The following is a 113755-nucleotide window of genomic DNA, read 5'->3' as shown; positions in this document are numbered from 1 at the left end:
CACCCAGCCGCGCCTGATTTTCGGCCAGCGTTTGCATGAACCCCGATAATTGCCCGACCTGCCCCGACAGCGCATCAACCGCCTGCCCCGACCGCCCGGCCCTGCGCACGGTGGCGATCAGCAGTGCAAAGAGTGCCGCCAACAGCAGCAATGCCACAGCCGCCGCCCATAGACGCGGATCATCCAACGCAAACTGCGTGTCACCCACCTGGATCACGTGCGGCCGAACAGCCGTTCGATGTCGGTCATCGACAATGTCACCGATGTCGGGCGCCCGTGATTGCACTGTCCCGACAGCGGCGTCGCCTCCATCTCGCGCAGAAGGGCGTTCATCTCCGGCGCGGACATGCGGCGTCCCGTGCGCACTGACCCGTGACAGGCCACCCGGCTGAGGATGGCGTCGATCCGCGCCTTGAGTGACCCGGTGTCGCCGCCATCCTGCAATTCGTCAAGCACGTCCAGCACCAGACGACGCGCATCTACTGTCCCAAGGATCGCCGGTGTTTCGCGCACGGCCACGGCACCGCCGCCAAAGGGTTCGATCCCCAGCCCCAGACGCGCCAGATCATCGGCCTGCGACAGCAGCAGATCCGCCTCTCCCGGCGTCAGTTCGACGATTTCAGGGATCAACAGCGCCTGCGCCGTGACCCCATTGTCGCGCATCTGCGCCTTGAGCCGTTCGTAAACCAGCCGTTCATGCGCGGCATGGGCATCCACGATCACCAGACCGTCGGCGGTCTGCGACAAGATGTAGTTTTCATGAAGTTGCGCCCGCGCCGCGCCCAGCGGCCGGGCCTCGTCCGCAATGGCATCTGGCGTGTCCGGGACCGGATCAATCCGGGCGGACGGCAATTCGGCAAAGCCGGACTGGAACGTCATGGTCTGCGCGGTAAAGCGCGGCGTCGGACGGTCCATCTGGTAGACGCGCGGTTCCGTCACGGGCGTCATTGCCCCCAATGTCGCCGCGCTGACGGTGGTGGACGACCGATGCCCGGCCTCGGCCAGCGCATGACGGATTCCGCTGACGATCAGACCGCGCACGATAGCTGGATCGCGAAACCGCACCTCGGATTTCGCAGGATGCACGTTGACGTCGACCAGCGTGGGATCGCAGTCGATGAACAGACAGGCCACCGGATGCCGGTCGCGCGACATCACGTCCATATAAGCCGCGCGCAATGCACCCAGCAGCATCTTGTCCCGCACCGGGCGACCGTTGACACACAGGTATTGGGCGACGGCAGCCCCCTTAGAAAAGGTCGGCAGCGCTGCATAGCCGGTCAGGTGAAACCCGTCGCGTTCCGCGTCCAGCCGCAGCGCATTGTCGGCAAAGTCGCGTCCGATGGCAGCCCGCAGACGGCGGTGCAGCGCGTCGAACATGTCGCCAGTTTCGGCATCCGCGCGGTACAGCGTGCGCGCCTCGCCGTTGCTGCTGTCACGCAGAATGAACGTAATGAACGGTTCCGCCATCGAAAGGCGTTTGATCACATCCGTGATCGCCTGTGTTTCGGCCCGGTCACTGCGCAGGAATTTCAATCGCGCGGGCGTGGCATAGAACAGATCGGCCAGATCGACCTGTGTGCCGCCCGGATGGCCTGCGGGCCTGACAGGGTCCATGCGTCCACCTGCGACGCGGATGCTGGACCCCTCGTCACCGCAACGGGACGTGATGGTCAGCCGCCCGACCGCACCCAGCGATGGCAGCGCCTCGCCCCGAAAACCGAACGAATGGATATTGAGCAGATCACTGCCGTCAATCTTTGATGTGGCATGCCGCGACAGGGCCAGCGGCAAATCCGCAGCCGTCATGCCGCAGCCGTCGTCGCTGACGCGGATCAGAGTCTTGCCACCATCCGCAATGGTTACGTCGATCCGCGTGGCACCGGCATCAATGGCATTCTCGACCAGTTCCTTGACCGCAGATGCGGGCCGTTCCACGACCTCTCCTGCCGCGATCCGATTGATCGCGGCGTCATCCAACTGGCGGATCACGGGGTTGGCTGATGTCTGTATCTGGGGTGAAGTCACTGTCATGCTACAAGAGATAGCATCGAAACGGTTGATTCTACGAGGGGCGAATTTACTGACAAAGCATCCAATTCATGTTATATAACCAAAATGTTAATCAAATCGATCAACCCCGCCGTGCTGGCCGCACTCGCCGATCCCATCCGCCTGCGGATCGTTGATCGTCTTGCATCTGGCGAATGTACGGTGGGCGAATTGGCCGCGCCGTTCGACGTGTCGCAGCCCGCCATTTCACGTCACATCCGGGTGCTGACAGACGCGGGTATCGTCGTGCAACGGGTCGATGGTGCGCGCCGACCCTGCCGTCTGGCACCTGAATCCATGGCCGCGCTGGACGCCTGGCTGACCCAGCTGCGCAAGACGTTGAGCGCGCAATACGACCGACTTGATGCCGTCTTGGCCGAACTGGAGGATGAGACGCATGACCCTTGAACTGACACTGGTGGGGGATACGCAGATCATCGCGACCCGCCAATTTGCAGCCCCGCCGTCACTGGTGTACCGCGCGCATATCGACCCTCAGATCATCCGAAAATGGATGGTCGGGTCGGACGGCTGGACCATCGACACGATCAGCGTCGATGCCCGGGTCGGCGGCGAATTCACCTATCGCTACAACGGGCCTGACAACGATAGCTTTGCCATTACCGGCACGTTCATGGAATTGGACCCCGGTCAGCGCATCCTGCATATCGAACGGATGCTGATGCCGGACCCGACGCCGGACAACCGGATCGAGACGGTATTTGACGCGCAGGGCAGCGGCACGTTGATGACCATGACGATGACCCTGCCCGATGCCGAAACGCGGCAGATGTTGATGGACATGGGCATCCAGACCGGCATGGAAGGAAGCTATGCCGGTCTCGACGATGCTGTATCCGGCTGACAGCGATCAGTTCGTGCTGGTCAGCCCCTCTGGCTGGCCCACGACGACGAAATGCAGATCCTCGGGCCGGTAGAGGTCGGCCGCCACGCGGTTCACCTCCTCAAGCGTCACCGCCTCGATATAGTCGTTGCGGTTGACGACATAGTCACGCGGAAGGCCGATCATCTGCATCCCGACAAGGATGCTGGCGATGTTTGCATTCCCGTCGAACCGCAGCGCGTATGACCCGGTCAGAAACAGTTTCACCCGGTCCAGTTCCTCTTGGGTCATGCCGTCCTGCGCGATCTTGGCCCATTCATCGCGCACGACCTCGATCGCTTCGGCAATGGTGTCGTTGGACGACGCCAGCTGTCCCAGAACCATGGGCGCATGATCCTTGGGGACCAGGAATGTCGATACGCCATAGGTCAGGCCACGCTTTTCCCGCACCTCGTCCATGAGGCGGGATTCAAAGCCGCCTGCCCCCAGCGCCTCGTTCAGGATCGTGGCCGCGAAATAATCGGGATCGTCCCGTTCCATGCCCGCGTGGCCGAACAGTGCAACCGATTGGGGTGTCGGAAAATCGACGACCGTGATCCCGCCGTCCAACGCGAATGTGGTATCCTCGGGAAGTGGCGGCCCCTCGGCGGGAAGTTCACCCAGCAGGGTGTCCAGCACCTCGCCCAGCGCCTCTGGCGTGATGTCGCCGACTGCGCCCACATAGATGCGATCACGCGTCAGCGCGTTTTGCCAGGCGGTCACGATGTCGTCGCGCGTCAGTGCCGCGACACTCTCTGCCGTGCCGGTGCTTGACGATCCATAGGGATGGTCCGGAAACGCCCCGGCATTCAACGTATCGCCCGCAATGGCATTGGGTGATTTGGCATCGGACGCGATGCCGGACAAAACCTGCGCGCGGACCCGGTCAATCGCCGACTGGTCAAAGCGCGGTTCGATCAGTGCCTGCCGCAACAGGGCAATGCTGTCATCCTGATTTTCCGTCAGGAAACGGGCCGAGATACTGGTGACGTCGTCACCGATATCAAAACCAAAACCCGCTGACAGTTCTTCGCGGCGCGTCTGGAACGCTTGCGCATCCATGTCGGCTGCACCCTCTTCCAGCAGGCCCATCATCAGATTGCTGGCACCGCGCTTGCCGGGCAGGTCCAGCGATGCGCCACCCTCGATCCGGATTTCCAGCGCGGTAAAGGGGATGCTGTGATCCTCGACCAGCCAGGCGGTGATGCCGCCGTCAGAGGTCACTTCCTGAATCTCGACCGCAGCAAAGGCAGCGGTTCCGGCGAATGTGGCACAGATGGCCAGAACGTAGCGGATCATTGGGCCTGCTCCTCGTTTGCGACAACCCAGCCGGTCACCGACTGGTTCAGGTTGAACACCTCGGCCGCGGCGGCCTTGATGTCCTCTGCGGTGACGTCTTGCAGAATTTCTGGCCAAGCGTGCACATCATCGACGGTCAGCCCTTGGGTCAAGGCGGCCCCATAGCGCTGCGCGCGTCCCTGCGTGCTGTCCATCGCATAGATTTCCGACGCGCGGATTTCGGACTTGATCCGATCAAGGGCCGCCGGATCGATATCCTTGGCCATGAAATCGGCGATAACCTGATCCATGGCTGCCTCGGCCTCTGACAGGGTCACACCCTGCGCTGGCACCACCGAAAGACTGAACGACGTGTCATCCAGGCTGCTGCCGCGATAGCCTGCCCCCGCATAAACGGCGATCTGGCTGTCGAACTGCAACGCACGCCCCAATTCCGAGGTAAAACTGGACCCACCCAGCAAGTCGGCCAGCAGCGTCAGCGCCGCGGCCTTTTCCTGCGCACCGCTGTCGCGTTCGGGCGCAAGGTAGCTGCGCACCAGATAGGGTTCACTGACACGTTCGTCGGTGAACACGATCCGGCGCGGTGCCAGCTGCGGCGGCTCTGATGACCGGATGCGTTCAGGCAGATCAGGTTCAGCCGGGATCGGTCCATAATATTGTTCCGCCAGCGCACGCACCTCGTCGGGAAACACGTCACCGGCCACGATCAGGATTGCGTTGTTGGGGGAATAGTACAGATCATAGAACGACACCGCGTCCTCCAGATCCAACTCTTCCATTTCGTGTTTCCAGCCAATAATCGGCACGCCGTAGCGGTGGTTCTGGTAGAGGGCCGCGTTGAACTGTTCGCGCGCCAGTGCCCCCGGCGAGGATTCCGTGCGCTGGTTGCGTTCTTCCAGGATCACGTTGCGTTCGGTCGCAATGTCGTCCTGATCCAGCTGCAGATTGACCATGCGGTCGCTTTCCATCTGCATCATCAGCGGCAGGCGGTCCGCCGCAATCCGCTGAAAATAAGCCGTGTAGTCGTAACTGGTGAACGCGTTGTCGGTCCCACCGTTTTTGGCTACCGTGGCGCTGAATTCACCCGGTTCCAGTGTCTCGGTCCCCTTGAACAACAGATGTTCCAGGAAATGCGCGACACCTGACTGCCCCACCGGTTCGTCAGCGGACCCGGCGCGATACCAGACCATGTGAACCACGACCGGGGCGCGGTGATCCTCGATCACCACGACCTCCATCCCGTTATCAAGCGTGAATGACGTAACATCGTCGGGGGCGACCTGGGCCATCGCAGTGGTCGCGAAAACAGTCAGGGCAGCGGCCAGAGATCGGATCATGGGGTGCCTATGGTTGGATATGTTCAGGTCCAACCTAGGAAGCCGCGCCCGACTTGCAACATCCCGTACAGGGTTGTCACGCAGCTGTCAGGTTCAGGGCCTGCCGCCCATCGCGCGGATGGCCAGTTCCTGCGGGTCCAGATCGGCGGGATTCGTGCCGCCGGGACGCGGTGCCGGCAAGGCGTTCGTGGCCGGAATAATCAGCGGATTTTGCGGAATGACCGAAAATTCGTCGGGCCCGCCGCCACCGGTTCCGCCACCGCAACCCGCGAGCGCGGCACAAAGTATCACTGGCAAAATCACGTGACGCATGGTGGTCCCTCAACTGGTATCGGCGCTGTTCTAACGCAGTTCGGTCGCGGCGTCACGCGCCCTTGCGCGCCTTGGTCTGCCGGGCATCCGGCCCCGGCAGAAACGCGAGCCCGATGGCACCGGCAAAAATGGCGATGTCCGCGATGTTGAACGCATAGGGGTTGGAAAACCCGCAGCAGCTCATGTTCAGGAAATCCGCGACAGCACCGTAAAGCACACGGTCAACAACGTTGCCCAGCGCGCCGCCGACCAGCAGACCCGCTGCGATATACATCCACTTGGTGCCACCGCTGCGCCAGAGCCAGACAAGAACGCCGACCGAAATCGCCAGTGCGACCCCGATCAGCACCCAACGCATGTCCGCCTGCGCACCCAGGCCGAAATTAACGCCACGGTTCCAGGCCATCTGGAACACCAGAAACGGCGGAAACACCTCGATCCGCTGACGGGTCATCAGGTCCAGCCAGTGGACGATGGCGTATTTTGTCGCCTGATCCAGCAGGAACGTCCAAAAGCCCGCCCAGAAAACCAATCGCATTCCGTGATCCTAGTGCTTGAAGTGGCGCATGCCGGTGAACACCATTGCGATCCCGGCCTCGTCAGCGGCCGCGATCACCTCGTCGTCGCGCATCGAACCGCCAGGCTGGATGACGCAGGTGGCACCTGCGGCAGCAGCCTCTAGCAATCCGTCGGCAAAGGGGAAAAACGCATCGGACGCAACCGCGCTGCCGATGGTCAGCGGTGCGGCGAGGTCCATCGCCTCGGCCATGCGCTCTGCCTTTTTGGCGGCGATCAGGGCGCTGTCCAGACGGCTCATCTGACCTGCGCCGACACCAACCGTTGCACCGTCCTTGACGTAGACAATGGCGTTGGACTTGACGTGCTTGGCAACCTTCCATGCGAATTGCAGGTCGGCCATCTGGGCATCGGTCGGCTGCACCTTGGTCACCACACGCAAAGCGTCCGCTGCGACGCGGCCCGTATCCTTGTCCTGCACCAGCATGCCACCCGCGACCTGACGATAGGTCGTCACAGGGGCTGCGGGGTCAGGCAGACCGTCCGTGGTCAGCAGGCGCAGGTTCTTTTTCGCGGCAAAAACAGCGCGCGCCGCATCGGACGCACCCGGTGCGATCACGACCTCGGTAAAGATTTCGGCGATCGCCTTGGCCGTCGCTTCGTCCAACGGCATGTTCAGCGCGACGATACCGCCGAATGCACTGGTGCGGTCACAGTCGAACGCCTTGGTATAGGCCTCGAGAAGCGTGTCACCCCGTGCCACGCCGCAGGGGTTCGCGTGTTTGATGATCGCGACGGCGGGACCATCGGCGGGGTCGAATTCCGCCACCAGTTCGAACGCGGCATCGGTGTCGTTGATGTTGTTGTAGGACAGTTCCTTGCCCTGATGCTGGGTTGCCGTGGCGACGCCGGGGCGGTCGCTGCCGTCGGTGTAAAAGCTGGCGGTCTGGTGCGGGTTTTCACCATACCGCAGTTCCTGACGCACGGTCCCGGCAAAGCTGCGGCGGCGCGGCGTGTCCAGATCGATCGCGCCAGCCATCCAAGTGCTGACAGCCGTGTCATAGGCCGCAGTGCGGCCGTATGCGGTCTGCGCCAACCCCTTGCGGAACGCGAGCGTGGTCTGACCGTCGTTGGCATCCAGCTCGGCCAGCAGCGCGTCATAGTCGGACACATCCGTCACAACGTTGACAAAGGCATGGTTTTTCGCAGCCGACCGGATCATGGCCGGACCGCCGATGTCGATGTTCTCGATGCAGGTGGCATAATCAGCACCCTTGGCGACCGTTTCCTCGAACGGATAGAGGTTCACGACCAGAAGATCGATACCGCCGATCCCGTGTTCATCCATGGCCGCGACGTGGGCGTCGTTGTCGCGCACCGCCAGCAGGCCACCGTGAACCACCGGATGCAGCGTCTTGACCCGACCATCCATCATTTCCGGAAAGCCCGTCACCTCTGCCACGTCCTTTACGTCCAGGCCCGCATCGCGCAACGCCTTGGCCGATCCACCGGTGGAGAGCAGTTCAACACCGCGTGCGGACAACGCTTGTCCCAGTTCGATCAGGCCGGTTTTATCGGAAACGCTCAGGAGCGCGCGGGTCACGGGGAAAAGGTCAGTCATGGTCGTCCTCGAATGATGCATCATCGTCATCCGTTCGGGCAGGTGCCAGGTCGCGGACCACATCGGGGGTGTCCTGCGCCTTGGTCAGGGACCAACGGATGCGCGTCGCATAAGACAAAGCGACGCCGGATAAAACCACCTGTTGTGCTGCGCGCGGCTTCAACCGGCCTGTTTCAAGGTAAACAGACGGTGTCAGCGCCAATTCTGCGTGACCGTCATGGCGGAACACCCAGATTTCACCTGATTTGAGTGCCATCGATACCGCAGCACCGCCAAGATCGACATGCGCCTCGACATCGGGATGCAGATGAAACCTGATCGCGAACGGCACGGACCCACCGGTCAGACCGCAGGCCCGTTCGAACCGTTCCTTGTCCAGATCATTCAGGGTGGTCAGCAGATCCTCGCCCACCAGACCGCGCCCATCCAGTGTCATTTCCAGAATGCGGGCGTGGGTCTGGCCATGGGTCAGGCGAAATCCGTCGTGCGACAGTTCGGCCCTGTGGCCGTCATCCATCCGCGTGATGATACATTGCACATCGGTCGGCGTGTCGATCAGGGGTTCGGCCAACACGCCACCGACAAGCTGCGCCTGACCCAGCCGAGAGGACGAATATCCAGCCATGCACAATGTCGAATGGCTGGGCGTGGCCCGGCCCGCGCGCCGCCAGTCGGCACCAAAGGTCACGCCTGACCCGCAATTCACCACCAGCGGGCGCCGACCGGATGTCAGCTCGAACGCGAGTGTTGCAGCATGCGCATTATAGGATGCCACGTGCTGCGGCGGCACGGCCCCGTCCACGATGACACTGGTGCGACCCGCCGCGATCCGGGCATAGCCCATGCCCATGTCGGCAACGCCCCGCCCGGTCGCACCCAACCGGGCCAGCGCCTGGTCCAGCCGTCCATCGACACCGCGACCACCGCCATGAAATCGTGCCAACCCGCCGTCGGCATGCCGCAGGCTGCGCAGCGTCGGTGCGATCCGCCCAAGGGCATCCGTCAGTGCGGCAGGCACGGGACGCGCGCTTGCCTCCAGCGCGTCCTGCGCCCAGAGCAGCAGTGTCAGGATATCCATCAACTCTTCGGGGTTACGCGATGCGATCCCGCCATCGGACCCGACATGATCCGCGCAATCACTGGCCAGCGCCGCAATCGCCGGATCGGTCAGATCCTCCATGCCTTCCAGTGACAGGCCCGCATAGATCATGCCGGCCAGCGCCTCGAACCGCGGCAAACCTGCGCGCGCGGCGCGCCATCTGCGCGACAAGAACAGCGTCTGCTGCCCGAGACTTTGGAAAAAACGGTCCTGCGCATCACGATCAAGACCGCGCAGCAACATCAACCCGTGCGAGATCCAGCGGATCAGGCGACGCCCTGTCAGGTCAGGTGTCCAGCCCGGTCCCGTGCCATCACCGAAATCGTCGATCCATTCCGCAACCCAGGCCTGCGCCACCGCCCGCGCGCGACCATCACCGACGGCAGCCAGGTCATCGAGCCAGGCAAAGCCATGCAATTCTTGATCCACCAGATCGCGGTCGCCCTGCGCATCCCAGATCGAACCGTCAGGCGACGTGGTCAGGACGCCCGCAAACAGAAAATTACCGGCCAGCAGTTGCTTGCCCCGCGCGAAAAGACCGATGCTGCGGGGTTCAGGCTGCGACACGAACCCGGTCACAGGTTTGGCCCGCGCAGCGCGGCGCGCATGATACTGATGCAAATACGTCGTAAGACGTGCCTGCCAGGATGGATTTTGTGCCACCTGCTGCCCCGGTCTGCGATTTCGCATTCTTGTTGGGCGCAAGGTTAGCGCAGGGTCAGCGTTCTGTCACGCGGGCTTTGTCAGCACAGCCATATAGAACCCGTCCATGCCGCCGATATCCGCCCAGATGTCCGGACGCAGCCGCAATCCGCCCTCTGGTGTGATCCATGCGGGATCGATGCCGGGCCGGTCCAGTGCCGCGCGGTCGACCGTCAGCGCAGGGTGGCGTTCCAGTGCCTCTTCGATCTGGACCTCGCCCTCGTCCGGCAGCAGCGAGCAGGTGCAGAACAGCAGGCGTCCACCGGGTTTCACCAGCGTCAGGGCGTGGTCGATCATGGTCTCCTGTTGCGCGATCAGGTCACCGAACTCGGACCCGTCCTTGGCATAGGGCAGATCCGGGTGACGCCGCATCGTGCCAGTCGCGGAACAGGGCGCATCCAGCAAAACCACGTCCCATTGCCCCGTCACGTCAAAGGCGTCATCGGTGCGCACGTCCGCCTTCAACCCCATGCGCCGCAGGTTCTCACCCACCCGCGCGATGCGCGTCGCGGAATTGTCCACCGCTGTCACTGTGGCACCGCGTGCGGCCAGCTGCATCGTCTTGCCACCCGGTGCCGCACAAAGGTCCAGCGCCGACAGGCCAGCGATATCACCCAAGAGCTGGACCGGGATCGCGGCAGCCGCGTCCTGCACCCACCAGTCGCCAGTATCGAAACCGGGCATCTGGCTGACCTGCCCCGCACCCGTGACCCGCACCGAACCGGTTGGCAAGATCTTGCCGCCCAGCGCTGCGGCGACAGCACCCGCGTCACCCTTTGGCGTGACATCCAGTGGCGGTGCGACAGCCTGAACGGCCTCCATTGCCGCGACATCAGACCGCCCCCAGGCGGCGACCAACGGCTGCCGCAGCCAGCCCGGCAGCAACGGCTGGGCCATTGCGTTCCATTTGTCCGGCCCGGCGGCGGCGATCTTGCGCAGGACCGCGTTCGTAAGACCCTTGAGCCGCCCGACATGCGGGTTGCGGCTGACGATTTCCACATAGGCGTTCACGACACCATGCGCCGCCTCGCCCTGCCCCAGCTCTACCGTACCCAGTCGCAGCGCGTTCATGACGTGATCTGCGGGAGTTTGCCGCAGGTGCGGTTTCAGCATCCGGTCGGCGCGGTCCAGCATCCGCAGGGTATCCGTGGCCAGCCGCTGCGCCCGCGCACGGTCCTGTGGTTCCAGGTGATCCAGCGCGCCTGCGCCGATCAGCTCGGACAGCAAACGGCCCTCTGTGGTGACCTGTTGCAGCAGATGATGGGCGGCGCGACGCGGCGCCAGACCGGAAGTGTCCATGAGCAAAGCCTTGTAGGGTGCGTGCTGCGACGTATATCAGCAGGAACGGACCGACAAGGACCCAGCCATGACAGACACCCAGGACGACCTGCCACCCGCCGCGAAACGCGCCCTCGCAGAGGCCGCAGAACGCCGCAAAAAGGCCGAAGAGCTTGCGCTGCCACCCGAACTGGGGGGGCGCAACGGACCCGAACCCGTGCGCTACGGCGACTGGGAAAACAAGGGGTTGGCGATAGACTTCTAGCGCAGACGCAGGCTGGCCGCGCGGCCTGCACCCTGATCGACGGTAAACCGGACCTCGTCGCCGCGCGCCTCGACCAACTGGCAGTTGTAGCCCAGATCGTCACCGCCCCAGTCCAGGCTGCGGCAGAAATAGCCGTCCTGCCACGTCCATTCGCCGGTCACGTCCCAGCCCATGGCGTCGCCCGTGATCGCGCCAGATGGGGAAACCGCGATATCGATGTTGTACAGCAGATGGGTCAGCCTTTGATCGCTGACCAGATCGAGGAAAACATCCTCGTCTGAAATGCGCTGCCAGTCCTGCGCCGCAGCGGCGACAGGCAACAACAAGAAAACGGCAATCAGGCGAAACAGGGTCATCGTGGCGTCCTCCTCTTACGAAAGCTAAGATAGGTCGCCCGCACGCAGATCAAGACAGGCTAAAGCCCCAGCACATTCAACATGTCGTAATGTCCCGGTGCACGATCCTGCCCCCAGAGCGCGGCCTTGAGCGCGCCGCGCGCAAACACACTGCGGTCGGTGGCACGATGGCGCAAAGTGATCTGCTCGCCGTCTGCGGCAAAGATCACATCATGGTCGCCCACCGTATCGCCACCCCGGATTGCATGGAAACCGATATCGCCCCGCTTGCGCGCACCGGTGATGCCATCACGCCCCGAATCGCGCACGTCGGCCAGATCGACACCGCGCCCGGCGGCCGCCGCCTCGCCCAGCATCAGCGCGGTACCGGACGGCGCATCAACCTTGTGACGGTGGTGCGCCTCGACGATTTCGATGTCGTAATCAGCGTCCAGCGCCGCCGCCACCTTTTGCGCGAGCACGGTCAGCAGATTCACGCCCAGCGACATGTTGCCAGCCCGCACGATTACCGCGTGATGGGCCGCGCGGTCGATGGCGGCGATGTCTTCGGGAGTCAGGCCGGTTGTGCCGATCACATGAACCGCACGCGCCTGTGCCGCCAGACCTGCGAACTGCACCGTCGCGGCGGGGGCTGTGAAATCAATCACGGCCTGCGCCTTGGCAAATGTCGCGACCGCATCGTCACTGACCGTCACACCCAGTGCAGCACCGCCCATTGCCGTGCCGATGTCCTGACCGACCCAATCGTGGCCGGGCCGTTCCAGCGCGCCCACCAGACGGCAGGCGTCCGATGCGGTCACGGTCTGCACCAGTATCTGGCCCATTCGTCCCGATGCCCCGGTGATCACAATGCCCGGCAGATCTGTCATGGTCTCGTCCCCTTGATATGCCCTGCCCTGATAGCGAGGTCGCGCCGTCACGAAAAGCCTTGCTTGGAAATCCCGCGCCCCACGGTTAGATGAACCACATGGCAAAGAAAAATTCTTCGGGCGGTGCCCCAAATCAACGACAGCTGCGGGTGGGCGAATTGATTCGTCGCCGTTTGTCGGAATTGTTGCAACGGGGCGAAATCCACGACCCCGACCTTGCACGCATGATGATTACCGTGGGCGAGGTGCGCTGTTCACCCGATCTGTCCGTGGCGACCGCCTATGTGCTGCCGCTGGGTGGCAACCAGAAGGAAGAAGCGCTGCTTGCGCTGCGCAAATCCCGCCACGAGATCCGGCGCGAGGTCGCAAAGGTGCTGAACATCAAGTTCGCCCCCGAAATCCGGTTCGAGATCGACGATACCTTTGACCGCATGGACGCGACCCGCGCCCTGTTCGCCGAGGAAAAGGTGCGCCGCGATCTGGACCAGGACGAAGAGTGATGCGCGCGCTGCTTGCCGGTTTGCTGCTGGCCGCCAGCCCCGCAGCAGCCGTCACCTGCGAGGACATCACGTTCGAAGGCACGTCGTTTACCGCCTGCACCGTTGACGCCACGACCGAGGATCTGCGCCTGTTCCACCGCGATGCGGCAGGCGAGGTTCTGGGCACATTCAGCAATATTGAAACCGCGATTGCGCCGCGGACCCTGGCGTTCGGAATGAATGCGGGCATGTATCACGAGGACCGCCGCGCGGTCGGCCTGTACATTCAGGACGGGGTGCAGACAGCCGGGATCGTCACATCCGACGGGCCCGGCAACTTTGGCCTGCTGCCCAACGGGTTGCTGTGCCTGACAGACGACAGCGCACGGGTCATCGAATCGCTAGCTTATGTGGCGACCGAACCCGATTGCCGTGACGCCAGCCAGTCCGGCCCGATGCTGGTCATCGACGGCGCGCTACATCCCGATTTCATCCCCAACAGCGACAGCCTGAACATTCGCAACGGTGTCGGCACCAGCGGCGACGGCACCCGTGCCGTCTTTGCCATTGCCAACCAGCCGGTGAATTTCCACACCTTTGCACGGTTTTTCCGCGACCGCATGGAAACGCCCGACGCGCTGTATTTCGACGGTCGCGTCTCTCGGATGCTGGCGCCGCAACTGGGGCGGAACGATTTTGGTCTGCCGATGGGGCCAATGGTCGGCGTGGTCGAATAGACCAGCCGCTTGACCCGGCGGCGCACGGGGCCTAGCACGCGCCTTCATCTATTCGGAGCATGACATGGGTCGTCGCAAAAAGGGTCGCAATATTTCGGGCTGGCTGGTCGTGGACAAACCCGCCGGAATCACCTCGACCAGCGTTGTGAACAAGGTGCGCTGGGCATTGGACGCCAATAAGGCAGGCCATGCGGGCACACTCGATCCCGATGCAACCGGCGTTCTGGCCATCGCCCTGGGCGAGGCCACCAAGACGGTGCCCTACATCACCGACGCGCTGAAGGCCTATACATTCACCGTGCGGCTGGGACAGGCCACGAATACCGACGACGCCGAGGGCGAGGTCATCGCATCCTCTGACGCACGCCCCACGGACGACGAAATCAAGGCAGCACTTGGCGCGTTCGTCGGTGACATCGAACAGGTCCCGCCGCAGTTTTCCGCGGTCAAGATCGACGGTGAACGCGCCTACAAACGCGCCCGCGACGGCGAGGCAATGGACATCGCGGCGCGCCCCCTCTGGGTCGACAGTCTGCTGATGGACGACCGCCCAGACGCGGACCATGTCACATTGGAAATGGTCTGCGGCAAGGGTGGCTACGTCCGGTCCATTGCCCGCGATCTGGGTCAGGCGTTGGGCTGCTACGGTCACGTGCGCGAGTTGCGCCGCATCTGGTCCGGCCCGTTCAAGGCCGAGGATGGCCTGACGCTGGACCGGATCGATGCGCTGGCTCGCACGCCGGAACTGGACGCCCATGTGCTGCCGCTCGAGGTGGGTTTGCACGACATGCCAGAGGTCACCTGCATGACAGCGAGCCTGGGTCCGCTGCGCAACGGCAACGCAGCCACGGTCATCGCAAACGGCATCGACTACGGAACCGAAGTCTGGGCATCGCACGAGGGGCAGGCGGTCGCCGTTGGCCGCCTGATGGGATCCGAAATCCACCCCAGCCGCGTCTTTGTACGCCATGACGACGCCTGACGGCACGGTTACACGGCATTTCACGGCACCCGATGGCACCGTGTCCACGGCGGTCTATTCGGACTGCGACAGCTACCGCTATGCGCTGACACGACGCTGGGGCGATGCCCCGACGCTGGCCTTTGTCATGCTGAACCCGTCCACCGCGACCGAGGCCGCGAACGACCCAACGATTGCACGCTGCGAAGCGCGCGCCCGCGCAGGCGGTCACGGTGGGCTGATCATCGCCAACCTGTTCGCCTTTCGCGCAACCGATCCGCGCGACCTGAAATCTGCTGCAGCGCCCATCGGCCCCGACAACGACCGCCTGCTGTTGGACATGTGCCGCAATGCCGGATTGGTCGTCGCGGGCTGGGGCATCCACGGTGTCCATCTGGACCGCGCGGCGACGGTCCGCGCGCTTTTGCGTGACAGCGGGCTGATGTTGCATACACTGGGCCTGACAAAGCATGGCCATCCGCGCCATCCACTATACGTCAGCTACGCCACCCAGCCGGAGCCATGGTCATGATCGACGGATTTACACAGACCCGGATCGACTGTGGCGATGTGCATTTGTCCGTGCACCGCGCCGGACAAGGCATGCCGCTGATCCTGCTGCACGGCTATCCGCAAAATCACCATTGCTGGGCCAAGGTCGCCCCGACATTCGCGCGGCATTTCGACGTGATCGTGCCGGACCTGCGCGGCTACGGTGACAGCGATGCGCCACCGGACAACGCGGAACACAGCACCTATTCCAAACGGACGATGGCCGCAGATATTGCCAACATGATGAATGCGCTTGGCATTGATCGTGCGCATGTGCTGGGACACGACCGGGGCGCACGGGTGGCCTACCGCTTTGCGCTCGACCATCCCGAGCGGATCGACCGTCTGGGTATCATCGAGATCGTCCCGACCGGGGATTTCTGGGGCGCATGGAACGCCGATCTGGCAATGGCGGCCTATCATTGGACGTTCCTCGCACAGCCTGCCCCCCTGCCCGAACGGATGATCAGCGCGGACGGCGCGGGCTACGCCGACTGGACACTGAGCGCCTGGACATTGGCAAAAGGGTTGAACGATTTTACCCCTGCTTCACTGGCATCTTACCGCGCGCAGATGGCCGATCCGGCGCGCGTTCATGCCATGTGTGCCGACTACCGCGCCGGTGCGTTTTTCGACAGACAGTTGGACGAGGCAGACCGCGCAAGCGGCGCACGGATCGCGGCACCGCTGCGATTCCTCTGGGCGGAAGGCGGGTTTCCCGCACGCACCGGCGACCCGCTGGACCTGTGGCGCGGCTGGGCAAGCGATGTCACCGGCAATGCCTGCCGGTCCGGCCATTTCGCGATGGAGGAAAATCCACAGGCGGTGCTGGACGCTTTCCTGCCGCACTTTGGGGCGTTAACCTAAGAGTCAGTTCACCCATAGGCCTGGCCGTTTTTGATGGTATCCCCGGTATCGCGACTGGACCGGGGGCGTTCCAATTCAAAGGATGTCAGAATGCTTGGGTTTCTTGGACTGTTCGGCCTCGCCATGGGCGGCCTTGTTTACATGCAAAACGATACCGAGGACGACGATCAAACGGTTAGCGGTACCGCTGCTGACGACACCAGCCAGATGGCGGGCCTTGACCAGATGCTGGACGCCAGTGGCACGGATGTTCTCGCGATGGTGCAGGTCGACGAAACCGCGGGGGACGACGCAGACGGGGGCGATTATGTCCCCCTAGACGACGGAACGCAGAACGATCCCCGCTGGATCGCGATTGCCCGGACCCAAGGCACGGATGACGATGATATCCTGTCCGGAGAAGAGACCAGCGACACCATGGACGGCGGCACAGGCGACGATACGATCACTGGAAAAGGTGGCAGTGACAGCCTGTCGGGCGGCGATGGCAGTGACCGGATCAACGCGGGTCAGGGGAATGACACCGTGTCCGGCGACGCTGGTGACGATATTCTCGAGGGCGGTTGGGGCAATGACACCCTGACCGGAGGAGAGGGTCGTGACACCATGTTCGGTGGACACGGTGACGATCTGATGAACGGCGCCGACGATGACGGGGCGCAGGATTTCATCAATGGTGGCGACGGCGATGACACCCTGATCGCTGGTCAGGACGACATACTGCACGGCGGCGACGGCAGTGATCTGTTTGTCATGAATGTCGGGGCCGGTGCGACGATCTCGGATTACAACGCCGCGCATGACACGATCGAACTGACCTATGACGACACACCGCCAGAATTGTCGACACAGACCGACGACGATGGCCTGACGCTGTTCGCCGACGGGGCACCGGCGGCGCGTCTGCTGGGGGTGACCGAACTGGACCTCGACACCGTGGTCCTGACACCTGCTGCATAAACTGCTTTTCTTTTGGTCGTGCGCTGACTATAGGCACGCATCCACCCTCCACGGGCCTTTCTGGACGACATCCCGGATTGCGCCATTCACCCTTTTACACAGGAGACCCCGATGTCGATTACACCCGAAGAAAAAGCACGGATCATGAAAGAATTCGCAACCAAGGAAGGCGACACCGGTTCGCCCGAGGTTCAGGTTGCGATCCTGTCAAGCCGCATCGCGACGCTGACAGAGCATTTCAAGACCCACAAGAAAGACAACCACGGCCGTCGCGGCCTGCTGAAGATGGTTGCCCTGCGCCGCAAGCTGCTGGACTACGCACGGTCCAAGGACGAAGCGCGCTACCAGGACCTGATCAAGCGTCTGGGTCTGCGCCGCTAAGCGCTCAACGCCCAGCGCCTAACGCATCAAGGAACACCCGCCGGATATCCGGCGGGCGTTTTGCGTTTCAGCGGAAAAAATTTGCCGATGCGCGGTTTCGGTGAAACCAAAACACGCCTTTTGCGTTCTCTTTCCAAGCAGGGTGTCGCGACGATTATCGTCGCACCTGCAACAAACAGGAGAACTCAAATGGGTGAACTCACAGACAAGGCAAAAGCAGCTGGCAACAAGGCCGCAGGTTCCATCAAGGAAGCGGTCGGCAAAGCCACCGACAACGAAGAACTGGAAGCTGAAGGCAAGGCGCAGCAGGTCAAAGGCTCTGCGCAGGACGTGTCCGGCACGGTCAAGGGCAAGTTGGGCGACGACGTCTGACCTTCACCCCAGAACGCAAAAACGCCCGCCGGTCATCCGGCGGGCGTTTCGCGTTTCATGTGGTGGGCATCAGTATTCGAACTTGCGAATCTCGCCCGATTTCAACCGCGTGCCGTAGCTGATCAATTCCCGACGGACAATTTTCATCAGGAAATACAGCGCAAAGATGTTCACCACGGCCATCGAGAAGATCGCGGCATCGGAGAAGTCGATCACCGGACCAAGGTTGGCAGAGGCACCGATCACGATGAACAGGCAGAAAACGATCTTGAACGCGATTTCCTTGTTCTTGCCTTCTCCGACCAGATAGGTCCATGCCTTCAGCCCGTAGTAGGACCAGCTGATCATCGTCGAAAATGCAAAGAGCACCACGGCAATTGCCAGCACGAAGGGGAACCATGAAATGGTGGACCCAAAGGCCGCCGACGTCAGAGCGACACCTGTGTTTCCGTCAACCGTCTGAATTGCGGTTCCTGCCTCGTTCAGGACGAACAGGCCCGTTTCGGGGTTCATGATCAACTGACCGGAAATCGTGATGACCAGCGCCGTCATGGTGCAGATCACGACCGTGTCGATCAGCGGCTCCAGCAGGCTGACGAACCCTTCGGTGATGGGTTCCTTTGTCTTTACGGCCGAATGCGCAATCGCAGCGGACCCGACACCTGCCTCGTTCGAAAACGCGGCACGGCGGAACCCCTGGATCAGTGCGCCGACCAGACCACCCGCAACACCCAGACCGGTAAATGCCCCGGCAAAGATCTGACCAAAGGCCTGACCGATCAGGTTGTAGTTGGCGATCAGGATGATCAGCGACGCACCGACATAAATGACCCCCATCAGAGGCACGACCTTTTCGGTGACGCGCGCGATGGATTTGACGCCGCCCACGATCACCGCGAACACGATCAAGGCAAAGATGATGCCCGTGATCCAGCCGGGATATTCACCGGTGATCTGCGTGATCTGCACATGCGCCTGGTTCGCCTGGAACATATTGCCACCACCCAGTGCGCCCAGGATGCAAAAGACGGAAAACAGCACCGCCAGGACACCACCACCTGGCAGACCCAGTTCGGCGAAACCCTTTTTCATGTAGTACATCGGGCCGCCGGACACGGTGCCGTCAGGGTATTCATTGCGATATTTCACGCCCAGGGTGCATTCGGTAAACTTGGCCGCCATGCCCAGCAGACCCGCGAGGATCATCCAGAACGTGGCCCCCGGTCCGCCGATGCCAACAGCAACCGCGACTCCCGCGATGTTGCCCAGACCCACGGTGCCCGACAGGGCCGTCGCCAACGCCTGGAAATGGCTGACTTCGCCCGCGTCATTGGGGTCGGAATAGTCACCTTTGACCAGCGAAATAGCGTGACCGAAATAACGGAACTGCACAAAGCCAAAGTAGATCGTGAAGACGGCTGCCCCAACGACGAGCCACATCACGATCCACGGGAAATTGGTGCCCGGCAGGTTGGAAAAAATCAGGGACACATAGGGGCCGGTTGCATTCGCAAAGGCCTGGTTGATGGTTTCGTCGATACCCTGCGCGCTGGCCGGTGCCGCGAACATCAGCGCCGACAGCGCAATCAAGAATCGGGAATAGAGGTATTTCATCATCTGCCCTTTCAGTTGACGACGGTAACGGGCACGCGCGCCTGCATCACCAGGTTGGATGTCGAGCTGCCGAAAAACCGCGCGCCGATTCCGGTATCCGCGACACGGCCCACGATGATCTGTTCCGCCTCGTGTTTCCGCGCGAGTCTGTCCAGCGTGTCGGACACGTTACCGTGCTGCACTACGCCGCTGGCCTTTTGACCATCAGCGATGACCTGGGCGACAGCCGGTTCGACGATCCGCGATTTTGCCAGATCGATTTCTTCCTCGCGCCGTTTGTGGCGCAGGGCGTTTTCCTCGGCGGTCTGGAATGCGAACGGCGACCATTCGATCACGTAGGCGATGACCAGCTCGCAGTCCCCGATCAGTTTCGCCAGCGCCTGTGCATGTTTCAATGCCCTTACGCCGCTGTCATGGCCATCAAGACCGACCAACAGTTTTGTTGTCATTTCGTGTTCCCCAGCTTGAAGCTGCGACATCGCAGCCCATTCCTGATAGTATCGCCATCAGCAGTTAGATGCGCCCAAAGATACCCCGACAAACAGAAAATTCGGCTGCGAAATGCACCCATCTCGGTCCAATTGAATTAAATCAAGCGACTGCTTTTAAATTCATCAAGATGAAAACTGCCCCTGCGTGACTGCGGAAAAGTCCACGATTCGCCTGACCCTTCCCAAGTGGGCGGAATTCGGATAAGGCCCAGATATCTTGAGGAAGACAGGCGCCCGGACCCCAGCGCCGAACAAGATACCGGGGTCAGGGGGAATACGCCCCCTACGCAACAGGGCCAAACGCCCGATAAGGAAGAACTGATGTTCAAAGAATTCAAGAAAAGCATGCAGTGGGGCGAAGAGACGCTCACACTCGAAACCGGCAAAGTTGCCCGTCAGGCCGACGGTACCGTGATCGCCACGCTGGGCGAAACCTCTGTCATGGCCAACGTGACATTTGCGAAAAAGCAAAAGCCGGGTCAGGACTTTTTCCCGCTGACAGTGCACTACCAGGAAAAATACTATGCCGCAGGCAAGGTGCCCGGTGGTTTTTTCAAGCGTGAGGCACGCCCCACCGAAAAAGAAACACTGACGGCACGTCTGATCGACCGTCCGATCCGCCCGCTATTCGTCCCCGGCTTCAAGAACGAAGTGCTGGTGATGTGCACGGTGCTGTCCCACGATCTGGTCAACGACCCCGATATGGTCGCCATGATTGCGGCCTCCGCTGCACTGACGATTTCCGGCGCGCCCTTCATGGGTCCGATCGCGGCCTGCCGCGTGGGCTATACGGATGGTGAATACATCCTGAACCCTGAAATCGACGACATGCACAACCTGCGCATGAACCCCGAGCAGCGTCTGGATCTGGTCGTCGCCGGCACCAAAGACGCCGTGATGATGGTCGAATCCGAAGCCTACGAGCTGACCGAAGACGAAATGCTGGGCGCCGTGACATTTGCCCACGACGCAATCCAGCCCGTCATCGACCTGATCATCGACCTGGCCGAGGAATGTGCCAAGGAACCGTTCGATTTCCAGCCGCCGAACTACGACGATCTGTATGCTGCCGTGAAATCGGCAGGCGAGCAGAAAATGCGCGACGCCTACGCGATCCTGGACAAGCAGGAACGCACCGCTGCCGTCGCACAGGCCAAGCAGGACATCATCGACGCCCTGAACGAAGAACAGCAAGAAGACGCAAACCTCGGCCCTGCGCTGAAAAAGCTGGAATCAAGCGTTCTGCGTGGCGATGTCGTGAAAAACGGCCGCCGCATCGACGGGCGCAAGCTGGACGAGATCCGCGACATCGTGTCCGAAACCGGCATTCTGCCGCGGACCCACGGTTCAGCCCTGTTCACCCGCGGTGAAACGCAGGGTCTGGTCGTCACCACGCTGGGCACCGGCGATGACGAACAGATGATCGACGCCCTGACCGGCATGTATAAATCCAACTTCATGCTGCACTACAACTTCCCCCCCTATTCGGTGGGCGAGGTTGGCCGCGTGGGTTCTCCGGGTCGTCGTGAAATTGGTCACGGCAAACTGGCATGGCGTGCGTTGCAGGCCGTTCTGCCGGCTGCGACCGATTTCCCGTACACCATCCGCATCGTGTCCGAGATCACCGAATCCAACGGGTCCAGCTCGATGGCATCCGTCTGCGGTGGCTCCTTGTCCATGATGGACGCCGGTGTGCCGCTGAAATCGGCTGTTGCCGGTGTGGCCATGGGTCTGGTGATGGAAGAAGACGGCGATTATGCCATCCTGTCCGACATCCTGGGTGACGAAGACCACCTGGGCGACATGGACTTCAAGGTCGCTGGCACCGAAAACGGCATCACCTCGCTTCAGATGGATATCAAGATCGCAGGCATCACGCCCGAGATCATGAAAAAGGCGCTGGAGCAGGCCAAGCAAGGCCGTCTGCACATCCTGAACGAGATGAGCAAGGCACTGACTGGGGCCGCTGAATTCAGCGTCCACGCGCCCAAGATCGAGACGATGCAGATCCCGACCGACAAGATCCGTGAAGTCATCGGTTCCGGCGGCAAGGTCATCCGCGAAATCGTCGAAGTGTCCGGCGCCAAGGTCGACATCAACGACGACGGTGTGATCAAGCTGGCATCCAACGACGCCGAGGCGATCAAGAAGGCCTACGACATGATCCACTCGATCGTGGCCGAACCCGAAGAAGGCGTCATCTACAAGGGCACGGTCGTCAAGCTGGTCGACTTTGGTGCCTTCGTTAACTTCTTTGGCAAGCGTGACGGTCTGGTGCACGTGTCCCAGATCGAAAATCGCCGCCTGAACCACCCCTCTGACGTGCTGAAAGAAGGCCAGGAGGTTTGGGTCAAGCTGCTGGGCTTTGACGATCGCGGCAAGGTGCGTCTGGCCATGAAGATGGTCGACCAGTCCACCGGCGAAGAGCTGAAGAAAGAGGAAGGCGACGCAGAGTAAGCGTCACCTTTTCGACAGCACGCATAGGGCCCCGGCGGAAACGTCGGGGCCCTTTTTTCGGGCAGCAGCGTGACAAGACGCCGGCGCGACTTAGTTTTCGGGACACACAAACCGGAGAAACATCATGCGCATTGCCATTTGCCTTCTTGCAACACTCACACTTGTAGCATGTGGTACAACAACAGGCATGAACACGCCTGCCACGATCGACGCCCCTAGCGGGGCCGACGCGGAAACTGCAACCTTGGGCAACACCGTCATCAACTAAGAGGGAGACCCCGATTTTTTGAGGAACCGAGCATGACCAAGATCATATTGACCGTAGCGGCACTTGCTGCACTGACCGCCTGCGCCCAGAACGTGCCAACCGGCAACGGCACCGTGGTGACACCCACGCCAATCATGACCGAACCCGCGATGAACAAACTCTGACACGACTGCCGGGCGACCTCGCGTCGTCCGGCATTGCTGCCGTTTACAGCAGTTTCAGTGCGATCAAGACCCAGACCGACAGGACGACACCGCAGGTCAGGGCATAACCGCCATTCCATCGCAGGCCGACGTGGCTTGCCGATACCTTGCCGTATTGTGCGATCAACAGGGTGGACGCGGTATAGGGCGATGTTGCCCCGCTCAGCGCCCAACCGCCCGTGATTGCGACAATGAACGCCGCAGGCGCGGCACCTATTTCCGCCGGGGCAGGCAGCAACGGCGCAAGCAGCGACACCGACAGGATCGGGTTCATCCCGAATTGCCCCGCCAACGGAATGGTCCAGAACAAGACCAGCAACAAGACAGGGGCGGGCACCGACGACAGGTCGATGCCGGACGACACGATGACAGGCGACAGCAGGGCAGCGCCCAGCGACCCGATGAAACCTGCCATGGCCAGCAGCACAATTTCCGACCTGTTTCCGGGCAATTCGGTCATGGCATAATCCCGCGCCCGTCCCGCGACATGCAGCACCGGATGCCGGTGATGGTTCAACACGTCCTGTTCCCCCATCCACAGCACCGCGATCACAGGCACGACGATCATCACGACCCCGACCACACGGACCCCGGTCCACAGGTGCAGGCCCAGCGTCACCGCCCCGATGACCAGCAACAATGTCAGCAGCGGCATCAACCGACGCAACCACGTGCCGTCTGGCGGATCGAACGTCGCGGCAGGGCCGCTGATGCGCGGCTTGAAGATGCTGTCCATCGCCCATCCGATGCAAACCAGAATCACACCCGACACGGCGCAGGGCAGCACGGCCCCGGCCCAGGTCGCGCCGGGGATCAACTGGGTCGAGATCGCCATGGAAAACGCCAGCGGCGACCAGGGCAAGGTTGCGATGAAACCGCGCTGGATCGCGACCAGCATGCGGCGCAACCGATGCCTGCGTCGTTCGGGATTCGGTTCCGCCGACACGCTTTGCGCGGCAAGCCCCCCCAAGAGCTGGATCGCACCATACATCAGGATCAGCCCGAACAATCCGCCGCCCGCGGTCAGGGCCAGATAACGCCGCCCCGGCGGCTGAGAGGCAAGGAATTCGCCTGTCTTGACGATCGGGGCCGAGGTCAGCGCCGCACTGCGCAGCGTTGTCAGCGCAGCAAAGAACCCGGTGATGAAACTGACCAGCATCACGGCCTCGATGATCGCCCTGCGGCCATCCGGCAAGACCACCAATGCGATCACCGTCAGCACAATGCCGATGATCAGGAATACCCGCCGCGACCAAGGAATATGCGCGGCAAACAGGGCCAGCGCCGCCACGCTGGACACCATCGAGACATTCAGAAAAGCATCGCCGCCACCCCATTCGTAGATGCCGCGCGCGATCATCGTCACGATCAGCAGGAGGCCGCCAATCGCATCTGTAAGTGTCAATCGTTGCATGGGTGCCTGCCTCTGGGTCAGGCTATGGATAGACGGGATAAATGCCGATCAAAACCCCGCATGAATATCGAGGCGGCCCCAATAATTCCTACGCCGTCACAGGCGCGGGCAATCGGACCGCGCAACATGATGCGCGGTCCGACAAGCGTTCAAAAATCGAGGTGTTCGACGTTCAGCGCATTGTCCTGAATGAATTCGCGGCGCGGCTCGACCACATCGCCCATCAGCTTGGTGAACAGGTCGTCAGCCTCGGCCAAGTCCTGCACCTTGACCTGCAACAGCGTGCGCGCGTCGGGGTCCAGCGTGGTTTCCCACAACTGATCCGGGTTCATCTCGCCCAGACCCTTGTAGCGTTGCAGCGTCAGTCCGCGCTCACCCTCTTCGAGGATGGCCGCCAACAGGTCCAGCGGTCCGTTGATCAACTGGTGGCGATCCTTGCGATGCAGCGTCGCGGGCAGTTCATAGACATCGCGCAGTGCCTGCGTAAAGGTGCCTGTCTTGCGGGCCTCACCGGACCGCAACAGACCACCGTCCAGCGTGCGGACCTCTTCGACGCCGCGCAGAATACGGGCCAAACGGATGCCATGGTCCTGCGTGATTCGCCCCTGCCAGCCGCGTTCCCATTCCAGCGCGATCAGGTTCAGACGGGTGGCGACCTTGTCCGCGACGCCTTGCAGGTCCTCGGACACCGCACCGGGGGCAAACGCCCCGGCGATGGCGGCCTGTTCCAAAATATGGCGCGGGTAATGGGTCGGAAACGCGTCCAGTACGCGGCGCAGGCTGCGCGCATCCTCGACCACGCGGCGCAGGTCCTGCCCTGTGATCTCCTCGCCGTTGCCCTGCCGCAGCATGGCACCCTCGATGCCCTGTTCGATCAGGTATTCGTCCATCGCGGCCTGATCCTTGAGGTAGACCTCTGACTTGCCGCGCTGCACCTTATAAAGCGGCGGCTGTGCGATATAGAGGTAGCCGCCCTCGATCAGCTCCGGCATCTGGCGGAAAAAGAACGTCAGAAGCAGCGTGCGGATATGCGCGCCATCAACGTCGGCGTCGGTCATGATGATGACCTTGTGATAGCGCAGTTTGGCGATGTTGAATTCGTCGCGCCCGATGCCGGTGCCCAGCGCCATGACAAGGTTGCCTATCTCTTGACTACCCAGCATCCGGTCGAACCGGGCGCGTTCGACGTTCAGGATCTTGCCCTTTAGCGGCAGGATCGCCTGCGTGCCACGGTCACGGCCCGTCTGGGCAGACCCACCGGCAGAGTCGCCCTCGACCAGGAACACTTCGGTCTTGGTCGGGTCTTTTTCGGAACAATCCTTCAGCTTGCCCGCGAGAAAGTTCACGTCCATCGGGTTCTTGCGCCGGGTCAGTTCGCGCGCCTTGCGGGCCGCCTCGCGGGCCAATGCGGCCTCGACGATTTTGCCGACGATGACCTTGGCGATCTGGGGGTTTTCCTCGAACCACTCGGCCAGCTTTTCACCAACAAGGTTTTCGACCGCTGGCCGCACCTCGGATGACACCAGCTTGTCCTTGGTCTGGCTGGAAAACTTGGGGTCGGGAACCTTGACCGACAGCACGCAGGTCAGACCTTCGCGCGCATCGTCACCGGTAAAGCTGACCTTTTCCTTTTTCGCGATGCCACTGGACTGGGCATAATTGTTGATCGTGCGGGTCAGTGCAGCGCGGAAACCGGCCATATGGGTGCCGCCGTCGCGCTGCGGAATGTTGTTGGTGAACGGCAACACCATCTCGTTATAGCTGTCGTTCCACCACATCGCGACCTCGACACCGATGTCGTCGCGCTCGCCCTTGACGTAAATCGGCTCTGGCAGGATCGAGGATTTCGACCGGTCCAGATATTTAACGAATTCCTTGACCCCACCGTCGTAATACAGCTCGGTCCGCAGCGGTTCTGCCGGGCGTTCGTCCTCGACAATGATGCGGACACCGGAATTCAGAAAAGCCAGTTCGCGCAGGCGTTTTTCCAGCGTGTGAAAATCATAGTCGCGGTTGCTGAATGTTTCCGTGCTGGCCAGGAACCGCACCTCGGTCCCCTTGCGCCCGTTCGCATCGCCGACCACGCGCAGGCTCTCGGTGGTGTAACCCCCCTCGAACCGGGCGAAATGCTCCTTGCCGTTGCGCCAGATGCGCAATTCCAGATAGTCGGACAGCGCGTTTACCACCGACACACCGACGCCGTGCAGACCGCCGGACACCTTATAGGAATTCTGGTCGAATTTGCCGCCGGCGTGCAGCTGGGTCATGATGACCTCTGCGGCTGACACGCCTTCTTCCTTGTGCATGTCGACGGGAATGCCGCGCCCGTTGTCGCCCACGGAAATCGATCCGTCGGCGTGAATTTTCACGTAAACATGGTCTGCATGACCGGCGAGTGCCTCGTCGATGCCGTTGTCCACAACCTCATAGACCATGTGGTGCAGGCCCGACCCGTCATCAGTGTCACCGATGTACATGCCGGGGCGTTTGCGTACAGCCTCCAACCCCTTGAGAACCTTGATGGAATCGGCACCATAGGCGGTGTTTTCAGCGTTGTCGTCGACCATGCGGAATTATCCTTGTTCTTATCCGCAAAATATATGCTTTTTTGCCGGTCCTGTCACCCGCAAACCCCCATATTTTGTGGTTAGACAAAGGGTATCGCAAGACCCACGGCGATCAGCAAACCGCCTGCAATCCGGTTGGTTCGGCGCAGTGCGACAGGCGAGGTCAGCAGCGCCCGCGCCCGCCCGAAAAAGAACGCCAGGATCAGGTTGCCCATCAGCGGCACCACAAAGGATGCCGTGCAGATCGCGACCACGTCCCAGCGCGTCAGTGCCCCCAGATCAAAGAACCCCGGCAACACCCCCATGTAGAACAGTACCGCCTTTGGATTGCCGAGGATGACAGCCAGCCCGGCCAGAAAACCCGCCCACATGCCAGGCCGTGTCAGACGAGAGTTCGACGCCACGCCGCTGCCCGCGTTGCGGATCACCAGCCACCCCATCACCAGGAACGTGATGCAGGCCACCCAGCGCAAGACGGTCATGAAATCCGCATAGACCGACACGACCCAGGACACCCCGAGGATCGCCAGCAAGGGCCACAGCACGTCGCCCACGACGACACCCAGCGCCAAAGGCCAGGCCGCGTTGAACCCACCCGACATGGTGCGCGCGATCAATGCAACCCAGACAGGTCCCGGCGTCAGGAACAACGCAAAAAGCGCACCGACATAAAGCGCCATATCACCAGCCGAGATCGTCAAAACAGATGCCCCACCAGATCGACCCGTGCCTGAAAATCCCATGCGCTGCCCCGCAGTGGCAGGATCATCAGCCCGTCATCGACCCGTGATTTCATTCCTTGGGTCTGCGCGTCGTCCAGCAGCGCGTAGGTCAGCGTGTTATTGGCCCGCAGAAATCCGTGACCTGCGTAGATCGGCCTGTCGCCGAACAGCACGACAAATTCCGCAAGCGACGCACGCGCCTGCGTCAACGCCTCTGTCAAGAGCGCGCCTGCAATACCCTGCCCGCGACAGGCAGGATCGGTCGCCACCTCGGCCAGACCGATGATCGGCACCAGTCGCGCCCCCAGCCGGATGTCGCGCATCAACAGCGCCACATGCCCCAGGATGTCGCCGTCCCGGCGCGCCACGATCCGCAGATGGTGGCGCTGCTTGAAAAATGACCGACCATCGAAACCGGGGCCGAACGCGCGGTCAAGCAGGGCCGCGATCGCGCTGTCATCCTGTGCGGTCAGCGCCATTTCGGGAATGACATCAATCTGCATGGCTTGGCTCCGGTGTCACCGTCGACGCGCCGGCGCTGTCGGTCACGCGCAGGTATTGCCCGCGCGCGCCCAGCGCATCAAACAGGCCCGGTTCCGTTCCCGTCATCCAGGCCTGTGCGCCCAGCGCGCAGATCTCGTCATAGAGTGCGGCCCGCCGGTCCGCATCGAGGTGCGCCGCAACCTCGTCCAGCAGCAGGATCGGCGGCTGGCCAGTATCGCGCGCGAGCGCGCGTGCATTCGCGAGGATCAGACTGATCAGCAGCGCCTTCTGCTCGCCCGTCGAACAGTCGCGTGCAGGCACACCCTTGGCTGCATAGACCGCTTCAAGATCGCTGCGGTGCGGTCCCGACAGCGTACGCCCCGCCGCCATGTCGCGCCCCCGACCGTCCTGGAACGCCGACAGCAGGGCCTCGGCCCCGTCGGCCATGATCTCGCCAGTGTCCGTCAGCGCCAGTTCGCCTATCGGAAATGCCGTCGCGGCTCCGTCTTGCGCTGCAATCAGGGCCGCGACACAGACCGCGCGGTTGGCTTGCACTGCGGCCCCCGCTTCGGCCATCTGCTGCTCCAGCGCGCCATACCAGTGGGCGTCGCGCACCATGTCCTTCAGCAGGCGATTGCGTTCGCGCATCGCGCGCTCGTAACGCAGGCTCGCCTCGGCGTGGTCAGGTACAAAGGACAGTGTTGCGCGGTCCAGAAACCGCCGCCGCCCCTCGGCCCCTTCGATCCATAATCGATCCATCGCGGGGATCAGCCACAGCACCCGCACCACGCTGGCCAGTGCGGTCTGCGTCGCGGCCTTGCCATCGATCGTGACCGTCCGGGACGCGGTGCCCTCCGCCCCAGTCACCAATTCGGTCACCCGGCCAGTGTTGCTCAGTTCGGCTGAAATCTTCCATCCCAGCGCCTCTGGCTTGCGCGCGACGTCGCCGGTCTGGGCACGCCGCAGCCCGCGGCCCGGAGACAGATAAGAAATCGCCTCGATCAGGTTCGTCTTGCCCGCACCGTTCGGGCCATGAATCGCCACTGGACGCGCATCAACGTCCAGCACCGCCCGCTTATGCGAGCGAAAGTGCGACAGCTGCAAATGCGTCACCGCAAGGCTGGTCACGCGGCATCCATTCTTCTGGTCAAAAATATCCCCGCCGGAGGCATCGGATAATCGTCAGATTATCCGATCAAACCCGCATCGGCATGACAACATAAACCGCAGAGGTATCATTGCCTTCGCGCATCAGCGTCGGATCACCGGACGAGTTGAACAGGAACACCGCATTTTCGCGATCCACCTGGCTTGCGATTTCCAGCAGGTATTTCGCGTTGAACCCGATCTCCAGACGCTCATCGCTATAGGCCACGGCCAGCTCTTCTTCGGCGTTGCCGCTGTCGGGGGCATTCACCGACAGGATCAGACGATCCTCGTCCAGTTGCAGTTTCACGGCGCGCGATCGCTCGGAACTGACGGTCGCGACCCGGTCCACCGCCTTGGCAAACTCAGAGGCGTCGACTTCCATCTTGCGGGTGTTGCCGGTCGGAATGACGCGGGTGTAGTCGGGGAATGTCCCGTCGATCACCTTGGACGTCAACGTGATGTCCGGGGTGGCGAATCGCACCTTGGTCTCGGACACCGACACGGCCACCTGCAAATCGTCATCATCCAGCAGCTTGCGCAGCTCGCCCACGGTCTTGCGCGGGACGATCACACCGGCCATGCCGGATGCGCCCTGTGGCAGATCCGCGTCGATGCGCGCCAGCCGGTGACCGTCGGTCGCGACACAGCGCAGAACCTTGCCGCCTTCGCCGTCCGCCTCGTGCATGTAGACACCGTTGAGGTAATAGCGCGTCTCTTCGGTCGAGATTGCGAATTTCGCCTTGTCGAACAGGCGGCGCAGCACCGGTGCCGGCGCGCTGAAGTTGGTGGTGTAGTCGGATGTCGCCATCACCGGGAAATCTTCGCGCGGCAGCGTCGCCAGCTGGAAATTCGAACGGCCTGCCTGAATCGTCAGACGTCCGGAGGCCGTATCCTCGGACAGGGTGACCAATGCACCATCCGGCAATTTGCGGACGATCTCGTTCAGCGTGACGGCAGCCACCGTCGTCGCACCGGCGCGGTCAACCTTGGCAGGCGCGCGGTCCACAACCTCGATATCCAGATCGGTGGCGCGGAACTGCACGGTGTCGCCTTCGGCCTCGATCAGGACGTTGGCCAGGATCGGAATGGTGTTGCGCCGCTCGACGACCGATTGCGCCTGTGCAACCGCCTTGAGTAGGCTGGCCCGTTCGATGCTGAATTTCATGGTCGTCCCCGTCGTTGACCGGCCACCCGCGGGCCGGACCGTGACGCTACTGCTTTTCGGCTCCGACTCAAGGGTTTTTCAAACGATTTATCCGCTGTGTGGCTACTCTTCCAACGCGCGGCGCAGGTTTTCCAGATCATCCGCGATCTGGCTGTCGGTTTGGGCCAGATCCTCGATCTTGCGCACCCCGTGCATCACGGTCGTGTGGTCCCGCTTGCCGAACCGGCGACCAATGTCAGGCAGCGACCGGCTGGTCATGGTTTTCGACAGATACATCGCCACCTGACGCGGCCGGGCAAAGCTGCGGACGCGCTTTGGCCCCAGCATGTCGGACAGGCGAATGTGGTAGTAATCGCTGACCTTGCGCTGGATTTCCTCGACCGTGACCTTGCGGTCGTTGGCACGCAGGATATCCGCCAGACAGTCGATCGTCTGATCCATGTCGATATCCAGCCCCACCAGGCTTGCGTGGGCGAACAGACGGACCAATGCCCCCTCCAGGACACGTACGTTCGTCGTGATCCGCTGGGCCAGGAATTCCAGTACACCGGGTGCAACCTTGAGGTCAGGATAGATGTCCTGCTGCTGGGCCACCTTGGACTGCAACACGCCAAGGCGCAGTTCGTAATCCGTCGGATGCAGGTCGATCACCAGACCGCATTGCAGGCGCGACCGCATGCGGTCTTCCATGTTCTTGATTTCACCGGGCGCGCGGTCGCCGGACAGAATGACCTGTTTGCGGGCGTCGACCAATGCGTTGAACGTGTGAAAGAATTCTTCCTGTGTCGAATCCTTGCCGCCCATGAACTGGACGTCATCGACCAGCAATACGTCAACGGACCGCAGCAGGTGCTTGAATTCCATCATCTTGCGTTCGCGCAGCGCGGTGATGAACCGGTACATGAACCGTTCGGCTGACAGATACAGCACGTTCAGCTCCGGCTGGCGCTGGCGAATCTCGTTGGCGATGGCGTGCATCAGGTGGGTCTTGCCCAGGCCGACGCCGGAATACAGGAACAGCGGGTTGAACGTTACGGGGCCGCCTTCGGCCACACGGCGTGCTGCGGCATGTGCAAGCTCGTTGGGTTTGCCCACGACGAAATTGTCGAATGTCATCTGCGGGTCCAGCGGCAGGCCCAGCGGGTCGGAATCATGTCCGAAATCGGCGGTCGATGTCTTGGCAGTGGCGGCCTTGACCGGCTGCGCCTCGGACGGGTTCGCCTGACGATCAGCGTTCACGCCAAACCGCAGGCGGCTGACTTCCTGACCGTTGCGGTTGAAACTATAGACGATCATATCGCCAAAATGCTGTTCGACGTAATTTCCGATAAAGGCCGTCGGCACATCAAAGGACACGACGCCATCGGAAACACCCGCATATTCCAGAGAGGCAATCCAGCTTTGGAATTTTGCCTTGCTCATGCTGTTCCGTAGATCGTCCTGTACCCGTCCCCACGCGGTCGCTTCGCCCATTTTGCCTGCCCTGTTTCCCAAATCATCTCGACAGGGTCTCCCTGCCGCGCCGCACATCAGACCGGGGCGGATCGCACATCTCCAAGAGCCTAACCCTGAACATGGCACCATCGCCGTCTTGTTCACGCCAACGGATCGGATGACCCGTCACCGCCTTGCGTGGGATACACGGACTGTGCAGACGCGGGTGCGCAGAGCACCCGGACACAGACACAGAACAAGCGTTCGCACGAAATGAATTTCGCGCGCTGATCCTCGCTTTTCTGTCGAAAGCACGACGCCTAAGGAACACATCGCTGGGCCGCCGCATACCGGCGCAAACCCGTTCCTGTTTGGTCGCGGCCCTCCATGTTCCCCCCGGAACGAAGTGAATCGCTGGGTGAAGTTAGCAAGGTGTCAGAGGGCATCACAACCGCAACAACGCGCTTGACTCACGACTCCGTGCGAAAGAATCCCTGACCCCTTTGAAACGTCACAAATTTTTTACAGCGGCGACTCGGGCATGAAAAAAGCGCGCCCCGGCAGGAGCGCGCTTGATCGTCGTCATTGGGCCACAGAGGCCCCAGAATCAGCCCAGTGCTTTGACGCGGCTGGCCAGGCGGGACATCTTGCGGGCCGCTGTGTTCTTGTGGACGACGCCCTTGGTGACGCCACGCATCAACTCGGGCTGTGCGGCCTTCAGGGCAGCAGCAGCAGCGGCCTGATCGCCAGAGGCGATGGCCTCTTCGACGGTGCGCAGGAACGTGCGGATACGCGAACGGCGCATCTTGTTGACGGCAAAACGGGCTTCGTTCTGTTTTGCGCGCTTCTTGGACTGTGGTGTATTGGCCATGCTGGGCTTCCTTCGGGTCGATCAAATACTGTTATAGCGCCTGAACGGCCCGCCCGGGTTTTCACCTACCGGGTTGATCTGCCAAAGCGGGCATCACGCGCATGTAGGGCGGCCTATAAGGGGCGCCGCCCCGTTTGGAAACCCCTTACTTGTCGCGGAACTGCGCCTCGCGCTTTTCCTGGAACGCCGCCATGCCCTCTTTCTGGTCCTGCGTCGCGAACAGACCATAGAAGGTGCGCCGTTCGTAATTCAGGCCCTCGGCCAGCGAGACCTCGAACGACCGGTTCACGGTGTCCTTGACCGCCATGGAGGCAAGCAGCGACTTTGCCGCGATCTTGGCGGCGGCACCGCGCGCCTCGTCCATCAGCTTTTTCGCGGGCACGACCCGGCTGACCAGACCAGAGGCCAGCGCCTCTTCGGCATCCATGAAACGGCCCGTCAGGTTCATGTCCATTGCCTTGGCCTTGCCGACGGCATGCGCCAGACGCTGCGTGCCGCCCATGCCGGGGATGACGCCCAGATTGATTTCAGGCTGGCCGAACTTGGCCGTATCGGCCGCGATGATGAAATCGCACATCATCGCCAATTCGCACCCGCCACCCAATGCATATCCGGCCACTGCGGCGATCACGGGCTTGCGGATCGCGGTGATGCGTTCGGACTGCGCCTGGAAATAGGCCTGGCCGACCATGTCGACATAGGACTTGTCTGCCATCTCGGTGATGTCCGCACCGGCGGCAAACGCCTTTTCCGATCCGGTGACGATGATGCAGCGGGTCTGGTCGGACCCATCGGCCTCTTCCAGCGCCTGGCACAATTCCTGAAGCAATTGCTGATTGAGGGCATTCAGCGCGTCAGGACGGTTCAATGTGATAACCGTGATGTCATCGCTGGTGTCGACTGTGATGGTCTCAAAGGCCATGCGGCACTCCGTTTGATCGGGTCATTTGGTCGTGTCAGGCAACCGTGTTGCTTCAAACACGCGCGGCGATCAAGCTATCTTTGACAGCCGGGGCAAAAGAACGATGACCGCCCGGACTGAACGATACGGTCAATGACGCCGGGGCATCCATCACGCGTGCAGGGCGCGCCCTCGCGGTCATAAACGGCAAAGCCATGCTGAAAATATCCAAGCTCTCCATCCGCTTGGCGGTAGTCGCGCAGACTGGATCCGCCCGCTGCAATCGCCTCTTGCAGGACCTTCCGGACCAGCGGCACGAGGCCCGCAATCCGCGCGGCGGAAATGCGTCCCGCCTTGCGCGCAGGATGGATTCCCGCCCGGTGCAGCACCTCGCACACGTAGATATTGCCCAGACCCGCGACGATTCGCTGGTCCAGCAATGCCGATTTGATCGGCGTGTTCCGCCCCTTAAGTCGCCCGACAAGGTATGTTTCGTTGAATTGGTTGGAAAGGGGTTCCGGCCCCAGATCACGCATCAGCCAATGCGCATCCGCCTCTGCCGTGGGCATCAGGTCCATCGCCCCGAACCGGCGCGCGTCGTTGAACGTGATCCGCGCGCCCTGCCCCATGTGAAACACGACATGATCGTGTTTTGCCGGGGCCGGATGTGGGTGATGGAATTTCCCTACCGTATGGCCCGAAATCAGCATCCGACCGGACATGCCCAGATGGATCAACAGTGTTTCGTCACTGTCCAGATCGGCCAGAATGTATTTCGAACGCCGCCGCAAACCACGCACGGTTGCCCCTGTCAGCCGGTCCGCCATCCTGTCGGGAAACGGCCAGCGCAGGTCGGGGCGATTGACCTCGGCTCGCTGGATCAGCTGACCTTCCATCACCGGGGACAACCCGGCGCGTACGGTCTCGACTTCTGGCAATTCGGGCATGCAGTGTTCCTATGTGTCGCACGACGTTGTAGGTGGGTTGCGGCGTCCTACATCTGGGGCGAGACGAGAAGGACGACAACCCATGACCGACGGACCCAATACCACGCATTTCGGCTTTGAAACCGTCGATGAGGACCAGAAGGCGGGCCGCGTCAGGGGTGTCTTTTCGTCTGTCGCATCGAAATACGACATCATGAATGACGTCATGTCAGGTGGGATCCATCGCATCTGGAAGGATGCGATGATGGACTGGCTGGCCCCGCGTCCCGGTCAGCGACTGCTGGATGTGGCAGGCGGCACCGGCGATATTTCGTTCCGGTTTCTGCGCCGCGCGGGTTCAGGCCACGCCACGGTACTTGATCTGACCGAACCCATGCTGATCGAGGGTCGCAAGCGGGCAGAGGCCGAACGCATGGCCGGTCAGCTGGACTGGGTCGTGGGCGACGCGATGGCACTGCCGTTCGAGGACAACTCCTTTGACGTCTACACCATCAGTTTCGGCATCCGGAACGTGACCCGCCCCCAAGAGGCCCTGAACGAGGCATACCGCGTCCTGCGGCCCGGGGGCCGCCTCATGGTGCTGGAATTCAGCCAGCTGCCCAACCCCATGATGCAAAAGGCCTATGACGCCTACAGCTTTAACGTCATCCCGCGGATGGGCCAGATGATCGCCGGTGATCGTGACAGCTATCAGTACCTTGTCGAATCGATCCGCAAGTTTCCCGATCAAGAGACATTTCTGGGGATGGTTCGGCAGGCAGGGTTTGAAAACGCCAAATATCGCAACCTGACGATGGGTGTCGCTGCCCTTCACTCTGGCTGGAAACTCTGATCCGTGCGCGGCCCGCATAACATCATCCGCCTGATCCGCACCGGTGCCACGCTGGAACGCACCGGCGCGATGCGTGTGATCATGGACGCATTCGAGGTCGGACCGCTCTTGCGCGGTGTCGTCCGCGGCGTGGTCTGGCCGTTCAAATGGCTGGGCTACAAGGGTGACGTGACCATGCCGCCCGCCCCGCGCGCGCTGACGGCGCTTGGCCCCGCCTACATCAAGTTCGGCCAGGTCCTGTCGACCCGACCCGATGTCGTCGGCAACGAAATGGCAACGCAACTGCGCGTCCTGCAGGACAAGCTGCCACCCTTTTCCCTCGCCGAGGCCCGTGCCGAGGTGCGCCGCGAACTGGGGGTCGAGGTCGAGGACGTTTTCTCCAGTTTCTCCGACCCGGTTGCGGCCGCGTCCCTGGCGCAGGTGCACAAGGCCACGCTGGCCGCGACCGGCGAGGATGTCGCCGTCAAGATCCTGCGCCCTGGAATCGAGCGCGCCTTTCGCCGTGACATTGACGCATTTTATTTCGCCGCACGCTTTGTCGAGGTGCTTTCGCCCGCATCCCGCAGGCTGAAACCGATGGACGTGATCACCCATTTCGAAGGTGTGGTCATGGGCGAATTGGATCTGCGCCTCGAAAGTTCGGCCGCGGCGGAATTTGCCGCCAACACCGAAAACGACGCCGGGTTTCATGTGCCGCGCATTCGCTGGGACCTGTCGGGCCGCCGCGTGATGACGCTGGACTGGGCCGAAGGCATCGGGGCCGGCGATATCGACGCGCTGGACGCCGCCGGTCTGGACCGCAAGGCAATCGCGGACCGTGTGCTGACACTGTTCCTCAACCATGCGCTGCGCGACGGTTTCTTTCATGGCGACATGCATCAGGGAAACCTCAAGATTCGCGCCGATGGCACCATCATCGCTTATGATTTCGGGATCATGGGGCGCATCGACAGCTACACCCGCAGGGTCTACGCGGAAATCCTGTTCGGCTTTATCCGGCAGGATTATCAGCGCGTGGCCGAGGTCCATTTCGAGGCTGGCTATGTCCCCGCCGACAAGGACGTGGATGAATTCGCCCGCGCGCTGCGTGCCGTCGGAGAACCGATATTCGGGATGGACGCCAGCCGCATCTCCATGGCCCGGCTCTTGTCTTACCTGTTCGAGGTCACCGAACGCTTTGGGATGGAAACCCGAACCGAACTGATCCTGTTGCAACGCACCATGGTCGTCGTCGAAGGCGTGGCGCGCACCCTCGATCCCAACATGAATATCTGGCAATCGGCCAAGCCGGTGGTTACCGACTATGTCAGCAAGAGCATCGGGCCACGCGCCCTGCTTGATGATCTGCGCCGCACCGCGATCATCCTTGCGCGGTTCGGACCACAGCTGCCGCGCCTCGCCGAAGAGGCGCTGATCCGTCTGAACAACCCACCGCCACCGCCCCGTCCGCAGCGCCGCATCGCGCGTATCTCTTGGGCCGCGCTGGGTGCGACGATCGTTGGTCTGCTCTGGCTTGCTGAGAGCATTCTTTAACGCCCCCGAAGCGCCGGATCACGCACCGCAGTCACCTCTGCCGCAGGAACCTTTTGCCCCGAGGCGAACAGGATCATGTTCTGACCATTTTCAACACGCACTTCGGCGATGGTCCCGTAAATCCCGACCGGGTCCTGCGACAACACCTCGCCGCCACGCAGGCTGACCGTTTCGAAACTGTAGCGCCCGTTTGGCAGCGGCGCGCCGTCAGCCGTCACGCCAGCCCATGTCAGCGGATCGTTCCCAACCGGAATGGGGATGCGCTGCACCTCATTCCCACTGACATCGCGGACAATCAGCCGCGCGTCCTGCGCCCCGCCAGGCATGATCGGATTGATCGTGATCGGTGTGCCGTCGAACAAGACCGCGCCTTCGGTCCGCGCTTCCAGCCCGACCCAGCCTGCCAGTTGCGACAAACCGCCGGCGGCCAGTTGTCCTGTCATGATCCGCAGCAGATCATTGGTCTGAACCTGCTGTTCGACCCCCGAAAACGTCGCAAGCTGCGTCGCGTAATCGGCCGAATCCACCGGGTCAAGAGGATCCTGATTCTGCATCTGCACCGTCAGCATCTTGAGGAAAGTCTCGAAATCGGCACTGATTGCGGTCGTGTCTGCCGCAGGCACGGCAGTCGCCGCCGTCTGCAATTGCTGGGACGTGATCTGCGAAATTTCCATTTTGCTTTCCTTCAGAGCCTGAGGTCCAAACCGCCGGTACGCAGCGCCACCGGCTGCGGCTGGATCGGTTGCTCGCCGGTTGAAACAGTCCCGATCTCGTTTGCGTTCTGCGACGGCTCGGGTTGCCCCTTCGCACGATCACGGGTCGCACCACCCGCGTCGAAATCCAGCGTCACCGATGTGTACCCCAGGGCACGCAGCTCTTGCTGCAACCCATCGACATGGCGCCGCATCAGGTCCGCGGTTTCCGGCCGTTCAGTCAACACATGGATGGCCATGCCGTGATCCTGCGCTGTCAAAGTCATCCGGACGCGCCCCAATTCAGCCGGGTTCAGCGCCAACTCAACCGTGCCTTCGGTGGCCTGATTGATCGTGACTGCGATCTGCTGCGCGACGGAGCCCGCAACGGGCGAGGCGACAGTTGACCTTGGAACACGCTCTGCCTGCAAATCGCCAGACCCAAGGCCCAAAGGCGCAAACGGCGTCATCAAATCGGATCGCGCACCACTGTCCGACGTCAATCCAGCATGAACGGATCTCAGGAGGTCGACAGAATCACGATCGGGTCGCATCATCGAGGTGATCCCACCGAAAATGCTACTTTTGTCATGTGGATCTGAAACAGGCGTTGCCTGAATTTCAACCGCACCTTGTCGCTGTCCCTCCAGCGTACGCCGAAAGGCCTGTTTGTCGATCGCCGACAGTCCAACAGTCATGTCGTCCGACACTGCGCCGCCCAAGGGCGGCATCACGGGCACCGTGTTTGCTGTATGCAAACTGACCGCAGTTTGATCGTCCTGGCGCAACTGCAGGTCGGTGCGCGGCATGGACGTTCGCGGCGCGGTCGCAAAACCGACCACTGGGTTTGTGACCGCGATTGCAGCTGGGCTGATCGTGGTGGCAGCAGGTATGATTTGATCAATGGACTGAAAAAGCGCGCTTTTTTGCGTATCCCCCCTTACGAATTGATCGTTCGCCTTGTCCGACACATCGAGTTTCGCAGTCGTCGTGTCGGTCAAGGTCGACACCGGTTGTCCCGGTGATTCTTGTGACTTTGCATTTGGTGCCCCGATCTCTTTGACGGGCGACACGACTGTCAGATTGCCGTCGGTGTCAATTTGCTGCGCAGTCATGCCCTCTGCCGCACGGAACCCCCGGTGGGCATCGACACGCACACCGGGACCGTCCGTGCCTGTGAGGAATGGCATATCTTCGGTTTCAGTAGCGGCAGGCCACGAAGAAGAAGCCACCACTGCCTTCACTGCCCTCTCGTTTTGAGGCATGTGCATCAACACCATTGGATCGGTTGGTATCGGCAAAATCGCCTGCGGTAGAGGTCCGGACGCACCCGCGTCAATGATATCGACCAGATGAGCAGATTCGTTTTCGTCACCCGCTTCGCCCCCAGCGGCCTTTTCCTGATCTGGCATCTGCCAGACGCCGACATCCCCAGTCAGGAATTCGTCAAACGGAGCTGACGGCACCGTGACATCGCTGGGCGACACAACGTCAAACAGCACCTGCCCTCTCGTCATGCCAGGCCCCAGAGCGATCTGCATTGCGTCCTCCTTGTGACTCTAGCGCTTTGATGAAGCACAGAAGTTAGCAAATGTTTTACCCCACTGCGCTTTCTTGGACGGATCGCAACAAGAGGTGCCATCGTGATCCCCACTGCTGTTCCGCCCGTTCCGCCCAGACAGTTGCCAGTTGCAACTGGCCCGGACACCGATTTGCTGCAGGCCGCCCGCAAGCTGGAGGCAACATTCCTTTCGGAAATGCTCAAATCCATGCAATTCGATGGGGCGGCTGGCCCATTCGGCTCCGGGCCCGGTTCGGATCAATTTTCATCGTTTCTGCGTGACGCGCAGGCGGAAAAGATGGTGGCCGCCGGCGGTATCGGCATCGCCGAATCGCTCTTTAACGCGATGAAGGCTCGCACCGATGACTGACCGGATCACCCTGCTTTGCGAAAACCTCCTCAAAGAGGAGTGGACCGCCTTGCGAACCGGCGATCTTGAAAAATTGTCCGGCCTGACGGTGCGCAAGGATGCGCTGATCGCGGAATTCATGCAGCTTGCGCCCGACGGTGCGGCCTTGGCCCGCATGACGACGTTGATGAACCGAAACGGCAAATTGCTCGAGGCACGTTGTGCGGGCATCAGGGCGGCGGCCGCGCGGCTGGCCGAGATCAGATCAGTCAAGGACGGCCTGAGCCTTTACACGCAGGCCGGCCAAAAGGAACGAATCGACGCGTCAGACCCTGTCATGGAACGGCGGGCCTGATTTTGCCGTCTCCACAAAATTGCCCTGAAAAAACCTTGGGGCATTAACGCACCGTACACGGAATTCAGGGCATCAAGTCGAGGTTCAGAATGAACGGCCCTTTCCGGTTCTTGTCAGAATGACACGTCACTCGCCCTGAAAACGGGGTTCACTCTTACCAGAGGGCGGCAAAAGCCGTCGCAAATAGGACAACGCATATGGCGACCTTCCAGGCCCCGCCGTGATGCCCGCCACCTGCGATGACTTTCTTGCGTTTGATGATGATCGGTCGATTGCTACCAGTGCTCATGTCCAGTCCTTGCGTTGCCACCCGTGACGGGGATGACAACTCAGGGATGAACAAGGCACTAACCGCAAAATGCGCGGAATTTAGGTTGCGAGATCCTTATGGACATAGATCTCGTCCACGCCGCAGAATTCCGCCAGATTATAGCCATGTTCGCGCATCAGTGCCGCGATGTCGCGCGCGGTGGTGTTGTTCTCGATCGCCCAGACGCCGACCTTGTACTTGTCAAAGTCGAAGGCCCGCAGCGCGGCCAGCTCTCCGCCCTCTATATCAAGCGAGACAAAATCCACCTCGGTCACGCCTATTTCGTCGAACAAGGCGTTCAGAGTCCTTGTCGGCACGGTGATGCTGTCCTCGGCGTGGCGCGGATCGGCGCGCACCCGTTCCAGCAGCTTGGCATCATAGGTGCCTTTCAGCCCGCTCATCTGGGTATAGCCCTTGGTCACCGCAATGAACGGTGCCTCGCCGTCGCTGTCAGAGATCGCATAGGGCAGGCAGGGTGCCGTGCGCCACATTGCTGCCGTATCACGGTACTCTTTCACCGGCTCGACCAGGGTGCCGGTCCAGCCGCGCCACTTCTCGAAATACAGAGAATTTGAACCAGTTATTCCGTTGAACGCACCGATATCCACAAAGGTGCCGTCCCGCTTGCCCTTGAAAATCGTATCCACGACCTGATCCTGGCCCGCCTGCGAGGCATAGGGGAATCCCGGCGTCATCATGCTGGCGACCTCATGCAGCAATCGCACGACCGGGCCACGCTTGCGGCTTTTCTCGGTCTTGAGGATCTTGGACAGCTGCTGGCGCACCTCGTGCAATTCCTTGCGGGCGGCGTTGACGCGGTCTTGGGGGGTCATATTCTTTGGCTCTCCGGACTGTAGTATGACTTTTCTTCCACGATGGCAGAGCCAAGCAGAACGTTGATCCGCTTTTTCACGGCGGCGCGTTGATCGTTGGTGACATATACCGCACGCGCCAGGGCGATGAAACCGGGACCGAAATCGCGGCGGGCCTCAAAGGCACGAATATCGTCCTCGATTTCCCACAGGTCGGCGTTGATCTGATACAATTCATCCCACAGGGCAGTCAGCGCGGAGCTGTGCTGCAACGCCTGATCCGCAATAGCCTGCAACACTCGGCGCTCATGGCGGACATTGGTCAGCTTGGCCTGATCGGTGATCTTCTCTTCCTTCAGGCGCAGGATCGTCAGTTTGTCGATCAATTCGCCGGGTGCAGTCGGAACGAGTAACTCTTTCATCTCAAATCTCCATCTGGGCGCGAACGGCTGACGTCACATCCGCCATAACGCCGTCCCAGTCTAATGGTTCATGCTGCCGGAACAGGCGCATTGACGGATACCACGCCGTGCTCGTCCCCGCATGGCGGTACACCCAAAAGGCATCCCAGTGCAAAACGACCCACACCGGCACGCCCAGCGATCCGGCCAGATGCGCCGTGGCCGTGTCTGACGTGATCACCAGATCCAGTTGCCGCATCATCGCGGCCGTATCCGCAAAATCGCGCTCGCTGCTGCCGGTGTCGATGATCACACCGTCCGTGCCGTCGGCGTGGTAGGGTGCCAGTTCCGGCCCCTTGTACAGCGAAAAAAGCTGAACACCCGGCACGGCCGCCAGCCCAAGGTAGTCACGGTGACTGAACGACCGGAATGCATTGCCCTTGTAGGTCACGGACCCGGTCCAGACGACACCGATCCGCATCTTTCCAGCATGGGGTTTCAACAGGGCGCGCGCGCGCGCGCTGCTGTCGTCAGGCATCGTCAGGCAACACGGCGGTGGCACGGACCCATCCTGCTCGAAATGCAGCAGCGCGAGGTCCATGATATTGATCCAATAGTCCGCCTGCATATCAGCCGTAAGATCCGGCACGATTGCATCGACGCCGTCGATCCCCGCAAACAGACGCCGCAGGGGTTTCTTGACCTGCATCACGACGCGCGCACCACGCCCCCGCAGCACGGCCGCAAAGCGCGCAAACAGGATTGCGTCACCGAATCCCTGTTCGGGCAGGATCACGATGGTCTTGCCGTCCAGCGGCTGACCTGTCCATTCGGGAAACGGCAGATTGCGCGGCTTCAACTCTCCTGCACGCCAACGCGCGCGATAGTTCCGGAACGCCTGCGCATAATCCCCCGCCCCCAGTTGCGCAAAGGCCAGTTGCATCTGCAATTCCGCATCATCCGGGAACCGCGCACGCGCGGCATCCAGCCAGCGAATGGCGGCTGCATAGTCACCCTTGCCGCGTAGGCAGCGTCCGACCATCGCCAGATGGTTCAGATCGTCAGGGGTATGGTCCAGCAATCTGTGCCGCAAGGCCAACGACTCATCGTATTGCCCGACATCGGACAGCGCATTCGCCGCGTTGTTCATGACAGACACATCGTTCGGTGCCAGCGTCAGCGCCCGCCGATGCGCGATTAGCGCTATCTGCGTGCGGTGCGCGCGTCTGTGCAGCGCCCCCAGGTTCGACCACATTCGCGCATCCCCCGGCACCTGTGCCAGATAGGCTGCATAGGCGCGCAGCGCGGTTTCGGTATCGCCATCCGTATGCGCCTGCGCCGCAGACGCACGCAATTCGGACAGTGACTTGGCCGTATCCGTCACTGCGCCATCACTCCGACCGGTCACGCTTGACCGGGCAGACCAGTTTTTTCGGACGCCGTGCCTCTGCTGCCTCGAACAGCGAAAACGTCTGGTTGACGTAATTCACCGCTCCCGAAATCAGCTCCATGTAATTCTTCAGATCCTCGGTCTGTTCGACCTCCTGCACGACGACCGACCGGTCCTGCGGCATCGTCTCAAACGTGACGTAGAACAGCGGGTCACCCCGGTTCACGACCAGCGGCTTGGTATGGTCGACCCACTCGAACGCCCACATCAGCGGACGCGGCCAGACGTTGATAGGGAACCGCCCGCCAAAGATCGTGCCCGGCAGTGGCGTTTTCGCGTAATGCATGAACGGCGCGACCTGGCTCATGTAAACCGGCTCATCCGCGATGAACGTATATGGCAGTTCCAGTTGGATGGTCGGTACGCCGGGATAACGCCATTCATGTTCCGCCGCGATATGCAGTTTTTCACGCAGCTTGTTGCCACGGATGCCACTGCGATCCCCGTTGAGGTTGCGCATCGCGGGCTTGCCGTCCTTGTCGCGCACGAATTCAAGGTTCAGATCGAACGGGCAGCGCACCACGAAATAGCGGCTTTCCATGTTGACGACCGCAGGGCAGCGACTTGCGGATTTCGCGTGGGTCTTGTTCATGTCCACGGACCGCACCCGTTCAGGCGGGAAATAGACGATCCCGGCCTTCATCTGGTTCAGGAACCAGCCGACCTGCACAGGGCCTTTGCCAGGCTCTGTCCCTTGTGTATTTTCAAATCTGACCGATAGCTGCATTGCCCAAACCTCTTGCCGTCCGCGTTCTTTGGTCCGTTACTTGTCCGGACTGGCGGTTGATTGGTCAATATATCGTAAATTACGGCCTTACTGTGGTGGGGCCGGGTCCAGTTTCAGATAATCGTATTTCGCCAGAAACAGCGCCGCCGCGATGGCAAGGTCGCTTCGCAGACCCATTGCCGCCGCGATGTCGCCGATCCGGGCCATTCCGGCACGCCCCGCCGCATCGACGAACCCCAGAATACGCGCATCCGGCAATTGCTTGCGCTGGTACAGCCCGCGCCCGTTCAGCGCATCAAGTGCCGCAAGCGCGTCCTGCCCCATCGGTCGCACCTGTGACACGACCCAATCCGTCGTGACATGATCCGTCGGATACCCGGAATAGAGGTCAAAGGGATCAATCTGCAACGGCATCACCGCCGGGCGGGTCTTGGCTGCGGCGCGCCGTGCCGCCAGTTCATCGCCCAGCGCCAGATACTGCGGAATGACCGCTGCCCAATCATAGCGCGCGCGCACGTGCGCCACGCCCGCCTGCCCCATCCGGCCCCGCAAGCCTGCATCCCGCGCGAGGGCGCGCAGGGCATCGGCATAAGCGGCAACATCGATCTGCGTCTGCTGCTGGATCAGTGACAGATGATGCAGATAGCCATCCCGTCCGTCGGCAAATCGCGCCGCCAGATCGGCCCCAACGGGATGACCCGGCCCGGTCATGCGGGTGGGGATCAACATGCCCGTCTCACCTTGCACAACCGTGTCATGGAACCCGTTCCAATCGGGCATGACAACAGGCAACCCTGCGGCCATCGCCTCGACCGGGACCAGACCGAATGTCTCCTGAATGTTGTCCACAGGCAGGGTGAATACATCAGCCCCCGCCCAGATATCGCGCCGGATATCCGCGTCGCGCCCGTCGATCTGCACCACCTTGACCGACGGACAAAACACCGCCGCCGCATCACGGTGCAGCGCCGCCTCGTTTTCGCGGTTGGCCCAGCCGACCTGCCACAGATGCACCGGGCGTCCCAAATCCTGCGCGACCTGTTCCAGCGCCAGATACAATGGCACGGGGTTTGCCTTTTCCACGCTGGTCAGACGCCCCATGGTCATGACGACAAAGGCATCATCCGCCCCGAACCGCGCCCGCATTGCAGCCCGCGCACCGTCGCGCTGCGCAAAGTCATCCGCATGAATTCCCAGCGGTATGACCGGCAATTGCGGTATCGGCATCCGGGTCGCCCCGAACCGATCCGCATAGAACAGCACTTCTTCTTCCATCTGGCGGGCGACCACGGATTGCACCGCGCGACTGGTGCAGATCACGGCGTCCCAGTCATGCACAGGCTCGGCCAGCAGCTTGTGCAACCCTTCCATCACGCGGCGCGTGGACACCGTATGCGTGATGCCCACCAGACTGCACGCAGCAGCGCCAAATCGCTGCCGCTGCCATGCCGCCTGCATATAGCCCGGACCGGGGAAAAAGATCGTCCCGACCCCCGTGAAATCCGCACCGGAATTCAGCGCCACCGCAGACAATGTCCGCGTTTCGCCCAGTCCGCGCGCAACGGCATCGAACGCCTTGGCCGCTGCGGGGGTTTCCACCAGCGCATGCACCATCTCGCCCGGCACATGTCGCAGGAAACCGCGCAGGAACGATTGCCCCGCGCTGCGCCGACCGACCAGATCCTTGCCTTCGCCCTCGATCGCATCCGAATGGAAAAAGATCGCGGGCCCGGTCATCCCAGAACGATATCCCGGCAGCCGTCGCCGTTACTCAGCACCGCTGCATCCAGCGCCCGCTGCAACGTCGCACCACGTGCAAAATCGGGCAGGACCGATTGCCCCGCGCGAATGGCCTCGATGAACCGGACATAGTTCGTCTGAACGGGCGGCACCTCCAGATACTCCCACGCAGCCGTGCCGATCTGGTCCCCCAGACAGGCCCGCAAGACGGACTGGTTATCCTCCCAGCGCACATCCAGACCGCCCTCGGTTCCGAAAACCCGCAGCCGCAGGTCGTTCATGTGACCGCTGGCATAGCGACTGGCGTGCACCACGCCGATCGCCCCGTTGGTCAGCTGCACCTGCATCGTCGCACTGTCGTTGGCATCCAGCACATAGGCACCGATCTGCCCGCCCGGTGCCTTGTCGAACGTCCTGAGCCGGCACGACACCGCAGCCGAATCCGCACCCGCAACGAAAGTTGTGAAATCAAGGATATGCACACCCACATCCCCCAACACACCCAACGACCCGTGTTTCGACGACAGCCGCCACAGCCATTGTTCTTCTTCGTCCCACTTGCCCCAGGCTGGCTGGGTCAGCCAGCTTTGCAGATAGGACGCCTCAAAGTGCCGGACCTCACCGATGGCACCGCTGGCGACCAGTCGCTGCGCCTCCATGATCGCGGGGATGTTGCGATAGGTCAGGTTGACCATGTTCACGACACCCGCTGCCTGCGCCGCCGCCGCCATCTGCGCGGCATCGGCGTAAGTCACGGCAAGCGGCTTTTCGCATAACACATGCTTGCCCGCCGCCAGCAGCGGCATGGTCGTCGGGAAATGCACGGCGTCGGGCGTCACGTTGGACACCGCATCGAATTCTCCCCACTGGATCGCCTCGATCACGGAATCAAATCCGTGGGTGATCCCATATTGCGCGTTGAATTCATGCAGGTTTTCGGGGTTCCGGTCGACACCGCCGACCAGTTCGACCCCCTCCATCGCCTGATAGGCACTGGCATGGGCATGCGCCATGCCGCCTGTCCCCACGATCAGGACACGTATGGGATCGCTCACTTGAAACCCTCTTCGCCGTCCGCGTGCAGGCTTGGCCCGCGCGCCTCGATGGGTTCCAGCGCCTGTTCCACCGGCACGTTGGGCGCGTCTGTCGGGGCAGGATCGCGCATCGCGGGATTATGTGCCCAGCGCACGGCATTTTCGATCACACGTTGCACGTTGCTGTCGAAATACGTCGGATAGGTCTCGTGCCCGGGGCGGAAATAGAACACGTTGCCCGCACCACGCTTGTAGGTCAGGCCGGACCGGAACACCTCGCCCCCCTGAAACCAGCTGATGAACACAGTTTCCAGCGGTTCCGGCACGCCAAAGGGTTCGCCGTACATTTCCTCGTTTTCCAGCTCGAAATGATCGGGCAGCCCGGCCGCAATCGGGTGATTGCGTGACGTGACCCACAGTCGCTCACGCTCGCCTGCCTCGCGCCAGGTCAGGTTGCAGGCGCTGCCCATCAGTCGTTTGAACGGCTTGGCGAAATGCGCCGAATGCAGCGCGATGAAGCCCATGCCGGACCAGACCGCCTCTGTCACGCGCGCGACCACGGCGTCATCGACATCGCCGTGCGCGGCATGACCCCACCAGATCAGCACGTCGGTATTGTCCAGCCTTTCCTGCGTCACACCGTGTTCCGGCTCTTGCAGGGTGGCTGTCGTCGCAGCGATTCCATCCGCCTTGTTCAAGGCATCGGCGATCGCGCCGTGAATACCGTCGGGATACAGATCACCGACGATCTTGTTGTGGGTTTCGTGGACATTTTCGTTCCACACCGTGACGCGAATAGTCATGTCAGGAATTCTCCAAATCGTTTCGGATACGGTGCATCGGGTGCAGGGAAAGTGCAAACACAAGTTAGGATATGACCCGACCTGTCCGCATTAGTTTACACTTGCCCCCTGCGTATGTGTCTAGTTAGACTGACAGTCATGAGTACCCTCGCAGATCACCCATCCACACCGCGTCGCTGGCCCGCGCCAAAGGCACTGCTGCGTCTAGTCAAGCCGTGGACATGGTTTCCGCCGATGTGGGCCTACCTGTGCGGCGTCGTGTCCGTCGGCACATTGTCAGCCGACTGGACGCTGGTGGCGTTGGGCGTCGTGCTCGCCGGTCCCGTGACCTGCGGCATGAGCCAGGCCGCCAACGACTGGTGCGACCGCCATGTCGACGCGATCAACGAACCTGACCGGCCTATTCCGTCCGGTGCCGTGCCCGGTCGCTGGGGCCTGTGGATCGCACTTGCGATGACCCTGCTGTCGCTGGCCATCGGATGGCAGCTTGGCGCGTGGGGGTTTGGTGCAACCGCGCTCGCCTGTGCCGCCGCCTGGGCCTATTCCGCCGAACCTCTCCGGGCGAAACGTTCGCCTCTCTGGGGGCCGCTGCTCTGTGGGCTGGCCTATGAAACCCTGCCGTGGATCACGGGCGCTGCCGTGTTGTCAGCCGGTGCGCCGTCACTCCTCATCATGGTGATCGCCACGCTCTACGGGATGGGGGCCTATGGAATCATGGTGCTGAACGATTTCAAATCGGTCACCGGTGACCGCGCACTTGGCCTGCGATCACTGCCCGTCGTCCTAGGTCCCGCCCGCGCCGCGCGCGTGGCCTGCTGGGCCATGACCTTGCCCCAGATCGCGGTCATCATCCTGCTCGACCTCAACGGCAAGCTGCTGCACGGCACCGCCGTCGCCGCCCTGCTCGCCATCCAGCTGATCGCCATGCGCACCCTGCTGCGCGACCCGCTGGGACGTGCGCAATGGTATCAGGGCATGGGCATCCTGTTTTTCATCGCTGGCATGATGGTCACCGCCACCGCCCTGCGCAGTATCGGAGGCTGATATGCTGACCTGGTTCCAGATCATGCGCCTAGGCCTCGTGCAGATGTGCCTTGGCGCGATTGTGGTCCTGACCACATCCACCCTGAACCGCCTCATGGTTGTCGAGTTGTCACTGGCCGCCGTCCTCCCCGGCGCGCTGGTGGCATTGCACTACGGTATCCAGCTCAGCCGGCCAAAGTGGGGCTTTGCATCTGACGCAGGCGGACAGCGCACCCGCTGGATCATCGGCGGCATGGCAATCCTTGCCGCGGGCGCACTGCTGGCGACCGTGGCGATCCTGTTGTTTCCCGTCAGCTTTGCGCTTGGCCTGACCGTGTCCATCGCAGCCTACGCAATGATCGGCCTCGGCGTCGGTGCATCAGGCACGTCACTGCTGGCATTGCTCGCGACAACGACCGCGCCACAGCGCCGCGCCGCCGCCGCCACGATCACATGGCTGATGATGATCTTTGGCATCGCGGTCACCGCTGGCACCGTGGGTGCGTTCCTGGATCCATACACACCCGCCTTGCTGCTGAAGGTCGTCACCATCGTCGTGACAGCCGCCACAGCCCTGACCACCCTCGCCGTCTGGGGCCTCGAACGCCGCCTGATCAAGGTCACGGAACCCGACGCCACCCCCTTCCGCCAGGGCCTGGCAGAGGTCTGGGCCGAACGCCGCGCGCGCAACTTCACGCTTTTCGTGTTCTTGTCGATGACCGCCTATTTCATGCAGGAACTGATTCTCGAACCCTACGCCGGCCTCGTCTTTGGCTTCACCCCCGGCCAGTCCACCTCGCTGTCGGGCGCACAGAACGGCGGCACATTCGTCGGAATGCTGGCCGTCGGCATCCTCGCCACCGGGTTCAAGATCGGCGGCCTACGCGGCTGGGTCGTCGCGGGCTGCATCGGGTCCGCCGCATCGCTGGCGGCACTCGCTTTCATCGGGCCAATGGGACCGGGTGCACCGCTGGTGCCCGCTGTCGTGGCACTGGGTTTCTTCAACGGCATGTTCGCCGTCGCCGCCATCGGGTCGATGATGGCGCTGGCAGGCCAGGGCCGCGACCGCCGCGAAGGCACCCGCATGGGCCTGTGGGGGGCCGCCCAAGCGGTCGCCGCAGGCTTTGGCGGGCTGACGGGCGCTGCCCTCGTCGATCTGGGCCGCACAACTTTGGGCGACGCGCAGGCCTTCGGCTCTGTCTTCATCTTCGAAGCCGCCCTGTTTCTGACCGCCGCCCTGATGGCCGCAAAAATCATGGACCGCCACCGTGCGTCCGCATCCACACTCGTTCCGGGAGAATAGCCATGAAATATGATGTCGTTGTCGTGGGCGCAGGCCCCGCCGGGGCCACCGCCGCCGAGGATCTGGTTCGTTCCGGTCACCGGGTCGCGATGCTGGACCGGTTGGGCCGGATCAAACCCTGTGGTGGCGCAATCCCGCCCCGCCTGATCGCGGACTTTTTCATCCCCGACGACCAGCTTGTGGCGAAAATCACGACAGCACGGATGGTGTCCCCGACCCAACGCCACGTCGATATCCCGATCGAGAACGGTTTCGTCGGGATGGTCGACCGCGAACATTTCGACCCCTTCCTGCGTGACCGCGCCGTATCAGCCGGGGCCGATCTGATTGCCGGCACATTCGTGCGCATCACCCGCGACGCCGACGGCAGCCATGTCATCTACCGGGACAAGGAAACGGGCGAGGAACAGATCCTCGACACCAAAATGATCATCGGTGCCGACGGTGCCCGGTCCAAGGTCGCGGCCCAATGCGTGCCGGGCGGCGACAAAATCCCCTATGTCATCGCCTACCACGAAATCGTCGAAGCCCCCGAGGCCAACGCCACCTATGACCCCAAACGCTGCGACGTGATCTATGACGGCAAGATCTCGCCTGATTTCTATGGCTGGATTTTCCCCCACGGCGGTCAGGCCAGCATCGGCATGGGGTCGCTGGTCAAATCGGTGGACGTCAAACAGGCCACCGCCGACCTGCGCGCGGCTCACGGTCTGACGGACTGCAAAACCATCCGCCGCGAGGGTGCACCGATCCCGCTGAAACCGCTGGACCGTTGGGACAACGGCAATGACGTGGTGCTGGCCGGTGACGCAGCCGGCGTCGTGGCCCCGTCCTCGGGCGAAGGCATCTACTACGCCATGGTCGGCGGCCGCGTCGCCGCCACCGCTGCTGCGGCGAAACTGAAAACCGGCCGCGCCAAGGACCTGCAACTGGCCCGCAAACTGTTCATGCGGGAACACAAACAGGTATTCCGGGTTCTCGGCGCGATGCAAAACGCCTATTACCGCAGCGATGAACGGCGCGAACGGTTCGTGTCGCTCTGCCACGACGTGGATGTTCAGAAACTGACGTTCGAGGCCTATATGAACAAGGCACTGGTAAAGGCACGGCCCATGGCGCACTTGAAAATTGGCATCAAGAACCTCGCCCATCTGTCAGGGCTGGTCAGCGTCACGCGCACATGACGGTGATGATCCCCGCATGGATCGACGGCACCCTGACGCCCGTCGAAAAACTGGACGCCCACCTGCGTGGCCTGCGCCACAAGGCGATCAGCGTCTTTGTCATGCGCGGCGATCAGGTGCTGATCCAGCAACGGGCCTTGGGCAAATACCACACGCCCGGCCTGTGGGCGAACACCTGCTGCACCCATCCCGACTGGGGCGAGGATTCGCTGACCTGCGCCACGCGCCGGTTGAACGAGGAACTGGGCATCACCGGCCTGACCCTGACCCATCGCGACCGCCTTGAATATCGCGCGGATGTCGGCGGCGGCCTGATCGAACACGAGGTGGTCGAGGTCTATACCGCCGAGGCCCCCGCCGATCTGGCCGTCACCCCCAACCCCGAAGAGGTCATGGCGACCCGCTGGGTCGCATTGCGTGATCTGATGGTCCAGGTGGATGCAGACTCGACCGCGTTCACGCCTTGGCTGAAAATCTACCTCGCAGACCACGCGCAGGCGATCTTTGGCGAGGCTTCGCTGGCGGGCTAGTCAGTTAGACCCGGCTTTGATCCGCTCGATCTGGTCCAATGCTGCATCTACGTCGTTGAAAGTGACGCCGTCCATTTCTTGCGGGGTAAGCGTCCACCACTTCACCCGCTGAAACCGCGCGATCGTCGCCTCATCGAACCGGTAGCGAATGACCCGCGCCGGGATACCGCCGACGACGGCATAGGGTGGCACGTCTTTGTTCACAAACGACCCTGCCCCAAGGATCGCACCATTGCCAACCTTGACCCCCCGCCGGACGATCACTTTCGCGCCGATCCACACATCGTTGCCGATCACCGTGCGCGGGCGTGATTTGTGCTTGATCCGGCGCGGCTTGTCATAGCCGGGGACATCCTGAAAGTGACCTGTATTGTACTGGAAAGAGTGGACACTCATCCAATTCATCGGGTGTTCCGGCGGACCAATGTCCACACCCATCGCAATCGTGCAATACCGACCGATCCTGGTACCACGCGCCACCCGCGTCCTACGTTTAAGGTAGGTATAGCGCCCGATGCTTGCACGATCCTTGATGATGGCACCGCCCGGACTGACCGGCCATTCCAGCTTCGCGCTTTTCGAAACATACCGATACTGCCGGCGCCTGGCCCGCAGCTTTCTTAACAACTTGATAATCATACGCTCCGCGCCAATGCTACTTCTACGGCCGCGCAGCAGCATTGCCATGACCCGCCCGGACGGTGATACTCTGCGCGAAGGGCGCGAATTTCGCAATTCGAATGCGCCCCAGCCATTCAGGACCGGGGCGCAACAGTCAGTCGTAACGCAGCTCTGTCGCCTTGCCCCGGAAAATGAAATACGACAGCACGGTATAGCCTGCGATGGCTGGCAGCACGAACAGCGTCCCCACCAGAATGATCATCAGGCTTTCGGGGGCCGATGCCGCATCGTAGATCGTGATCTGTTCCGGCACCACGTAGGGATAGAACGAATAGGCCAGCCCACCATAGGCAAGGACGAACAATCCCGTTGCCGCGGCAAACGGCGTCCAGGCCCAGCGATCATCCACGAACGGCAGGCGACGCAGCTTCCACCACAGGTAGCCGACCAGCGCCATCGACAGGATCGGCAGCGGCGACAGATAACCGATTTCGGGCCAGCTGAACCATTTCTCAAAGATGCGGAAACTGACGAACGGCGTCGCCAGAGAGATCGCGCCAATGCCCAGTATCAGTCCCCAGATGCCACCCTTGGCCCAGCGCACAGCGTGCTGTTGCAGGTCGCCATCGGTTTTCCAGATCAGCCAGGCCGCGCCGATGAAACTGTAGCCGACCGTCAGGAACACAGCCGTCAGCACAGCGAAACCGACATGCGGCAGCGTCCACGTCAGGCCCATGATGTACATGCCCAGCATGAAACCCTGGCTCAGCGATGCCAGCAGCGACCCCGCGAAAAACGCACCGTTCCACGCCGCCTTTTGCGACAACGGGGCCTTGGCGCGCATCTCGAACGACACGCCACGCAGGATCAACCCGATCAGCATGACGAACACCGGCAGATACAGCGCCGTCAGGATCGCACCATGCGCGGGCGGAAACGCCACCAGCAACAGCCCGACGGCCAGCACCAGCCACGTCTCGTTCGCATCCCAGAACGGGCCGATCGACGCGACCAGCCGGTCCTTTTCATCGTCGTTGGCCAGCGGCATCAGCAGGCCAACGCCCAGATCGAAACCGTCCAGCACCACATAGATCAGGATCGACAATCCCATGAGTGCGGCAAAGGTCCACGGCAGCCAGACGGCCGGATCACCAAACAGGTCCATGATTATTCCCCCGGCTGCAATGTGGCGATGTTGACCTCGCCCCGACGCGGATAGCGCCGGTTCGAGAACGGCTCACCCTTGGTCGCCTTGCGCGCGAGGTAAGTGATCACGCCGATGTAGGCCACGATCAGCACCGCATAGACGGCGAGGTATCCGATCAGCGTGCTCAGCACCATGCTGGCGGGCACATCGCTCACCGCGTCCTTGGTCGTCAGCACACCCTGCACCAGCCACGGCTGACGCCCGATTTCGGTCGTGTACCAGCCCGCCAGCGTCGCGATCCACCCGCTAAAGCTCATGGCGGTAAAGGCCAGCAGCGGCAGCTTGGGCATGTCGCCGGCACCGTAGCGACGCAGCAGGAACGCACCACCCCAGGACAGCAGCAGCATCGCAACACCCGTGCCGATCATGATGCGAAAGGCATAGAACACCGGGGCCACACGCGGGTGCAGGATTTCGCCATCCTCACCGACAAAGTCATTCAGACCGGGCACCACACCATCCGCCTTGTGCGTCAGGATCATCGATGCACCATTCGGGATACTGATCTCAAAGTCATTCGACCGGGTTTCCTGGTTCGGCACGGCAAACAGCACCAGCGGCACGTTCGACTGTGTTTCCCAGTTGCCTTCCATCGCGGCGACCTTGGCCGGCTGATATTCCAGCGTGTTCAGACCGTGCATGTCACCGGCCAGAATTTGCAGCGGGATCAGCACGGCACCCGTGATGATGCCGAACCGCAACGTGGATTTCACCGCCTCGCCGCGATCGCCCCACAGCATCCGCAGCGCAGAGATACCAGCGATCAGGAATGCCACCGTCAGGCCGGACGCCAGCATCATGTGCACGAACCGGTACGGCATCGACGGGTTGAAAATGATCTCCATCCAGTTGGTCGCATGGACCACACCGTCGATCACCTCGTACCCTTGCGGCGTGTGCATCCAGGAATTCAGCACGATGATCCAGAACGTCGACATCGTCGTGCCGAACGCCACCAGAAACGTCGCCAGCGTATGCACCCAGTTTTTCACGCGGGATGCCCCGAACAGCATGATGCCCAGGAACACCGCCTCCAGGAAAAACGCCGTCATGATCTCGTAGGCCAGCAGCGGACCCGCCACGTTGCCCACAGTTTCCATGAACCCCGGCCAGTTGGTGCCGAACTGGAACGACATCGTGATGCCCGACACCACGCCCATGGCGAACGACAGGGCAAAGATTTTCACCCAGAACATATAGGCGTCCATCCACTTCTGGTCGCCGGTCTTGTTGAAACGCAGCTTAAAGAACAGCAGCACCCAGCCCAGCGCGATCGTGATCGTCGGGAACAGAATGTGAAATGAAATATTCGCACCAAACTGGATACGAGAGAGTAGGAGGGTGTCCACCGCAAGCTCCGTCAAGACAAGTTCATCTGTGACAAGAATTTATGAATTTTGCGGTTGCAGCAAAAGTCCGTGCGACAATACGCACAGACGACAGACGCGGGTAAATCGCCCCGATTTAAGGGGATTCAAGGTGCTGCGTCAGCAGGTCGCGGACCGGCCCTGCCGTTTGGGTGACGCCGCGACCGTGGCCGCGGCGCCTTTTGCCATCAGTTCAGTGCAGCGTCCGTGATGACGCTGGTCCAGGCACCGGTCGGTGCTTCGGAAATCACCGGATCGGACCCGCCGGCCAGCAGTGTGTCGACCGTGCGCTGATAATCAGCCTCGTCCAGCGCGCCGTTCGATCCCGCCGTCAGCAATGCAACCTCGGACATCATGCGCTGCTGCGCCTCCAGGCCCTGTGCGCCGGTCATGTCGTTGTCCAACACGATCTGTGCGGCCTCATCGGGATTGGCCTCGGCGTATTTCCAGCCTTCCATCGAGGCCCGGACAAAGCGTGTCATCTTCTCGACGAACGCCGGGTCCTCCAGGTTTTCTTCCAGCACCCACATGCCGTCTTCCAGCGTGGCGACGCCCTGATCCTCATACTTGAACGTCACCAGCTCGTCGGGGCTGACGCCCGCATCCAGCACCTGACCGTATTCGTTGTAGGTCATGGTCGAAATGCAATCGGCCTGACGCTGCAACAGCGGATCGACGTTGAACCCCTGCTTCAGCACCGTGACACCCTCTTCACCGCCGTCAGTGGGAATACCGGCCTGGCTCATCCAGCTCAGGAACGGGTATTCGTTGCCAAAGAACCAGACGCCGATGGTCTTGCCGCGGAAATCCTCGACCGACGTGATGCCCGTGTCTTTCCAGCAGGTCAGCATCAGGCCGGACGATTTGAACGGCTGCGCGATGTTCACGACCGGCAGGCCCTTTTCGCGGGCCGCCAGCGCGCTGGGCATCCAGTTCAGCATCACATCGGCACCGCCACCGGCCAGCACCTGCGGCGGCGCGATATCGGGACCGCCGGGCAGGATCGTCACGTTCAGGCCCTCTGCCTCGTAGAATCCCTTGTCCTGCGCGACGTAATAGCCCGCGAACTGGGACTGGGTGACCCACTGCAATTGCAGCGTCACGTCATTGTCCTGCGCGCTGGCCTGTCCCGCGACAAAGGTCAGCATCGCCGCTGTCATCAGATGTCTCATATCTTTCTCCTTGTTGAGGTTACGCCGGGTTGTCCCGGTCTGGTTATCTGCGTTGGCTCGGGTGCCAGAATGTCAGGACCCTCTCGATCCCGGCCATGCCCCCGTAAAAAACCGACCCCGCCAGGGCCGCCACGACAATCTCGGCCCAGACCAGGTCCAGCGCAAGCTGCCCCACGCTGGTCGAGATCCGAAAACCCATTCCCACGGTCGGAGAGCCGAAAAATTCAGCAACAATGGCCCCGATCAGCGCCAGCGTCGTCGCAATTTTCAGCCCGTTGAAAACGAACGGCAATGCGGCGGGTATCCGCAACTTGATCAACGTCGGCCAGTAGCCCGCGCCATAGGTGCGCATCAGGTCGCGCTGCATCGCTGTGGTGTCGCGCAGTCCGGCAACCGTGTTGATCAGGATCGGGAAAAACACCATGACGCCCACCACTGCCGCCTTGGACGGCCAGTCACTGCCCAGCCATTTGACGAAAATCGGCGCGGTCCCCACGATGGGCAGCGCCGCCATGAACCCACCGACAGGCAGGATGCCCCGCATCAGAAAATCGCTGCGATCCGCCAGCACCGCAACGCCAAAGGCCGCCAGCGCCCCGATCACATAGCCGGTCAGCGCCCCCTTCAGGATCGTCTGTTCGAAATCCGCCCAGAGGATAGACAGCGACCCGGCAAAGGTCACGGCAATCGCCGATGGTGGTGGCAGGATGATCGGACTGACCCCCGCCATGCGCACGTAAACTTCCCAGATCAACAGGATCGTCAGGCCAAATATCACGGGGGCCAGCCAACCGGCCCCCGCAGCGCCCCGTCGCGCCAGCATCAGGTTCAGAAACCATCCGGTGCCCCAGATCACCATGACCGCCGCTGCCGCCATCATGACGCCATCCCCATGCGTTTCAGCGTCACCCGTTCCAGCAACGCGAACAGACCCACAAGGGCCGCCGCCGTGATCGCGGCCGCAAACAACGCAGCCCATGTCACCAGTGGCTGGCCGTATTGATCCCCCACCAGCATCCGCGCGCCGAAACCGGCCCGCGCGCCCGTTGGCAATTCGCCGACGATCGCCCCGACGAGGGAGGCTGAAATCCCGATCTTCAGTGACGCGAACAGATAGGGCACCGACGCGGGCAGACGCAATTTCCAGAATCCCTGCGCCGGACCCGCACTATAGGTCCGCAGCAGGTCTAGCTGCATCGCGTCAGGACTGCGCAACCCCTTCACCATGCCGACGACCACCGGAAAGAACGACAGATAGGCACTGATGATCGCCTTGGGCAGCAACCCCTGAATACCGATTGCGCCCATGACCACGATGATCATCGGGGCCAACGCCAGAATGGGGATTGTCTGGCTGGCAATCGCCCAAGGCATCACGCTCAGATCCATGGTCCGCGAAAACACGATCCCCACGGCCAGCGCGATGCCCAGCGCCGTGCCCATGCCAAAACCCAAAAGGGTCGCCGACAACGTCACCCAGCCATGATAGATCAGCGATCTGTTCGACGTGGGGGCCACGGCAAAAACCGTGTTCCACAATTCCACTACCACCTGCTGCGGTCCCGGCAGTCGCGGCCGGTCCAGCGTATAGGTCATCGGGATCACCGCCGGATTGCCCAGCGCAAGCGCAAAGGCCCCCACCTCCTGGCGCGCCCGCGCATCGGCGGGTTCCACGACGATATCGCCCCGCGCCGCCTGATCTGCGGCCAGATGAATGTTCATCGGCACCACCGCCAGGGTCCAGACCCCCAAGATGAACGCCACGATCGTCAGGACAGGCAGCACCGATTTCATCGCGCGCCCACGTCATCATCTTGCCGGAAATACTCCCGCCGGAGGCACCCGCCCCCACAATCAGCGCCACGCTCAATCATCCGCATGCCCCGCGCGCAAACCATCCCGCACCCGGTGCGCAATCGCGATGAATTCAGGGCTGTCACGAATATCCAAGGGGCGCTCGCGCGGCAGCGTGCTCTCGATCACATCCGCGATCCGGCCGGGGCGGGGCGACATCACGACGATCTTGGTCGACAGATACACCGCCTCTGGAATCGAATGGGTGACGAAACCGATGGTCTTTTCCGTCCGCGCCCACAGCTGCAACAGCTGCTCGTTCAGATGATCGCGCACGATCTCGTCCAGCGCCCCGAACGGCTCGTCCATCAGCAGGATATCCGCATCAAAGGCCAGCGCCCGTGCGATGCTCGCCCGCTGCTGCATCCCGCCCGACAATTGCCAGGGATACTTTCGCGCAAACCCGGCCAGATCGACCAGCTCCAGCACGCGGTTCACACGCTCCGCCTGTTCGGCCTTGGAATATCCCATGATCTCCAGCGGCAGTTTCACGTTCCCGCCGATGGTCCGCCAGGGATACAGCCCCGCCGCCTGAAACACATAACCATAGGCCCGCGCCCGCCGCGCTTCGTCCGGAGTCATCCCGTTGACACGCAGCGTGCCGCCCGTCGGTTTTTCCAGCCCCGCGATACACCGCAGGAACGTCGTCTTGCCACACCCCGAAGGCCCGATGAAACTGACAAAATCCCCCTTGTTGATGTCCAGACTGACATCCTTCAGCGCATGGACCGGCCCGTCATTGGTCTTGAACGTCAGATCGAGGGAATTGGCAGATATGACGATATCATTCACGATTCACCTCGGCTTGCTCAATACTCTGTCCCGAAGCGCCGCCGACAAAGTCGTATCGGATTTCGTTCAAGACCTCGTCGACCTTGAAATCAAATTGAAGAATGATCCCGGCAAAAGCCGACATCGCAAACAGGTAGCCCCAGATCCCCATTGCATCGCTCGCGGCCTGAAGGTTCCAGAACCCGAACAACAGAACCAACCCCCAGCCCAACGGTGCAAGCGGACGAATTCCCAACCAGGTCAAGCCGAGGGCGGCGCCGACGATGAAAGGCATCGGCACGCTGATCCAGCTTGAAGACGCGGCCCCAAGGATTGCCTGAATAAAAATTGCAGTGACCGTCAGGTTCAGTCCGAAGGACAAAAGCGAGAAGACACTGGCGGACCTCGGCACGATCCGCCTGATATACAACGAGGAAATAAGACACGCCGCAATGATCGTCGATACCATGTCGGGCCTGATCGAAACGTCGGTGCTTCCGATCAGCCGATCTTTTGTATAGGTCGCCACCCCGCACCCAACTGCAAACAACAAAAGCAGGATTGATCCATAGCGCCGCGCTTTTCGGCCAGGCACATAGTCCCCGACCAGAATATCGTCGAGCTTGTGCACCAGCCCCGGTCTTTCCTTGCTGGGGACAATTGCATTTTGCGCAGGCACGGAGACAGAAGTGTTTGCCTCCCTCGAGGACCTCACACTCAGACCCCCGTCGCCGGAATGCCGGACCGCTCCACCGGACGCGGTGCTGTCAGCTCCTTCCAGGACGACAGCGCCTTGTTCACCGACCCGTTGGGGGCGCGCTTGACGAATTTTCCGTGGCCTTCCTGCGCGCGCATCTCGCCGTCGTGCACGGCAACATGGCCGCGCGTCAGGGTGAACCGTGGCAGGCCCTTCACGTGCTTGCCCTCGAACACGTTGTAATCAATCGCACTGACCTGGCTTTCGGCGGTAATGGTCTTTTCCTTCTCCGGGTCCCAGACCACCAGATCGGCGTCTGCCCCCACCAGCACGGCACCCTTTTTCGGATAGCAGTTCAGGATCTTGGCGATATTGGTCGACGTCACCGCAACAAATTCATTCATCGTTAGCCGCCCGGTGTTCACGCCGTAGGTCCACAGCATCGGCATCCTGTCCTCAAGCCCCCCGGTCCCGTTCGGGATCTTGGTGAAATCACCCACGCCATAGCGTTTCTGTTCGGTGGTAAAGGCGCAGTGATCCGTCGCCACAACCGACAACGACCCGCTCTGCAGACCCGCCCACAGGCTGTCCTGATGCTGCTTGTTACGGAACGGCGGCGACATGACCCGCCGCGCGGCATGGTCCCAATCGGCGTTGAAATACTCGGATTCGTCCAGCGTCAGATGCTGGATCAGCGGCTCGCCCCAAACGCGCTTGCCCTGCATCCGCGCGCGCCGGATCGCCTCGTGGCTGTCTTCGCAAGAGGTATGCACCACGTACAGCGGCACGCCGGCCATATCGGCAATCATGATCGCGCGGTTCGTGGCCTCACCTTCGACCTGGGGCGGGCGCGAATAGGCATGCGCCTCTGGCCCCGTGTTCCCCGCCGCCAGCAGCTTGGCGGACAGTTCCGCCACGACATCACCGTTTTCGGCGTGAACCATCGCGATTCCGCCCAGCTCCGACAACCGGTTGAACGATGCATAGAGCTCGTCATCGTTCACCATCAGCGCGCCCTTGTAGGCCATGAAATGCTTGAAGGTATTGATGCCGCGATCCCGCACCACGGTTTCCATCTCGTCGAACACCTGCTCACCCCACCAGGTTACCGCCATGTGGAACGAATAATCACAGGCGGCACGTCCCGACTTGTTGTCCCACATCTGCAGCGCATCCAGCAGCCCCTGACCGGGCGAGGGCAAGGCAAAATCCACGACCATCGTCGTCCCACCCGAGAGCGCCGCCCGTGTCCCGCTCTCGAAATCATCGGTGGAATAGGTCCCCATGAACGGCATCTCCAGATGCGTATGCGGATCGATCCCGCCCGGCATGACATAGCAGCCGGTCGCGTCCAGAACCTCGTCCCCCGTCAGGTCAGGACCGATCTGGGTGATCACACCGCCCTCGATCAGCACATCCGCCTTGTAGGTCAGATCAGCGGTGACAATCGTGCCGTTCTTGATGACTTTGCTCATGGGCGTGGTCCTTTATGGTCAAACTTCTTCTGGTCAAAAATATCCCGGGGGAGGCGCAGCCGGGGGCAGAGCCCCTACGACACCACCTCTGCCGTCTCGAGCACCGCATGCAGCAGCACGTCCGCCCCGGCCTTGGCCCAGTCCTTGGTGATCTCTTCGGCTTCGTTGTGGCTCAGCCCGTCGACGCAAGGACACATCACCATCGCGGTCGGGTACAGGTCGTTGATCCAGCAGGCGTCGTGACCCGCACCACTGACGATATCCATATGGGAATAGCCCAGCCGTTCGGCAGCTTGACGCACCGCCGCCACACAGCCCTCATCGAATGCAGGCGGATCGAACTGACCAACGATTTCGGCGCTGAATTCGACCTCGATATCAGCGCACAGCGCCGGGGCCCTTGCCATCAATTCGTCGACCATGCCGTTCAGCTTGTCCAGCAAATGCGTCCGCATATCGATGGTGAACACCACCTTGCCGGGGATGATGTTGCGGCTGTTTGGGTAGACGTCGATATGACCGATGGCCCCCACCGCATTGGGCTGATTTTTCATCGCGATCTCATGGACCAGTTCCGTAATCAGCGCGAGGCCCCGTCCCGCGTTCTTACGCATCGACATCGGCGTCGAACCGGTATGACTTTCCTTGCCCGTCACCGTGCATTCGATCCAGCGCAGCCCCTGCCCGTGGGTGACGACGCCGATATCCTTGCCCTCGGCCTCGAGGATCGGACCCTGTTCGATATGCAGTTCGAACAACGCGTGCATCTTGCGATCACCGACGGGTTCATCGCCTTTCCAGCCGATGCGTTCCAGTTCATCGCCAAAGCGTTTGCCCTGCGCATCGACCCGGTCATTCGCCCAGTCCAGGTCATGCTTTCCAGCGAACACACCCGACGCCAGCATCGCGGGCGCAAAGCGTGTGCCTTCCTCGTTCGTCCAGTTCACGACGACAATCGGGTGTTTGGTCTTGATATCCAGGTCGTTCATCGTGCGGATCAGTTCCAGCCCGCCCAGAACGCCCAGAACGCCGTCGTATTTGCCCCCCGTGGGCTGGGTATCCAGATGACTGCCGACATAGACCGGCAGCGCGTCGGGGTCGGTGCCCTCGCGCCGCGCAAACATGTTGCCGATCTCGTCGACACCCATGGTCATGCCCGCGTCCTTGCACCACGCGGCAAACAGGTGACGGCCTTCGCTATCCTCATCCGTCAGGGTCTGGCGGTTGTTGCCACCCGCGACGCCGGGGCCGATCCGGGCCATGTCCATCAGACTGTCCCACAGGCGGTCCCCGTCGATCCGCAGATTTTCCCCCGGTGCCGCCATGTTCGATATCCCTCGTCATTCATGATTTGACCGCTTGGTCAAACTCACGCTACCACGGGACCTGAATCCGTCAAGCCTGCGCCGCGACAATCCCGCGCAGCCAGTGCGACGGCACAGCACGCAGGCAGCACCGCCCGAAAAAGCGGCAGCAGGAGAACCGATGGACGACGCAGCGCCCAAGACCCGCATCCAGATCCGCAACCGCAAGGTGATCCTGACCGCCGGGCTGGAGGTGTTTTCCGCAAACGGTTTTCGCGGGGCAACACTCGATCAGATCGCGCGCGAGGCAGGTCTGTCGAAACCCAACCTGCTGTATTATTTTCCGTCCAAGGAGGCGATCTATACCGCCCTGCTGGACGCGCTGCTGGACACATGGCTGGACCCTTTGCGCGCGCTTGACCCGACGGGCGATCCGATCACGGAAATCCTGGGGTATGCGCAGCGCAAACTGGCCCTCAGCCGCGATTTTCCGCGCGAAAGTCGCCTGTTTGCCAACGAGATTCTGCAAGGTGCGCCGATGGTGCGCGACCTTTTGAAAACAGACCTCAAGGCGCTGGTCGACGACCGCGCAGAGGTGCTGCAAAACTGGATGGACGCGGGCCTGATCCGCCGCACCGACCCGGTGCACCTGATTTTCTCGATCTGGTCGCTGACCCAGCACTACGCCGATTTCGACGTGCAGATCCGCGCCGTGCTGGACGAAGAGGACCCGTTTCCCGGCGCGGAATGCTTTCTCGATCAACTCTATCGCAGTCTTTTGGAACCACGCGCCCGTTAGATCCGTTTTCCTTGCAACCAAGGAGAACGACATGACACATACGCTGACCGTCCAGAAGATCGAACAAGTGACCCACGATACCTATCGGCTGATTTGCAGCAAACCCGACAGCTTTCGATTCGAAGCAGGTCAGGCAACCCACATGGCCCTGGACAAGGATGGCTGGCGCGACGAGGACCGCGCGTTCACGATGGTCAGCGATCCCGACGCCAAACATGTGGAATTCGTGATCAAGTCCTATCCATCCCACGACGGCGTCACCGAGCTGGTCCCCGATATCCAACCCGGCGACCGCTGGCTGGCCGAGGATCCGGCCGGTGCCATCACCGACCACGGTTGCGGCACCTTTCTGGCCGCCGGTGCGGGGATCACGCCATTCATCGCGATCCTGAACAAACACGCCCGCGAAGGCGTGGGCGGCGATCACCTGATCTTTGCCAATACCCATGACCGCGACATCATCATGAAGGATACGTGGGATCAGATGGCGGGCGTGACGCCGACCTACGTGATTTCGGATCAGGACGATACGGCCCACCGCAAGGGCCAACTGGACCGCGCGATGCTGTCTGACATCGGCATCGCTACGGACAAGCCCTGCTACGTCTGCGGGCCGGGTGAATTCGTCGACGACATCCGTGACGCCCTCAAGGAGATGGGCGTGCCAGAGGACAAGATCATTACCGAAAACGGCTGGTGATTCCGGACGGGACCGGGGGCGCTGCACCCGGACCCCCGGGATATTTGACACCAGAAGAAGGGCCGGGCCTTATTCTGCTGCAACCGCACCGGGGTTGTTGGGATGCGTGGTCCAGTTGGCATAATCCTCTTGGACCTCTTTGCCGGTGCGCGGATCAATCGTGCCGGGGATCATCGCCTCCATCGTGATGCAGTCCGCGACCGGGCAGACATCGACGCACAGGTTGCAGGCCACGCATTCGGCGTCGATCACGCTGAAGGTGCGGTCCTCTGACATGGCGATGGCCTGATGGCTGGTATCCTCGCAGGCGGCATAGCAACGCCCGCAAGAGATGCATTTGTCCTGGTCGATCTTTGCCTTGGCGACGTAGTTCAGGTTCAGGTACTGCCAGTCGGTGACGTTGGGCACGGCGCGACCCACGAAATCGGCGGTCGAGGTATAGCCCTTTTCGTCCATCCACTGGGACAGGCCCGATTTCATTTCCGAAACGATCTTGAACCCGTAGGTCATGACGGCGGTGCAGACCTGCACGTTGCCGCAACCGAGCGCCATGAATTCAGCCGCATCGCGCCATGTCGACACGCCGCCGATGCCCGAAATGGGCAGACCACGGGTCGCGGGATCGCGGGCGATTTCGGCCACCATGTTCATCGCGATGGGTTTGACCGCCGGGCCGCAATAACCGCCGTGTGTGCCCTTGCCGTCGATCATGGGCTCGGGTGACATCGCGTCGAGGTTCACGGATGTGATCGAGTTGATCGTGTTGATCAGGCTGACCGCATCCGCCCCACCGTTTTTCGCCGCCTGCGCGGGTTTGCGGATATCCGTGATGTTCGGCGTCAATTTCACGATGACGGGCCGGTCATAGTATTTCTTGCACCAGCGCACGACCATTTCGATATATTCCGGCACCTGACCCACGGCCGATCCCATGCCGCGTTCGGCCATCCCGTGCGGGCAGCCAAAGTTCAGCTCGATCCCGTCGGCGTTGGTTTCCTGAACCCGTGGCAGGATGTCTTTCCATGCCTGTTCCTCGCAGGGGACCATGATCGACGCGATCATCGCGCGGTCGGGGTAGTCTGCCTTGACCCGCGCCATTTCCTCGAGATTGACCTCTAGCGGGCGGTCGGTGATCAGCTCGATGTTGTTGATCCCCAGCACGCGGCGGTCAGCGCCGTAGATCACGCCATAGCGCGGCCCGTTGACATTGACGACGGGCGGCCCTTCGGCCCCCAAGGTTTTCCACACGACGCCACCCCAGCCCGCCTCGAAGGCGCGGCGGACGTTGTATTCCTTGTCCGTGGGCGGTGCCGAGGCCAGCCAGAAGGGGTTCGGGCTCTTGATGCCGAGGAAATCAGTGGTCAGGTCAGCCATGGTGTATCCTATCGTCGTTAAGTCTGGTGAGCGGGGCAATGGTAGGATGTGCGCCCGCCGACGGTCATCTTGGTGATGGTGCCGTCGCATCGCGTGCAATCGGCACCATCGGTGCGGTTGTGGATCAGCCAGTCGCGGGGCAGCTGGCTGTAATCCGCGTTCTTGTCCATCACGGTGCCCATCACGTCCTGCACCGTCGTATGCAGTGCTGCGATCTGCTCGGCGGGCAGATCGCTCGCCTTGGCGTCCGGCATGATGCCAGTGCGATAGAGCGATTCGTCCGCCCAAAGGTTGCCGATCCCCGCCAGCTTGCCCTGATCCAGAAGCGCAGATTTCACAGCACCCCGCGTGCCGCCGATCACATTGGCAAAGGCATTGTCGCCAATCTGCATCGCATCTGGACCGAGCCCCTTGTCGGCAACGAACTGGTCAACGTCCGCGACCATCTGCACGTGCCCGAACTTGCGTGGATCACGAAACGTCAGGCGGCGACCGCCCTCGAAATTCACGGTCAATCGGGCGTAATCGGGCACATCGCCGCCGTCGTCCCAGACCCGCAAACTGCCCGCCATGCCCAGATGGATATGCATCCAGGGCCCATCCACAGACCCCGCAAAGATGTATTTTCCATGCCGATGCGTGCGCGTCAGCTGTGTGCCGATGAACCGGTCCAGCTGATCTGTTGGCGGCAGGTCCACATGCGACACCTCACCGATCGTGAACCCCTCGATCGTGCGGTGCAGACAGTGGTCCGCGATCCGGCGACGCGCGGCATCGGCTTCGGGCAGTTCAGGCATCGCCGACCAGGGCGCTGTGAATGTCCATCGCCGCATCGCGCCCTTGGGCGACGGCCGTCACGGTCAGATCATCGCCACCCTGTGCACAATCGCCCCCCGCCCAGACGCCCATCCGTGTGGTACGGCCGGCACCCGTCACCTTGATCTTGCGGTCCTCGATCATCAGGCCACCGTCTGTGGTCAACGTCTGACCGATGGCACGGAACACCTGGTCTGCGGGAATGCGAATGGTCTCGCCCGTCCCTTTCAGGCCGGTGCCATCGTCTGCGGTATATTCCAGCGCGATTTCACCATCGTGGATCGCGTGCGGCTGGACATTGAACATGATCCGCACGCCGTGGCTGGCGGCCAGATCCTGTTCATAGCGGCTGGCCCCCATCCGGTCGCGGTCGCGGCGATAGGCAATGGTTACGGCCTCTGCCCCCAGCAGCTTGGATTGCACGGCCGCGTCCACGGCCGTCATACCGCCGCCGATGACGACGACATGCCGTCCGACGGGCAGTTGGGTCAGGTCCGTCGCCTGCCGCAATTCCGCGATGAAACTGACGGCATCCGTCACGCTGTCATTGTCGTCACCGTCTGCGCCGAGGGCATTCACACCGCCCAGACCAACCCCCAGAAAGACGGCGTCAAAATCGGCCGAGAGGTTGTCCAGCGTCAGTTCCGCGCCCAGCGCACGGCCGGTTTCTAGCGTGATCCCACCGATCTGCATCAGCCACGCGGCCTCGCGGGCGGCGAAATCATCGGTGCTCTTGTAGGCCGCGATCCCGTATTCGTTCAGACCACCCGGTTTGGGGCGTGCGTCATACAGCGTCACGTCATGGCCCAGCATCGCCAGACGGTGCGCACAGGACAGGCCCGCCGGACCTGCGCCGACGACGGCCACGCGCTTGCCCGTTTCAGGGGCACGGGTGAACGGATGACCTTTCCGCGCCATCAGCGTATCGGTGGCATGGCGTTGCAGACGACCGATCTCGACCGGTTTGCCCTCGGCCAGCTCGCGCACGCAGGCACCTTCGCACAGGTCCTCGGTCGGGCAGACACGGGCGCACATGCCGCCCAGAATATTGGCGTCAAAGATGGTCCGTGCCGCTGCCTCTGGCGTACCGGTGGAAATCTGGCGGATGAACAACGGGATATCGATGTCCGTGGGGCAGGCGGTCACGCAGGGCGCGTCATGGCAGAAATAGCAGCGGTCGGCGGCGACCAGCACCTCGTGCGGGTCAAGCGGCGCGTGCAGGTCGGCAAAGGCTTCGGCCAGCGCATCCGCGCTCAGGCGGCCTGCGGCGATTCCGGGGGCAGTGGGTGATGTCATGGCGGCCTCGGTCGTTGTCTGGATCACCATCAGCTTTGCACGGTTTTATTTTTTATCAAATGGTAAATTTTAGGCAGCTTGTGAACTTGCCCTAGCCGGCGCTCTGGCACTGGCGCATCCCGATCCGATCCGCAATGATGCAGGTCCAGTGGCCAGGGACGCATGTTTGCTATGGACGATACGCCGATCGACGACGATTTCGAGGACGACGAAGACGAGTTCGACCACTTTACCGATGCACAGGACAGCGTCTGGGACACGGTGATGTCGGACCTGGCGGCAGGTCGCGCGACGGGTAACTGGGTCTGGTTCGTCTTTCCGGTGCTGACAGGCATAGACGATGCACCCATGGCGATGTTCTATTCCCTGCGGGACGCGGCAGAGGCCAGCGAATTTGCCCGGCACCCGGTCCTGGGTCCACGATTGGTCACATGCCTGCGCAAGCTGACGGAGAATGACCGCCCCTTGTCCGATACCATGGCCGACGAAAACGCCTACAAGGTGCGCGCCTGCGCCACATTATTCGAAGCCGCCGTCCCGCAGGACCCGATTTATGCAAAGGCCTTGGACGATCTGTTCGCCGGTCAACGCTGCACCAAGACGCAACGCCTGCTGCGTGAACCGCCGCCTGCCCTGTTCTGAGGGTGCTGGGGGGCCAGCCCCCCGGCCTGCGGCCTCCCCCCGGGATATTTCGAAAACAGCGAAGGGTTAGCGTTTCGCCTTGCGGATGCGGGACACCTTGCGTGCAGTCTTGGCCGCTTTGGCCTTGGCCGGGCCGACGCGGCGTTTGCCCGGTTTGCTGCGCCCCTTTGACGGGCCGCGCGGCAGGGTCGCACCATCCAGTTCGATCAGGTCGGCCAGCAGTCCACCCGTGGTGGGGACAGCCTCGGTCAGGCGCACGGTTGCGCGCTGACCCAGCCCGATGACCGTGCCGCTGTCCGATCCCATCAGCGTCTGGGTTTCCGCGTCATAGTGGAAATATTCCGCCCCCAGATTGCGCATGGGGATCATCGCATCCGCGCCGGTGCCATCCAGTTTCACAAAGACGCCAAATCGCGCGATCCCGGCAATACGCCCGCCGATCTCGGTCCCGACCCGGTCCGCCAGAAAGGCCGCAAGATAGCGGTCCGTGGTATCACGCTCTGCCGTCATCGACCGGCGTTCGGTGTCAGAAATCGCCTTGGCGGTCGCGTCCAGATGTTCGATGTCCCAAGGGCTGAGCCCGTCCTTGCCCCAGCCATGTGCAGTAATCAGCGCGCGGTGCACGATCAGATCGGAATAGCGCCGGATCGGAGAGGTGAAATGCGCATAGGCCCGCAGCGCGAGGCCAAAGTGGCCAAAGTTTTCCGGATGATAATAGGCCTGCGTCATCGACCGCAGCGTCGCGATGTTGATCAGTTCAGCACTGTCGGTGCCTGCCGCGGCGGCCAGCAGGCGGTTCAACGTGGCCGTGCGCAGCACCTGCCCCTTGGCCAGCGTGAGGCCGGCGCTGTCGGCCACTTCGCGCAGTGCATCGAGCTTTTCGGGGCTGGGTTCCTCGTGGACGCGGAATAGCAGGGGGGTCTTTTTCGCGATCAGGGTTTCGGCGGCGCAGACGTTCGCCAGCACCATGAATTCCTCGATCAGGCGATGTGCATCCATGCGTTCCTTGTGGTTGACCGCCGTCACCTTGCCGTCGTCATCCAGTTCGATCCGTCGTTCGGGCAGGTCCAGGTCCAGCGGCTGGCGCGTCTCGCGTGCCCGCCTGAGCGCGTCATAGGCGTCATACAGCGGCGCGATCACATCATCGACCAACGGGGCGGTCTGGGCGTCGGGGCTGCCGTCGCGCGCGGCCTGCGCCTGTTCATACGACAGCGAGGCCACCGACCGCATCATGCCACGATGGAACTGATGGCTGATCTTGGTGCCGTCCGCGTCAATATGCATCTCGACCGCAAGACAGGCACGGTCGACGTGTTCATGCAGGGAACACAGATCACCCGACAGCGTGTCGGGCAGCATCGGCACGACGCGGTCGGGGAAATAGGTGGAATTGCCGCGTTTGCGCGCCTCGACATCCAGCGCACTGCCGGATGTGACATAATGCGCCACATCGGCAATCGCGACCCAGATGACGAAGCCATCGCCGTCACGCTGCACAAGCACCGCATCGTCGCGATCGCGGGCGTCTGCCGGGTCAATGGTCAGCAGCGGCAAGTCACGCAGGTCCTTGCGTTTGTTCATCGATGCCGGTTTCGCGGCATCGGCCTGCGCCACCACCTCGTCCGGGAAGTGGTCCGGGATGCCATGCTGGTGGATCGCGATCAGACTGACCGCCCGCGCGCTAGTCGGGTCGCCCAACCGGGTCAGGATGCGCGCCTTGGGCAGACCCATCCGGCCCTTGGGCCCGGTCTGTTCGGCCTCGACCAGTTCGCCGTCACGGGCACCGTTGGTCGCACCGGCGGCGATTGTCCATTGCTTGTCCGACCCCTTGTCGATGGGCATGACGCGGCCGCCCTCTGACGCGGCGCGGAACACCCCGAGGATACGCTGCGGGTTCGTCCCGATCCGACGGATCATGCGCCCCTGATAGGCATGTGCCTCGCCCGGTGTGGCGGTCAGTCGCGCAAGCAGGCGATCACCAGACCCAAGCGCGGGGTCAGAGGCGCGCAGCGCCAGCAGGATGACGGGCGGGTCCGTGTCCTCGGCCCATTCCAGTGGGCGCGCCAGCAGATCGCCGTCGGCATCAGAACCCGTGACCTCGATCACGCTGACGGGGGGCAGTTTGCCCGGCTCGCGGTAGCTGGCCCTGCGTTTGGTCAGGGTGCCCTCGGCCTCCATTTCGCGCAAGAGCGCCTTGAGGTCGACGCGCGCAGCACCCTTGATGCCAAAGGCACGGGCAATATCGCGTTTCGATGTCTGCGTCGGGTTGTCGGCCAAAAAGGCCAGCACGTCGCGTTTGGAAGGGATCTGTTTCATGCACAGCACCTAGTGCGGCGGCCTGCCGGTTGCAAATGGCGGACCGGGGCGCTGCCCCGGACCCCGGAATATTTTTGACCAGAAGAAGCCGTCAGGCGAAGTAGTCGCGCAGGACGCGGCCATAGATTGCCTTGAGCGTCTGGATATCCTGCACAGGCACCTTTTCGTCGACCTGGTGCATGGTTTTACCGACGAGGCCGAATTCGACGACAGGGCAGTGGTTTTTCATGAACCGCGCGTCAGAGGTGCCGCCGGAGGTCGAAAGTTCGGGCATGACCCCGAGTTCGGCCTGCACGGCGGTGCCGATCAGGTCGGACAACGGACCGGGCGGTGTCAGGAAACTTTCGCCGCTGACCTTGATCTTCATGGTGATGGCGATGCCGGTGTCCGCCGCGACGGCGTCGGCATGGGCCTGCAACCAGTCCGTTACCGATGCGCCACTGTGGTGATCGTTGAAACGGATGTTCACCGTGCCACGGCAGGACGCCGGGATCACGTTGGTCGCTGGATTGCCCGTGTCCATCGTCACGATGGCCAGCGTCGAGGCGTCGAAATGAGCGCTGCCCTGATCCAGCGGTTCGGACGCCAGCCGGTCCATCAGCCGCGCCATCGCCGGCAACGGGTTTTTCGCCCGGTGCGGGTAGGCGGAATGGCCTTGTTCGCCGGTAAAGGTGATCCAGGCCGTCATCGACCCGCGCCGCCCGATCTTCATCGCCTCGCCCATATGGTTCGGGCTGGTCGGTTCACCCACCAGGCAATCGGTCATCGCCTCGCCGTTCTGCGCCATCCAGTCCAGCAGCGCGGTGGTGCCGTCGAGCGCGTCGCCTTCTTCGTCACCGGTGATTGCGAGGATCACCGCCCCGTCCGGTGGCGTGTCGCGCACGAAGTCACAGGCGGCCGCCGCAAAGGCCGCGACGCCTGATTTCATGTCCGTTGCACCACGCCCCCACAGAAAACCGTCCTTGATGACAGCGCCAAAGGGATCGACGCTCCAGTCGTCAGGATTGCCGATGGGCACCACATCCGTGTGCCCGTTGAACCCGAAACTGCGATTGGCCCCCTTGCGCCCCCAGCGCGCATAAAGGTTGCTGACGCCACCGCGGTCCACGCGCGTGCAGTCAAATCCGGCCCCTGACAAAAGATCCTCCAGCAACAGCAGCGCGCCGCCCTCGGTCGGTGTCACAGAGGCGCAGCGCACCAGTTGCGCTGTCAGGTCAACGGGATCGATCGGGTCAGTCATGGCGCGCCTCTGTTGCTATGGGACCAGCGGTAGCGTGCTGCCCGGCAGGATGCAAATGCTGTGGCCGATGCGCCACGCGAACGCAACGACGCGCGATTATTCAATGACACAGAGAAATTTGTCGTGCATCTTCAAGGGAATAAATGACCCGAGGCAGGGCAAACCCCAATGTGGGTGTGAGTGCGAGCAGGCACCACAAGATATAGCGAAACACGGGACAACGATCCTGTGCAAGCGTTTGCGCTGACCCCGGGCTGTTGCGGCAAGGGGCATTTAAATGGCGACGGCATCGGAACTTTCGATGAACCAGAACGCGTCTGCGGCACAAATGGCGCAGACGATCTTTGGCGACGGCGTGATCGTGGTGGGCGCGTCCTATTCTGGATCGAGCTATTCTTCGGCGACCTATTCGGGCGGTGACAGCACCAGCCCCGGCGTGGTGCCTGGCGATACGGGCGTCATCCTGTCCACGGGGCGCGCATCGGATTTCACCAATTCCCAGGGCTGGGGGAACTGGTCGGGCGATCCGAACCTCAGCACCAACACATCGACCAACTCGGGCGGCCAGAACGGCAACGCGGATTTCGAGGCCATTTCAGGCCAGCGGACATTCGATGCATCGTTCCTGACGGTCAATTTCATCCCCACCGGCAATGTCATGTCGATCAAGTTCGTCTTTGCGTCGGACGAATACCCGGAATACGCGTCGTCGATCTATAACGACGTGGTCGGTGTGTGGGTCAACGGCACGCACATCCCCCTGTCGGTGACGCAAAGTGCTGCGTCCGTGACGGAAATCAACGACACCGAGAACATCAACCTCTACAAGGACAACACGGGCGATCAATACAACACCGAAATGGATGGTTTCACCGTCAGCATGACGCTGACGATCCCGGTCAACACGGGCCAGGTGAACACGATCAAGCTAGGCATCGCCGACGCGTCTGACAGCAACTACGATTCCAACCTGCTGATCGCGGGCGACAGCATCCAGACGACGGTCATCGCCATTCAGGACGATGTGACCATCGCACCGGGCGGCACCCAGAACGTCGATCTGCTGGCCAATGACCTCAATGCGACTGGCGGCGTGCTGTCGGTGACCCATATCAACGGCGTTGCGGTCAATCCGGGCGACACGGTCATCCTGCCATCGGGACACCAGGTCACCCTGCTGGCCGACGGCACGGTCGACATCCTGACCACGAACGTCGAGGAAAAGGTCAGTTTCACCTACGAGACCACCAGCACCAACGTGCTGGGCCAGGAGGTGGGTGGCGATCTTGGATTTGTCACGGTCGACACGGTTCCCTGTTTTGTCGCGGGCACGCTGATCCGCACGCCACTGGGCGACATTCCGGTCGAGGCGCTGGAACCCGGCGATCTGGTCGATACGATGGATGACGGCGCACAGCCCCTACGGTGGGTGGGGCGTCGCACGGTCGCGGCAGAGGGTGCACTGGCCCCCATTGCCATCGCCGCGAATGCGCTGGGTGAACACGCGGCCCTGATGCTGTCGCCGCAGCATCGCGTCCTGCTGGGCGATCCGCTGTCCAGTCTGCTGTTCGGCGAGGACGAGGTGCTGGTCGCGGCCAAGGATCTGGTCAACGACCTGACGATCCGTCCCAGACCCGGTGGCGACGTCACATATCTGCATCTGATGTTCGACCGCCACCAGGTCATCTGGGCCGAAGGCCTGCCCACCGAAAGTTTTCTGCCCGGCCCCCAGATGAAAAAGGCCTTTGCCCGCGAGGCACTGGAGGAAATCACCACGTTGTTTCCCCAGATCGACTGGACCTCTGGCCGTGGCTATGGGCCTGCGGCCCGCCGCACGCTCAAGCGGTTCGAGGCGCGTGTCTTTCGCGGGTCTGCCCTTTGAACTGGATCGGCCTGCGCGAAGCACGGACCGCCCTGTTCGAGACAGGGGGGCTGGCCACGCCATCGGCACGGCCCGGCGATCTGGACGCGCTGATGGCGCGCGGCGCGCTGATGGTGGACTGTGCGATCCTGCCCAGCCTGACCGAACAGACATTGCTGTCCTATGCCGCAAAAACGCCTTGGGATACGGCGCTGTCGATTGCGCTGTCCCCCGACGGCGTGGTGATCCTGCGGCATCGCGTGGGCCGGTCGCAGCGGACGTACCGCCTGAATACCGGGGTCAAGGAACGGGCCGTGTCCGTCACCATCGTTTTCAACTGGGACGCGCCTGCCAGACAGGCCAGCCTGTCGGCCGAATTTCCCGACACCGGCGCGTTGGCCTATCGCGTGGTGGATGCACCGCTGCCGCCGACCCTGCGCGACGCCCGCCGCATCATGATGGACCGCCGGCAGTGCTATCTTGCCCCCGGTGTCCGCTTTGCCGCGATAGCGACCGATCAGGTCCCGGTCGGACCGCTGCCATCGCTGGACGGCCAGACTCAGGTCATCACCCAGACAGGCCGTCGCAGCATCCAGACGCTGCGCCCCGGCGATCTGGTACAGACGGCGACCGGTGGCATGGCACAGGTCCGCTGGACCGGTGCGGTGACCTTGCCTGCGCGCGCACGGTTCCGTCCCCTGCGGGTCAAGGCCCCGTTCTATGGCGCGCTGCGCGACATCGACTGTGCGGCCTGTCAGCAGATCAGGTTTCACCATTCCGCCGTGGACTACCTGTTCGACACTCGCACGGTCGTCGCGCGCGCCGGTGACCTGCTCGAAGGTCTGACACCGCGCCTGCAACCGGATCAAGTGCTGGAAACCTACTGGCATGTTTTACTGGATCGCCCGGTGCCGATGCAGATCCACGGGGTGGCGTGCGAATCGCTGAACGCCCGCGAACTGCTGGCCGATCCTGTCCTGCGGTCATTGTCCGTGCTCAGGGATATGCCGACAGAACTCTTTCCACAGGACGCCGGGCCAGCGCCATTGCGCCTGAAACACTATGAGGTGCGGTCACTGTGTGAATCGCGCGCCGCCTAATCGGCGTCGTCGGATTCGTCACCCTCGTAGAACGGCGTCATCTGCGCCACGATCACACTGTTTTCGTCCAGCGCGCGCTGCATCAGCGCACGTTCTTCGTCGGGAATGTCGTGACCTTCGGCCAGACGTTCATCCAGCGTGCCGTAGCCCGACACGTCCAGCGGTGACAAATCCGCCTGTTTCAGGATGGCAACGGTTTCGCGCACGGCCTCTGCCTCGTCCACACCGCTGGCATAGCACATCAGCGCGGCCCCGGTCGCGTCCTTGGGCAGACCGTCATCCTTGGACCGGCCGACCTCGACCAGCAGCGTATAGACTTGTTGTACACGTTTATTCATGGCCGCAGCATTCGCGCGGGCACGGCACCCTTGTCAAGCGGCGGTGAACTGCACGGCCAGCGCGGTGCAATAGATCAAGATCATGAGCACGCTCTCGATGCCGATCCGGCCCGGACCCGCGCGTTGTCGCAGGATCAAACCGCCCAGCAAGACGGCTGTCATCAGCAGACCCGTTGCCAGCCAATACAGGTCGGTACCGCTGACCGCATGGAACAGTGACCCGTCGCGATAGCTGACGTCGGATGCCACCAGAAACAGCGTGTCAAAGGTGTTGCCGCCGATGATGCCGCCCACCGCCAGTTGCAGCGCACCGCGTTTGACTGCCGTCAGTGTCGTCACCAATTCCGGCAGTGACGTCACCACGGCGGTAATCACGGCACCCACCAAGGATGATGCCAGACCGAACCGGGTGATCAGGCTGCCACCGACCTGAGAAATGACGTAACCGCCCAGACCCATCACCGCCACGAGTGCCAGGAAAATCAGTGCCGGGCGCAATGCCGAGCGGTCTTTTTCGTCGTCGTCCTCGGGTTCATCGGTGCGGGTGTCGCGGGTCTGTACCGGTCGCCACATCGGCTGTTCCGATACGGTCTGCGTCAGCTTTACGCCGCCAAGGTAAGCCAGGAACATCAGGATCGACGCCGGATGCACCCCGAAATACGCCATATCAGGACCGGCCATCGCACACAGCGGAATCGATAGCAGCACGATCAGCATGACCGCCTGAAACAGATTGGCGGGTTCCGCTGCCGCATGTTCCAGATTGGCCTTGCGGTGGATGATGTCCGCGAGCGCCAGAAACAGCGTCTGCGCCGCGATCCCGCCGACCGAGTTTGAAAAGGCGAAACTTGCATCACCGCTGATCGCCGCATCCACCGACACAACGACACCGGCCAGCGACGTGGCGGCACCCAGGATCAGACCACCGGCCAGCGCCTCGCCCATGCGCGTGCGGTCGGCGATGACATCGGCCAGCCCCGTTGCCTTGATCGACGACACGACGACGGCCGCAGCGGCGAGGATGAAAACAAGGAGTAGCAGCGGTAGGGGCAGATTCGCGATCATGTGCGATGGCCTTTAACTAAAAAAGCGGCACGCAAACCTGCGCGCCGCTTTGTTTGTCGGTCCTGATCAAAGAGGATCAGCTACGCACCTTGCGCGCGATCCAGATCAGGATGCAGGCACCAACAAAGCCGACAAACAGATAGCCAAGGCTAAAGCTTGCGCCGGCGGCGTAGAGACCCAGCAACGTGCCAAAGATGAAGTTGAACACGATCGCGCCCAGGATACCCAGACCGATGTTGGCCAGCAGGCCCATGTTCGATTTCATGAATTTCTCTGCAAGCCAGCCGGCGATGCCGCCGACGATGATTGCTGCTAACCAGCCCATAAGGTTTTCCTTCGATTTACAATTTCGCCCCGTAGCCGGGGTATTCTGCGACAGAACGCCTCAGCATTGGGCGAGGTTCCACAGAATTGTCACAGCGTTGTGAATTTGTCGTCCGAACCCACATATCGTGATTTCGCGGCCCAGAGCGACGACAGGATCAACACCACCTGTATCGGCAGGAAAAACAGGACGAAAAAGATGCCGACCGTTACGATGACCGATGGCTGGCTGGCATAGATCAGCGACATGACGGGCATGAACATCAGGCCAAGCACCGCCAGCAACATCAGCGCATCCAGCGCCACAAGGCCCCATGCCGCGAACCAGCCGGGGCGGACGCCCGCCGCGATCCGGCGGCGGGCGACAAAACGGCTAACGATCATCAGTCGCGCAGCAGCTCGTTGATGCCGGTCTTGGACCGGGTCTGTTCGTCCACACGTTTGACGATCACGGCGCAATACAGGTTGATCCCGTTCTTGGATGGCATGGTGCCTGCCACGACCACGGAATAGGGCGGCACCTCGCCGTAGGTGAATTCACCGGTTTCGCGGTCCACGATTTTCGTCGATTTGCCGATATAGACGCCCATGCCCAGCACGGATCCTTCGCGGATGATGCAGCCTTCGACGACCTCGGACCGGGCCCCGATAAAGCAGTTGTCCTCGATGATCGTGGGGCCGGCCTGCATCGGTTCCAGCACGCCACCGATGCCGACGCCGCCGGACAGGTGGACGTTCTTGCCGATCTGCGCGCAGCTGCCGACCGTGGCCCAGCCGTCGACCATCGAACCCTCGTCCACATAGGCGCCGAGGTTCACGAACGACGGCATCAGCACGACGCCTTTGCCGATGAAGGCCGAGCGGCGGACGATGCTGCCGGGCACGGCGCGGAAACCTGCATTGCGCCACTGGTTTTCGCCCCAGCCGTCGAATTTCGATGGCACCTTGTCCCACCATGTCGCGCCACCGGGGCCGCCGCTGATGGGTTCCATGTCGTTCAGGCGGAACGACAGCAGCACCGCCTTTTTGGCCCATTGATTGACGTGCCAGTCACCGTTGTCGCGGCGTTCAGCCACGCGCAATGTGCCGCTGTCGAGGGCGTTCAACGTGTCCTCGATCGCCTCGCGGACCTCGCCGGTGGTGGCGGGGCTGATGCTGTCGCGATCATCCCATGCGGTTTCGATTGCGGTTTCGAGTTGGGCATTGGACATCGGATGATCCCTTTGGCTGGTGACACTGGTTGGCGGCGGCTATAGACCACGCAGGCCCTGCCGCGCAATCACAAGGACACGCCATGAAGGACGACCACACCCACCCCCTCCGCCATTCGGGCGAGGATCGCGCCGCGACCCAGGGGGTGCCTGACACACCGCAGACGCGTGCGCCGTCCTATAAACTGGCGTTCACCGACGATGATTTCATGTGCCGGGACGAATTGCGTCCGGTGCGCTGGCAGTTGGAGCTGCTCAAGCCCGAAATCCTGATGAACGAGGCTGACGTGCAATCGACCGTCGTGATGTTCGGCGGGGCGCGTATCCCCGATCCGGTGAACAAGGACACCGCGCGGACGCAGACGCTGGCCGACCTGACGGCGTTCTATGACGAGGCGCGGACCTTTGCCCGGATGATGACGGAACGGTCGCTGCGTGATGGCGGACGCGACAACGTCGTGGTCACGGGCGGCGGTCCGGGTGTGATGGAGGCTGGCAACCGTGGTGCCGTGGATGCTGGCGGGCGGTCCATCGGCCTGAACATCGTGCTGCCGCACGAACAGGCCCCGAATGAATACGTCACGCCAGAGCTGTGTTTCAACTTTCACTACTTTGCCACGCGCAAGATGCATTTCCTGATGCGCGCGTCGGTCGTCACCGTGTTCCCCGGCGGGTTCGGCACATTGGACGAGATGTTCGAGGCGCTGACGCTGATCCAGACCGGGCGCATGACCAAGGTGCCGTTCCTGCTGTTCGGTCGCGATTTCTGGGAAAAGATCATCAACTGGGACGCGCTGGCCGATGCAGGCACGATTTCGCCGGATGATCTGAAGCTGTTCCGCTTTGTGGACACCGCAGAAGAAGCCATCGCCGCGATCGATGCCTGGGACGGGGCCGGACAGAAACGGGCGGAAATTCCGGGCCGCTAGGCCGATATATGTCGATTCGATGATGTTTCGCGTGCGAAACATATTATGTTATTTGCCAATGATTTCATAACCTTCGTTAAGAATTCATTGGCAAACCGGGTCGAAGCGCTGCCTGAGTGAAGCCGCAACAAAGATCAAGGCGAGCTCTGAAAGCGCTGCTTAACACATGCTAAAGAAGGCTTGCGGCTGGATTACATCCCCGCCTCGGCCTCGATCTGCTTGCGGCTCTTCCTTGCGCGTTCGGTTTCCGATTTCAGCTGGCCACAGGCGGCCATGATGTCCTCTCCGCGGGGTTTGCGGATGGGGCTGGCGTAACCTGCCTTGTAGATGATGTCGGCAAAGGCGCGGATGCGATTGTTGGACGACCGTTTGTAGGGCGCGCCGGGCCATTCGTTGAACGGGATCAGGTTGATCTTGGCCGGGATGCCTTCGATCAGCTTGATCAGGCGGCGCGCGTCGTCGTCGCTGTCGTTCACGCCGTCCAGCATCACATATTCGAACGTGATCCGTTCAGAGTTCGACACCTTGGGGTATTCGCGCAAGGCATCCAGCAATTCGGCGATGTTCCAGCGTTTGTTGATCGGCACGAGTTTGTCGCGCACCTCGTCCGTGGTCGCGTGGAAACTGACGGCCAGCTGGCAGCCGATTTCCTGCGCGGTGCGGGCGATTTCGGGCACCACACCGGATGTGGACAGCGTGATGCGGCGGCGTGACAGGGCCAGCCCTTCGCCGTCCATCGCGATTTTCATCGCGTCGCGGACGTTTTCGAAATTATATAGCGGCTCGCCCATGCCCATCAGGACGATGTTCGACACCAGACGCGGGCCGTTCTCGCCGGTGCCCTGACCTGGCGTGTGCCATTCGTCCAGATCGTCGCGCGCCAGCATCACCTGACCCACGATTTCGCCGGCAGTCAGGTTGCGCACCAGTTTCTGCGTGCCGGTGTGGCAGAACGAACAGGTCAGCGTGCAACCGACCTGTGACGACACACACAGCGTGCCGCGATCGGTTTCGGGGATATAGACGACCTCGACCTCGTGGCCGCCCGCAATCCGCACGAGGTATTTGCGGGTGCCGTCCTCGGAAATCTGGCGGGTCACCACCTCGGGGAGTTGCACCACGCATTTTTCGGCCAGCAAGGCGCGGAAATCCTTGGACAGGTTTGTCATCTGGTCAAAGTCACGCACGCCACGATGATAGATCCACTGCCAGATCTGGCTGACCCGCATCTTGGCCTGTTTTTCGGGGGTGCCGATCGCGATCAACGCATCACGCATCGCGTCGCGGGTCAGGCCGACGAGGTTCAACGGTCCCTCCGGCAGCTTGCGCGGCATGGTGTGGACGTCCTGTGTGATCGGTGCGGTCGCGGTCATATCAATACCCCTGTCGGCGTGAAGCCTGTCCCATATAAGCAAAAAGGCCCGGTTTCCAATGGAAAACCGGGCCTCGCAATTCTTGTGACGCAGATCAGGACGCGCAGCGGTTCTCGGCCTCTTCGACGCCGGCGGTAAAGCCCAGCAGCGAAAACGTATCGGTCGTGATGTTGCCGCGACCTGACCGGCCACGCACGACAGCATCGGCACCGCGCTTCAGGGCCGCGACGACGCGGGCGTCATCCTCGGGGGTGGCGGGCCAGGCCCATTCACCTTCGGTAAAGAGCTGGAACGTGCTGTCACCGACCGTCAGATCCACGGTGGACCCCGATGCAAAAGGATAGCCGCCGGTGAATGTCACCTGCCCCTGCACGTTTGCGCCCGGGCGGTAGAACACCATGAGGTAGATGTCGCCGCGCGTGCCGGAGGTCGGGTTGCCGTTGCCGTCGGTCAGCGTGCTGGATGTGGGTGCGGACACGCTGATGCATTCACGCGGGTTTTCCGCCTCGAACGTGCTCCAGTCCGTGTTGGCCGCGACCAGGTTGTCGGTGGTCTGCTGTGCCGCTGCCGGCATCGCCACGGCCAACATGCAGGCCAGTGTCGTCGCAAAGGTCGTTTTGTTCATCATGTCATAGGCCTCCAAGCTGCCCTTGCCTCATTCCGTATGTGCCGCACCGGTCTTGGCGACCTTTTCGTCTGGCGGCATCCTGTTCAACCAGATAGCCATGGGTCTAGCAAAAAACCGCCCAAACATAAAAGCCAATTCCACGCACAAAGCCGTGGGTGAAAGGACCAATATGTCATCCCCTGCCCCCCTGATCGAAGTTCACCGCGGCGACATGCTGGAGTCGCTGCACAGCGGCCATGCGGTCGTCTGCGACGACAGCGGCCAGATCGTGCAGGCCTGGGGCGACCCGATGGCGGTGATCTTTCCGCGGTCGTCGTGCAAGATGATCCAGGCGCTGCCCCTGATCGAGAGCGGGGCCGCCGATGCGCACGGGCTGACGTCGGAACAACTGGCGCTGGCCTGCGCCAGCCACCAGGGCGCGCATATTCATACCGACCGGGTGCAGGTCTGGCTGGACCAATTGGGCCTGAAAGACAGTGATTTCCGCTGCGGTCCGCAGTGGCCCGGCGATATCCCGGCCCGCAACGAAATCATTCGCGCCCATGCGCAACCCTGCCAGATCCACAACAATTGTTCTGGCAAACACGCCGGATTTCTGACGCTGAACCGCCATCTGGGCGGTGCGGCGGATTATGAGCTGGTGGATCATCCCGTGCAGCAGGCGGGCAAGGCTGCGTTCGAGGAAGTGACCGACATGACCTCGCCCGGCTACGGGATCGACGGCTGTTCCGCGCCGAATTTCGCCACCAGCGTGCAGGGTCTGGCCCGCGCGATGGCCAGCTTTGCCAGTGCGGGCGACCGCAGCGACACGCGGTCGCAGGCGATGGTGCGGCTGACGCAGGCGATGACCGCGCATCCCGAACTGGTCGCGGGCGAGACACGCGCTTGCACCGACCTGATGCGCGCGATGGACGGCCGCGTGGCGATCAAGACGGGGGCCGAGGCGGTATTCGTGGCGATCATCCCCGAACGCAAATTGGGCGTGGCGCTGAAGATCACGGACGGCAGCACGCGCGGTGCCGAGGCGGCGATTGCCGCGATCCTGGTGAAACTGGGCGTGCTGGACGCGGACCACCCCGCCACCCGTGCCCGGATGGTGCCCGAAATCCGCAACTGGCGCGGCACGCTGTGCGGCCATATCCGCCCCACCCGCGCCCTGTTGTAAGGAGAGACCGATGTCATTCACACTCGCCACATGGAACATCAATTCGGTTCGCCTGCGCGAAGACCTGGTCGCGCGGCTGCTGCGCGACGAGGGACCCGACGTGCTGTGTTTGCAGGAATGCAAATCACCGATGGACAAGATCCCGACGGAACAGTTCGAAGCGCTGGGTTACGTGCACCGCATCGGTCGCGGCCAGAAGGGCTATAACGGGGTGGCGATCCTGTCCAGGATGCCGATCGAAGAGGTGGGTGCCGCCGATTACGCAGGTCTTGGTCACGCGCGGCACATCGCAGGACGGTTGGCCAATGGTGTGACGGTGCATAATTTCTACGTGCCGGCCGGCGGCGACAAACCGGACCGCGCGATCAACGCGAAATTTGGGCAAAAGCTGGATTATCTGACCGACATGCGCGACGCGTTTCACGCGCAAAGGCCGGCGCGCGCGATCCTCGTGGGGGATCTGAACATCGCCCCGCGTGAGGACGATGTCTGGGATCACAAGAAGCTGCTGAAGGTCGTGAGCCACACGCCGATCGAGGTCGAACACCTCGCGCAGGTGCAGGACGCGGGTGACTGGGTCGACATCACAAGGCAGGATATACCGCAGGGCAATCTGTATTCCTGGTGGTCCTACCGGTCGCCCGATTGGGATAGCGCCGACAAAGGCCGGCGGCTGGACCACGTCTGGGCCACGCCCGATATCGCGGGGTCCGCGCATTCCAGCCGGGTGCTGCGTGACGTGCGCGGCTGGGACCAGCCCAGCGACCACGCCCCCGTCTTTGCCACGTTCGATCTGTAGGGCGGCCAAATTTTCGCGAAAATTTGGGGTGGGGCGCTGCCCCACACCCCGGGATATTTCGGACCAGAAGAATTAGGGCCGCAGGGCGATCGCTATCGTTGCTGCGAGAGTTTTGTGGGCATCGGGATCGAAGTGTACACCGTCCTGAGAACTGACGGCGATGTGGTCTGCGGCGTTCAGAAATCCCGTGCCCCAGGTTGCCGCAAGATCACGGTAGAGGGAAGCAAGCGCCTGTGATCTGTTGGTTGCACCAAGAAAGACCTGACTGATGGGGCCGGTTTCCACGATGGGCGGCGGGCAGATCAGCAGGATGCCGAACCCGCCATGGCGCGTCTGCGCCGCGTCACCACAGGCAATGGCAAGCAGGCCCGCGATACCCGCAGCGATCCCTGCGGGTGTTTGACCAAAGTGTGCCTTGCAGTCGTTGGTCCCGAGCATCAGCGTGAGCGTGTCGATGGGACCATGGCTGTTCAGTGCGATATGCAGGCCAAGATGGCCGTTCATATGCGCGCCCATTTCGGGGTCGCTGTCAGCGCGGGCAAGACGGCCAGGCAGGCCTTCTTCGATCAGGTCCGCATCCAGCGCGCGTGCCGTCAGCGTGGGCCAGCGGGTGTCCGCGTCATAGCGCGCATAAACACCGCGCGTCACGATGGGCGGGGTGCCGTGGGTGTTGCTGTCGCCAAATGTCAGGATCGTGCGTGCCATGCCGCAGGCTAGACCCCGGTCGGATGCAGGTCAAATGCCTTGCCCCGGCCCGGTCGCGCCCACATATACGCGTAAGACAATATCAAAAGGAGACGCGGCATGATGGATCTGACCGCCACGCCCGAGACCCATATCATCGATGGCACCGACGCGACCTTTATGGCCGACGTCGTCGATGCCTCGATGACCACCCCCGTGATCGTGGATTTTTGGGCCCCTTGGTGCGGGCCGTGCAAATCGCTGGGTCCGGCGATCGAGGCTGCCGTGACCAAGGCCGGTGGCCGGGTCAAGCTGGTCAAGATCGACACCGACGCCAACCAGCAGATCGCGGCGCAATTGCGGGTGCAATCGCTGCCGACGGTCTATGCGTTCTGGCAAGGCCAACCGGTCGACGGGTTCCAGGGTGCGCTGCCGCCCTCCGAGGTCGACGCCTTTGTGACAAAGATCGCCGATATGGGCGGCGAGGCCGAGGATGACGGTCTGGCCGATGCGATCGCGGCGGCACAGCAGATGCTGGACGAGGGGGCTGCGGCGGACGCGGCGGAGACATTTGCCGCGATCCTGCAAGAGGACCCGCAGTCTGCCCCCGCCTATGCCGGTCTGGTCAGTGCCTATCTGGCGCTGGACGACGTGGATCAGGCCGAGGCCATCTTGAACGGTGCCCCTGCCGAGATCAGCCATGATCCTGCTCTTGAGGCGCTGGCAGCACGGATCAGCCTGCTGCGCGCGGCGGCCAACACAGGCCCCGTTGCAGATTTGCAGGCAAAGGTAGAGGCAGATCCCGCAGACCACGCGGCGCGGCTGGAACTGGCCACGGCACTCTCCGCCAGGGGCGAGACACAGGCGGCGGTCGATCATTTGCTGGAATCCTTTCGTCTGGACCCCTCGTGGAACGACGGCGCGGCCAAGGCCCAGCTGTTCCAGCTGTTCGACGCACTGGACCCCAAGGATCCGGTCGCGCTGACGGGGCGGCGCAAATTGTCGTCGATGATATTTGCCTAAGGTGCGGTGCAAGCTAAGTCATCGGACATGATGAACCGATCAGATCTGCCTGACACGATCCCGATTTTTCCGCTGCCCGGCGCATTGCTGCTGCCGCGTGGGCGGATGCCGCTGCACATCTTTGAGCCGCGCTATCTGGCCATGATCGAGGATGCGATGAAGACGTCGGACCGGCTGATCGGAATGGTACAGCCGTTCGAGGCCCCCGGCAAGGAAAGCAGGCTGCACAGCATCGGCTGTGCGGGACGTCTGACCGCGTTCAACGAAACCGACGACGGGCGTTACATGATCACGCTGGCCGGCGTATCGCGGTTTCGCATCACCAAGGAGGTCGAGGGTTTCCAGCCCTATCGACGCTGCAATGTGAAATGGGACGGATTCGCCCGCGACCTGGGCCCGGCCGAACACGATGACGGCTTTGAACGGGATGTGTTCATGGACATGCTGTGCCGTTATTTCGAGGATCAGGGCCTGAAAACCGACTGGGACCAGTTGGGCGATGCCGAGGACGAACTGCTGATCAATTCGCTGTCGATGCTGTGCCCCTTTCCACCAGAGGACAAACAGGCCCTGCTGGAGGCGCCGTCGTTGACGACGCGGCGCGAAACGCTGGTGACGCTGATCGAATATGCCCTGCGGGGCGGCAGTGCGGAGATGATGCAATGACGGTGTTCGACGGCCGTATGTTGGAGGCGCTGATCTGCCCGCAGACCCAGGGCCCGCTGAGCTATGACGCGCAGACGCAAGAGTTGATCAGCAAACGTGCGGGCCTCGCGTTTCCGATCCGCGATGGTATCCCGGTGATGCTGGTCGACGAGGCCCGCAAGCTGGATTGACCCTTTTGGGGAACTGGTGCCCGCCGATGGATCATGCCATCGGTCTCGGGCCGATCGGCAGGTGAGAGCCCCCATTTCCAAATGCCACCCCGCAGAATTTTGAACTTGCAGAAAATCCAATCTGTTGCTCGCGGCCCAAAGCTGCCATTTGCTCCATGCCCCTGGGCTGGAATGCAACCGCACCAAACCGGCCGTTCACCCATGGCGCAGCATCTTTGACGGTTAGGCTCTGACAGCAAATAACAGCGGCCGTTGAAGCCTAAACTTATGCAGCTACGTCCTGCTGGGTCGCTATTTCCAAAGGAACCAAGATCGAAAATGTCGAACCTTGGCCTAGTTCGCTTTTAAGAGTGATTGTACCGTCCATCCGGTCGACCATACGTTTCACGATTGGCATGCCGAGGCCTGTTCCTCCGTAAGTTCTTGCTGTATTGGAGTCAGCCTGCTCAAATTCCTTGAAGATTTTCTCATGATGCTCTGGCGCAATACCAATGCCTGTATCGACGACGTCAATGGCAACTTGGCCATAAGAATCTTCGCCAATGCTAACTGTGATAGAGCCGGTCTCCGTAAACTTGACAGCATTTCCTATCAAATTTTGCATAATGCTTTGAAGCATACCTTTGTCCGCTAGATACGTGTTGCCAGCGAGTTGATTGTTGACACTGAGAGTTATGGATTTTGAATTTGCAAGGCTCTGGAATTCGCTCAAGATATCACTGGCAAACTCTCCGATATCAATTTCTTCTTCTACGACTTCGTAGTGTCCAGCGTCAATTTTGGTCAGATCAAGTACATCATTGACGAATTTCAATAGCTTATCCGCTGATCGGTCAAGGATGGACATCAAGCTTTTCGATTTTCCTCCAGACTTTCCACTCTTTAGAAGTTTGATCGCGCCAACAATTCCTGTAACCGGCGTTCTGATTTCGTGAATCATATGCGCAATGTATCCACTGCGGGTTGCCATGATCTCTTGCAGGTCGACACGCGCTTTATGTTCCTCGAGGGCTGAGGTCCTCGCCCTCACGATATCATCAACGCAACGAGCCATGTATTCCAGGATATCTATTTCATGCTGCGTCCAATCTCGCGTTTTGTCAGACATGCAACAGACTGCGCCGATTACTTTTCCGGACACTGTATGGATTGGACTGCCGAGATAGGAACGCAAACCATTTTGGAGTATGAAGTCATTATCCCGAGTCCGAGCATCCTCGAGCAAATTTGGAATCGCGACCGTCTGCTGGCTTATCTTTACATACTGACAGATTGATTCTTCGACGGGCACGTCGCGAACGGCGGGATCGTCAAAACAAGACCCTACGTATGTAGAGATGTATTGCCGGCCTTCTTGCGTTTCGAGAACCGAGACAAAAGAGATAGGTACACCAAACACTCGGCTTGCAAGAATGTTGATGTTAACGAGGCTCTCGTCCATGCTGCCATGCAGCAACCCAAGCGCCTCGAACGTATACGTTTTCGCCATAGTGCTGCTCCTTGTTTTTGGCTAGGTTGGTCGATCGAGACATCATACTCCTGTCAAAGACTTAGAGGACACTTTTGGACATGAGATTGTGTTAGAAGTGTGGCATTGCTTGGAGCTCGCGAAAAAGCTTGATTGGCTCATTTGACTAACTTCTGCACTGCGGCGATGCAGAGAACTTTCCCGTCTGTGAGGTATCCGAACGTCAGCCTCGAACTCTACGGCACGACCAGCATAAAGCCGCAGCGAATGACCGCTCCCCGCCCTTGGTGTCGGTGCTGGCTTTCAAGTCAATTCAATTTCGCGGTTGCAGTTAAAGTCGGAAAAGTCCGCACCGCTGACATTGAAACCAAAGACACCTCGCAGGTTTTGCGAGGTGTCAGGTTGTCGGCAATTCAAGCAATGTCGCGGCATTTTTGGCGCGGTCGCGGCATGTGCTGCGCGTCAGCTCGAAAGACGGTAGCCGCCTTGTTCTGTGACCAGCAGACGGGCGTTGCCGGGGTCGGGTTCGATTTTCTGGCGCAGGCGGTAGATGTGGGTTTCCAGCGTATGCGTGGTCACGCCCGCGTTGTAGCCCCAGACCTCGTGCAGCAGCACGTCGCGCGGCACCACACCGTCAGAGGCGCGGTAGAGGAACTTGAGGATATTGGTTTCCTTTTCGGTCAGACGCACCTTGCGGTCGTCCTCGGTCACCAGCAGTTTTTGCGCAGGCCGGAACGAATACGGCCCCAGCTGGAATACCGCATCCTCTGATTGTTCATGGGTCCGAAGCTGGCTGCGCAGGCGGGCCAGCAGCACGGGAAACTTGAACGGTTTGCTGACGTAATCATTGGCACCCGCGTCGAGGCCATAGATCGTGTCGGCGTCGCTGTCCTGTGCGGTCAGCATGACGATGGGACATTTCACACCCTGCTTGCGCATCAGGCGGCATAATTCACGGCCGTCGGTGTCGGGCAGGCCCACATCGAGAATGACCAGATCGTACAGCTGTTCCTTGACCTTGGTCATGGCGGATGCGCCGTCATCGGCCTCGAATACGTCGAAATCCTCGGTCATCAAGAGCTGTTCGCCCAACGCCTCGCGCAGATCGTCGTCGTCGTCGACAAGCAGAATTTTCTTTAACTGTGCCATCATCTACTCCGGTATTACTCAACGTCAGGTGTGGTCCGTCACAGGAACAACAACCAATGCTGCAAATAGTTCACACGGACGTGTGAATTGATGCCCCAATGTTTCAATCTGCCGCAGTTCATCCTAGATCACCAAGGGAACAGAGGATTACGCGCGATGTCATTGGCACCGGACAACACGGAACGTCTGGCACGGGCGCGTGCCGATCTGCGCATGGGGGTGCCTGTGGTTGTCGCAGGTGCGGGGGTCATGCTGGCTGCCGAAACGCTGGATGCCGCCCGACTGAACGCGCTGCGCGATCTGGGGGCCGCCGTGGCCCTGACCGACTGGCGAGCCAAAACGCTGAAGGTTGCAGCCTATGACGGCGACGTGGCGCGGATCGCGTTGCCGTCGGACACCAGCGTGGCCTGGGTGCGGGCGCTGGCCGATCCAAGCGGCGATTTGCGCCACCCGATGAAGGGACCGCTGCGCGGCCTGCGAGAGGGATCGCCGCTACTGGCGCGGGTTGCCGTGGCACTTTGCAAATCGGCGCGGTTGCTGCCTGCGGCGGTCATCGCGCCGCTGGATGATGCGACAAGCTTTGCCCGGGTACACGGGCTGACGGTCGTGGATGCCGATGCGGCACTGACGACGGCAGAGGCCGCATTGCGGTCTATCACCAGCGCCCGTCTGCCGATTTCGGTGTCAGAGGCAGGCCGGCTGCACGTGTTTCGCCCCGATGACGGTGCAGAGGAACATTACGCCGTCGAAATCGGCAATCCGGATCGCAATGCGCCCGTGCTCGCGCGGTTGCATTCGGCCTGCTTCACTGGCGACCTGCTGGACAGTCTGAAATGCGATTGCGGCCCGCAGCTGCGTGCCGCTTTGGCCCAGATGGGCGCCGAAGGCGCTGGCGTCCTGCTGTATCTGAACCAAGAGGGCCGCGGCATCGGTCTGGCCAACAAGATGCGGGCCTACGCGTTACAGGATCAGGGTTTCGACACGGTCGAGGCGAACCACCGGCTGGGATTTCATGACGATGAACGCGATTTCCGCATTGGTGCTGCAATCCTGAAACAGATGGGGTTCGGGGCGGTGCGGCTGCTGACGAACAACCCCGCCAAGATTGCCCGGATGGAGGATTCCGGTGTGCGCGTGGCCGAGCGGGTCGCGCTGAAGGTGGGCGAGAACGCCCATAACCACGCCTACCTCGCGACCAAGGCGGCAAAATCCGGTCACTTGCTTTAATAGTGACCCATTTCACCTGCAAGGAGCTGGATGAACGCGGTTGGCGGTAGCGCCCCCGGCTGCGCAAAGGGATCTGAAAACGCATAGATGACATATAGGATGACACCGCTGTAGGCCCCGTAGAGCGACAGCAGCGACAGATGCAGGGGCGTTGGTGAATAGGTCAGATAGGGCACCGCAACCCAGACCAGTCCGATGATCGCAGCAAACCAAAAGAGCCCTGACAAGGTCCGCACGGCGCTGTTTTCGCGACTTTGCCGAAGCTCTGCGATAAGTTGGGATTTGGCAACCATGTGAGCACGCAGATCCGTCTGGCGCGGCGTTTCGGGATCCAGGTTCAGAACAGTCTGGTACACCTGCTCGCGCAGGCCCCACCCCTGTGCCGTCAACTTGCCGGTTTGTGACAGCGAGTCCCACTCGGTGCTGATCGCGTGACGCAGGTAGTCTGCCAACATGGTCTGTACCTCTTGCATCTGAGGGGTCTCGTACCGGCGTATGTCGTTGAAAATATCGGCAATGGCCGTTGCCTCACGCACCAGATCGGCGCGGATATCAGAATAGTCGGAGAGTTCCTGAGCAAAGACGAGGGCAAGGATCAACCCGTGCAGGGTCGCGACACGCAGCAGGACGGACCCGGCGAGCGTTTGGGTTTCGTCTGTTTGCTTTCCGCCCCAAATTGCGCGGGTGATCGCGTAGATCGCAATCACACCGACCGCGTTCGCCAAGGCAAAAACGCCCGCCATCACCCATTCATGTAGACTCATCGCCATCCCCGCTCTGTCCAAAGACAGGCTAGCCCAGCGCTTGGGGTCGGTCTATGCCTGCGATACCCAACACGAGGCACCCATGAGCCACGATGACCTGATCCTGACGCCGACCCACGTGCGATTTCGCGGACGTCGGTTTCCCTGCGCCATCGGGCGCGGCGGTCTGACGGATGCGGCGACCAAGGCAGAGGGTGACATGGCGACCCCGCGCGGTGTGCACCACATCGTCGACATGCTGTATCGGGCGGACCGTATGGCGCGGCCAGCGCCCTGGGCCCGCCCCATCGGGCCGCGTGATCTGTGGTCGGATGATCCGGCGCATCCCGATTACAACCATCTGGTGCGGGCCCCCTATGCGCACAGCTGCGAATCCCTGCGCCGCGCTGACCCCATGTATGACCTGATTCTGGTGACGGACTGGAATTACCCCGCTGCCGTGCCGGGACGCGGGTCCGCCATTTTTTTGCATCAATGGCGCGGGCCGGGTCGCCCGACCGCAGGCTGTGTTGCCTTTCGGCGCGATCACCTGCGCTGGATAGCGGCACGGTTAGAGCCTTTCAATCGGCTTGTTATCGCTTAACGCTGGACCTTGGCTGCATAAATTTGCCAAACGAAAGGACATGCGATGAAACCTCAAGGCCAGTTTATGACCGACGCGCAAATCAGCGACCTGCCCTACCGCCCCTGTGTGGGTGTGATGCTGGTCAACACCCGCGGCCATGTCTGGGTCGGCAGCCGGTTGGACCGGGATGCAGACGCATGGCAAATGCCACAAGGCGGGGTCGACCCGGGCGAGACTTGCCGCGACGCGGCCCTGCGCGAGCTGTGGGAAGAAACTGGCGTATCCGACCGGCTGATCACCATCGAAGGCGAAACGGCAGGCCTGATCCGCTATGATCTGCCGCATGATCTGGTGGGCAAGGTCTGGGGCGGCAAATATCGCGGGCAGGAACAGAAATGGTTCCTGTTCCGGTTCCACGGCGAGGACAGCGATATCGACATCGCAACCGAGCATCCCGAATTTTCGGAATGGAAATGGATGCCGCGCGACCAACTGGTCGCCAATATCGTGCCGTTCAAACGGGCGGTCTATGAACAGGTGCTGGCTGAACTGGGTGCAAAACTGTGAAAGCGATCGCAGTGGCGCTGACGCTGGCGGGCACGCAGGCTGCAGCGCTCAGCTGTATTGCGCCCGACCCGCTGGAGGCCTTTGACCGTGCCAACGCCAGCACCGCCCCCTACCTGTTGCTGACGGGCCAGATCACGCTGAACCAGCCTGCGCCGGACCCGATCACGAAACCCGGTGTCTTTGCCGGACGTATCGAGGGGGTGGGCCTGTCGCAGACGGGGTTCGATGTGCCCTTTGCCGAGGACGTGCGCGTCGCCGTCAGCTGCGCGGGTCCGTGGTGCGGCGGCATTCCAACAGAGGACGACGTGCTGGTTTTCCTGAACGCCGAGGGTGACGTGCCGACGATCGAGATCGGGGCCTGTGGCGGATGGATTTTCGCGGCACCTGATGCGGCCTTGCAGGACAGGCTGACCGCCTGCCTGAACGACGGAATGTGCGCGCCCGCTGACTAAGCGCACCTTGCACCCGGGGCCCAAGGGGGCGATTGTCCCGCCATGACACAAACATTGCTTTCATTCGGACACGGCTATTCGGCGCAGGCGCTGGAACGGCTGCTGTTGCCGCGCGACTGGCGCGTGATCGGCACCACGCGCAACGAGGACAAGGCCGCCGCCTTCTTGGCGCGCGGGGTCGAGCCGCGCATATGGCCGGGGGCCGACATCATCCCGGCGCTGGATGCTGCAACGCATCTGCTGATATCCGCCGCACCCGGTGACGACGGTGACCCGGTGTTGGCGGAACTGCACGACGCAATCGCGGCACGCGCAGGCCAGTTTGAATGGGTCGGCTATCTGTCCACCACGGGGGTCTACGGCGACCACGAGGGCGACTGGGTGGATGAAAACGCACCGCTGACCCCCGCCACCAAACGCGGTCAGGCTCGGGTCACGGCAGAGGCGGCATGGTCTGCGATCCCCGGTCTGCCGCTGCATATCTTTCGGGTTGCGGGGATCTATGGCCCCGGCAGGGGTCCATTTGCCAAGGTGCGCAACGGCACGGCACGGCGCATCATCAAGGACGGTCAGGTATTCAGCCGTACCCATGTCGCGGATATCGCGCGGGTGCTGGCGGCGTCCATCGCCCGGCCCAACCCCGGTGCGGCCTACAACGTCTGTGACGATGACCCGGCCCCCCCGCAGGACGTGATCGCCTATGCCGCGGAACTGCTGGGACTGCCCGTACCAGAGGCAGTGGCATTCGAGGATGCGGAGATGTCCCCGATGGCGCGCAGTTTCTACGCCGAGAGCAAGAAGGTCCGCAACGACCGCATCAAGGACGAACTGGGGGTCGAACTGCTGTTCCCCGACTATCGCAGCGGGTTGCGCGCCTTGCTGGCGCAAGAGGGCTGAACCTTGAAAACCATCCGGACGCTGGGCATATCGGCGCAAACCATATGAAGGCCCGTCATGTCCCTGCGCACCACCCTTGCCCATCAGCTTGACCGTCGGCTGGTCCAGAATTTCATTCTGGGGGTTATCATTTTCAACGCGGTGCTGCTGGGGCTGGAGACATCCGCGCCCGTCATGGCACAGGCAGGGCCGCTGATCCTGTTTCTGGATCAGCTATGTCTGGCGATCTTTGTCGTGGAACTGACGATCAAGCTGTTCGTGCGCGGGCGCGATTTCTGGCGCAGCGGCTGGAACATCTTTGATTTCGTGATCGTGGGTATCGCACTTATTCCATCGTCGCAGGGGCTGTCGGTGTTGCGTGCCTTGCGCATCCTGCGGGCGCTGCGGGTGATTTCCGTTGCGCCATCACTGCGCCGCGTGGTCGAGGGGTTGGTGACAGCCCTGCCCGGCATGGCGTCGGTGTTCCTGCTGATGGGCATCCTGTTCTACATCGGGGCGGTCATGGCCACGAAACTGTTCGGCAGCGCGTTCCCCGAATGGTTCGGCACGCTGGGGCACAGCCTGTATTCCCTGTTCCAGATCATGACCCTCGAGAGCTGGTCCATGGGCATCGTGCGGCCTGTGATGGAGGTCTATCCGCTGGCCTGGATGTTCTTTGTTCCGTTCATTCTGGTCACGACATTCGCGGTGGTGAACCTGCTGGTCGGTCTGATCGTGAATTCGATGCAGGATGCCCACGCCGAAGAAGGCAACGCCGCCACCGACGCCTACCGCGACAGCGTCATGGCCAAGCTGGAAGACATCGAACGCCGGATCGGCGAAATGTCGGACAGAAAATCATCCTGACCCTGAAACTGGTTAAGGTGATTGGCAGAATTTCTGGCCTGCGCTGTTCAATCGCGCGATGATCTCGCGTAGGCGCCGAAAATTCGCCGTTTCCCATTCCTCAGACGTGGCATCATGACACCAACAGACACCACACCCGAAACCAGATCACTGCATCTTGCGACAGGGTTCGCCATTGTCGCCGCCGGGGTGATCGGCCTGGACTGGCTGATGCTGGGCGATGGCGGGTCGCTGACGCGCGAGGGCGGATCGGTCGAAACGATGTCGATGCTGGGCTATATCTACGCGCTGGTGATTTATCTGTGGCGCGCGCGTCCGGTGTTCTGGCCGGTGCCGGTGATCCTGCTGTTCATGGCAGCGCGCGAAGGCGATCTCGACAAGGCGCTGACCAGCGAGGGCATCCTGAGCACCAAGATCCTGCTGTATGACACCGCGCTGTGGGAAAAATCGCTGGCGGTCGCGATTTGGGTTCTGCTGATCGCAGCGCTGGTCATGCTGGCGCGATACCGCGCGCCGCTGTTGTGGCGTGATTTGCGCCGTGGCGCACCGTGGGCGCTGCTGTTTCTGGCGGGGCTGTTCATCGCCGCCTTTTCCAAGACGATCGACGGCTTGGGGCGCAAACTGGGCGCTTTCGGTGTCGAGGTCGCAACCGAGGTCGTTCAGGGCAGCGGCATCGTCGAAGAGGCATTGGAACTGCTGATCCCGATTCTGTTCGTCATGGCGATCTGCCTGCGGACCCGCAAACCGACCTGAACCGGGTTGCCGCAGGGAGACGCACCGCTAAGTCTGACCCATGTCCAAGACACCAGACCTGCCCCCCGACCATATCAGCGGCATCATCGAGATGGCGCTGTCTGACCACGCAAGTTTTGCCGATATTCAGCGCGAATACGGGGTCAGCGACAAACATGTCAAAACGCTGATGCGCGAAAACCTGAAGGCAGGCAGCTACAAGGCATGGCGTAAGCGCCTGCGGGAATTCGGGGACAGGCGGGCGGTTTACAAATAAGCTAGATTTGCGTGAATTCGGTGACGGGCTGTCTGCACCTGCGCAAAGTTCAAAAGACTACGCCAGCAGCATCCAGATCGCGACTCCTGCCAGTATCGCGGCAAACGACAGGTTCAGAAAACGGGCGGTATCCGGACTACGCCAGCGCGCTGTCATGCCCTCGCCAAGGGCGGCATAGAGGGAGAACGCCAAGAACATCGGCGCTTCGCGCGATATCCAATCGAAGCCGAGCCCGATCCCAATCGTCACAACCAATGTAGCGGCATGGTAGCCAAGGTTCGCCGGGACCGTCGCACGAAACCCGAAACGCGCGCCATTGGCCGCAAAGAACATATTCCCCGGCCCAGGCGAATAGGCCAGCGGTGCAAGGAAAAGGATCAGGGCAATCGTAAGCTGCGTCATGTGCCCGAATCGATCATAGCCCACCGACGATAGCGACCCGAATCTTGCGCCTTTCGCGCATCGCATTCTCGGCGATGGTCCTGTCTGGATCTGACCCGCGGCGGTGTCTGAAACATCCAGACAGGTTGACCATTTTCGGTACGCGCGCATCACGAGAGTGCAGACGTCCAAGACGCCCAGGACGATGCTTTGCCCGTCAGCGCGCGCGCAATATCACGCGCGTTTGCTGATCACTTCGACGCCCATGACCTCGAGCACCTTGGCCTCGATATCCTCGGCGTTCAGGCCCGCCATCGCATACATGTCCGCCGGACTGGACTGGTCGATGAACGTGTCGGGCAGACACATGGACCGGAATTTCAGGCCCTTGTCGAAAACGCCTTCGTCGGACAGCAGTTGCGCGACGTGGCTGCCAAATCCGCCCACGGCACCCTCTTCGATCGTGATCAGCGCGTCGTGATCGGCGGCCAGTTGCAGGATCATGTCGCGGTCGAGTGGTTTTGCAAAGCGCGCATCGGCAATGGTCGGCGTGATCCCACGGGCCGACAGCGCCTCGGCGGCGGTCTGGACCTCTGACAGGCGAGTGCCGAACGACAGGATCGCGACGCCGCTTCCCTCCTGGATCATGCGGCCCTTGCCGATTTCCAGCGGCTGCGGGTTGCTGGGCATCTCGACCCCCACACCCTCGCCACGGGGGAACCGGAATGCAATCGGTCCGCTATCGTGCGCGGCAGCGGTGGCAACCATGCGCACCAGTTCCGCCTCGTCCGATGCGGCCATGACAACGATACCGGGCAGGTTCGCCAGAAAGGCCACGTCAAAGCTGCCCGCATGGGTGGCCCCATCCGCCCCCACCAGCCCGGCGCGGTCGATGGCGAAACGCACCGGCAGACGTTGCAGGGCGACGTCATGCACCACCTGATCGTAGCCGCGTTGCAGGAACGTGGAATAAAGCGCGCAGAACGGTTTCATCCCCCCCGCCGCAAGCCCGGCGGCAAAGGTCACCGCATGCTGTTCGGCGATGCCCACGTCGAAACACCGGCTGGCGTAGCGTTTCATGAATTTGTCCAGCCCGGTGCCGTCGGGCATGGCGGCCGTGATCGCACAGATCCGGCTGTCGGTATCGGCCAGCGCGATCAGCGCATTCGCAAAGACCGAAGTATAGGACGGCGCGTTGGATTTCGCCTTTTGCACCTCGCCGGTGACGACATCGAATTTACCGCGCGCATGGCCCTTGTCTGCGGCGGTTTCGGCCGGGGCGAACCCCTTGCCCTTGGTCGTGATGGCGTGGATCAGGATCGGTCCGTCGGCGCGGTCCTTGACCGTGCGCAGCACCGCCATCAGCTGATCCATGTCGTGCCCGTCGATGGGTCCGACATAGGAAAAACCCAGTTCCTCGAACAGTGTCCCGCCCACGGTCATATGCTTGAGCATGTCCTTGGCGCGTTTTGCACCCTCGCGCAGGGGCGGCGGCAGAAACGACACGGCCCCCTTGGCTGCGGCCTTGAGGTCCTGGAACGGTGCCCCGGCATAGAGCCGCGACAGATAGGACGACATCGCGCCCGTCGGAGGCGCGATCGACATTTCGTTGTCGTTGAGGATCACGATCAGACGCTTGCCCAGATGACCTGCGTTGTTCAGCGCCTCGTAGGCCATGCCGGCGGACAGCGACCCGTCACCGATGATGGCGACCGCATCACCCACGTCACCGCCCAGATCCCGCGCCACGGCAAAGCCGAGCGCCGCACTGATCGAGGTCGAACTATGCGCCGCGCCAAAGGGATCATAGGGACTCTCTGACCGTTTGGTAAAACCTGACAACCCGTCCTTTTGGCGCAGGGTACGGATACGGTCGCGGCGACCGGTCAGGATCTTGTGCGGATAACACTGGTGGCTGACGTCCCAGATGATCTTGTCCCGGGGGGTATCGAACACGGCATGCAGGGCAACGGTCATTTCGACAACACCAAGACCCGCACCCAGATGCCCGCCGGTGACGGACACGGCACTGATGGTTTCGGATCGCACCTCGTCGGCCAGCTGTTGCAGCTTGCGGTTCGAGAGGTTTTTCATGTCGGCGGGGGATTGCACCGTGTCCAGCAGGGGTGTGTGCGGTCTGTCGGTCATGGTGTCCTCACTTGTCGCGCGCGATGACGAATCGCGCGGCTTCTTTCAAGGTATCGGCGCTGGACCCGTAATCGGTCAATGCGTCACAGGCGTTTTCCACCAGATCATGCGCACGCGCGCGCGCGCCATCGAGCCCCAGCAGTGACACGAACGTGGCCTTGCCCGCGTCAGCATCCTTGCCCACGGCCTTGCCCACGGTGGCGGCATCACCGGTCGCGTCAAGCAAGTCATCGGCAATCTGGAACGCAAGGCCCAGCGCGTCACCGTAGGCCCGCAACGCGCTGATGTCATCACCCGCGATCCGCGGTCCGGCGCAGGCCGACCATGTGATCAGCGCGCCCGTCTTGCCTGCCTGCAACGTCGTGATCGCATCCAGATCCAGCGGGGGGCCTGTTTCCGCGGCGATATCCAGCGCCTGCCCCAACACCATGCCGCGCGCCCCCGCCGCCTGCGCCAGGGTCAGCGCCAGGTTGGCGCGGGCCGCATCCGACACGCCCGACCCCGGTTCGCAGATCAGTTCGAACGCCAGTGATTGCAACGCGTCACCCGTCAGGATCGCCGTTGCCTCGTCCCACTTGCGATGCACGGTCGGCTGGCCACGGCGCAGGTCGTCGTCGTCCATCGCCGGCAGATCGTCATGCACCAGACTGTAGGCATGCACCGCCTCGATCGCGGCGGCCGCATGGCCTGCCAGATCACCGACGCCGTGCAGGCGCGCGCCCTCGCGCACCAAAAAGGCCCGTAGCCCCTTGCCGCCCTGCACCGCATAGAGCATCGCATCACGCAGCGGCACATCGGCCCCCGGTGCCAGCGTGGTTTCGATCAGACGGATCGCGGCAGAGGCATCAAGCGCCAGTTGGTTGGTGAACATCACGGATCAAGCGGACCCAGACCGGCGGCCTGCCCATCGGGGCCGACGGTGATCTTGGCGACCTTTTCCTCGGCCTCGGACAATTTCGCCTCGCACCGCTTTTTCAGCGCCGCACCGCGTTCATACAGCGCGATACTGTCGTCCAGCGCCACATCGCCACGTTCCAGCTGGCCGACGACGCGCTCCAGTTCCTTGATCGCATCCTCAAAGGTCATTTCGTTCACTGGCGTATCAGCCATCGCATCGCTCCCTCAAAACCTTGACATGGGCCGCCGCAGAGGCGCCCAGCGCCGTCAGGTCATAGCCGCCCTCCAGGCAGGACACCACCCGCCCGGCACAGAACGCATCGGCCAGATCACACAGTTGCGCGGTGATCCAGGCAAAGTCATCCTCGACCAGTTCCAGCCCCGCCAGCGGGTCGGCGGCATGGGCATCGAACCCGGCGGACACCAGGATCAGCTCGGGTTTGAAATCCCGCAGGCGCGGCAGCACATGATCGTTCATGGCGCGGCGAAAACCGGCGCCGTCCGTGCCCTCGGCCAGCGGTACGTTGATGACGTTATCCGCAACGCCGGTTTCATCGGCGCGGCCAGTGCCCGGATACAGCGGGCTCTGGTGCGTTGAACAGAACAGGATGCGCGGATCGTCCTCCACCAGATCCTGCGTGCCGTTGCCATGATGCACGTCGAAATCGACGATCGCGACGCGGCCCAGCCCGTGATGATCCAGTGCGTGTTTGGCGGCGATCGCCACGTTACCGAAAAAACAGAACCCCATCGGCGTCGTCTTTTCCGCGTGATGTCCGGGCGGGCGCATCGCGACGAAAGCGTTCTGCGCATCACCCCCCAGCACCATGTCGACGGCGCGGACCGCACCGCCGACGCCGCGCCAGATCGCAGCCAGTGTTCCGGGAGACATATGCGTATCGGCATCCAATGAGACCCACCCTTCGGCAGGCGCAGCACGGCGCAGCGCCTCTAAATGAGACCGCGGATGCACGCGCAACACGTCATCCTCGGCTGCCATCGGTGCAGTGACGCGGTTCAGGTCCATATCCTGCAAGGCCTGCGCCACGGCGTCCATGCGGGCGACCTGTTCAGGATGGCCGGGCGGCGTGACGTGATCCAGACAATCGGGGTGTGTGATCAAAACTGTTTTCATGACCACAGCAAACCCTGCCCCGCGTCAAAGGACAAGTGCATCATCTTGCCAAAAATACTCAAAATCACGCGGCCACAGATCCGCTGTCGCCATGACGGGCTCAGGCTGCAAGGCGCGCCAGAATAGACCTGCGCGCGACAGCGCGCTCCGCTGTTTCAAACCATCCTAGTCGGGCGACAGCATGTAGCCTGCACCACGTACCGTTTGCAGGTAGCGCGGTTGTTTGGGGTCAGGTTCGATCTTGCGGCGCAGGCGGGTGATCTGCACATCCACCGCCCGTTCCTGTGTCTGTCCACCCGACCGGCTCAGTTCCTCGACCAGTTGTTGACGGGTCACCGGTTCGTTGGGGCGCGCGGCAAAGATGCGCATCAGATGGCTTTCCGTGGCCGTCAGGCGCAAGGGACCGGCGGCATTGCTGATTTCGCCCCGCGTGATGTCGTAGGTATAGCTGCCGATCGCCAGTTCGGTCAGCGCGATCGGCTGCGCTTCCTCCTTGGGGGCGCGCCGCAGGATGGCATTGATGCGCAACAGCAATTCCTTGGGTTCGAACGGTTTGGCCAGATAATCGTCGGCGCCCGCCTCCAGTCCCGCGATCCGGTCCGCGGTTTCGCCGCGTGCTGTCAGCAGCAGGACGGGCGTGCCCAGTTGCGACCGCAGGCTGCGACAGAAACTGATGCCATCCTCGCCCGGCATCATCACGTCCAGCACGATCAGATCGAATTCCAACCCCGCCAGCAAACGGCGCGCATGGGCCGCATCCCGCGCCAAGGTGACCCGGAAACCGGACCGCACAAGGTATTTGCGCAGCAGGTCGCGGATGCGTTCATCATCGTCGACGACCAGCAGGTGCGGTGCATCAACGTCCATCGGGTTGATCCACCAATGCCTGATACTGGCGTCGCATATCGTCGTCCATCATCGCCTCCAGCACCTCTCTGAAACCTGCCACGGCGGCTGGCCCTGCGGCCCGGTAGGCGGCCCGCATCCGTTCTCGTTGCGCATCCGACAGGCTGCGTTCCAGCGCCGCCCCTTCTGGCGTCAGATGCAGGTGCCGTTCACGGCGGTCGCGCGCGCCGACGGTGGACGACACAAGGCCGTCCGCGATCAGCGTGCGCAGGACACGGTTCAGCGACTGCTTTGTCACCCCCAGGATCGACAGCAGATTGTTGACCGTCGTGCCGGGGCTGCGGTGAATGAAATGAATGGCCCGGTGATGCGCCCGGCCATAGTTCTTTTCGGCCAGAATACGGTCGGGATCGGCGGTAAAACCGCGGTAGGCAAAGAACATCGCCTCGATTCCCTTGCGCAGCTGATCATCGGTCAGGAACAGCAGGCTGCGGCCTGCGGGGGCAGTGGTGTCAGAGGCCATGAATCCCAACTTCTCGCGAACTTTTCGCCGTTATAGGGCAATCCGATGCCGCAATAGAAGATTTTTAAGACAGCAGATTGCGACCGTGCCCGAAATACGTCAGCCTTGTTGACATGACTGACGGCAGTTGCTACCGAACGCGCATCATTTACGCAACATTATGTCCGAACCGGAACTATTCGCGACATAAACGCAAAACAGAGGGTGGAACATGGAAGGCTCATACGCAGATCACGACGGCAAGATCTGGATGGACGGCAAGCTGGTGGACTGGCGCGGGGCGAATGTCCATGTGCTGACCCATGCGCTGCACTATGCCTCTTCCGTATTCGAAGGCGAGCGTTGCTACAACGGCAAGATCTTTCTGGATCGCGAACATGCGGAACGTCTGCATTTCTCGGCCAACTGCCTTGATTTCCAGATCCCCTACACGGTCGAGGAACTGATGGCCGCCAAGGCCGAGGTGCTGGCAGCCAACAACCTGACCGACGCCTATGTGCGCGCCTTTGCTTGGCGCGGGGCCGGGCCCGACATGGGTGTCGCATCCGCGCGCAACCCGGTGCAGGTGGCCATCGCGGCTTGGCATTGGGGCAACTATTACGGCGACGCGAAAACCAAGGGTGCCAAGCTGGACATTGCCAAGTGGAAACGCCCCAGCCCCGAAACCATCCCGCATCAGGCCAAGGCAGCGGGTCTGTACATGATCTGCACCATGTCCAAGCACGCAGCCGAGGCCAAGGGCTGTTCGGACGCGCTGATGTTCGACTATCGCGGCTATGTCGCTGAATGCACCGGCGCGAACCTGTTTTTCGTCAAGGACGGCGAAGTGCACACGCCGCTGGCCGATTGTTTCCTGAACGGCCTGACCCGCCAGACCGTGATCAAGACGCTGCGCGCCAAGGGCGTCACCGTCCATGAACGGCACATCATGCCCGAAGAGCTGGAAAGCTTTCAGCAATGCTGGCTGACCGGCACCGCGGCAGAGGTTACGCCAGTGGGCCAGATCGGTGATTACAACTTTGAGGTTGGCGCGCTGACGCTGGACATCGCCAGCGACTACGAAAAACTGGTCCGCGCCTGATCGTCTGACCCGGCACGCCCAGGCCCGCCCTCGTAACCCGGGGGCGGGCCTTTTGTATCAGGGGCAAGCTGCTTGACGCGGCGCGGTGTCGCACCATTTCGTGACCATCAAGCGAAGGATGCACCATGACCGATGATGACCCCGAATTCCGCCGCGCCGTAGAGGCAAACGAGGCCAAGCGTCAGGCCGCCATGAACGACCGCGAAGAGCAGGCCAGCAACGAGCCGGACGAAGAAGAGGCGGTGCGCGAGGCGTCGCACATGTCCGCCAAGCTGGTCTATCAGGTCGTCCGTCGTGAGGGCGACGAGGAACTGAAACGGCCCACGTCGTCACTGTTCTGGTCCGGCATCGCCGCCGGCGTCTGCATCAGCTTTTCCGTGATCGGCGAAGGTATTTTCGGGGCCTATTTGCCGGAATCAAACTGGCTGCCGCTGGTCGAAAGCTTTGGTTACACCTTTGGTTTTCTGATCGTCATCATCGGACGGATGCAGCTGTTCACCGAAAACACGCTGACCACCGTGCTGCCGTTTCTTGCACGGCCAAGCCGGTATCTGCTGGGCAGCGTCGCACGGCTTTGGGCGATCGTGGTGGGGGCCAACCTGATCGGCTGTTTCATCGCGGCGATCTTTATCGCCTTTATCCCCGCCTTTGAACAAGAGGTCGTGGACGCCATGATCGTGGTGTCGAAACACGCGACGGAACACCCGCCGCTGATTGCGTTCTTCAAGGCAATTCCGGCCGGCCTGCTGATTGCGGCGCTGGTCTGGATGCTGGCCGCCGGAGAGGTGAACAACTTTTTCATCATCCTGATCATGACATGGCTCATCGCGGCGGGTGGGTTCACCCATATCATCGCGGGATCGGTCGAAATGGCGCTGCTGCTGGTCATTGGCGAGATGGGGATTATCCACGCGGTGTTCGGGTTCTGGATACCGGTGTTTCTGGGCAACGTGTTCGGCGGCACGATCGTATTCAGCCTGATCACCTGGGGTCAGGTCCGCGAAGAAGTGCGCGCCCGCCGCGCCGATTAATTGTGACCGACGGACCCGGTGACCTTGCGTTGCCGGGTCCGTTGCAGACCCAGGTGGCGTTCGCGCAGGATGATCCCGATACCCGCCGCAATCACGATGGCCGCACCGATCAGCATGGTCCCTGTCGGCACCTCGTCAAAAAAGACATAGCCCACGATCAGCGCCAGCAACATCGAGGTATAGTCAAAGGGTGCCACCAGCGACGCCTCGGCGTAGCGGTAGCTGGAGGTCAGGAAAATCTGCCCCAGACCGCCCAACAGCCCCGCCACGATCAGCAAGGCCAGCCGGTCAGCCGACGGGACGGCCCAGCCCCACGGCAAGGTCAGCAACGACAGACAGGTGGCGGTCACGGAAAACCAGAACACGATGGCGGCGGTGGATTCGGTCGCGACCAGCTTGCGCACGAAAACCTGCGCGAGTGCTGCACAAATCGCCCCCATCAGCACCAGAACAGCCCCCAGCGTTTCGGCCGTGCTGGCACTGGCCCCTATGGACAGGCGCGGTGACAGCACGATCAAAACACCCGCCATGCCCACGGCCACGGCGGTCAGACGAAATTTGCCCACCTGTTCGTTCAGGAACATCGCGGCAAAAACGACCACCAGCATCGGCGCGGCATAGCCGATGGCGGTCACCTCTGGCAGGGGCAGCAACCCCAGACCGGCAAAGCCCAGACCCATCGCGGTCGTGCCCACCAGCCCACGCCAGACATGGCCCATCGGATTGGCGCTGCGCCAGCCTGTGCGCAACTCGTGCCGCATGGCAAGCCAGCCCAGAATCACCGGTAGGGCACAGAGCGAGCGAAAGAACACGGCCTGCCCCGGCGGCACCTGATCGGATGCGGCCTTGATCAGCGCGGACATGGCCACGAACAGGCAAACCGAAAGAATCTTGAAGGCGATACCGTGCAAGGGTTGCATGTGGCGGTCCTTTTTCGCCGACCCTACGCCGCAGCGAAACCATCCGAAAGGGGGTCAGGCGGCGGGTCTGACCGCGACCGCCAAGCGGGCCAGCGCATCGCGATAATCCGTCGACACGCTGACAGGCACGTTCACAGCCCCCAGCCGTTCAATCTGGAGCCGGTCATCCGTATCCAGACCGTCGACGGTCGTGCGCAGCACGACATGCAGGACGCGGCCGGGGTGGCGAATGGCGGCATCGGCGTAGATATGCGCATCATGCTGGCCGGTGTCGCCGATCAACACCACCGGCAGATCGGGGTTGGCTGCCATCAGACGGTCCACCGCATCGCCCTTGTGGCTACCGTGGCTGGCGGTGATGAACTGATCCTTGCCGAAACCGTAGTCCTTGAGGAATTTCGGTGCCACCGGCAGTCCCGCCCGCGCAAAGACATCGTCGAGAAAGTCGTGAAAATTCCACGGCGAAGAGCTGACGAAATAGACGGGGTTGCGGCCATCTGCATGCAGCATTCGCATCAGTTCGACCCCATCGCCAAAGACCTCACGGCTTTCGACGCTACCGGTAAAGGATGTCCACAGGTTGCGCAGGGTGGAATAGGCCCCCGTGCGCATCATCGTGTCGTCAATGTCGGACACCACCATCAACTGTGCCGCAGGATCAGCAACCAGCACCGGGCAGGTCGCAGTGGCGTCACCTGTGGATACGGTCACGTCGATCCAGCCGGTTCTGCCGTCGCGCGGCAACAGCAGGGTGAAATACCCCTCGGCATCGGATACCGCCGTCACATCACCGGCGCTGACGGTGACATCCGCCACCTCATGCGTGGCGAACAGGCGTAACATTTGCCGCGCATTGGCCAGACGGCTCCCGCCACCCGGCGCACGCTCTGACGCGCGCAAGGCCAGGACGCGGCCCCGCGCGATCAGATGTTCGGGCGTGGCATAACCGTGGTAGGGTTCGATCACCAACCGGGTCAGATCGCCCCGGAAAAACACCCGTTCCACCGCGCGTTCGACCGCAGCAGCGGCCCGCAGCACAAGACGTTTGATCCCGGTCACTGTCCCGGCACGACGCGAATGATGGATCCTGGATCGGCGTCGATCAGCACCAGCAATTCACCGTTGTCCAACACCTCGACATCGCGGATGCGGCCCAGGTCGCGCAGCAGACGTTCTTCGCCCACGACCTGACCATCCTGAAGTTTCAGACGCACAAGCGCACCCGGGTTCAGGCCTGCGATGAACAGATCGTCCTGCCAGTCGGCATAATCGCCGTCATAGAACCCGATGCCGCCCGGCGCGATCACAGGGTCCCAATAATAGACGGGCTGCTCCATGCCCTCGCGCGCACTCTCACCGGACCCGACGGGCGAACCGCTGTAGTTGACTCCATAGGAAATCACCGGCCAGCCATAGTTCAGGCCGGGTTCGGGGCGGTTCAACTCATCCCCGCCACGCGGACCGTGTTCCATCGTCCACAGCGCGCCGTCAGGGCCAATGTCGGCCCCCTGCACGTTGCGATGCCCGTAAGACCAGATGCTGTCGATGCCATCGGTCCCGACAAAGGGGTTGTCAGACGGCACGCTGCCGTCAGCATTCAGGCGAATGATCTTGCCGTAGGTGGTGTTGATATCCTGTGCCAGCACGCGGTCGGCGGGGGTGCTGTGTTCGCCGGTGGTGATGAACACCTTGCCATCCGCGGTCGGCACGACCCGGCTGCCGTAATGCATCGTCGCCTGCGATGGCGGCGTCTGCACAAAGATTTCCTGCACCCCGGACAAGGTATTTCCCGTCAGCGTCGCACGCGCGGCGACGGTCCCCGTGCCGCCGTCATACCGTTTGGCATAGGTCAGATAGATCGTGCCGGTCTGTGCGAAATCGGGCGCAATCGCCACATCCAGCAAACCACCCTGCCCGCGTGCATCGACCTGCGGCACCCCGGCAATTGGATCGGACAGCATCCCGTCGGCACTGACACGGCGCAAAGTACCCGGACGTTCGGTCACCAGATACGACCCGTCCGGCAGTGCAGCGATACCCCAGGGACTCGCCAGACCCTCTGCCAGAACGCTTGTCGTGACAGGCGTCGCGGGCAGGGCGGGTGCGCGCGTCTGACTGGCGAACGCCGGCTGGAAATCGGTGTTCGGCGCACCCTGCTCGACCTGTGCGCAGGCCAGCGTCGGCAGGATCATCATCATGGCGGCAAATCTCATGGTATCTCCCCGTTCAGTCGGGCCGAGGCCCAGCGCGCGGCATCGGCCACAACCGGGTCGGCATCATCCATCAGGGGGGTCAACGCCGACCGCAGGTCAGGGTTCCCCGAATTTCCGATCGCATAGCACACGTTGCGCACGAAACGGTCCCGCCCGATCCGTTTGATCGGCGATCCCGAAAACCGCGCGCGAAAGCCCGCGTCATCCAGGGCCGCAAGCTCGGCCAGCGACGGCGCGCGCAGATCATCACGGGCGGCCAGGCGCACATCCTTGGCGGTAATGGCAAATTTGTTCCAGGGACACACGGCCAGACAATCATCGCAGCCATAGATCCGGTTGCCCATGCGTGCACGCAGATCGGGATCGACGGGACCACGGTGCTCGATCGTCAGATAGGAAATGCAGCGCCGTGCATCCAGCTGAAACGGTGCCGGAAAGGCATCTGTCGGGCAAACATCCAGACACTTGCGACAACTGCCGCAGTGCTCCTGTTCGGGCGCATCCACATCCAGTTCCAGCGTCGTAAAGATCGCCCCCAAAAACACCCAATTCCCCAGATCGCGCGCCAGCAGGTTGGTATGTTTGCCCTGCCAGCCCAGTCCCGCCGCCTGCGCCAGCGGTTTTTCCATCACCGGGGCGGTATCGACAAAAACCTTGATCTCGGCACCGGGCGACTGGTCGATCAACCAGCGCCCCACCTGCTTGAGCCGCTTTTTCACCACGTCATGATAATCCCGCCCCTGCGCGTAGACCGAAATCGCGGCGCGATCGCGCTGCTCAAGAACCATTAAGGGGTCCGCATCGGGCGCATAGTTTTCGGCCAACATGATGATGGACCGCGCCTGCGGCCACAACGCCGTCGGATCGCCGCGCCAGGCCATCCGGTCGGCCATCCAGGCCATTTGCCCATGCCGCCCGTCAGCAACAAAGGCCGCCAGCCGGTCCGGCAGATCCCTGACCGCATCAGGCCGACAGATCCCGATCTTGGCAAATCCGGCGTCCAGCGCAAAGCGGCGCAACCGTTCGGTCAGATCCAGGCTTCTTCTGGTCATAAGTATCCTGGGGGAGTCCGCAGGACGGGGGCAAAGCCCCCAAAGTGGGGTGGGTGGGCGGGCCCACCCACCGCCGCGTCAAAAATCAAGATCGGCATAATGCGCAGGCGGCAGAAAACCGGGCACCTGATCGGCCAGCAACGTGCGGAACGCGGGCCGCGACTTGATCTTGGCGTACCAGTCCTTGACCACCTCGGACCGGTTCCAGTCCACATCCGAAATATAGTCGAGGCAGGACATCTGTGCAGCAGCGGCGAAATCGGCCAGCGTCATCTCGTTGCCGGCCAGCCAACGCCGCTTTTCCAGCAGACCTGTCATGTAGTCCAGATGGAACCGCACCGCGCGGCTGCCGGCCTTGACGTTGGTGCTGTCGGGGTATCCGGTGCCCATCACCTTGCGGAACACACGTTCGCCCACCAGTTTCACCGTGCATTCGTGATAGAACGTATCGTCGAACCACCCGACCAGGCGGCGCGCCTCATAGGCGGCGTCGGGATCGCGGGGCAGCAGCGGTGGATTCGGATAGGCCTGTTCGAGGTATTCGCAGATCGCCGTGCTCTCTGACATCAGCTTGTTGCCCAGCCGCAGCACAGGGACCTTGCCGGCCGGATTGCGGCGCAGGAAATCAGGGTCTTTTTCCCAATAGCGCTCCTGCGTCAATTCGACCTCGATCCGCTTTTCCGCAAGGCTCAAGCGGACTTTGCGGGAAAAAGGGGACAACGGGTAATGATACAGCCGGTTCATAGGGTTCTCGCAGGGGTATTGGGTCCCACTTCAATGCCGCAAGCGCAGGCCCGGTTCAATCCTCGAAACAGGACGCGCGGCCGTCCGCCTGAATGGTCGCGGCCCCGTCCATGATGCTGGCGGTGCGGCTGCGCTGCCAATCCGTCGGATTGGCGGCATCACGCCCCTTGGGATCGGGCAGCACCATTGCCAGCCGGGCAGCCTGAAGATCGGACAGTTCTGCCGCCGAGACACCGAAATAATGCGGCGCGGCGGCCCCGACCCCAAACACGCCAGTGTCGAATTCGACTACGTTCAGATACAGCTCCAGCATCCTGCGCTTGGGCCAGAACGCCTCTGCCAGGGGGGTCCAGACCGCCTCGATGGATTTGCGCACCCAGGACCGGCCCTGCCAGAGAAAGACATTTTTCACCACCTGCTGACTGATGGTCGATCCGCCACGGGCGGCACCCTCTTCCATCGCGGCGCGGATGGCGGTCACGTCCAGCCCCCAATGCAGGCAGAAATTCGCGTCCTCGGCCGCGACAACCGACCGGGCCATGACGGGGGCGATGTCGTCCATTGCCACCCAATACCGTTCGGTGCCGCCCAGACGCCAGCCTTCGGCCAGTTGATAGGGTGTCACCGGGGGACCGATCACGCGGTAGGCCAGCGTCGAGACGACGACGAGGCCCAGCAAGCCGGCAAGCCCCAGCGTCACGGCCCGGCGCATACGACGTCCCAGGGCAGGTTTGACGGTCGTCTTGGTTTTCGCGGATTTCTTTTTCGCCATACCGCATAAGCCACGGCGCGGTGCGCTGGGTCAAGACAGGCGGATCTGCAAACGCCCCGCAGGTGATCCTGCGGGGCGTGCATTTGGTTCTGCGCTGTGGCGATCAGGTCATTCCGCCGGGATCGCAGCCTCTTCGGCGCTCAGCGGGACGGGCAGGTTGGCCAGCATTTCCTTGGGGCAGACCTGCACAAAGTTGCGCAGTTCATCGTCCCAATGTTGCAGGATCTCCTGCGCCTTCTTGCTGCCGGTCTCGTCCGCGTGGCGCTGAACAAGGGTCCGCAACTGGTTGGTCCAGTGATCCATCGTGACCGGGCAGGTCACCAGCGTTTCCATGTTCATCAGATCCGCCGCCGTGCCGTCGGGGTCATACAGATAGGCCATGCCGCCTGTCATGCCTGCACCGAAGTTGGCACCGATCGACCCCAGGATCACTGCAACCCCGCCGGTCATGTATTCGCAACCGTTTGTGCCGCAGCCCTCGATCACGACATGCGCACCGGAATTGCGCACCGCAAAACGTTCACCGGCGCGGCCCGCCGCGAACAGGTAACCGGCGGTCGCACCATAGAGCACGGTGTTGCCGATGATGGTGTTCTTGGCTGCGACCAGCGGCGATTGCATCGGCGGCCGCACGATGATCGTGCCACCGGACAGACCCTTGCCCACATAGTCGTTGGCGTCGCCGGACACCTCCAGCTTCAGCCCGTGAACAGCAAAGGCACCCAGCGATTGACCGGCGGACCCCTTGAGCTTTACCGTCAGATGGTCGTCCTGAAGGCTGTTACGCATGCCAAACCGTTGCACGATGTGCGACGACGTCCGTGTGCCGATGGTGCGCAGCGTGTTCTGCACTGCATATTCCAACTGCATCTTTTCACCGTCCTTGAGGAAGCGTTCCGCGTCCTTGACGATTTCGACGTCCAGCGTGTCCAGAACCGCATTGCGCGGCTGGTTCCGGTCGTAGGTGATCCGGTTCGCCCCATCCACGGTGATCAGCAGCGGGTTCAGATCCAGATCGTCCAGATGCGCGGACCCGCGGCTGACCTGCGTCAGCAGATCAGCACGGCCAATCACGTCCGCAATGCTGCGTGCCCCGATGGATGCGAGGATTTCGCGCACCTCGGTCGCGTAGAAGGTGATGAGGTTCACCACCTTGTCGGCGTTGCCGGTGAATTTCTCGCGCAGGGCTTCGTCCTGCGTGCAGACGCCCACGGGGCAGGTGTTGGACTGGCACTGGCGCACCATGATGCAACCCATTGCGATCAGGGCCGCGGTACCGATGCCATATTCCTCTGCGCCCAGCATGGCGGCCATGACGATGTCACGACCGGTCCGCAAACCGCCATCGGTGCGCAGCGTGATGCGCGACCGCAGGTTGTTCATGGCCAGAACCTGATGCGCCTCTGTCAGGCCCATTTCCCACGGCAGGCCTGCGTATTTGATCGAGGTTCCGGGCGACGCACCCGTCCCGCCGTTATGACCCGAGATCAGGATGATGTCGGCCTTGGCCTTGGCCACGCCGGCGGCGATCGTGCCGACACCCGAGGATGCCACCAGTTTCACCGTCACCTTGCAGTGCGGGTTGATCTGTTTCAGGTCGTAGATCAGCTGGGCCAGATCCTCGATCGAATAGATGTCATGGTGCGGCGGCGGTGAAATCAGCGTCACACCCTTGGTCGAATGGCGCAGCTTTGCGATCAGGTCGGTGACCTTCATGCCGGGCAGCTGACCACCCTCGCCGGGCTTGGCACCCTGCGCGACCTTGATTTCCAGTTCTTCGCAGGCCAGCAGATATTCCGCCGTTACGCCAAAGCGGCCGGATGCGACCTGCTTGATCTTGGCAGACCGGTTGTCGCCGTTCGAATCGGGCGTGAAATCATCCGGGCTTTCGCCGCCTTCGCCGCTGTCGGATTTCGCACCGATGCGGTTCATCGCGATGGACAGGGTACGGTGCGCCTCTGGTGACAGGGCACCAAGACTCATGCCGGGGGTCACGAAACGCTTGCGGATCGACGTGATCGATTCGACCTCCTCGATCGGGATCGGCTTGCCCAGCGGCTTGATCGCCAGCAGGTCACGCAGATGGATCGGCGGGTTGGCCTGCAGCGCCTTGGAATACTGCTGCCACAGCGCGTAGGACGATTTCGCGCAGGCCGCCTGCAGCATGTGCATGGTCTGCGCTTCCCAGGCGTGCTTTTCGCCGGACCGGCGGGATTTGTAGAAACCACCGATGGGCAGGATGTCCGTGGATTGCTTCCAGCCGTGGGCGTGGACCTCTTCCAGTTTGGCCTGAATACCGTTGATGCCGATGCCGGAAATGCGCGAATGCATGCCGGGGAAATATTCCGCACACATGGCGCGCGACAGGCCGACCGCCTCGAAGTTCAGGCCGCCACGGTAGGACGACAGGACGGAAATCCCCATCTTGGACATGATTTTCAAAAGGCCCGCGTCGATGGCCTTGCGATAGCGGGCGACAGCCTCGGTCAGGGTGCCGTCGACCAGGCCGCGGTTCACGCGGTCCGCGATGGAATCCTGCGCCAGATAGGCGTTCACCGTGGTTGCGCCACAGCCGATCAGCACTGCAAAATAGTGCGGGTCGATACATTCGGCAGACCGCACGTTCACCGAACAGAACGTCCGCAGCCCCTTGCGGGTCAGGTGCGAATGCACGGCGGAGGTCGCCAGAATCATCGGCATCGCGACCTTTTCGGCGGACTGGTGCGCGTCGGTTAGGACGATGTGCCCTGCGCCAGACCGCACGGCGTCCTCGGCCTCGGCCCGGATCCGGGCCAGCGCATCGCCAAGCGCATGTTCGCCGGATTCGAATGTGCAATCGATGTGCACGACCGTATCGCCAAACTGTTCGACCATCTTTTCGAATTCGGCGTTCGCGATGAACGGGCTTTCGAGGACGATGATTTCCGTCTGGCTGCTGTCTTGGTCCAGCACGTTTTTCAGGTTCCCGAACCGTGTCTTCAGCGACATCACCCGGCTTTCGCGCAAGCTGTCGATCGGCGGGTTCGTCACCTGGCTGAAGTTCTGGCGGAAGAAGTGAGACAGCGGACGGAAGGTTGTCGACAGCACCGCAGAGGGTGTGTCGTCGCCCATCGACGCGATCATTTCCTTGCCGTCCTCGGCCATCGGGGCCAGGACCTGTTCCAGTTCTTCGATGCTGTAACCGGCGGCGCGCTGACGGCGGCGCAATTCGTCGCCCTCGTAGATGGCGAATTCTGCCGTTTCGCGGAACGCGTCGGACAGTTCGACGACCTTTTCCACCCAATCACCAAAGGGCTGGGCCGAGGCCAGGTCGTTCTTCAGCTCTTCGTCGTGAAACAGGCGCTGCGTTTCCATATCGACGGCGATCATCTGGCCCGGGCCAAGCGCGCCCTTTTCCACGACGCGGGATTCGTCGACCGGGACCATTCCCACCTCGGAACCTGCGATCAGCAGGCCGTCGCCGGTCACGACATAACGCAGGGGGCGCAGACCGTTCCGGTCCAGACCGCCACAGACCCAGCGGCCATCGGTCATGGCAAGGGCGGCTGGGCCGTCCCAGGGTTCCATCACCGCGTTGCAGTAGGAGTACATGTCCTGCAGCGCCTGCGGCATTTCTGCGGCCTGCTTGGACCATGCCTCTGGCACCAGCATGGTTTTCGCCATCGGCGCGTTACGCCCGGCACGGACCAGCACCTCGAACACGGAATCGAGGGCGGCGGAATCGGACGACCCCGACGGGATGATCGGCTTGATATCCTCTGCCGCGTCACCGAATGCGCTGGACGCCATGCGGATCTCGTGGCTGCGCATCCAGTTCACGTTGCCCTTGAGCGTGTTGATTTCGCCGTTGTGGGCCAACATGCGGAACGGCTGCGCCAGCGACCACTGCGGGAAGGTGTTGGTGGAATAGCGCTGGTGATAGATGGCAAAGGCGGATTCAAACCGTTCGTCCATCAGGTCGGGATAGAACGTCGCGACCTGTTCGGCCAGCATCATGCCCTTGTAGATGATCGACCGAGTGGACAGGCTGCAGATATAGAACCCGTTCGCACCGCTGGCGGTCACGGCCTTTTCGATGCGGCGACGGACGATGTACAATTCGCGTTCGAACGCTTCTTCGTCGATGCCGGGACGGCAGCGGACGATGATCTGTTCGATCTCGGGGCGGGTGGCGTTGGCCTTTTCGCCCAGCACTTCGGTGTTCACGGGGACATGACGCCAGCCATAGATGTAATGACCCATGCGCAGCACTTCGGATTCGACGATCGTGCGGCAGCGTTCCTGGCTAGCAAAATCGGTGCGCGGCAAGAAAATCTGGCCCACGGCGATGCGTTCGCCCGGCTGCGGTTCATGGCCCGTGCGGCGGATCTGGTCCTCAAAAAAGGGGGCCGGGATCTGGATGTGGATACCCGCACCGTCACCCGTCTTGCCGTCGGCATCGACAGCACCACGGTGCCAGATCGCCTTGAGCGCGTTGATCCCCTTTTCGACGACATCGCGGCTGCGCTCGCCCTTGATCGACACGACAAGGCCGACCCCGCAGGAGGAATGTTCGTCGTCATCGCGGTACAGGCCGTTTTCAGCCATCCATGCGCGCTTGGCTTCTTCGGCAGCCACCCAGGCGTCATCATAGGTTGTCATGAAATCTCTCCTTGAATGGGGGCAATCAGTTGCGACAGCATCACGCCGCAATCGTGTTTGGGGTTGGCGGACAGGAAACCGGGTTCACCGGGAAAGATGAATTCGACCGGACTGTCGTTTTTGTCGTAGGCGTCGCCGGGTACCGTGACGCGGCCCGTGCCGCCGATGAACATGCGCCAGTCGTCGCTGACATATTCGTTCCCGGCCGAGGACCACAACTCGGTGCCGTCGGCGGCATAGGCGGTGATCTGGTAGGCGGTGCGCCGCAAGGTCACGTCATCAATCGTCACCACCTCGCCGGTCAGCGTATCCGCGCCCACGTAGCGGGTGGGACCGACCTGATCGGACAGCGTGGTAAAGTCATAGCTGTCGCGCCCGGTTTCCAGCAGTTCCGTCAGGGACGCGGGATCGGCCGGGCTGGATTCCAGCCGTTCGGAATGACCCGTGAACGGATGGAAGCTGTCCAGCCATTGCGCCTCTGTATCGGTGCTGCCGGCGTAGGTCAGACCGTCCTCGCTCAGGCTGACGCGACGTTTGACACCCTCGGCATCGCCCGCGCAGGTGAAATGATGTTCCACCGAACAGCTGCGCGACTGGATCGTCACGAAGGCATCACAGCCTGCGGGCAGGCTGAACGTGTCCGGGGCCTGTGCTGTGACAGGCCCGGCCAGGACGCAAAGCAATGCGCCCACGCGGATCATTCTGCGGCGACCGCGTCGGATTGCGACAGATAGTCCAGGATCGCGGTGGCGCAGTCGCGCCCGTCGCGAATCGCCCAGACCACGAGGCTGGCACCGCGCACGATGTCGCCCGCCGCAAAGACACCGTCCAGCGATGTCTTGCCGGTGGTGAAATCGGCCTTGACCGTGCCCCAGCGCGTGACCTCAAGACCTTCGACACCCCACAGGGCCGGCAGGTCCTCGGGTTCAAAGCCCAGCGCCTTGACGACCAGATCGGCCTCTTCGACGTAATGCGCGCCTGCGATCAGTTCCGGGCTTTGGCGGCCGGTCGCGTCGGGCTGACCCAGACGCATCTTGTCCACCACGACGCCGCGCAGCGGCCCGCTGATGGGGGCTGGCGTTTCGGCATTCATCTGGGCCGCGTCATCGACGAACATCTTGGGCGCGGACAGCCAGACGAATTCGACGCCCTCTTCTTCGGCGTTCTGCACTTCGCGCTGGGACCCCGGCATGTTCTGCTTGTCACGGCGATACAGGCATTTGACCGAAGTGGCGCCCTGACGGATCGCTGTGCGCACACAGTCCATCGCGGTGTCACCGCCGCCGATCACGACGACCTTTTTACCCGATGCGTTCAGTTCACCACTGTCGAATTCGGGCACCGTGTCACCAAAGCTGACCTTGTTCGAGGCGGTCAGATAGTCGATGGCGCGGACGATACCGTCAGCCTCTGATCCCGGATTGTCCAACTCGCGTGTTTTATAGACGCCGGTTGCGATCAGCACGGCGTCATGCTTGCCACGGATCGCGTCAAAGGTAATGTCCTCGCCCACGTTGCAGTTCAGGCGGAATTCGACGCCGCCATCCTCGAGCTGGGCCATCCGCTTCATCACGACGTCTTTTTCCAGCTTGAAGCCGGGGATGCCGTAGGTCAGCAGGCCGCCCCCGCGGTCATAGCGGTCATAGACGGTGACCTGCACGCCCTGACGGCGCAGCATGTCAGCGGCAGCAAGGCCACCGGGGCCTGCACCGATGATGCCGACAGATTCACTGCGTTCGGCGTGGGGACGGATCGGCTTGACCCAGCCCTCTTCGAATGCGGTGTCGGTAATGTATTTCTCGACCGACCCGATGGTCACCGTGCCGTGGCCGGATTGTTCGATAACGCAGTTGCCCTCGCACAGGCGATCCTGCGGGCAGATGCGGCCGCAGATTTCCGGGAACGTGTTCGTCGCCTGAGACACCTCGTAGGCCTCTTGCAGGCGGCCCTCGGCGGTCAGGCGCAGCCAGTCGGGAATGTTGTTGTGCAATGGGCAGTGGGACTGGCAGTAGGGCACACCACACTGGCTGCACCGGCTGGCCTGCTCTGCCGCCTTGGCGGTCGCGTATTCGGCGTAGATCTCGCCGAAATCCTTGTTGCGCAGGTCAGGCGGACGCTTTTCGGGCATGTCACGGCTGACAGTGGTAAACTTCAACATCTTTTCGCCGGCCATGGTCACACTCCGCATCTGCATGTCTTTGGTAGCGTCTTACGCGA

General features: G+C 62.0%; 115 protein-coding genes and 1 pseudogene (1 of these 116 running past the window's edge). 42 read left to right on the top strand and 74 right to left on the bottom strand.

Translation table 11 applies throughout. The features are described from left to right. Window positions 1-217: the 5' end (the start) of a DNA recombination protein RmuC gene (locus LGQ03_RS09090; RefSeq protein WP_226748139.1), read on the bottom strand. The gene continues 1031 nt to the left of window position 1, outside the view; the window shows 217 of its 1248 coding nt (coding positions 1-217); it begins with the start codon at window positions 215-217; the stop codon falls past the left edge of the window. Then, window positions 214-2034 (bottom strand): DNA mismatch repair endonuclease MutL, encoded by a 1821-nt coding sequence (mutL, locus tag LGQ03_RS09085; protein ID WP_226748138.1) that lies wholly within the window; start codon window positions 2032-2034, stop codon window positions 214-216. Before mutL ends, LGQ03_RS09090 begins: the two co-directional genes overlap by 4 nt. Before the next feature lie 84 nt (window positions 2035-2118). On the opposite strand from mutL, the gene LGQ03_RS09080 reads away from it, so the two are divergent. Together LGQ03_RS09080 and LGQ03_RS09075 are read left to right on the top strand one after the other, a co-directional pair. Beyond that, window positions 2119-2460, top strand: a complete 342-nt coding sequence (locus LGQ03_RS09080) for an ArsR/SmtB family transcription factor (RefSeq protein ID WP_226748137.1) — start codon at window positions 2119-2121, stop codon at window positions 2458-2460. Next, a complete protein-coding gene (locus LGQ03_RS09075) occupies window positions 2450-2917 on the top strand; it encodes an SRPBCC domain-containing protein (protein ID WP_226748136.1) in 468 nt (155 codons plus the stop codon). The genes LGQ03_RS09080 and LGQ03_RS09075 overlap by 11 nt, the downstream gene beginning before the upstream one ends. 6 nt (window positions 2918-2923) lie before the next feature. Here the strand turns inward: LGQ03_RS09075 and LGQ03_RS09070 are convergent, their stop codons facing one another. From LGQ03_RS09070 to LGQ03_RS09040, 7 genes are all read right to left on the bottom strand, one after another. Continuing rightward, on the bottom strand, window positions 2924-4234 hold the full coding sequence (locus tag LGQ03_RS09070) for a M16 family metallopeptidase (RefSeq protein WP_226748135.1): 1311 nt from the start codon (window positions 4232-4234) through the stop codon (window positions 2924-2926). Beyond that, window positions 4231-5571 carry a M16 family metallopeptidase gene (locus LGQ03_RS09065; protein ID WP_226748134.1) on the bottom strand — a complete coding sequence of 447 codons (1341 nt, stop codon included), beginning with the start codon at window positions 5569-5571 and terminating at the stop codon, window positions 4231-4233. Before LGQ03_RS09065 ends, LGQ03_RS09070 begins: the two co-directional genes overlap by 4 nt. A 93-nt stretch (window positions 5572-5664) precedes the next feature. Further along, window positions 5665-5883 carry a DUF3035 domain-containing protein gene (locus LGQ03_RS09060; protein ID WP_056029299.1) on the bottom strand — a complete coding sequence of 73 codons (219 nt, stop codon included), beginning with the start codon at window positions 5881-5883 and terminating at the stop codon, window positions 5665-5667. 52 nt (window positions 5884-5935) lie between these two features. Beyond that, entirely contained in the window at window positions 5936-6421 is a 486-nt protein-coding gene (gene lspA / locus LGQ03_RS09055; RefSeq protein WP_090157965.1) for a signal peptidase II, read from the bottom strand. A 9-nt stretch (window positions 6422-6430) separates the two neighbouring features. Continuing rightward, a complete protein-coding gene (purH, locus tag LGQ03_RS09050) occupies window positions 6431-8020 on the bottom strand; it encodes a bifunctional phosphoribosylaminoimidazolecarboxamide formyltransferase/IMP cyclohydrolase (RefSeq protein ID WP_226748133.1) in 1590 nt (529 codons plus the stop codon). Then, window positions 8013-9782 (bottom strand): heparinase II/III family protein, encoded by a 1770-nt coding sequence (locus LGQ03_RS09045; protein ID WP_226748132.1) that lies wholly within the window; start codon window positions 9780-9782, stop codon window positions 8013-8015. The genes purH and LGQ03_RS09045 overlap by 8 nt, the downstream gene beginning before the upstream one ends. A 66-nt stretch (window positions 9783-9848) precedes the next feature. After that, a complete protein-coding gene (locus LGQ03_RS09040; RefSeq protein WP_226748131.1) occupies window positions 9849-11120 on the bottom strand; it encodes an RsmB/NOP family class I SAM-dependent RNA methyltransferase in 1272 nt (423 codons plus the stop codon). 67 nt (window positions 11121-11187) lie between these two features. On the opposite strand from LGQ03_RS09040, the gene LGQ03_RS09035 reads away from it, so the two are divergent. Further along, a complete protein-coding gene (locus tag LGQ03_RS09035) occupies window positions 11188-11364 on the top strand; it encodes a DUF1674 domain-containing protein (protein ID WP_226748130.1) in 177 nt (58 codons plus the stop codon). Here LGQ03_RS09035 and LGQ03_RS09030 read toward each other — a convergent pair. Together LGQ03_RS09030 and dapB are read right to left on the bottom strand one after the other, a co-directional pair. Continuing rightward, window positions 11361-11720, bottom strand: a complete 360-nt coding sequence (locus LGQ03_RS09030; RefSeq protein ID WP_226748129.1) for a dihydrodipicolinate reductase — start codon at window positions 11718-11720, stop codon at window positions 11361-11363. The genes LGQ03_RS09035 and LGQ03_RS09030 overlap by 4 nt on opposite strands. Window positions 11721-11779: 59 nt before the next feature. Beyond that, on the bottom strand, window positions 11780-12589 hold the full coding sequence (dapB, locus tag LGQ03_RS09025) for a 4-hydroxy-tetrahydrodipicolinate reductase (protein WP_226748128.1): 810 nt from the start codon (window positions 12587-12589) through the stop codon (window positions 11780-11782). 89 nt (window positions 12590-12678) lie between these two features. Between dapB and rbfA the strand changes: the two genes are divergently transcribed. The 8 genes from rbfA (at window position 12679) to LGQ03_RS08985 (ending at window position 17898) form a co-directional block, all read left to right on the top strand. Then, on the top strand, window positions 12679-13089 hold the full coding sequence (gene rbfA / locus LGQ03_RS09020; protein ID WP_404807645.1) for a 30S ribosome-binding factor RbfA: 411 nt from the start codon (window positions 12679-12681) through the stop codon (window positions 13087-13089). After that, entirely contained in the window at window positions 13089-13805 is a 717-nt protein-coding gene (locus LGQ03_RS09015) for a phosphodiester glycosidase family protein (protein ID WP_226748126.1), read from the top strand. The genes rbfA and LGQ03_RS09015 overlap by 1 nt, the downstream gene beginning before the upstream one ends. Before the next feature lie 64 nt (window positions 13806-13869). After that, on the top strand, window positions 13870-14787 hold the full coding sequence (gene truB / locus LGQ03_RS09010) for a tRNA pseudouridine(55) synthase TruB (RefSeq protein ID WP_090157973.1): 918 nt from the start codon (window positions 13870-13872) through the stop codon (window positions 14785-14787). Next, window positions 14774-15298 (top strand): DUF1643 domain-containing protein, encoded by a 525-nt coding sequence (locus tag LGQ03_RS09005; protein WP_226748125.1) that lies wholly within the window; start codon window positions 14774-14776, stop codon window positions 15296-15298. Before truB ends, LGQ03_RS09005 begins: the two co-directional genes overlap by 14 nt. Beyond that, window positions 15295-16185, top strand: a complete 891-nt coding sequence (locus LGQ03_RS09000; protein ID WP_226748124.1) for an alpha/beta hydrolase — start codon at window positions 15295-15297, stop codon at window positions 16183-16185. Before LGQ03_RS09005 ends, LGQ03_RS09000 begins: the two co-directional genes overlap by 4 nt. A gap of 90 nt (window positions 16186-16275) precedes the next feature. Beyond that, window positions 16276-17145, top strand: a complete 870-nt coding sequence (locus tag LGQ03_RS08995; RefSeq protein ID WP_226748123.1) for a calcium-binding protein — start codon at window positions 16276-16278, stop codon at window positions 17143-17145. A gap of 111 nt (window positions 17146-17256) precedes the next feature. Continuing rightward, window positions 17257-17526 (top strand): 30S ribosomal protein S15, encoded by a 270-nt coding sequence (gene rpsO / locus LGQ03_RS08990; RefSeq protein WP_056029334.1) that lies wholly within the window; start codon window positions 17257-17259, stop codon window positions 17524-17526. A gap of 87 nt (window positions 17527-17613) precedes the next feature. Then, on the top strand, window positions 17614-17898 hold the full coding sequence (locus tag LGQ03_RS08985; RefSeq protein ID WP_226748122.1) for a CsbD family protein: 285 nt from the start codon (window positions 17614-17616) through the stop codon (window positions 17896-17898). Between the two features lie 69 nt (window positions 17899-17967). Here the strand turns inward: LGQ03_RS08985 and LGQ03_RS08980 are convergent, their stop codons facing one another. Continuing rightward, window positions 17968-19512, bottom strand: a complete 1545-nt coding sequence (locus tag LGQ03_RS08980; protein WP_218144637.1) for an alanine/glycine:cation symporter family protein — start codon at window positions 19510-19512, stop codon at window positions 17968-17970. An 11-nt stretch (window positions 19513-19523) separates the two neighbouring features. Next, entirely contained in the window at window positions 19524-19961 is a 438-nt protein-coding gene (locus LGQ03_RS08975) for a universal stress protein (protein WP_090158685.1), read from the bottom strand. Between the two features lie 363 nt (window positions 19962-20324). Here LGQ03_RS08975 and pnp point away from each other — a divergent pair, with 363 nt between their 5' ends. Continuing rightward, a complete protein-coding gene (pnp, locus tag LGQ03_RS08970; protein ID WP_226748121.1) occupies window positions 20325-22460 on the top strand; it encodes a polyribonucleotide nucleotidyltransferase in 2136 nt (711 codons plus the stop codon). 300 nt (window positions 22461-22760) lie between these two features. Continuing rightward, complete coding sequence (locus LGQ03_RS16660) at window positions 22761-22892, top strand: hypothetical protein (RefSeq protein WP_264194959.1); 132 nt, start codon at window positions 22761-22763, stop codon at window positions 22890-22892. Between the two features lie 43 nt (window positions 22893-22935). Here the strand turns inward: LGQ03_RS16660 and LGQ03_RS08965 are convergent, their stop codons facing one another. The 10 genes from LGQ03_RS08965 to mutM all read right to left on the bottom strand — a co-directional run bounded on the left by LGQ03_RS08965 (window position 22936) and on the right by mutM (window position 34584). After that, window positions 22936-24345 (bottom strand): hypothetical protein, encoded by a 1410-nt coding sequence (locus LGQ03_RS08965; RefSeq protein ID WP_226748120.1) that lies wholly within the window; start codon window positions 24343-24345, stop codon window positions 22936-22938. A gap of 149 nt (window positions 24346-24494) precedes the next feature. Then, window positions 24495-26912 carry a DNA topoisomerase (ATP-hydrolyzing) subunit B gene (gene gyrB / locus LGQ03_RS08960; RefSeq protein ID WP_090157981.1) on the bottom strand — a complete coding sequence of 806 codons (2418 nt, stop codon included), beginning with the start codon at window positions 26910-26912 and terminating at the stop codon, window positions 24495-24497. 80 nt (window positions 26913-26992) lie between these two features. Continuing rightward, window positions 26993-27613, bottom strand: coding sequence for a LysE family translocator (locus tag LGQ03_RS08955; protein WP_056029353.1), 621 nt, complete (start codon window positions 27611-27613; stop codon window positions 26993-26995). After that, window positions 27610-28137, bottom strand: a complete 528-nt coding sequence (locus tag LGQ03_RS08950) for a GNAT family N-acetyltransferase (protein ID WP_226748119.1) — start codon at window positions 28135-28137, stop codon at window positions 27610-27612. Before LGQ03_RS08950 ends, LGQ03_RS08955 begins: the two co-directional genes overlap by 4 nt. Further along, window positions 28127-29245, bottom strand: a complete 1119-nt coding sequence (gene recF / locus LGQ03_RS08945; RefSeq protein WP_226748118.1) for a DNA replication/repair protein RecF — start codon at window positions 29243-29245, stop codon at window positions 28127-28129. Before recF ends, LGQ03_RS08950 begins: the two co-directional genes overlap by 11 nt. Window positions 29246-29312: 67 nt before the next feature. Then, window positions 29313-30431, bottom strand: coding sequence for a DNA polymerase III subunit beta (gene dnaN / locus LGQ03_RS08940; protein ID WP_056029364.1), 1119 nt, complete (start codon window positions 30429-30431; stop codon window positions 29313-29315). A gap of 102 nt (window positions 30432-30533) precedes the next feature. Beyond that, the gene (dnaA, locus tag LGQ03_RS08935) at window positions 30534-31904 is read right to left on the bottom strand and encodes a chromosomal replication initiator protein DnaA (RefSeq protein WP_226748117.1); all 1371 of its coding nucleotides are present in this window, start codon (window positions 31902-31904) and stop codon (window positions 30534-30536) included. Window positions 31905-32472: 568 nt separating this feature from the next. Further along, window positions 32473-32736, bottom strand: coding sequence for a 30S ribosomal protein S20 (gene rpsT / locus LGQ03_RS08930; RefSeq protein WP_056029372.1), 264 nt, complete (start codon window positions 32734-32736; stop codon window positions 32473-32475). Window positions 32737-32881: 145 nt separating this feature from the next. Then, the gene (locus tag LGQ03_RS08925; RefSeq protein WP_056029375.1) at window positions 32882-33658 is read right to left on the bottom strand and encodes an enoyl-CoA hydratase; all 777 of its coding nucleotides are present in this window, start codon (window positions 33656-33658) and stop codon (window positions 32882-32884) included. A 74-nt stretch (window positions 33659-33732) separates the two neighbouring features. Then, entirely contained in the window at window positions 33733-34584 is an 852-nt protein-coding gene (gene mutM, locus LGQ03_RS08920) for a bifunctional DNA-formamidopyrimidine glycosylase/DNA-(apurinic or apyrimidinic site) lyase (RefSeq protein WP_226748116.1), read from the bottom strand. An 82-nt stretch (window positions 34585-34666) separates the two neighbouring features. Between mutM and ubiE the strand changes: the two genes are divergently transcribed. Both ubiE and ubiB read left to right on the top strand, forming a co-directional pair. Next, entirely contained in the window at window positions 34667-35416 is a 750-nt protein-coding gene (gene ubiE / locus LGQ03_RS08915; RefSeq protein WP_226748115.1) for a bifunctional demethylmenaquinone methyltransferase/2-methoxy-6-polyprenyl-1,4-benzoquinol methylase UbiE, read from the top strand. A 3-nt stretch (window positions 35417-35419) separates the two neighbouring features. Continuing rightward, window positions 35420-36949 carry a 2-polyprenylphenol 6-hydroxylase gene (ubiB, locus tag LGQ03_RS08910; protein WP_090157987.1) on the top strand — a complete coding sequence of 510 codons (1530 nt, stop codon included), beginning with the start codon at window positions 35420-35422 and terminating at the stop codon, window positions 36947-36949. On the opposite strand, the gene LGQ03_RS08905 is transcribed toward ubiB, so the two are convergent. Beyond that, complete coding sequence (locus tag LGQ03_RS08905) at window positions 36946-37623, bottom strand: flagellar hook capping FlgD N-terminal domain-containing protein (protein ID WP_226748114.1); 678 nt, start codon at window positions 37621-37623, stop codon at window positions 36946-36948. The genes ubiB and LGQ03_RS08905 overlap by 4 nt on opposite strands. 11 nt (window positions 37624-37634) lie before the next feature. Beyond that, entirely contained in the window at window positions 37635-39182 is a 1548-nt protein-coding gene (locus LGQ03_RS08900; RefSeq protein ID WP_226748113.1) for a flagellar hook-length control protein FliK, read from the bottom strand. A 102-nt stretch (window positions 39183-39284) separates the two neighbouring features. Here LGQ03_RS08900 and LGQ03_RS08895 point away from each other — a divergent pair, with 102 nt between their 5' ends. Together LGQ03_RS08895 and LGQ03_RS08890 are read left to right on the top strand one after the other, a co-directional pair. Continuing rightward, the gene (locus LGQ03_RS08895; RefSeq protein WP_371260050.1) at window positions 39285-39572 is read left to right on the top strand and encodes a rod-binding protein; all 288 of its coding nucleotides are present in this window, start codon (window positions 39285-39287) and stop codon (window positions 39570-39572) included. Further along, window positions 39565-39906 carry a hypothetical protein gene (locus LGQ03_RS08890; protein ID WP_226748112.1) on the top strand — a complete coding sequence of 114 codons (342 nt, stop codon included), beginning with the start codon at window positions 39565-39567 and terminating at the stop codon, window positions 39904-39906. The genes LGQ03_RS08895 and LGQ03_RS08890 overlap by 8 nt, the downstream gene beginning before the upstream one ends. A gap of 369 nt (window positions 39907-40275) precedes the next feature. On the opposite strand, the gene LGQ03_RS08880 is transcribed toward LGQ03_RS08890, so the two are convergent. The 7 genes from LGQ03_RS08880 to LGQ03_RS08850 form a co-directional block, all read right to left on the bottom strand. After that, window positions 40276-41049 (bottom strand): FkbM family methyltransferase, encoded by a 774-nt coding sequence (locus LGQ03_RS08880; protein WP_226748111.1) that lies wholly within the window; start codon window positions 41047-41049, stop codon window positions 40276-40278. Continuing rightward, window positions 41046-41450, bottom strand: a complete 405-nt coding sequence (locus tag LGQ03_RS08875) for a DUF6165 family protein (protein WP_226748110.1) — start codon at window positions 41448-41450, stop codon at window positions 41046-41048. The genes LGQ03_RS08880 and LGQ03_RS08875 overlap by 4 nt, the downstream gene beginning before the upstream one ends. A 1-nt stretch (window position 41451) precedes the next feature. Continuing rightward, complete coding sequence (locus LGQ03_RS08870) at window positions 41452-42813, bottom strand: tetratricopeptide repeat protein (RefSeq protein WP_226748109.1); 1362 nt, start codon at window positions 42811-42813, stop codon at window positions 41452-41454. Window positions 42814-42820: 7 nt separating this feature from the next. Continuing rightward, window positions 42821-43606 carry a hypothetical protein gene (locus LGQ03_RS08865; protein WP_226748108.1) on the bottom strand — a complete coding sequence of 262 codons (786 nt, stop codon included), beginning with the start codon at window positions 43604-43606 and terminating at the stop codon, window positions 42821-42823. Window positions 43607-43693: 87 nt separating this feature from the next. Then, window positions 43694-45343, bottom strand: coding sequence for a glycosyltransferase family 4 protein (locus LGQ03_RS08860; protein ID WP_226748107.1), 1650 nt, complete (start codon window positions 45341-45343; stop codon window positions 43694-43696). Further along, window positions 45340-46401, bottom strand: a complete 1062-nt coding sequence (locus tag LGQ03_RS08855; protein ID WP_226748106.1) for a Gfo/Idh/MocA family protein — start codon at window positions 46399-46401, stop codon at window positions 45340-45342. The genes LGQ03_RS08860 and LGQ03_RS08855 overlap by 4 nt, the downstream gene beginning before the upstream one ends. Beyond that, window positions 46398-47183: a ThuA domain-containing protein gene (locus tag LGQ03_RS08850; RefSeq protein WP_226748105.1), complete on the bottom strand. Its 786-nt coding sequence runs from the start codon at window positions 47181-47183 to the stop codon at window positions 46398-46400. Before LGQ03_RS08850 ends, LGQ03_RS08855 begins: the two co-directional genes overlap by 4 nt. A 138-nt stretch (window positions 47184-47321) precedes the next feature. Here LGQ03_RS08850 and chlG point away from each other — a divergent pair, with 138 nt between their 5' ends. The 4 genes from chlG to idi are packed head-to-tail and all read left to right on the top strand — an operon-like array spanning window position 47322 to window position 51223. Then, complete coding sequence (gene chlG, locus LGQ03_RS08845) at window positions 47322-48227, top strand: chlorophyll synthase ChlG (protein ID WP_226748104.1); 906 nt, start codon at window positions 47322-47324, stop codon at window positions 48225-48227. A gap of 1 nt (window position 48228) precedes the next feature. Next, the gene (locus LGQ03_RS08840) at window positions 48229-49509 is read left to right on the top strand and encodes a BCD family MFS transporter (protein WP_226748103.1); all 1281 of its coding nucleotides are present in this window, start codon (window positions 48229-48231) and stop codon (window positions 49507-49509) included. Between the two features lie 2 nt (window positions 49510-49511). Continuing rightward, on the top strand, window positions 49512-50693 hold the full coding sequence (locus LGQ03_RS08835; RefSeq protein ID WP_226748102.1) for a geranylgeranyl diphosphate reductase: 1182 nt from the start codon (window positions 49512-49514) through the stop codon (window positions 50691-50693). Continuing rightward, window positions 50690-51223 carry an isopentenyl-diphosphate Delta-isomerase gene (gene idi, locus LGQ03_RS08830; protein ID WP_226748101.1) on the top strand — a complete coding sequence of 178 codons (534 nt, stop codon included), beginning with the start codon at window positions 50690-50692 and terminating at the stop codon, window positions 51221-51223. The genes LGQ03_RS08835 and idi overlap by 4 nt, the downstream gene beginning before the upstream one ends. Before the next feature lie 155 nt (window positions 51224-51378). Here the strand turns inward: idi and LGQ03_RS16785 are convergent. From LGQ03_RS16785 to LGQ03_RS08780, 10 genes and pseudogenes are all read right to left on the bottom strand, one after another. Beyond that, window positions 51379-51523 (bottom strand): annotated as a pseudogene (locus LGQ03_RS16785) (DapH/DapD/GlmU-related protein); the annotation flags it as partial. A gap of 475 nt (window positions 51524-51998) precedes the next feature. Continuing rightward, a complete protein-coding gene (locus tag LGQ03_RS08820) occupies window positions 51999-53009 on the bottom strand; it encodes a cytochrome d ubiquinol oxidase subunit II (protein WP_090158001.1) in 1011 nt (336 codons plus the stop codon). 2 nt (window positions 53010-53011) lie between these two features. Further along, window positions 53012-54400 (bottom strand): cytochrome ubiquinol oxidase subunit I, encoded by a 1389-nt coding sequence (locus LGQ03_RS08815; RefSeq protein ID WP_226748099.1) that lies wholly within the window; start codon window positions 54398-54400, stop codon window positions 53012-53014. A 206-nt stretch (window positions 54401-54606) separates the two neighbouring features. Beyond that, window positions 54607-55590 (bottom strand): ABC transporter substrate-binding protein, encoded by a 984-nt coding sequence (locus tag LGQ03_RS08810; protein ID WP_404807644.1) that lies wholly within the window; start codon window positions 55588-55590, stop codon window positions 54607-54609. 43 nt (window positions 55591-55633) lie between these two features. After that, entirely contained in the window at window positions 55634-56470 is an 837-nt protein-coding gene (locus tag LGQ03_RS08805) for an ABC transporter permease (RefSeq protein WP_056029523.1), read from the bottom strand. After that, window positions 56467-57384, bottom strand: coding sequence for an ABC transporter permease (locus LGQ03_RS08800; RefSeq protein ID WP_226748098.1), 918 nt, complete (start codon window positions 57382-57384; stop codon window positions 56467-56469). Before LGQ03_RS08800 ends, LGQ03_RS08805 begins: the two co-directional genes overlap by 4 nt. 72 nt (window positions 57385-57456) lie before the next feature. Then, window positions 57457-58239 (bottom strand): ABC transporter ATP-binding protein, encoded by a 783-nt coding sequence (locus LGQ03_RS08795; RefSeq protein WP_226748192.1) that lies wholly within the window; start codon window positions 58237-58239, stop codon window positions 57457-57459. Next, entirely contained in the window at window positions 58229-58846 is a 618-nt protein-coding gene (locus LGQ03_RS08790) for a hypothetical protein (RefSeq protein WP_226748097.1), read from the bottom strand. The genes LGQ03_RS08795 and LGQ03_RS08790 overlap by 11 nt, the downstream gene beginning before the upstream one ends. 86 nt (window positions 58847-58932) lie before the next feature. After that, the gene (hydA, locus tag LGQ03_RS08785) at window positions 58933-60387 is read right to left on the bottom strand and encodes a dihydropyrimidinase (protein WP_226748096.1); all 1455 of its coding nucleotides are present in this window, start codon (window positions 60385-60387) and stop codon (window positions 58933-58935) included. 74 nt (window positions 60388-60461) lie between these two features. After that, window positions 60462-61712 carry a Zn-dependent hydrolase gene (locus tag LGQ03_RS08780; protein ID WP_090158006.1) on the bottom strand — a complete coding sequence of 417 codons (1251 nt, stop codon included), beginning with the start codon at window positions 61710-61712 and terminating at the stop codon, window positions 60462-60464. Window positions 61713-61872: 160 nt separating this feature from the next. Between LGQ03_RS08780 and LGQ03_RS08775 the strand changes: the two genes are divergently transcribed. Together LGQ03_RS08775 and LGQ03_RS08770 are read left to right on the top strand one after the other, a co-directional pair. Continuing rightward, window positions 61873-62490: a TetR family transcriptional regulator C-terminal domain-containing protein gene (locus LGQ03_RS08775; protein WP_056030631.1), complete on the top strand. Its 618-nt coding sequence runs from the start codon at window positions 61873-61875 to the stop codon at window positions 62488-62490. A 31-nt stretch (window positions 62491-62521) separates the two neighbouring features. Beyond that, window positions 62522-63190, top strand: a complete 669-nt coding sequence (locus LGQ03_RS08770) for an FAD-binding oxidoreductase (protein WP_226748095.1) — start codon at window positions 62522-62524, stop codon at window positions 63188-63190. Window positions 63191-63259: 69 nt separating this feature from the next. On the opposite strand, the gene preA is transcribed toward LGQ03_RS08770, so the two are convergent. The 3 genes from preA to LGQ03_RS08755 are packed head-to-tail and all read right to left on the bottom strand — an operon-like array spanning window position 63260 to window position 66676. Continuing rightward, window positions 63260-64564, bottom strand: coding sequence for an NAD-dependent dihydropyrimidine dehydrogenase subunit PreA (preA, locus tag LGQ03_RS08765; protein WP_226748094.1), 1305 nt, complete (start codon window positions 64562-64564; stop codon window positions 63260-63262). Window positions 64565-64581: 17 nt separating this feature from the next. Then, on the bottom strand, window positions 64582-65361 hold the full coding sequence (locus LGQ03_RS08760) for an Fpg/Nei family DNA glycosylase (RefSeq protein WP_226748093.1): 780 nt from the start codon (window positions 65359-65361) through the stop codon (window positions 64582-64584). Beyond that, window positions 65354-66676 (bottom strand): NAD(P)-dependent oxidoreductase, encoded by a 1323-nt coding sequence (locus tag LGQ03_RS08755; RefSeq protein ID WP_226748092.1) that lies wholly within the window; start codon window positions 66674-66676, stop codon window positions 65354-65356. Before LGQ03_RS08755 ends, LGQ03_RS08760 begins: the two co-directional genes overlap by 8 nt. Window positions 66677-66838: 162 nt before the next feature. Here LGQ03_RS08755 and LGQ03_RS08750 point away from each other — a divergent pair, with 162 nt between their 5' ends. Then, window positions 66839-67318, top strand: a complete 480-nt coding sequence (locus LGQ03_RS08750; protein ID WP_226748091.1) for a DUF1810 family protein — start codon at window positions 66839-66841, stop codon at window positions 67316-67318. Between the two features lie 66 nt (window positions 67319-67384). Here the strand turns inward: LGQ03_RS08750 and rnr are convergent, their stop codons facing one another. Together rnr and dapE are read right to left on the bottom strand one after the other, a co-directional pair. Next, window positions 67385-69634 carry a ribonuclease R gene (rnr, locus tag LGQ03_RS08745; protein WP_226748090.1) on the bottom strand — a complete coding sequence of 750 codons (2250 nt, stop codon included), beginning with the start codon at window positions 69632-69634 and terminating at the stop codon, window positions 67385-67387. Window positions 69635-69725: 91 nt separating this feature from the next. Further along, window positions 69726-70874 (bottom strand): succinyl-diaminopimelate desuccinylase, encoded by a 1149-nt coding sequence (dapE, locus tag LGQ03_RS08740; protein ID WP_226748089.1) that lies wholly within the window; start codon window positions 70872-70874, stop codon window positions 69726-69728. 277 nt (window positions 70875-71151) lie between these two features. Here dapE and LGQ03_RS08735 point away from each other — a divergent pair, with 277 nt between their 5' ends. Then, window positions 71152-72756 carry a Hint domain-containing protein gene (locus LGQ03_RS08735; protein WP_226748088.1) on the top strand — a complete coding sequence of 535 codons (1605 nt, stop codon included), beginning with the start codon at window positions 71152-71154 and terminating at the stop codon, window positions 72754-72756. Next, complete coding sequence (locus tag LGQ03_RS08730; protein WP_226748087.1) at window positions 72753-73835, top strand: Hint domain-containing protein; 1083 nt, start codon at window positions 72753-72755, stop codon at window positions 73833-73835. The genes LGQ03_RS08735 and LGQ03_RS08730 overlap by 4 nt, the downstream gene beginning before the upstream one ends. On the opposite strand, the gene LGQ03_RS08725 is transcribed toward LGQ03_RS08730, so the two are convergent. The 5 genes from LGQ03_RS08725 to dapD form a co-directional block, all read right to left on the bottom strand. Next, entirely contained in the window at window positions 73832-74173 is a 342-nt protein-coding gene (locus LGQ03_RS08725; protein ID WP_090158016.1) for a hypothetical protein, read from the bottom strand. The genes LGQ03_RS08730 and LGQ03_RS08725 overlap by 4 nt on opposite strands. Before the next feature lie 33 nt (window positions 74174-74206). Beyond that, window positions 74207-75238 (bottom strand): sodium:calcium antiporter, encoded by a 1032-nt coding sequence (locus LGQ03_RS08720; protein WP_226748086.1) that lies wholly within the window; start codon window positions 75236-75238, stop codon window positions 74207-74209. Between the two features lie 76 nt (window positions 75239-75314). Further along, window positions 75315-75563 (bottom strand): GlsB/YeaQ/YmgE family stress response membrane protein, encoded by a 249-nt coding sequence (locus LGQ03_RS08715; protein ID WP_056029562.1) that lies wholly within the window; start codon window positions 75561-75563, stop codon window positions 75315-75317. Window positions 75564-75652: 89 nt separating this feature from the next. Next, complete coding sequence (locus LGQ03_RS08710; protein WP_226748085.1) at window positions 75653-75946, bottom strand: hypothetical protein; 294 nt, start codon at window positions 75944-75946, stop codon at window positions 75653-75655. Then, window positions 75946-76773: a 2,3,4,5-tetrahydropyridine-2,6-dicarboxylate N-succinyltransferase gene (dapD, locus tag LGQ03_RS08705; protein ID WP_226748084.1), complete on the bottom strand. Its 828-nt coding sequence runs from the start codon at window positions 76771-76773 to the stop codon at window positions 75946-75948. Before dapD ends, LGQ03_RS08710 begins: the two co-directional genes overlap by 1 nt. Window positions 76774-76856: 83 nt before the next feature. Here dapD and LGQ03_RS08700 point away from each other — a divergent pair, with 83 nt between their 5' ends. Further along, window positions 76857-77702, top strand: coding sequence for an LOG family protein (locus tag LGQ03_RS08700; protein ID WP_090158020.1), 846 nt, complete (start codon window positions 76857-76859; stop codon window positions 77700-77702). A 191-nt stretch (window positions 77703-77893) separates the two neighbouring features. Here LGQ03_RS08700 and rlmN read toward each other — a convergent pair whose 3' ends face one another. Both rlmN and LGQ03_RS08690 read right to left on the bottom strand, forming a co-directional pair. After that, the gene (rlmN, locus tag LGQ03_RS08695) at window positions 77894-79075 is read right to left on the bottom strand and encodes a 23S rRNA (adenine(2503)-C(2))-methyltransferase RlmN (protein ID WP_056029574.1); all 1182 of its coding nucleotides are present in this window, start codon (window positions 79073-79075) and stop codon (window positions 77894-77896) included. Window positions 79076-79169: 94 nt separating this feature from the next. After that, entirely contained in the window at window positions 79170-79703 is a 534-nt protein-coding gene (locus LGQ03_RS08690) for an invasion associated locus B family protein (RefSeq protein ID WP_226748083.1), read from the bottom strand. Between the two features lie 169 nt (window positions 79704-79872). Between LGQ03_RS08690 and LGQ03_RS08685 the strand changes: the two genes are divergently transcribed. Continuing rightward, a complete protein-coding gene (locus LGQ03_RS08685; RefSeq protein ID WP_226748082.1) occupies window positions 79873-80868 on the top strand; it encodes an asparaginase in 996 nt (331 codons plus the stop codon). A gap of 10 nt (window positions 80869-80878) precedes the next feature. Further along, entirely contained in the window at window positions 80879-81667 is a 789-nt protein-coding gene (locus tag LGQ03_RS08680; RefSeq protein ID WP_090158023.1) for an exodeoxyribonuclease III, read from the top strand. Between the two features lie 72 nt (window positions 81668-81739). Here the strand turns inward: LGQ03_RS08680 and LGQ03_RS08675 are convergent, their stop codons facing one another. Further along, on the bottom strand, window positions 81740-82372 hold the full coding sequence (locus LGQ03_RS08675) for a GDSL-type esterase/lipase family protein (protein WP_226748081.1): 633 nt from the start codon (window positions 82370-82372) through the stop codon (window positions 81740-81742). A 99-nt stretch (window positions 82373-82471) separates the two neighbouring features. On the opposite strand from LGQ03_RS08675, the gene LGQ03_RS08670 reads away from it, so the two are divergent. From LGQ03_RS08670 to LGQ03_RS08660, 3 genes are read left to right on the top strand one after another with little or no spacing between them, the layout of a single operon-like run. Continuing rightward, window positions 82472-83374, top strand: coding sequence for a thioredoxin family protein (locus tag LGQ03_RS08670; protein WP_226748080.1), 903 nt, complete (start codon window positions 82472-82474; stop codon window positions 83372-83374). Window positions 83375-83401: 27 nt separating this feature from the next. Beyond that, window positions 83402-84040 (top strand): LON peptidase substrate-binding domain-containing protein, encoded by a 639-nt coding sequence (locus LGQ03_RS08665; RefSeq protein WP_090158026.1) that lies wholly within the window; start codon window positions 83402-83404, stop codon window positions 84038-84040. Continuing rightward, complete coding sequence (locus tag LGQ03_RS08660; protein ID WP_083484199.1) at window positions 84037-84210, top strand: Trm112 family protein; 174 nt, start codon at window positions 84037-84039, stop codon at window positions 84208-84210. The genes LGQ03_RS08665 and LGQ03_RS08660 overlap by 4 nt, the downstream gene beginning before the upstream one ends. A gap of 265 nt (window positions 84211-84475) precedes the next feature. Here LGQ03_RS08660 and LGQ03_RS08655 read toward each other — a convergent pair whose 3' ends face one another. Both LGQ03_RS08655 and LGQ03_RS08650 read right to left on the bottom strand, forming a co-directional pair. Next, a complete protein-coding gene (locus tag LGQ03_RS08655; protein WP_226748079.1) occupies window positions 84476-85699 on the bottom strand; it encodes a GAF domain-containing sensor histidine kinase in 1224 nt (407 codons plus the stop codon). A gap of 441 nt (window positions 85700-86140) precedes the next feature. Next, window positions 86141-86827, bottom strand: a complete 687-nt coding sequence (locus LGQ03_RS08650; protein ID WP_056029596.1) for a response regulator transcription factor — start codon at window positions 86825-86827, stop codon at window positions 86141-86143. Between the two features lie 156 nt (window positions 86828-86983). Here LGQ03_RS08650 and ribA point away from each other — a divergent pair, with 156 nt between their 5' ends. Further along, entirely contained in the window at window positions 86984-88054 is a 1071-nt protein-coding gene (gene ribA / locus LGQ03_RS08645) for a GTP cyclohydrolase II (RefSeq protein WP_226748078.1), read from the top strand. Here the strand turns inward: ribA and LGQ03_RS08640 are convergent. Continuing rightward, the gene (locus tag LGQ03_RS08640; RefSeq protein ID WP_226748077.1) at window positions 88051-88818 is read right to left on the bottom strand and encodes a bestrophin-like domain; all 768 of its coding nucleotides are present in this window, start codon (window positions 88816-88818) and stop codon (window positions 88051-88053) included. The two genes, ribA and LGQ03_RS08640, sit on opposite strands and share 4 nt — an antisense overlap. Window positions 88819-88900: 82 nt before the next feature. Between LGQ03_RS08640 and LGQ03_RS08635 the strand changes: the two genes are divergently transcribed. The 7 genes from LGQ03_RS08635 to LGQ03_RS08605 all read left to right on the top strand — a co-directional run bounded on the left by LGQ03_RS08635 (window position 88901) and on the right by LGQ03_RS08605 (window position 93154). Then, window positions 88901-89401 (top strand): L,D-transpeptidase family protein, encoded by a 501-nt coding sequence (locus tag LGQ03_RS08635; protein WP_226748076.1) that lies wholly within the window; start codon window positions 88901-88903, stop codon window positions 89399-89401. Window positions 89402-89467: 66 nt separating this feature from the next. Then, a complete protein-coding gene (locus LGQ03_RS08630) occupies window positions 89468-89950 on the top strand; it encodes an RNA pyrophosphohydrolase (RefSeq protein WP_056030643.1) in 483 nt (160 codons plus the stop codon). Then, entirely contained in the window at window positions 89947-90402 is a 456-nt protein-coding gene (locus tag LGQ03_RS08625; protein ID WP_226748075.1) for a hypothetical protein, read from the top strand. The genes LGQ03_RS08630 and LGQ03_RS08625 overlap by 4 nt, the downstream gene beginning before the upstream one ends. Before the next feature lie 42 nt (window positions 90403-90444). Further along, window positions 90445-91299: an SDR family oxidoreductase gene (locus LGQ03_RS08620; protein WP_226748074.1), complete on the top strand. Its 855-nt coding sequence runs from the start codon at window positions 90445-90447 to the stop codon at window positions 91297-91299. Window positions 91300-91356: 57 nt separating this feature from the next. Next, on the top strand, window positions 91357-92145 hold the full coding sequence (locus LGQ03_RS08615; RefSeq protein ID WP_090158032.1) for an ion transporter: 789 nt from the start codon (window positions 91357-91359) through the stop codon (window positions 92143-92145). Between the two features lie 114 nt (window positions 92146-92259). Beyond that, complete coding sequence (locus tag LGQ03_RS08610; RefSeq protein ID WP_226748073.1) at window positions 92260-92898, top strand: hypothetical protein; 639 nt, start codon at window positions 92260-92262, stop codon at window positions 92896-92898. Between the two features lie 40 nt (window positions 92899-92938). Further along, entirely contained in the window at window positions 92939-93154 is a 216-nt protein-coding gene (locus LGQ03_RS08605; protein WP_226748072.1) for a DUF2805 domain-containing protein, read from the top strand. Window positions 93155-93211: 57 nt separating this feature from the next. On the opposite strand, the gene LGQ03_RS08600 is transcribed toward LGQ03_RS08605, so the two are convergent. The 7 genes from LGQ03_RS08600 to LGQ03_RS08570 form a co-directional block, all read right to left on the bottom strand. Beyond that, the gene (locus LGQ03_RS08600; protein ID WP_226748071.1) at window positions 93212-93556 is read right to left on the bottom strand and encodes a hypothetical protein; all 345 of its coding nucleotides are present in this window, start codon (window positions 93554-93556) and stop codon (window positions 93212-93214) included. Between the two features lie 213 nt (window positions 93557-93769). After that, the gene (gene dxs, locus LGQ03_RS08595) at window positions 93770-95683 is read right to left on the bottom strand and encodes a 1-deoxy-D-xylulose-5-phosphate synthase (RefSeq protein WP_226748070.1); all 1914 of its coding nucleotides are present in this window, start codon (window positions 95681-95683) and stop codon (window positions 93770-93772) included. 7 nt (window positions 95684-95690) lie between these two features. Continuing rightward, window positions 95691-96554, bottom strand: a complete 864-nt coding sequence (locus LGQ03_RS08590) for a polyprenyl synthetase family protein (protein ID WP_226748069.1) — start codon at window positions 96552-96554, stop codon at window positions 95691-95693. Next, window positions 96554-96793 carry an exodeoxyribonuclease VII small subunit gene (locus LGQ03_RS08585; RefSeq protein ID WP_226748068.1) on the bottom strand — a complete coding sequence of 80 codons (240 nt, stop codon included), beginning with the start codon at window positions 96791-96793 and terminating at the stop codon, window positions 96554-96556. The genes LGQ03_RS08590 and LGQ03_RS08585 overlap by 1 nt, the downstream gene beginning before the upstream one ends. Next, window positions 96786-97715 carry a histone deacetylase family protein gene (locus LGQ03_RS08580; protein ID WP_226748067.1) on the bottom strand — a complete coding sequence of 310 codons (930 nt, stop codon included), beginning with the start codon at window positions 97713-97715 and terminating at the stop codon, window positions 96786-96788. Before LGQ03_RS08580 ends, LGQ03_RS08585 begins: the two co-directional genes overlap by 8 nt. A 165-nt stretch (window positions 97716-97880) precedes the next feature. Further along, entirely contained in the window at window positions 97881-98582 is a 702-nt protein-coding gene (locus LGQ03_RS08575; protein ID WP_090158038.1) for a response regulator, read from the bottom strand. Continuing rightward, window positions 98572-99084, bottom strand: a complete 513-nt coding sequence (locus tag LGQ03_RS08570; RefSeq protein ID WP_226748066.1) for a MarR family winged helix-turn-helix transcriptional regulator — start codon at window positions 99082-99084, stop codon at window positions 98572-98574. Before LGQ03_RS08570 ends, LGQ03_RS08575 begins: the two co-directional genes overlap by 11 nt. A gap of 211 nt (window positions 99085-99295) precedes the next feature. Between LGQ03_RS08570 and LGQ03_RS08565 the strand changes: the two genes are divergently transcribed. Together LGQ03_RS08565 and LGQ03_RS08560 are read left to right on the top strand one after the other, a co-directional pair. Continuing rightward, a complete protein-coding gene (locus LGQ03_RS08565; protein ID WP_056029632.1) occupies window positions 99296-100165 on the top strand; it encodes a branched-chain amino acid aminotransferase in 870 nt (289 codons plus the stop codon). Between the two features lie 125 nt (window positions 100166-100290). Further along, window positions 100291-101196: a formate/nitrite transporter family protein gene (locus LGQ03_RS08560; RefSeq protein ID WP_226748065.1), complete on the top strand. Its 906-nt coding sequence runs from the start codon at window positions 100291-100293 to the stop codon at window positions 101194-101196. Here LGQ03_RS08560 and LGQ03_RS08555 read toward each other — a convergent pair. From LGQ03_RS08555 to LGQ03_RS08515, 9 genes are all read right to left on the bottom strand, one after another. Then, complete coding sequence (locus LGQ03_RS08555) at window positions 101193-102116, bottom strand: DMT family transporter (RefSeq protein WP_226748064.1); 924 nt, start codon at window positions 102114-102116, stop codon at window positions 101193-101195. The genes LGQ03_RS08560 and LGQ03_RS08555 overlap by 4 nt on opposite strands. A gap of 54 nt (window positions 102117-102170) precedes the next feature. Beyond that, complete coding sequence (locus LGQ03_RS16715) at window positions 102171-103175, bottom strand: phosphatase domain-containing protein (RefSeq protein ID WP_226748063.1); 1005 nt, start codon at window positions 103173-103175, stop codon at window positions 102171-102173. Then, a complete protein-coding gene (locus tag LGQ03_RS08545; protein WP_226748062.1) occupies window positions 103172-104329 on the bottom strand; it encodes a PQQ-dependent sugar dehydrogenase in 1158 nt (385 codons plus the stop codon). The genes LGQ03_RS16715 and LGQ03_RS08545 overlap by 4 nt, the downstream gene beginning before the upstream one ends. After that, on the bottom strand, window positions 104326-105381 hold the full coding sequence (gene queG, locus LGQ03_RS08540; protein ID WP_226748061.1) for a tRNA epoxyqueuosine(34) reductase QueG: 1056 nt from the start codon (window positions 105379-105381) through the stop codon (window positions 104326-104328). The genes LGQ03_RS08545 and queG overlap by 4 nt, the downstream gene beginning before the upstream one ends. Window positions 105382-105459: 78 nt before the next feature. Further along, entirely contained in the window at window positions 105460-106125 is a 666-nt protein-coding gene (gene fzlA, locus LGQ03_RS08535; protein WP_090158043.1) for an FtsZ-binding protein FzlA, read from the bottom strand. Window positions 106126-106180: 55 nt separating this feature from the next. Further along, window positions 106181-106897 (bottom strand): monofunctional biosynthetic peptidoglycan transglycosylase, encoded by a 717-nt coding sequence (gene mtgA, locus LGQ03_RS08530; protein ID WP_404807643.1) that lies wholly within the window; start codon window positions 106895-106897, stop codon window positions 106181-106183. A gap of 108 nt (window positions 106898-107005) precedes the next feature. Beyond that, the gene (gene gltB, locus LGQ03_RS08525; protein ID WP_226748060.1) at window positions 107006-111538 is read right to left on the bottom strand and encodes a glutamate synthase large subunit; all 4533 of its coding nucleotides are present in this window, start codon (window positions 111536-111538) and stop codon (window positions 107006-107008) included. Then, on the bottom strand, window positions 111535-112239 hold the full coding sequence (locus tag LGQ03_RS08520) for a hypothetical protein (protein WP_226748059.1): 705 nt from the start codon (window positions 112237-112239) through the stop codon (window positions 111535-111537). The genes gltB and LGQ03_RS08520 overlap by 4 nt, the downstream gene beginning before the upstream one ends. Further along, on the bottom strand, window positions 112236-113711 hold the full coding sequence (locus tag LGQ03_RS08515; protein ID WP_226748190.1) for an NAD(P)-dependent oxidoreductase: 1476 nt from the start codon (window positions 113709-113711) through the stop codon (window positions 112236-112238). The genes LGQ03_RS08520 and LGQ03_RS08515 overlap by 4 nt, the downstream gene beginning before the upstream one ends. Between the last annotated feature and the right edge of the window lie 44 nt (window positions 113712-113755).

It is taken from the genome of Loktanella gaetbuli, from assembly GCF_020531945.1.
In the GTDB taxonomy this organism is placed as follows: Bacteria; Pseudomonadota; Alphaproteobacteria; order Rhodobacterales; family Rhodobacteraceae; genus Loktanella; species Loktanella gaetbuli.
This window is presented reverse-complemented; position numbering and strand designations above follow the sequence as displayed.

Coding starts and splice junctions, on each gene's coding strand:
- LGQ03_RS09030 (WP_226748129.1), bottom strand. CDS start 11,720: ATGACCCTGTTTCGCCTGATTGCCGTTTTCTTGTTGTTGCCTGTCGCC.
- dapE (WP_226748089.1), bottom strand. CDS start 70,874: ATGACTGACCCGATCGATCCCGTTGACCTGACAGCGCAACTGGTGCGC.
- LGQ03_RS08655 (WP_226748079.1), bottom strand. CDS start 85,699: ATGGCGAAAACGTATACGTTCGAGGCGCTTGGGTTGCTGCATGGCAGC.
- idi (WP_226748101.1), top strand. CDS start 50,690: ATGACGGTGATGATCCCCGCATGGATCGACGGCACCCTGACGCCCGTC.
- LGQ03_RS08630 (WP_056030643.1), top strand. CDS start 89,468: ATGACCGACGCGCAAATCAGCGACCTGCCCTACCGCCCCTGTGTGGGT.
- LGQ03_RS08600 (WP_226748071.1), bottom strand. CDS start 93,556: ATGACGCAGCTTACGATTGCCCTGATCCTTTTCCTTGCACCGCTGGCC.
- purH (WP_226748133.1), bottom strand. CDS start 8,020: ATGACTGACCTTTTCCCCGTGACCCGCGCGCTCCTGAGCGTTTCCGAT.
- rnr (WP_226748090.1), bottom strand. CDS start 69,634: ATGAAACAGATCCCTTCCAAACGCGACGTGCTGGCCTTTTTGGCCGAC.
- truB (WP_090157973.1), top strand. CDS start 13,870: ATGGGTCGTCGCAAAAAGGGTCGCAATATTTCGGGCTGGCTGGTCGTG.
- LGQ03_RS08665 (WP_090158026.1), top strand. CDS start 83,402: ATGATGAACCGATCAGATCTGCCTGACACGATCCCGATTTTTCCGCTG.
- ubiE (WP_226748115.1), top strand. CDS start 34,667: ATGACCGACGGACCCAATACCACGCATTTCGGCTTTGAAACCGTCGAT.
- LGQ03_RS09080 (WP_226748137.1), top strand. CDS start 2,119: ATGTTAATCAAATCGATCAACCCCGCCGTGCTGGCCGCACTCGCCGAT.
- LGQ03_RS09040 (WP_226748131.1), bottom strand. CDS start 11,120: ATGGACACTTCCGGTCTGGCGCCGCGTCGCGCCGCCCATCATCTGCTG.
- LGQ03_RS08615 (WP_090158032.1), top strand. CDS start 91,357: ATGTCCCTGCGCACCACCCTTGCCCATCAGCTTGACCGTCGGCTGGTC.
- dapB (WP_226748128.1), bottom strand. CDS start 12,589: ATGACAGATCTGCCGGGCATTGTGATCACCGGGGCATCGGGACGAATG.
- rbfA (WP_404807645.1), top strand. CDS start 12,679: ATGAACCACATGGCAAAGAAAAATTCTTCGGGCGGTGCCCCAAATCAA.
- LGQ03_RS16660 (WP_264194959.1), top strand. CDS start 22,761: ATGACCAAGATCATATTGACCGTAGCGGCACTTGCTGCACTGACCGCC.
- LGQ03_RS08620 (WP_226748074.1), top strand. CDS start 90,445: ATGACACAAACATTGCTTTCATTCGGACACGGCTATTCGGCGCAGGCG.
- LGQ03_RS08900 (WP_226748113.1), bottom strand. CDS start 39,182: ATGCAGATCGCTCTGGGGCCTGGCATGACGAGAGGGCAGGTGCTGTTT.
- LGQ03_RS08835 (WP_226748102.1), top strand. CDS start 49,512: ATGAAATATGATGTCGTTGTCGTGGGCGCAGGCCCCGCCGGGGCCACC.
- dapD (WP_226748084.1), bottom strand. CDS start 76,773: ATGTCCAATGCCCAACTCGAAACCGCAATCGAAACCGCATGGGATGAT.
- LGQ03_RS08635 (WP_226748076.1), top strand. CDS start 88,901: ATGAGCCACGATGACCTGATCCTGACGCCGACCCACGTGCGATTTCGC.
- LGQ03_RS08610 (WP_226748073.1), top strand. CDS start 92,260: ATGACACCAACAGACACCACACCCGAAACCAGATCACTGCATCTTGCG.
- LGQ03_RS08820 (WP_090158001.1), bottom strand. CDS start 53,009: ATGGACCTGTTTGGTGATCCGGCCGTCTGGCTGCCGTGGACCTTTGCC.
- LGQ03_RS08670 (WP_226748080.1), top strand. CDS start 82,472: ATGATGGATCTGACCGCCACGCCCGAGACCCATATCATCGATGGCACC.
- dnaN (WP_056029364.1), bottom strand. CDS start 30,431: ATGAAATTCAGCATCGAACGGGCCAGCCTACTCAAGGCGGTTGCACAG.
- LGQ03_RS08605 (WP_226748072.1), top strand. CDS start 92,939: ATGTCCAAGACACCAGACCTGCCCCCCGACCATATCAGCGGCATCATC.
- LGQ03_RS08685 (WP_226748082.1), top strand. CDS start 79,873: ATGTCATCCCCTGCCCCCCTGATCGAAGTTCACCGCGGCGACATGCTG.
- LGQ03_RS08570 (WP_226748066.1), bottom strand. CDS start 99,084: ATGGCCTCTGACACCACTGCCCCCGCAGGCCGCAGCCTGCTGTTCCTG.
- LGQ03_RS08750 (WP_226748091.1), top strand. CDS start 66,839: ATGTTTGCTATGGACGATACGCCGATCGACGACGATTTCGAGGACGAC.
- queG (WP_226748061.1), bottom strand. CDS start 105,381: ATGACCAGAAGAAGCCTGGATCTGACCGAACGGTTGCGCCGCTTTGCG.
- LGQ03_RS08560 (WP_226748065.1), top strand. CDS start 100,291: ATGACCGATGATGACCCCGAATTCCGCCGCGCCGTAGAGGCAAACGAG.
- LGQ03_RS08800 (WP_226748098.1), bottom strand. CDS start 57,384: ATGAAATCGGTGCTGCCTGTCCTGACGATCGTGGCGTTCATCTTGGGG.
- LGQ03_RS08980 (WP_218144637.1), bottom strand. CDS start 19,512: ATGAAATACCTCTATTCCCGATTCTTGATTGCGCTGTCGGCGCTGATG.
- rpsT (WP_056029372.1), bottom strand. CDS start 32,736: ATGGCCAATACACCACAGTCCAAGAAGCGCGCAAAACAGAACGAAGCC.
- rpsO (WP_056029334.1), top strand. CDS start 17,257: ATGTCGATTACACCCGAAGAAAAAGCACGGATCATGAAAGAATTCGCA.
- LGQ03_RS08995 (WP_226748123.1), top strand. CDS start 16,276: ATGCTTGGGTTTCTTGGACTGTTCGGCCTCGCCATGGGCGGCCTTGTT.
- LGQ03_RS08810 (WP_404807644.1), bottom strand. CDS start 55,590: ATGAGACATCTGATGACAGCGGCGATGCTGACCTTTGTCGCGGGACAG.
- LGQ03_RS08585 (WP_226748068.1), bottom strand. CDS start 96,793: ATGGCTGATACGCCAGTGAACGAAATGACCTTTGAGGATGCGATCAAG.
- LGQ03_RS08660 (WP_083484199.1), top strand. CDS start 84,037: ATGACGGTGTTCGACGGCCGTATGTTGGAGGCGCTGATCTGCCCGCAG.
- LGQ03_RS08590 (WP_226748069.1), bottom strand. CDS start 96,554: ATGTTCACCAACCAACTGGCGCTTGATGCCTCTGCCGCGATCCGTCTG.
- rlmN (WP_056029574.1), bottom strand. CDS start 79,075: ATGACCGCGACCGCACCGATCACACAGGACGTCCACACCATGCCGCGC.
- LGQ03_RS09075 (WP_226748136.1), top strand. CDS start 2,450: ATGACCCTTGAACTGACACTGGTGGGGGATACGCAGATCATCGCGACC.
- LGQ03_RS08760 (WP_226748093.1), bottom strand. CDS start 65,361: ATGCCTGAACTGCCCGAAGCCGATGCCGCGCGTCGCCGGATCGCGGAC.
- LGQ03_RS08770 (WP_226748095.1), top strand. CDS start 62,522: ATGACACATACGCTGACCGTCCAGAAGATCGAACAAGTGACCCACGAT.
- fzlA (WP_090158043.1), bottom strand. CDS start 106,125: ATGAACCGGCTGTATCATTACCCGTTGTCCCCTTTTTCCCGCAAAGTC.
- gltB (WP_226748060.1), bottom strand. CDS start 111,538: ATGACAACCTATGATGACGCCTGGGTGGCTGCCGAAGAAGCCAAGCGC.
- LGQ03_RS08840 (WP_226748103.1), top strand. CDS start 48,229: ATGCTGACCTGGTTCCAGATCATGCGCCTAGGCCTCGTGCAGATGTGC.
- lspA (WP_090157965.1), bottom strand. CDS start 6,421: ATGCGATTGGTTTTCTGGGCGGGCTTTTGGACGTTCCTGCTGGATCAG.
- dnaA (WP_226748117.1), bottom strand. CDS start 31,904: ATGGGCGAAGCGACCGCGTGGGGACGGGTACAGGACGATCTACGGAAC.
- LGQ03_RS08720 (WP_226748086.1), bottom strand. CDS start 75,238: ATGATCGCGAATCTGCCCCTACCGCTGCTACTCCTTGTTTTCATCCTC.
- mtgA (WP_404807643.1), bottom strand. CDS start 106,897: ATGGCGAAAAAGAAATCCGCGAAAACCAAGACGACCGTCAAACCTGCC.
- LGQ03_RS08575 (WP_090158038.1), bottom strand. CDS start 98,582: ATGGACGTTGATGCACCGCACCTGCTGGTCGTCGACGATGATGAACGC.
- LGQ03_RS09060 (WP_056029299.1), bottom strand. CDS start 5,883: ATGCGTCACGTGATTTTGCCAGTGATACTTTGTGCCGCGCTCGCGGGT.
- ribA (WP_226748078.1), top strand. CDS start 86,984: ATGTCATTGGCACCGGACAACACGGAACGTCTGGCACGGGCGCGTGCC.
- LGQ03_RS08640 (WP_226748077.1), bottom strand. CDS start 88,818: ATGAGTCTACATGAATGGGTGATGGCGGGCGTTTTTGCCTTGGCGAAC.
- LGQ03_RS08975 (WP_090158685.1), bottom strand. CDS start 19,961: ATGACAACAAAACTGTTGGTCGGTCTTGATGGCCATGACAGCGGCGTA.
- LGQ03_RS08860 (WP_226748107.1), bottom strand. CDS start 45,343: ATGACCGGGCCCGCGATCTTTTTCCATTCGGATGCGATCGAGGGCGAA.
- LGQ03_RS08880 (WP_226748111.1), bottom strand. CDS start 41,049: ATGACCCCCCAAGACCGCGTCAACGCCGCCCGCAAGGAATTGCACGAG.
- mutL (WP_226748138.1), bottom strand. CDS start 2,034: ATGACAGTGACTTCACCCCAGATACAGACATCAGCCAACCCCGTGATC.
- LGQ03_RS09005 (WP_226748125.1), top strand. CDS start 14,774: ATGACGACGCCTGACGGCACGGTTACACGGCATTTCACGGCACCCGAT.
- hydA (WP_226748096.1), bottom strand. CDS start 60,387: ATGAGCAAAGTCATCAAGAACGGCACGATTGTCACCGCTGATCTGACC.
- LGQ03_RS08520 (WP_226748059.1), bottom strand. CDS start 112,239: ATGATCCGCGTGGGCGCATTGCTTTGCGTCCTGGCCGGGCCTGTCACA.
- LGQ03_RS08965 (WP_226748120.1), bottom strand. CDS start 24,345: ATGCAACGATTGACACTTACAGATGCGATTGGCGGCCTCCTGCTGATC.
- chlG (WP_226748104.1), top strand. CDS start 47,322: ATGAGTACCCTCGCAGATCACCCATCCACACCGCGTCGCTGGCCCGCG.
- LGQ03_RS08715 (WP_056029562.1), bottom strand. CDS start 75,563: ATGGGCTGGTTAGCAGCAATCATCGTCGGCGGCATCGCCGGCTGGCTT.
- LGQ03_RS08700 (WP_090158020.1), top strand. CDS start 76,857: ATGAAGGACGACCACACCCACCCCCTCCGCCATTCGGGCGAGGATCGC.
- pnp (WP_226748121.1), top strand. CDS start 20,325: ATGTTCAAAGAATTCAAGAAAAGCATGCAGTGGGGCGAAGAGACGCTC.
- LGQ03_RS08925 (WP_056029375.1), bottom strand. CDS start 33,658: ATGGCCTTTGAGACCATCACAGTCGACACCAGCGATGACATCACGGTT.
- dxs (WP_226748070.1), bottom strand. CDS start 95,683: ATGACCGACAGACCGCACACACCCCTGCTGGACACGGTGCAATCCCCC.
- LGQ03_RS08780 (WP_090158006.1), bottom strand. CDS start 61,712: ATGGCGGCACCGGGGGAAAATCTGCGGATCGACGGGGACCGCCTGTGG.
- LGQ03_RS08905 (WP_226748114.1), bottom strand. CDS start 37,623: ATGGAAATTTCGCAGATCACGTCCCAGCAATTGCAGACGGCGGCGACT.
- LGQ03_RS09015 (WP_226748126.1), top strand. CDS start 13,089: ATGCGCGCGCTGCTTGCCGGTTTGCTGCTGGCCGCCAGCCCCGCAGCA.
- LGQ03_RS08690 (WP_226748083.1), bottom strand. CDS start 79,703: ATGATGAACAAAACGACCTTTGCGACGACACTGGCCTGCATGTTGGCC.
- LGQ03_RS08710 (WP_226748085.1), bottom strand. CDS start 75,946: ATGATCGTTAGCCGTTTTGTCGCCCGCCGCCGGATCGCGGCGGGCGTC.
- mutM (WP_226748116.1), bottom strand. CDS start 34,584: ATGCCCGAATTGCCAGAAGTCGAGACCGTACGCGCCGGGTTGTCCCCG.
- LGQ03_RS09000 (WP_226748124.1), top strand. CDS start 15,295: ATGATCGACGGATTTACACAGACCCGGATCGACTGTGGCGATGTGCAT.
- preA (WP_226748094.1), bottom strand. CDS start 64,564: ATGGCTGACCTGACCACTGATTTCCTCGGCATCAAGAGCCCGAACCCC.
- LGQ03_RS08555 (WP_226748064.1), bottom strand. CDS start 102,116: ATGCAACCCTTGCACGGTATCGCCTTCAAGATTCTTTCGGTTTGCCTG.
- LGQ03_RS08850 (WP_226748105.1), bottom strand. CDS start 47,183: ATGACTATTCGCGTCACGGTGTGGAACGAAAATGTCCACGAAACCCAC.
- LGQ03_RS09070 (WP_226748135.1), bottom strand. CDS start 4,234: ATGATCCGCTACGTTCTGGCCATCTGTGCCACATTCGCCGGAACCGCT.
- LGQ03_RS08805 (WP_056029523.1), bottom strand. CDS start 56,470: ATGATGGCGGCAGCGGCGGTCATGGTGATCTGGGGCACCGGATGGTTT.
- LGQ03_RS09065 (WP_226748134.1), bottom strand. CDS start 5,571: ATGATCCGATCTCTGGCCGCTGCCCTGACTGTTTTCGCGACCACTGCG.
- LGQ03_RS08890 (WP_226748112.1), top strand. CDS start 39,565: ATGACTGACCGGATCACCCTGCTTTGCGAAAACCTCCTCAAAGAGGAG.
- LGQ03_RS08735 (WP_226748088.1), top strand. CDS start 71,152: ATGGCGACGGCATCGGAACTTTCGATGAACCAGAACGCGTCTGCGGCA.
- LGQ03_RS08865 (WP_226748108.1), bottom strand. CDS start 43,606: ATGCAGCTATCGGTCAGATTTGAAAATACACAAGGGACAGAGCCTGGC.
- LGQ03_RS08875 (WP_226748110.1), bottom strand. CDS start 41,450: ATGAAAGAGTTACTCGTTCCGACTGCACCCGGCGAATTGATCGACAAA.
- LGQ03_RS08950 (WP_226748119.1), bottom strand. CDS start 28,137: ATGCAGATTGATGTCATTCCCGAAATGGCGCTGACCGCACAGGATGAC.
- LGQ03_RS08515 (WP_226748190.1), bottom strand. CDS start 113,711: ATGGCCGGCGAAAAGATGTTGAAGTTTACCACTGTCAGCCGTGACATG.
- LGQ03_RS08565 (WP_056029632.1), top strand. CDS start 99,296: ATGGAAGGCTCATACGCAGATCACGACGGCAAGATCTGGATGGACGGC.
- LGQ03_RS08580 (WP_226748067.1), bottom strand. CDS start 97,715: ATGAAAACAGTTTTGATCACACACCCCGATTGTCTGGATCACGTCACG.
- LGQ03_RS09035 (WP_226748130.1), top strand. CDS start 11,188: ATGACAGACACCCAGGACGACCTGCCACCCGCCGCGAAACGCGCCCTC.
- LGQ03_RS08985 (WP_226748122.1), top strand. CDS start 17,614: ATGCGCGGTTTCGGTGAAACCAAAACACGCCTTTTGCGTTCTCTTTCC.
- LGQ03_RS08775 (WP_056030631.1), top strand. CDS start 61,873: ATGGACGACGCAGCGCCCAAGACCCGCATCCAGATCCGCAACCGCAAG.
- LGQ03_RS08680 (WP_090158023.1), top strand. CDS start 80,879: ATGTCATTCACACTCGCCACATGGAACATCAATTCGGTTCGCCTGCGC.
- LGQ03_RS08675 (WP_226748081.1), bottom strand. CDS start 82,372: ATGGCACGCACGATCCTGACATTTGGCGACAGCAACACCCACGGCACC.
- LGQ03_RS08755 (WP_226748092.1), bottom strand. CDS start 66,676: ATGACATCACCCACTGCCCCCGGAATCGCCGCAGGCCGCCTGAGCGCG.
- LGQ03_RS08545 (WP_226748062.1), bottom strand. CDS start 104,329: ATGAGATTTGCCGCCATGATGATGATCCTGCCGACGCTGGCCTGCGCA.
- gyrB (WP_090157981.1), bottom strand. CDS start 26,912: ATGGTCGACGACAACGCTGAAAACACCGCCTATGGTGCCGATTCCATC.
- LGQ03_RS08725 (WP_090158016.1), bottom strand. CDS start 74,173: ATGAATAAACGTGTACAACAAGTCTATACGCTGCTGGTCGAGGTCGGC.
- LGQ03_RS08650 (WP_056029596.1), bottom strand. CDS start 86,827: ATGGCACAGTTAAAGAAAATTCTGCTTGTCGACGACGACGACGATCTG.